Raw genomic sequence first — 113,621 nt, forward strand, 5'->3', positions numbered from 1 at the left:
CTGTTCCTCTCCCTGGCCTAGCCCCGTCTATCCAGCGGCCACTCTCCGTGGGTAGTATCCCGCGGGAATCTGGCCGCCCTGTATCACTCATGCACGAACGGAACAGTGTGGCGGTTTCGTAACCACCAAGGAATCACTATCTGCCGCCAAGCGGGCCCTAGCGATCAGAACCGCTCTCCATCTCCCAGCTACCGTGCACTGAGTGCAAGCATTCCCTGAGATTGCTTTATCAATTGACCCATAAACCGCCAAGCTGAGGATATCGACACGGTGGATCGGAGCAGGAATCGTCCCGAGGCTGTACTCCGACAAATCTTGCTGCCAACCGGCGGCCCGCTAGATTGGCAGCAGGCGGTTTCAGTCTCGATCATTGCAGGAACCGGACCGTGAAGTTCCTCAGCCTGCGTCTGATTTCTTCAGTCCGGCGGAGCGGACCAAACCCAGCCGCGAATCCTGGGCGTGTCCTCCAAATGTCAGCGATGGGAGTACCGTCCATGACTAACATGGCTCGGTAGTGCTCCGCCAATTCGACGGAACCCTGCCCCCTCGTCGGCGAGATTTCCGAATGCGATATGCGTTCGGGGGTTTGATCCGTTGCCCGGTGCGTTTTTCTGTTCGTCGCTTCAACTGACGATGGCCTATCTCATCTTGGTTGAAGTCACCAAGGGTTGGTTCTTGTCCAGATCGGAGCGCAGGGCACCAGCAAGCTGCAAACACGGACACCCCACCGTTTGGATCGGCTGCTATCTCGGTTCGGCGTTGCAGGTTCCCCGGGCCGGGGAAGGGGGGACCTTGGGCAGCCTAGGCAATCGGCAATAGCGCGGCGGTGGCAGCAACAATGACACGTGCTTCATCGGTGGGAATGACGAGAACAGGAATCGATGAACCTGCAGAACTAATCAACCGGGGCCCCGTTGCGCCGCTCTGGTTGGCGGAATCGTCCAGTTTGATTCCCAGCGGGGCCAGCTTGCCGAGAACCAACGAACGGAAGGAACTGGAGTTTTCACCGATGCCGCCGGTAAAGACCAGCACGTCGGCGCCGCCGACGGCCACATGGTACCCGCCGATGTACTTCGCAAGCCGGTAGGCGGCGATCTCCAGGGCCAGGAGAGCCTTGGCTTGGCCCGCTTTGGCCGCCTTTTCGACCGAACGCATGTCGCTGGTACCGCACAAGGCCTGCAGCCCGGACTTCTGGTTGAGAAGTTTCTCGATCGCATCGGCATTGAGCCCCCGACGCTGGAGGAACAAGATCACGGAGGAATCGAGGTCCCCGCACCGGGTTCCCATGACCAGGCCGTCCACGGGAGTGAATCCCATGGAGGTATCGATGCTCCGGCCTCCGCGAACTGCGGTTATCGACGCGCCATTGCCCAGATGGGCGACGATGCCGTCGAGTTCTTCGGAAGGGATCCCGAGAAAGTTGGAGGCTTGGGCTGTTACAAATTCCAGGGATATTCCGTGAAACCCATAGCGTCGGATTCCGTGGTCCAGGTAAAGGTCGTCCGGTATGGCGAAGCGCCAGGCAGACTCAGGCAAGGTCCGGTGAAATGCAGTATCGAAGACGCCAACCTGAGGGATGCCTGGCCACATGGCGGCCGCCGCCCGGACGCCGGCGACGTCTTGGGGAGTGTGCAACGGCGCCAGATGTGCCAGCTTTCCCAGTTCCGTGATGACTTCTTCGGTAAGCACGGTGGGTTCCGTGAAGAGTCCTCCTCCATGGACTACGCGATGCCCGATGGCATCGATTGTCTGGCCAGCCAAGGCCGGAATTATCCGCTGGTTTACTTGGCGGAGTGTCCGGCTATGCACGCTTGGGTCTTCGAAACCGGCGAGATTTTCGAACTGTCCGGCAACCAGAACGGTGGACTGGTTCGCGGGGCTCCGTTCTTGCAGCCGATGCAGCTGGAACTTGATCGACGACGAGCCTGTATTCAAAACCAATATGAGCAAGTGTCTGTCCTCCGATGACGACGACTCGCGAGCCATGGTGGTGATCGCTGGAGTGGCCCGATCGCCACATTCAGATTTTCGTCGATACACAGATCATGGCACTGAACGGATTCGGCCGCCAGAAGCGCTCCGGATGCCGATCGAATTCGTTGTGTTCCGGTGCGAAGGTATTGCGGTGCATCATGTGACCTTTCGTTGAGGCCGGTTTTCTCCTGCACCGAGGCCAAAGCCGCTGGATGCGCGGCGTGCCCCCATGGCTTGCGGGTTCTGCCTCATTCGACCCGCCGGAATCACAAGCATGCGCCCCTCCGATCGTCCACACCGGCCGACGCGGGGAAATACCTCCTAGACCTCGAGCCTGCGCCGGATGAACGAGGAGAGCTGGTCGACAAGGATGATCAGCACCAGGACCACCACGATCTGGGTGGCCATCGCGTCGAAGCGGAACGACTTGATGGACTGGTTGATCAGCAAACCGATGCCGCCGGCGCCGACCAGGCCCAGGACCAGCGAGGAGCGCACGTTCACGTCGAAGCGGTAGAGCAGCAGGCCCACGAACTGGCCCAGGGCCATGGGCAGTGCTGCATGGGTGACCTGCTGGAGGCGCGAGGCCCCCGCGGTGGCCAACGCCTGCTGGGGGCCGGCATCGGTTTCCTCCATCGACTCCGCCCACAACTTTCCCATGACCCCGGTGTTGTGGCAGATCAACGCGAGCACTCCGGCAAAGGGGCCAAGCCCCACGGCGGTGACGAAGATCAGTGCGAAGACGATGTCGGGCACCGCCCTGAAGAAGGAAAGGATGGCGCGGGAGAGCTGGTACACGACCCGGTGCGGGGTGGTGGTTCGCGAGGCAAACACCGCCAGCAACAATGCGGTCGGGATGGACAGGGTGGTGCCCAGCAGCCCGATCCACAGCGTCACGGTGGTCGCCTTCAGCGCCGGGGCCAGGACCGATTCCCAGTCAAGGTCCGGCGGGAACGCGTCGGCCAGGAAGGAGGCCATGCCCTCGGCGCCGGTGACAAGTGCCGACACCTCGAAGTCGGTGCCGCGCAGCGCGAAGACGTGCAGCACGATGAAGACAGCGATGGCCGCGAGGATCGAGGCGATCCGCCACCCGGCGCGGGGAACCGGGGGAACCGAGAGGGTGGGGACGGGCGTGCTCATGCGGCTGCTCGATTCGGGGTGTAGAGGCGGGCCTGCATGGAGGCATCGAGCCCGGAGATGTCCCCGGAGTATTCGATGCGGCCATCCACCAGCCCGATGACGGTGTCCGCGTGGCGCAGCGCCAGGTCCGGCTGGTGCAGGACGGCGGCCACCGCCAGGTTTTCCGCGTGGGCGAGTTCGGCCAGCAGGGCCATGACTTCCTCGGCCGCGCGCGGGTCGAGCGCGGAGACCGGCTCGTCGGCCAGCAGCACGCTGGCGCGCTGGCACAGGGCGCGGGCAACCGCCACGCGTTGTGCCTGTCCTCCGGAAAGCCTGCCTGCCTTTTCGTGGGCGCGGTCGGCCATGCCGACGCGGGCCAAGGCCGCCATTGCTTCCTCCTTCAGCTCGCGGGAGAAGAACATCGGGCTCACGGAGGCCGGGCCGCGCAGCCGGCCCAGGGCGCCGGCGCACACGTTTTCCAGTGCCGTGCGCCGCGGGACCAGATGGATCTTCTGGAACACCATGGCCACGCCGGAGCGAGCCCTGACCAGTTCCGTGCCGCGCAGCGTGGAGAGATCGGTGCCCTCCAGCGTGATGGATCCGGACTCGGGGGTCTCCAGGCCCATGACGCACTTGAGCGTGGTGGACTTGCCCGAACCATTGGCGCCCAGGAACGCCACCACGGAGCCGCGGGAGAGGGTAAAGTCGACCCCGTCCAGGACGGTGCGCCCGCCAAATGACTTGGTCAGGTTCCGCACCTGCATGATTTCCCCGCCGGCCGGCGGGGCCGGATGCGGTGCACGATCCGGCAGCCGTAGCGTCGTCATCAGATGTCCTTTTCGGTCAGGCCCATGGTGTCGGCGAGGTCGAAGAGCGGGTTGTAGGTTTCCTTGGTGACGGGGATCAGGGGACCGGCGGGGGTGACGTCGAGGAACTTGCCCACGGCCTCGATATCCGCCGGGGCGAGGTTCAGCAGCGCGTCCTTCACCGCGGTCTTGAAGGCCGGGTCGGCGTCGGCGGAGACCGTGATGGGGTCGTTCGGAATGGCCTCGCTCTTCCAGACCTGGCGGAATCCGGCCGGATCGAAGTTGCCCGAATCGATGGCGCTGGCCAGGGTCTGCGAGTTGATCTGGGCCGCATCGACGGTGCCCTTGGTCAGGGCCAGCAAGGCCTCGGGGTGGCCGCCGGCATAGTTCATGTTCAGCTCGTCCTCGGCGATGCCGGCCTTTTTCAGGCCCAAGCGGGGCAGCACGTCCCCGCTGGTGGAGCCGACCGAGCCCAGGGCGAGGTCCTTGCCGCGCAGGTCGGCCAGGTCCTTGATCGCCGAGTCCTTCGGAACCCAGATGCCGGCGGTGTAGGTGGAGAGCTTCCCGTCGGCGGTGCCGAAGGAGACCAGCGGCTCGGCGTTGGCCTTGGTGGAGGCGAAGACGTAGCCCATGGGGCCGAACTGGCCAATGTCGAGCTTGCCGTTGCGCATCGAAAGCACCTCGGCGGCGTAGTCCTCGACCACCTGGACCTCGACCTTGCAGTCGAGCTTTTGGCCCAGCGAGGCCGCGAGCACCTGGTAGGCGGGTTCGAGCTTGGAGGGGTCCTCGAAGGGCTCGATGCCGAACTTCAGTTCCCCGTCGGGGCAGAAACCGTTGGTCTCGGCGTTGGCCGGGGCCTGCGCGGTGGAACATCCGGCGAGGGTGAAAGCGGCAACGGCCGCCAGGGACAGGGCGAGGGTGCGCGGGATTTTCATGGGTGGAGGTTCCTTAGCGGGTGGTGGTGGCGGTGGTCAGGGGCCGTGCGGCGAGGTTGGCCTCGGCCAGGCCGAAGGAGAGGGTCATGCCGATGCCGCTGGTCACGGACACCAGCGTGATGGCCTCGGCGATGTCGCGGACCAGCACGGGGGCGACGTCCGAGGAGGCATAGATGCCCTGCCAGCGTTCGGCCACGGCAAGGGAATCGACATCCAGCACCCGCGCCGCGGCCCGCAGCAGCCGGTCGGTGGTGTTCTCGGCGAGGAAGGGCGGCTGGGCCAGGTCGTAGGAATGCGAGTCCCCGAGGAGCAGGGTGCCGTCGGGCCGCTGGGTGAACATCACGTTGGCGCCGATTTCCAGCAGCTCGGGGCTTGCGGCTTCGACCTCGGCGCGCAGCGCCGGTGCCGAGGGCATGCGGGTGAAGGCGTCGTAGCGCAGCATCGAGGTAGCGGTGAGCACCGCGGGAACGATGGTGGTGCTTTCCGGGGCGGGGGCCGAGGCCATCTGCAGGGCACAACGGGTGATCCGGTGTTCGGCGGCAAGGGCCGGGAACAGGTGGTCCACGTCGTGGCCGACGCAGATGAAGACCTGGTCCGCCTCGTAGGCGCCGCGGCTTGTTTCCACCCGTGCCTTGCGACCGGTGCCGGCCCCGAAACCCAGTGCCGTGGTGTTGAAGTGGACCGCCGCATCGTCCTGGCCGTTGAGCCAGGTTGCCAGGCTGCCCACGGTGGTGCGGGGGTCCACGCGCAGGTCGTCGGCGAGAAAGGCGCCGCCGCGGATGCCATCGGTGTTCTCGCGCCCCAGCCGCGCCCGGACTTCCTCGGCGCCGAGCACGCCAACCTGCCCCTCGGGACGGGATGCGGAGAATTCGCGCAGCACCTGGAGCTCGGTCTCGGTGGAGGCAACCACCAGGGCCCCTGACTCGATGGCCCAGAACCCCGCCTTGGCGGCGAAATCCAGCCAGTGCCTGCGGCCGGCCTGCGCCATGTCGTAGATCTCGCCATGCTGGGCGGTGATGCAGGCGTGGCCGAAGTTCCGGATCGAGGCGCCCACCGCACGGTGGTCGCGTTCGATGACGGTGACGCTCAAGCCCGCTTGTTGGGCGAGCGCGGCATGGGCCAGGCCGATGATGCCTGCGCCGACGACCAGGAGATCGGTGGTTGCCACCGGTTCTGCGGTGGCCTCGGAATTCGTTTCGAAGTTGTTCACGGCATTGATGTTTGCCGCTCACCGGTCGCGTTTTCAAGCTGGAACGGCACTTGTCCAGACAAGTTCACCCATGGTTCATTTGGCGATGGTTCCCGTCATGACCTGTTCATTTGTGGTTCACCCAAATTCCCGAAATGCCGCAGGATCCACTTATATGCTCAAGTACGTGCCCCCAACATTCGATGAACCCATCCACCAGCGTCTCAGCGACTTGTTCCGCGAACGGATTTCCTCCGGCGAGTGGAACGAAGGCAGCCCGCTGCCCAGCGAGGCGGAGCTTTGCTCGCAGCACGGTGTTTCCCGTGGAACCGTCCGCCAGGCCCTGGCGAGCCTGCGCGGCGAGGGCCTGATCTCCGGCGGCCGCGGAAAACCCCCGGTGGTCGCCCGCCCCGTCCCTTCCCAGTCGTTTGGCACGTTCATGTCCTTTACCGAATGGGCCCATTCCCTGGGCATGGAACCCGGGCAGCGGACGCTGGAGGTCGCGCGGCGCCCGGCGGGCGAGGAGCTGGCGGGAAAAATGTCCCTTCAGCCGGGCGAACCGGTCATCCAGGTCCTGCGACTGCGCCTGTTGGACGGGGCCCCGACCATGGTGGAACGCAGCAACTTCACCGCGGAGGTGGGCAAGGCGCTGTTCGACTTTGACACGGACAGCGGGTCGATCTTCGGTTACCTGACTTCCCTGGGTGTGGACCTCAGCCGGGGCCGGCATGTCATCGATGCCGTCGCTGCCGACGAGACGGATGCGTCCCTGCTGGAAGTTGCCGCGGGCTCGCCGCTGCTGCGCGAGCGCCGGCTGACCTACGGCCGAGACGGACGGATTCTTGAGTGTTCGGATGACCGCTACCTGCCGCATCTGGCGAACTTCGTCATTGAGAACACCCGGCAGTCCAAGGCGGCCATGGCACGCATCCCGCAGGTCGCGTGAGAATCGAACAAACAACCAAAGGAGCAAAAATGATTGATCTTGTCGTGTTGGACATGGCGGGAACCACCGTCGATGAGCACGGAATCGTCTACCGTGCCCTCGAGGATTCGGTCACGGACACCGGAGCCAGCGTGGATGCCGCCGACCTGCAAACCTGGATGGGGGCGGACAAGACCGAGGCCATTGCCGCCTTGATGGAACTCGGCGGAATCACGGCGGACCCGGAACTGGTGGCCCGGCAGTTCGACCGCTTCCGCGCCCTTTTGGCGGAGCGCTACGAGGCCAACCCGCCGGTCGCCCTTCCGGGCGTGGAGGATGCCTTGCGCCAGCTCAAGGCCAGCGGCATCAAGGTCGGCCTGACTACGGGTTTTTCTCGCGATGTTGCGGCACCGATTCTTGAAACCCTGGGCTGGGGGATTGGCGAGGGCCAGTTGCTCGATGCCGTGGTCACCAGCGACGAGGTCGCCGCGGGCCGGCCCGCACCGTACATGATCCACAGGGTCATGGAAGCCACCGGCGTGCGCGATGTGCGCGGCGTCGTGGCCGGCGGCGACACGGTGGTCGACCTTCTGGCGGCACACAACGCAGGCGTGAATGGGCTGGGGGTCCTCACCGGGGCGCTGCGCCGCGAGGACCTTGAACAACACCCGCACAGCTGGGTGTTGGACGGCGTCAGGGATCTTCCCCGTGTTCTCGAATCCGCACTAGTCAGCCACCAATAATATCGTTTTGGTAACAGCGCCCTGGCGGCCATCGCGGCCTTCGGGGCGCTTTTTGCCGCGTGATTAACTTTTTTATGTGCTCTGACTAGTGCATATGTGTTCCGGTTGGGTCCCCGGCTTGACGTGGCCCCGGGGTGGTGCCGTACGGTCTTTGAGTAACGTTTTTATAACAGCGTGTTGTGAAGGCGTCACCCCTACCGCCGAGTATCCCTCGTTGTCCATTGCGGCGGTAGCCACTCGAACGTCGATTGCGACGCCGGACAACGCCGCCAAGATGGTCCTGGACGACCTATGCGGAGGATGGCACTGGAGAAACATGATCCAGCAAAATACCAAGAGCAAGAACGTTCGTCGCGGCGCAGCAACCGTTGCCGCACTGGCCCTGGCCGGGGGCACCATGGCAATGTCGGTGGCACCTGCATCCGCAGCCAGCACCAGCACCTGGGACGCACTGGCACAGTGCGAGTCCGGCGGAAACTGGTCGATCAACACCGGCAACGGCTACAAGGGCGGCCTGCAGTTCTCTGGCTCGACCTGGAGCGCCTTCGGCGGCAGCGGAAGCGCCGACAACGCATCGAAGTCCGAGCAGATCCGCGTTGCAGAGCGCGTGAAGGCCGCCCAGGGCTGGGGCGCATGGCCCGCCTGCTCGGCCAAGCTGGGACTTTCCGGCGGCAAGGGCTCCGTAGCCAAGACCTACGAGTCCGCCCCGAAGAAGGAAACCGTGCAGAAGTCGAACGAGTCGAGCTACAAGTCGTCTTCCACCAAGACCTATAAGACCAAGTCGGTCCCCGCCAAGAGCTATGCCTCCAGCGGCAAGCGCGCGGCTGCCCCGGAGGCCAAGGCACCGGCCATCAGCGTCAACGTCAAGGACTCGGGCAAGGACTACACGGTGAAGGCCGGGGACACCCTGTTCAAGATCGCCCAGGCCCAGGGCCTGAACAGCTGGCAGGACCTGTACTCCCTGAACCAGGACGTCGTGCCCAGCGCAGACCTCATTTTTGTCGGACAGTCGCTGGACTTGCCGACCAAGTAGACCGGTCCCTCGCAAGAGCGGACGAACGGCCAGGAGGGCTGTTCCGCAACCAACCCCCAAGTGGCTGCGGAGCAGTCCTTTCGCGTGTCCGCCGGACCTTGTCCGATCCAGAGACCCCGCCGGACTAGGCGAATGCAAACACCGGCGGGAAAACCAGCACCACGACGGCTGCCCACGCGCCGTAGACCGGCAGGTAACGCGTCTGCCAGCGCTCGAGCGCCGAGAACTCGCGCCTGCCGCGCAGGAAACCCGCGGATAGCCAGGCGGCCCGCGCCAGGTGCACCAGCAACAGCAGGTTCAGTCCGAGCGCCGCGACCTTGTTCGCGCTGAACCCGAACTCCGCGATCCTGGCCAGCATTGCCGCCAGCATCACCGCATCCACGGCCAATGCCGCGCCAACGAGGACCAGCTGCAGGGCATCGAAGAATCCCGGCGGCGAGAGCGGATCGCGGGCGGACAGCGAGTAGAGCAAGAGGCACAGCACCAGCACGAGGATCGCGTCCATGAGGATGAGCAGGTCGCGGTCGACGTCGACCAGCCCTCCGGCGGTGGTGAGCACGACCAGCATGGCCAGCAACATGGCAATGGTCAGGGGCGTGAAGACACGCGTCAGCACCGGCGCGATGTTCTCGATGACGTCCTGTTTGGCCTCGACCAGCCACGCGGCAACCACGAGTGCCCCCGGGACGGCGAAGGGCAGGATCCAATCCTCCAGCACCGGTTCCAGGTCGAGGCCGACCAGCTGGAGCACGGCGAAGGTGAGCCCGATGAGCACGGCGCCGCCGAGCCCCAGCAGCGTGAAGTAGATGGCGAATTCTCCGGTGAACCTCACGAAGTCCATGCGCCTGCCATCTGAGCGCCATCGCCCGCCGACGTAGGCCACCCCCGCCAGCAGCCACAGGATCACCGGGGCGTGCAGCGCTGCGAGGATCAAGGTGGAGCCGCCGGGCGCAAAGGGGTAGACGTTGATCACCAGGGCCAGCAAGGCGAAGGGAGCGAGCAAGGCAATCACCGTACGCGCGGTGATCCGCCGCTTCCAGGCGAAATACGCGCCCACGAACGGGAGGACCAGCAGGCCGAGGTTGCGCACCAAAACGTCGTCCTCGCCCAGCCAGGTGAATCCCGCCTTGAGCGCCAGCCCTGCGCAGACGGCCAGGGACAGGACCACGGCAAGCTCCCGCCAGGGAGTGGAGCCGGTGTCCGGAGCACTGTCCGGCAGCAGGACGAGCTGCTTCCACAGCCGCTCGGAATGCTCCCGCGCGAATTCGCGTGAGACCGCATCAAGGTTGCCCATGCGCTTGATCGCCACCAGGAAGGCCTCCTCGTCGTCGAGCCCGCCGGCCCGCCGATCGGCGATCTGCTCGCGCAGGTGGTCCTCGAGCTCATCGAGATCCGCGGGGGAGATGGCCCGGCGCCGGGCAACGTACCCGCGCCATTGGCCGATCTGGGCCTCGAGCCCTGAATGCGCCTCCACTACGCCCACCCTGCTTCCGCTGCGGGTGGGCGCTGCGCGGTGTGCCACACCTGCCGCAGCGCCTCGGCGACGACGGTCCACTGCCCGTGCCGCTCGGCCAGGGCTTCGCGGCCGGCCTCGGTGATGGAGTACTGCTTGCGTCGCCGGCCTGCCTCGGAGATGCCCCAGTCCGATCGCAGGTAGCCTACCCGCTCCAGCCGATGCAGCAGCGGGTAGAGCATTCCGTCGGTCCACTGCATGTCCCCGCCGGAGAGCTCGCTCACCCGCTTGATGATGGCGTAACCGTGCAGTTCGCCTGATTCCAGGATCCCCAGCACCAGCGGGGTCGCCGATGCGGCGACAAGGTCCTTGTCGATGCGCACGATGCCTCCTATACATAGATGTACAAGGTATTGAACGCCGGGTGGCCCGTGAATGCAAGTGGAACGGTTCAAACCGGCGCCGGTCCTCCGGTATCCCCGCTTCTAGCCCCCTTAACGGCGCAGGTCCCGCTCGCCCATCCTCGAGATGGGCGAACGGGACCTGCGCTTTGGAGCGGGCGAGCCGGACAGGCCGCCTATGGCCGGTCCGTGAGGACTTCCATGGCCTGGATTGTTGCGATGGCATCGGTGTTCATGTCCTGGGACGGGCCGTTGAGGTAGCGCTCGAGCGAATCGTCCATGGCGTTGATCCAGCGGGTGTGGTGGACCTCGGCCATGGTTCCGGTGATCGCCGAGCGGTGGGCCTTGTCGCGGTAGCCCAGGATATCCTCCGACTTGTGGCGCATCCAGTCCTTGAAGAGGGTGCTTACAGCGTCGAGGTCGAATTCCGGGTAATCGGTTGCCTTGATCAGCTCCCGGACGTACTCGGTCTGGAAGTCGGCTTCGGCATCATGGTTTGTCAGGGCGGCCTGCGCGTCAAGCCAGGACTGGATGTCGGCGGCCCGGTCCGTGGCGGAAGGCAGCTGGACTTTGCCGGTCATGACGTCGCGGGCAAACCAGGCCTGTGCATCGAACATGTTGAAGGTGTAGTACTGGTCCTGCGCGCCCAGGTAGAACAGGTTGGTGTTCTGCTGCCATACGACGCCCTTGTAGAGGTTGCCCGGGTACAGGACGTTCGGGGAGTTCACCGCGAGGTCCGAAGGCAGGAACGGGTACTTGTGCAGGTATCCGGTGCACATGACGACCGCGTCGAACTCGCCGGTCGTTCCGTCGGCGAAGTGCGCGGTGGAATCCTCGAAGCGGGTGACCAGCGGGCGCTCGACGGTGGTCGAGGGCCAATCGAAGCCCATGGGGCCGCTGCGGTAGCTCAAGGTGACGGATGCGGCGCCCATCTTGTGCGCCTGCATGCCGATGTCCTCTGCGGAGTAGGAGGAGCCGATCATCAGCAGGCGCTTGCCGCCAAAGCGCTCGGCGCCGCGGAAATCGTGGGCGTGCAGGACCTCGCCGGGGAACGAATTTATTCCCTCGAAGTCCGGGACGTTCGGCGTTGAGAAGTGGCCGGTGGAGACGACCAGCTTGTCGAAAACGTAGGTCTTGGATTCCCCGGTCTTCACGTCCTGGCTGAAGAGCGTGAACTCCTCGGTTGCCTCGTCGTAGTTGACCCAGCGGACCGCGGTGTTGAAACGGATGTACTTGCGGACGTCGGATTTCTCGACGCGGCCCGAAATGTAGTCGAAAAGGACCTCGCGCGGCGGGAACGACGAGATCGGCCGGCCGAAGTGCTCGTCGAAGGTGTAGTCGGAGAACTCCAGGCATTCCTTGGGCCCATTGGACCAAAGATGGCGGTACATGGAGGAGTGGGCAGTTTCGCCGGATCCGTCCATCCCCGTGTGCCAGCTGTAGTTCCATTGGCCGCCCCAGTCGGACTGCTTCTCAAAGCAAACAATTTCGGGCATGTCCGCGCCCTTGGTGCGGGCTGCCTCGAACGCCCGCAGCTGCGCCATTCCGCTGGGTCCTGCTCCAATGATTCCGACTCGCAAACTCATGCTTTTCTCCTCATTCCGGGGCCGAATAAACTACCAGTGGCTAACGGCAATTCGGGACCGCTCCAACTAGGGGCAGCAACGGGATATGCAACCAGCAGACGAGGCGAAACCCTCTTCCGATTACGAGGTTCGGCGCTTCAAGCGCCGCCATGTCACTTGCTCCCGGGCCTCGATCCCCGCCAAGGGAGAGGCGCCGCAATAATGGAAGAAGACCTGCAGATAGCGGTCATTGCGGTTCCGAATGAACCAGCGTTCGGCCCCATGTGGGTGGGCTGGTTCTCTCTCCATGACAACAGAGGTCGAGAAAATAGTCAAATCGAGCGACATGATATTGAGTACATAAGCACTTTTATTGTTCTGCATTAATGGCTAAATAATTGAATATCTATTCCCTAAATATTCCATTAAATTTCCGGCAGCCATCCGTTCACGGAGACTCCGATTCGGACGTCGTTCCAGTGGTCCCGTGGTGTCTTCGGGTCAGGACCCTCCAATGAATGGCCCGCAGGCAGCGAGGCGGTGCCGTTCGGGATCCGGTCGGAAGGTCCCAAGCCCCGTTGCCGCGAAATTACCGCGCCGCCAGCAGCGTGTCCAGCCGCTCGTAGCCCTGGGTGATGCCGTCTTCCATGCCCGAGGCGGCCATGCCGTCCCGGGCTTCGATGGTCGGGTAGACCGAGTGGCCCACCAATCGGCAACGGTCGCCCTCCAGCGCCTCGAAACGCATGTAGTCCATGGCGACAACGTCGGGCTGGCCGTCGTATTCAAACGTCTGGATGGCGATCTCGTTTTCGCGGATGGTGTGGAAGACGCCGGTGAACCCGTAGGTGCCGGACTCGTTGGAATGGGTGTACTTGTAGGATCCTCCGCTGCTGAAATCGTAGGTGTCGATATCCATTTCCATGCCGTACGGCCCAAGCCATTGGGCCAGCAGGGCAGGGTCGCGGTGCGCCTCGAACATGGCGGAGACGGGGAAATCGAATTCCCGGGTGAAATCAATGAACGGGGTTCCTTCGGGAATGCTGAGGTTCAGGGGGTTGCTCATGATGGGACTTTCGTGGAGTCATCCGCTGTGCGCGGACCGGTCTTTGAGCACGGCATCCAAGCGGTTGTATTTCTGCTCGGCCAACAGCCGATATTTGTCGATCCAACCGGTCAGCTCCGTGAGAAGTGCAGGATTCAGGTGGACCGGCCGGCGCTGCGCCTCGCGTGTGCGAGTCACCAAATGCGCCTGCTCGAGTACCTGAATGTGCTTCGAGATGCCCTGGATGGACATCTTGAACGGTTCGGCGAGTTCGTTGACGGTTGCAGGCCCGGTGGACAGCCGGGCGATGATCTGCCGGCGCGTCGGGTCCGCGAGGGCCAAGAAGGCCCTGTTGAGGTCTTGCTCGCCAAAGGACATGTATTCAACTCAATTCTTGATCAACCTTTCGGTTGATTACTACGATGCTCCGGTAACCGCCGGGAGTCAAGGGGTGAAGCGGCACGATCTGGGGGATTTTTCCCGGTCCACCGTAGGCTGCCCGGCGGACCTACTCGACGCCGGTCAGCGAGGCCACATAATCTCGTGCCGCGCCTGCATGGCTTGCCTGGATGCGCAGGAACAATTCGGCGCTGTGGTGGCCGGGCCAGTTCGCGGGCAGGCAGTTTTCCGGCAGCCCGGGGTCAAGGTAGGGGATGGTCCGCCAGGAATCGATGGCCCGCACATAGGTGGCGAAGCTTTCGGCGCGGCCGGCGCTTCCGGCTCCGGCCACGGCCTTGTTCTGTTCGAGGAATGTGTGGTGCAGCGCGGCCAGGGAGTCCAGGTCCCACCACGCGGCGGCCGAGGCCCGCGGTGTTCCGGTGGACTCCAGGAGATTGGAGACAAAGATCGTCGCGTGGTCCTCCAGGCCCAGCACGCGCAGGATCTCCCAGACCTCCGCCCGCAGGTAGTCGGGGAAAATCCAGAGGCCTGGTGCCACCAGGCCGCCGCCGATGCCCTGCAGGTACTTGCGCAGCTGGTGCCGGCGCTCGCGTTCGGCCTCCGGGATGGAGTAGGAGAGCAGGCACCATGCATCCTGGGTTCCCATGGCCCGCGGTTCGAAGATGCGTCGGTCTCCCCGTGCCAGGATGCGTTCGCCGGTGGCCGAGAGGCCGAGTCCCGAAACGTCCTCCCGCGCCCGCTGCTCGAGGATCCCCTTTTTCTTCAGTCGGGAAATTGCCGTCCGGGTCACCTGCGGGGAAGTGCCCAGCGCGTCCATCAGTGCAAGCAGGTGCGCCGAGGAGATCCAGCCGCCCAGCTCGCGCAGGTACAGGCCCACGATGGTGCGGACCAGGGAGGTGGTGCTGCCGGGGCGGGCGTCGAGGTCGTCTAGTTCCGAAAGCATGCGCGGGTGCTACTTGCCGATCTCGGTGCGCACGGCGAACAACTCCGGGAAGAACGTAAGATCCAGGGCGCGCTTGAGGAAGTCCACGCCGGACGAACCGCCGGTGCCCTTCTTGAAGCCGATGGTGCGCTGCACCACGCGCATGTGGCGGAACCGCCACGCCTGGAAGTTGTCCTCAAGATCCACAAGATCCTCGCATGCCTGGTAGAGGCTCCAGGTGGTGTCGTCGGATTCGTAGATGTCCTTGTAGATGGGGACCAGCGCGGCCTGGAAGACCCAGGGTTGGGTGACGTCGCGATCCAGGATTTCCTGGGGGACGGCATAGCCCGAACGGGCCAGGGCGCGAAGGAATGCATCGTAAACGGTCGGCTCGTGCAGGAGCTTGGTGAGAAGTTCGTGGGCCCCCGGATCGGATTCGAAGACCTCGAGCATGCCCTGGTGCTTGTTGCCCAGGATGAATTCGACGGCGCGGTACTGGTACGACTGGAACCCGGAGGAGGAGCCAAGGGACCCGCGGAATTGGGCATACTCGCGCGGGGTCAGTGTTGCCAGGACCGACCACTGCTCGGTGAGGGTCTTTTGGATGTGCTTGACGCGGGCCAGGCACTTCAGTGACTTCCCGATTTCGTCGTTGTCCATCAGTCGACGCGATTCGACCAGTTCGTGCAGCATCAGCTTCAGCCAGAGTTCGCTGGTCTGGTGCTGGATGATGAACAGCATTTCATCGTGGTGTTCCGGAACGCTGACCGGGTGCTGCGCGGACAGCAGGCGCTCGAGGTCCAGGTAGCTGCCGTAGGACATCGCGTTGCTGAAGTCGGTGCGGACGGTGTCTTCGATTTCGCGTGCACCCTCGGGTGTCTGTGCGTGTGGGCAGGCCATGGAAAAAGCGTATCATTTTCTCGACGAGCGTCAAGGTAGTGAAATCATGCTGCGTCTGAACTGCGGTGGCCCCTTGCCCCCAACCGGGCGACATGAAGGACCGCCAAGAGGACCCTCACGCCCTGCATGGTGAATTGCCGAGGCCGTACGGAGCGAAACGGGCCGGAATCTCCATGGCTACGTTTTAGGGCGAACGGGTCAAGGACGTCGCCTTGAGCGGCCACGGTCACTGGATGCAGAACTCGTTGCCTTCCGGGTCGGCCATCACGATGTGCCAGTCGTTGTTTCCTTCGAACACGCCGGTGACCGTTGCGCCGGCTTTGACGCAGCGGTCAACGTGGGCTTGGGCTTCCGCGCGCCCTTCCTCCATCGTCGCGGCCCCCTCGCTGACATTGATGTCCAAGTGCACCCGGTTCTTTGCCGTCTTTCCTTCGGGCACCGGCTGGAAGTACAACCGGGGCCCCTTGCCTTCGGGGTCGGTGACCGCGCCGCGCCATTGGGATTCCGGGATTCCTTGGTCCACGGCGAAATCCGCCCAGCTTGAGAATCCTTCGGGAGGCTCCTGCAGGCTGTAGTTGAGGGCCGTCGCCCAAAAATGCGTCATTGTTTCGATGTCACGGCAATCAAAAGTTACTTGGAATTGATACGGCACGGGGCTGCCTTCCGGTTCGGCTGCGACCCACTATGCCACGCCATGATTGGTCCGTCTGCGGCCTTGTTCCCTGACTCTGGTCGAACCGCTGCCGGGAACGCCTTCCCGGGTCCAATCCCGCAAAGATGAAACGACCTGCCCGTGTCCATCGTTGTGAACGAGTGCGAGCGAGACGTCGGCTGCGTCCGGGTCTCTGTGCTCGGCTCGCCAGTTGGTGGCCAACCGCGTGAGATTCCGCGTTTTGTGTCCTGATCTGTGGTTTGATGGGAAGTTGGACATGAATGACGTGGATGGCCAGGGGTGCCATTCGGACAATGGGGGACACATGAAGGCATTTACTCGTACACTCACCGCCTTGGCTGCGGCTGCTTCGATCGCGTTTTCCGGGGCTGCCGTGGCAGCAGCCGCGCCTGTGGCACCGGCCCAGGCGATCGCTGTCGTTGCCGCCAAGAAGGCGCCGGCAATCACGATCAACAAGATCGCCAACAAGACGGTCAAAGGGTCGAACAAGGCCACCATCAAGCCGTCGGTCAAGGCGGCCAGGGGGGTCAAGGTCACCTCAAAGGTATTGACCGTTAAGCAGGGGAAGAAGACCGTTGCCAAGAACAAAGCGTCGGTCGCGCTGAAGGCCGGGACCTACAAGGTGACGACCCAGGTGAACTACAAGGTCGGCAAAAAGAAGCTCTCGACGTCCAAGACACAAACCCTGGTCATCAAGAAGGCATGGTCGACGGCCGCGCCCAAAAAGGTCTCACCAGGTGCCTTCTGCGCCAAGGCGGACAAGGGCAAGAAGGGCATCGGCAAGAAGAACGGCAAGATCTACACTTGCAAGACCGGTTCCGACCCCCGCCTGCGCTGGCGCTAGACAGGTACGCAACATCCTGAGCGCCCGTCGCGATTCAGGCCCGAAATGGCTCAGGGTCGTGGATGTGACGTGTGTGGCGCGCAGGCAAACTGTGGGCCACTCGTGTTTCTATGTGACTTCGGCGTTTTGCCTTGTCGATTCATCCTGAAAGAGCGTTTTGAAGCATCTGATTTCCCTTGTTGTCTCGGTCCTGATCGTGACCGGGGCGTTGGTGGCGGATCCCGGCACGCAGGCCGGCATAGCACCGTCCACCGGCGACAGCCCCCTGTGGTCGAGCGACGCCTCGGCGTCCGTTGGCAGCGCGAAGGTCGCGCCCGGTGCCAAACTCAATGGACCCGGAGCGGTGTCGGTCCTGAACTCCCTGCCTGTCAAGGGCAAGGCGCCGGCCACCGGCTACGACCGGAACAAAAAGTTCGGGAATGGCTGGAAGGACTTCAACGGAAACAAGTGCGACGAGCGCCAGGACACGCTCAAACGCGACTTGTCGGCCGTGAAGTACAAGGACGCGAAGAAATGCCAACTTGCCTCCGGCGTCTTGGCCGACGCGTACACCGGGACCCGAATCAAGTGGAAGGTGAACAGCGGATCCGTTGACATTGACCATGTGGTGGCGCTGAAGAATGCCTGGGTTTCCGGCGGCCAGCAGCTGTCCCAGAAACAGCGCCAGGGCCTGGCCAACGACCCGTTGAACCTCATGGCCTCACAGGCTTCGGCCAACCGTTCCAAGGGTGATTCCAACGCCGCCGAATGGCTGCCGACCAACAAGGCGTTTCGCTGCCAGTACGTGGCCACGCAGATCAGCGTCAAGAAAAAGTACGCACTGTCGGTGACGGCGGCCGAAAAGAACGCGATGAAGCGCGTGCTCACGACGTGCCCGAAGCAAAAGGCCGCCGCAGTGGCTCCCGTCAAGTCTCTGGCCAAGACTCCCGCCGCGCAAACCAAGAAGCCGACGTCCTCCGCGCCCAGACCCAAACAGGTATCGCCCGGTTCATACTGCGCGAAGGCCGACAAGGGAGCGACAGGCATTGGCAGAACGAACGGCAAGAGCTACACCTGCAAGACCAGCAACTCGGACACGCGCCTCCGTTGGCGCTAGCCCGGCCCGCAGCACCCGGACAACTGCAGGTCATGGAACTAGGCTGAATCGGCTGTCTGGCTCCATCGGGCCATGCTATTGGGCTTGAAAGAACCGCCCGGTGCGCAAGGGCAGCACCTTGCCCAGATCGACGCCCTCGTCGGCGATCTGCAGCAGCAGGCGCTGCCGTTCGCCCGAGGAAATGTTCGCGGCCGAGCATCGCCTGGCCACCAATGCCAACCTGTCGGCCAGCTCATTCATGGGATCACCCGAATGCGCCTTGACCCAGTCATAGCGCACCGTGGAGCGGGAGAGCAGCTCATGGATCTTGTGCACTATCGACCTGGCCTCGGTGGACCTGGTCCGTGCATGGCTCATGGGATTGTTGAGCAGGTCAATGGCCATGAGCGAGTCCGAGCGAATGCGGAACCTGACCTTCCCGGCGAACAGCTCCTCGCGGTACCTGCTGGCATCCAGCAGCGCGTAGTAAATGGAGTTGAGTTCGCCCTGCAGGATTTCCTTGCCGGTGGCAGCGAAGGCGTTGATTGTGGGCGGCGTACCCCGCCCGTAATCCAGGACCCAGCCATGGCCCATCAGCGGGCTGTGCCAACTTCGCGAGGCATCGGTGGTGATCGTCAGCTCGGAGTAGAAATCCTCGATGCGATCCTGGAGCAGGGCCATGGCGGCCCGCGCCCCGGCAAGGGGCCGGAACTGTTCCGAGACCTCGAACCCCAGCTGCCCCAGCGCCTCGGGCAAACGGATATGTCCCTCGAGCAACACGTTGTCGCAGTACACGGATTCCGACGCGTTGCAGCGCACCGCGCGAATGGCCTTGTCGAGGTGGGACAGCAGGACACCGAGCCGGTGCCCGGATTCGTGAACGGGCAGGACGCCGCATCGTTGCCCGACGACCTGGAACGAGACGGTGCGAACCACTGCCCAGAACAGGATCTGGTTGTGGTGCCGCACCTCCACGGTGACCCCGGAGCGTTCGGTGACGGTCTGGACCGCAGGAATGAACCGCGCGGAGGGAGGCGTCGGGCGTGGTGCCTGCATGGTCTCCTCCTCGATTCGGGGATCGGCCGGTCCTGCTTGCGGAACATCCGATGTCCCAAAGCTACCTAAAATACCGTCCCGTGGGGATAGCCAACTGGCATCCATTCGTGAAGCCGCCGGCCTGGACGCGGAAATTGCGCTCCTCGCCTCCTGCGGGCCGGCGACCCGCCCGGCGTCGTCCAGCTGTCACCTGGCCAGGTGGCGCACCCAGGTGAGCCTAGGATGGATGTGTCAACGAGGAACTCTAGATGAAGCGGGTCCGCACAGGCATGGAAACACGGCCGTCCAAGCTGCAGCACCAGCAGCTGATCGTCACCCTCTTCGGGCTCTATGGCCGCGCGGCGGACGGTACCTTCCCGGTGGCCGTGCTGGTTGACATGCTCGGCGCCTTGGGGATCGAGCCGCCGGCAGTGCGCTCGACGGTGTCCCGGCTCAAGCGCAACGGGGTGCTGGTCAGCCGCCCTGACACCCGCGCCGCCAGCTACAGCCTTTCGGCGGGAGTGCTCGATGCCTTTGAAGAGGGCGACCAGCGCATCTATGCCCCGGAACGGTCGCACCCCAACGATCCCTGGTCGTTGGTCATATTTTCCGTGCCCGAAGCCCAGCGCAACCGCCGGTACGAGTTGCGGACGGAACTGAACAGCCTGGGCTTCGGCGCGGTGGGCGCCGGCGTCGCCATCGCCCCGAGCAATGTCCTCCCGCAGGCCATGGCGCGGCTCAAGGACCGGGGGCTTGACCGCTACGTCGAGTACTTCAGCGCCGACTACCTGAGCCAGGAAGACATCAGGGCCAAGATCCCGCTGTGGTGGGACCTGCAGGAGCTCGACGAGCAGTACCGCGACTTCCTTGCCCTCTATGGAACCGCCGAGGCCCAATGGTCAGCACGGCTTTCAGCGGCCGGCGGGGCCATGGAGCCCGCCGGCGAGCTTGCCGGGGAGGCCTTCGCCTTCTACGTCCCCATGCTCACGCTCTGGCGCCGTTTCCCCTATCGGGACCCGAACCTGCCGTTGGAATTCCTTCCGGACGGCTGGAAGGCGCCTGCGGCCAAGCATGCGTTCTGGGCCCTTGACGCGCTGCTTGCCCCCGTGGCCAGGACCTATGCGCTTTCGCTCCTGGGTGCGCGGGGTTCGGGCCCGAATGCGTTGGCCATCCAGGACAGCGCCCCGGCCCAGTGAACGGCTGAGGGGTCGATGGCCTCGAGGTGGCCCAGCGCGGCGAATTCGCGCAGCCGGACCGGTGAGCCCTGCGACTGCGCGGTGGCCATGAAGGATCGTGAATGCCCGATCGGCACGCGGTTGTCATTGACCCCGTGCAGGATCAACGTCGGCGTGGCGCCCAGCGGTTGCCGGACGGGGGATGCAGCCTCGTAGGTCTCCGGTGCCTGGGCGGGGGACGTGCCGAAATATTCGGCCGCCGCCCCGTCTCCCAGGTCCTCCAGGTAGGTTCGTTTCACGTCGGTGACCGGGGCCAGTGCCACGACGCCGTTGGCCAGCCGGGCGGTGAGCAACGCCAGCTGCCCGCCCACCGAATGGCCCACCGAGACCAGTGGCCCCGGGATGCTTTCCCTTCGCATCATGGCATTGAGGCTGCCCAGCGCCGCCGCGGTGTCCCGGAGCGGGTCGGGCCACGGGCCGCCGGCCCCGCGCCGGTATTCGATGTTGGCGGTGATCCACCCCTCGGCGCGCAGCGATGCGGCGAGCGGTTCCATCAGCGAAGCGGTGAGGTGCGAGCGCCAATAGCCCCCGTGGACCAGCGCGGCGATGCCGCGCGGTTCCGTGCCGGGCGCGGGGCGGGAAAGCACGAGGTGCTGGGCCTCGTCGGGGCCGTAGGACAGGATCCCGGACAACGGGGCGGTGCTGGTCATGGCGTTGGCTCCTTGGCGGGAACGATGGATGGGCAGTGCGAGCCGCCGAAGCGGCCAACACTGCCCTCGACTTTAGCGGTGGCTAGGCCCCGGGGACGGCTCCCGGCGGCAGGAAGTTGACGTCGCGCAGGGCCGAAAGCCGGACGACTTCCTCCGGATCGGAGACGTTGTGCAGCTCGTCGAAGAGCGTGGAGAGCTGTCCCGACGGGCTGACCCAGAAGAGGGACTTTCCGGGTGTCTCGTGCTTGTTGTAGTAGGCGTGGGGCAGGCCCATGGGCATGCGCACGGTGTCACCCGGTCCGGCGGTGGTCCACTCGCCGTCGAGGTAGAGGGTGTAGACGCCCTCCATGATGAAGATGTGCTCGTCCTGGGTCGGGTGCACATGCGGGGGCACCCCGGTGCCGGCCGGATCCAGGGAGAGCCAGGCGAACGAGGAAGAGCTTTCGACCTTGGACAGATAGGTGTGGCCCAGCACGTTCCAGGTCTTGTTTCCCATGGCCTCGCTGGCCAGGGTGATGCCCTTGGGCAGATCGCCGAGAATGATTTCCTGGCCCTGTTGGATTTCCATTGCAGCTCCTTGTCGTGTGCTTCCTTGGTGGACCCAGCATGGCAGAGAAACCCCTTGGTATGCAATAGGTATTGCGATCGCAAGTTCTGGTGCATATGATGTGGATCACGCTTGGGGGCGTGCGCTGCTGCGAGGCCAACATGCGGCGTGCTTGAACCAATCACCAAACCGGGCAAGAACCGACAGCCCTTCACAATGAAGCGAGGCGCCAGCGTGAGTACCAAGAAATTTAGCGGCATGAGTGTGCATACCCTGGGAACGGGAGGTGGGCCGATCGTCTCAAGTTCGAGAGCCGGCACCAGCACCGCGGTCCGGGTCGACGATGCCACCTACGTCTTCGATGCCGGGATGGGCAGCATCCGCAATTACCGGTCGCACTGCGAGTGGGGACAGCTGCGCGGCATCTTCCTCACCCACCACCACTCCGACCACATCTACGACCTGGGTTCCTTCCTGGTCACCGGCTGGCAGGTGCCCGGCGAGTCCTTCGCCGCGCCGATCGAGGTCTTCGGCCCCGGCAAGCCCGCCCGCATCCCGGCACTCGATGCGGACCACGCCCGCGACATCGACGCCCGCGTGGGCAAACGCGAAATGACCTCGACCACCGAGATCGTCGACGCCCTGCTCGATACGGTCTTCGCCTCCGACATCGCCATCCGCATGGCCGACGAGGGGCGCGGGGAGCCGCATGAATGGGTGCGCGGGCACGACATCGAGATCCCCGCGGCCGCGGGTGCCGACCCGGTGGCCAACAGGCACCCGGTGATGGAGCCGTTCGAGATCTACCGCGACGAGCTCGTGGTCGTTTCGGCCATCCTGGTCGACCACCGGCTGTGCTTCCCGGCCTTCGGGTTCCGCATCGACTCGCGCCACGGCTCGGTCGTGATCTCGGGGGACACCGCATACTCGGAAAACTGCATCCGGCTCGCCCGGGGCGCCGACCTGCTGCTGCACGAGGTCATCGACCTGCCCTCCATCCTGGCGACCTTCCCCGATGGTCCCACCCGCGAGGGGATCGAGGTCCACCTGCGCGAATCGCACACGCCCTTTGCCGACGTGGGCAAGGTCGCCGCCGCGGCCGGGGTCAAGGCGCTGGTGCTCCACCACATCGTTCCCAACACCCCGGGCACCGCCGACCTGGCGGCAATGGACGAGGCGGTCCGCCGGGACTTCGCCGGCACCGTGCACATTGCCGAGGACAACGACGTCTTCTTCCCCCGGGATCCCGGAACCAATAGTGTTGAAACCGCAGGACTTGAAAGCATCGGAGCAGGCGCATGAGCACCTCGGAGCACGTCCAGCCGCACACCCTTCGTGCGGCCGTCAAATACGGGAAAATGAATCGCCGGGCATGGATTGTCACGTCCCTGCTGGTCGTCTTCCAGATCATCAACTTCGCTGACAAGGCGGTGCTGGGCCTCGTTGCCGACTCGGCCATCAAGGAACTCGGCCTCACCGCGGGCCAGTTCGGACTCATCGGCAGCGCATTCTTCTTCCTCTTTGCCATCGCCGCGGTGGCCGTGGGCTTCCTTGCCGGCAAGGTCTCCACCCGCTGGATCCTGCTGACCATGGGCATCAGCTGGGCCGTGCTGCAGTTCCCGATGCTGTTCGGGGGCGGCGCCGCGGTCCTCCTGGTCACCCGCATCCTGCTCGGCGGGGCCGAGGGCCCGGCAACCCCCATTTCCCTGCAGCACGTCCACGGCTGGTTTCCGGCCAAGGAGCGCGGCTTCCCCTCCAGCATCATTGCCATTGGCTCCACGCTCGGACCCATCATCGCTGCCCCCATCCTGGCCGGCATCATCGCCCACCCGGCACTCGGCTGGCGTTGGGCCTTCGGGTTCCTCGGCATCGTGGGCCTGCTCTGGAGCGTTGTCTGGTTCCTCGTCGGGCGCGACGGACCCTACAGCCACACCACCGGGAAAAGGGCCGCCGCGGAGGCGGAGCCGGTGGAGGCAGCGGCGCCCCGGGAGCAGCCGGCCGCCGGAAAGCCAAGCGCAAGCATCACCGAACGTGCCGACCTCCTCAAGCTCGTCCCCATCCGCCGGGTGCTGGGCTCGAGGATGTTCCTGGCCGCGGTCCTGGCCGGCGCCGGCTGCTTCTGGGCCCAGGGCTTCCTGACCACCTGGTCGCCGAAGTACCTCGGCTCGGTGGTTGCCCTCTCGCCCGAGATGATCGGGCTGGTCTCGACCTTCCCGTGGGTCATCGGGGCGCTGGCGCTGCTGGTGCTGGGATACACCTCGCGGTACCTGATGCGCCGCGGCGTCACGGTGCGCTGGGCCATGGGCGCCCTGTTCGGCGCGTCCCTGCTGGCCTCGGGCATCTGCTTCACCGTGCTGCCGCACCTGCACGGCTATGCCGCGGTGACGGCGCTGACCCTCGGTGCCGGATTGGCGATGATCTACCCACTGGCCCCCACCGCCATCGCGTTCTGCGTCGCCTCCAAGCAGCGCGCGGCCATCATGGCCACGCTGACCGGGCTGGCCTCGGTCGGCGGCGTCATCGCCCCGGCCATGGTCGGATCGCTCATGGACCGCGCCGGGTACGTGCCCGGGCCCAAGGGCGTGCGCGACAGCGTCGAAATGGCCTCGTTGCTGGCCCAGGGCATGAACTCCTCGTTCTCCATGATCGGGATCTACCTCATCGTCGTGGGCGTCATCTGCGTCCTGTTGCTGAACCCCGACCGCACCGCCGAGCGGCTGCAGACCCGGTTCGCCTTCAACGGATAGCCCGGGCCAGACGCGGGAACCCCGCGCGGGGCGCGGGGAAGGAATCTTCCTTCCCCGCGCCCCGCGCGTTTTTCATCCGGGGCCTTCCCCGGCCGGCCACCCTCCGCTTCCCGGGCCGGTCATGGTGAACGTGGCCGCGACGGCGGCGGAGAACCTGTCGGAGGCAAAGAGCGCATGCGCCAGCGCATCCCGGGCGGCCGCCGCCGGTCCACCCAGGGGGCGGCCCAGCGCCATGTTCACCCGGGCCTGCCGGGCGGCGCGCCGGGCAGCGGCCAGCCGCCGGCGGGAGACGCCGGCGAGCTGCTCCTCGATCCGCTCCCGGGGCAGCCTCCCGCCCAGCGCCGCATCCAGGACCGGGGCCAGCTCGGCGGCGTCGAGCAGGCCCAGCGTCATGCCCTGGCCCCCGATGGGGCTGACCTCGTGGGCGGCATCGCCGATCAGGAGAAGGTTCGGGTGGTTCATGGATCCCACGGCAAAATTCGCCGTCCCGAATTCGCTGAGCATGGTGTTTTCGCCTCCCTCCACCCGGTGGCCGGTCCGCTGCGCGATGAGCTCGGGCAGGGACGCGGTCCCCGAGTCCCGGAGCCGGGCGACCCAGCGCCGCCGGTTCCCCGGCAGCGGAAACGACTCGGTGATCCCGTGCCCGTGCAGGAACAACACCGCGACCGGCCCGAGGCCGGTGCGATCCGGGTAGTCGCCCATGAGGTAGCGATCGGGCAGGTCCCGGCCGCGGAACGGGAGCCGGGCGGCCCGCCGCACCGCCGAGCGGGTGCCGTCCGCCCCGACGACGAAGCGGCACCGAAGCCGCGTTCTCCCGCCGCCGGCTTCGTCGGCCTCGACGTCGTGGAACCCCGGGTGCGCGGCGAACGCGGTGAATTCGTGGCCGACCAGCAGCGCCGAGGGATCCAGGGCTTCCAGCCGTTCGCGCAGCAGGGCGACGGTCTGGTTTTGCGGCAGCGACAGGACGAAGCGGTGCCCGGCGGGGATGGAACCGAACCCCAGTTCCGCCACCACCCGCCCCCGGGAAATGCCCACCCCGCGGGTGATCGGCACCCCGGCTTCGAGCGCCGCGGCGCCGACGCCGAGGCGGTCCAGGACCGCAAGTCCCGGAGGATGGATCCCGATGGCCCGCGAATGCTCCCCGATGGCGGTGCGGGACTCGAGCACGCGCACGCTGCGGCCGGCCTCCAGCAGCAGGATCGCCAGTGCCATCCCGCTGGGTCCGGCCCCGACCACGACGACGTCGATCATCTGTCCGCCGAATGTTCCCCGTGCCAGATGGCCAGGTTGCGGTACAGCCCCGCGGCGTGCGCATGCCAGCCGGGCGGCAGCACCCGGGCGAGTTCGTCGCGGGTGAAACTGCGCCTGATGGAGGTGAGCCCGTCGCGCCTGATGAACGAGCTGCCGGCCAAGGGCAGGGTGGCCAGCCCGAAGAACAGCAACGCGCTGCTGCGGCGCCGGATGTCGCTGTGGATTGCCAGCGAGCGGGCCAGCCGCCGGCTGTCGGCGAAAATGCCTGCAAGCGCGGGCGGGTCCAGGTGGTGCAGGACGTGGTTGGAGATGACCACGTCGAACACCTCGCCCCCGGCCACCAGGTCGGCACTTGCGGCCCGCCGGAATTCCAGCTCGCCGGGGCCGAACCCGGCTGCCGCGCCGGCCCGGGAGGCGAAGTCGTGGGCACGCGGGTCCGGGTCGATGCCCGTCACCTTGACCTTGTAGCCGTCGGCCCGCGCCCAGCGCAGCAGCGCCAGGGCGATGTCCCCGCCGCCGCAGCCGATGTCCAGGATCGTGGCGGTCCGCCCGCGGGGCAGCGCGGGGCGCACCAGGTGCAGGTACACGTCCCGCCAGCCGGACACGCAGCGGTTCACCAGCGGGAACTGCGCGTACGTCCGCTCCAGCAGCACGGGGTCGGCATCGGGCCTGTCCATCTGCTCGACTGCCGCGATGTCCCGTTGCATGGCCGCCGCGCTCAGCCCCGCCGGCCGGAAACCAGGGTCATCAGGGAAGTCTCGACGGTCAGGCCGGGGCCGAAGGCCATGGAACACACGCGCTCGCCGGTGGCTGATGCGCGTCCGAGGTGCTCGTCCATGATGTCCTTGAGCACGAACATCACCGTGGCGCTGGACATGTTCCCGTAGTCGTTGAGGATCCGGCGCGCGGGCATCAATTGGCCGTCCCCCAGCCCGAGGCGTTTTTGCACGCGGTCAAGGATGGCCCTGCCCCCGGGGTGGATGCCCCAGTGCGGGATCTGCGCATAGTCCGCGCCCAGGGTGTCGTCGCGGGCCAGCAACGGTTCCAGGGCGCCGACGATATGTTCGTCGATGATGTGGGGGACATAGGTCCCCAGAACCATTTCAAACCCCTCGTCGCCGATGTTCCAGGCCATGGCCTCCTCGCCCACCGGGGTCAGCACCGTCTCGAAGTGGTCAAGCCGCAGGCCGGGCCCGGGGTGGGGGCGGGCCGTGACAATGGCGGCGGCGGCCCCGTCGGCAAAGAGCGCCGATCCCATGATGGTGTCGGGGTCGTTGGAGCTGCGTACGTGGATGGAACACAATTCGGCGCAAACGACCAGCACCACGGCCTCCGGATCGGCCTCGCAAAAGCTCTTGGCGGCCCGCAGGGCCGGGAATGCGGCGTAGCATCCCATGAACCCCAGGTGGTAGCGCTGGGTTGCCGGACTCAACCCCAGCGCCCTGACCAGCTGGTAGTCGGGCCCGGGGTTGTAGAAGCCGGTGCAGGACACCGTGATCACGTGGGTGATGTCGCCCGGTCCAAGATCGGCGCAGGCATCCAGGGCCTTTTGCGCCGAATCAATATAGAGCCCGGGGGCGGTGGCCGCAAAGACTTCGTTGCGTTCCCTGGTGCTGGGCCGCAGCAAAAGCCCGGAGTCGGCGTCGAAGAAGAGCGGGTTCTCGGCCACCGTTTCGGTGGTGAACTCGGTGACCGCGGTGTGCCGGGTCGATATTTGGGCCGAATCAAACGACGTGTTGATCAGGCGCTGGCCCAGCCGGGTCAGGCCGGGTTGGGCGCCAAAGACGTCACGGGCCTTGTCCTGGTACAGGATGGTGGGCGGGACTGCTGTTTGGATGGTTCTCATCATCACCGGCATAGTGCCGAGCCTATGGCCCGATGCCCCCGCGGTAAAGGGTGTTGCGCATCGCCCCGGGCCGGCCAAGCCCGGCGGCGCCCCCGGCGGAAAGGGTCGAAAAAATTGCTGGCATCCTCTCGACCGCAGGAGTATCGTCTTTATGTGGGGAGACCAACCGCGGTCGTAAGTGATCCCCGACCCCAGGGTGAGAGGTAATTGATGCCAGACAAATCACCACATAGACACGAACACAAGAAGCCTGCAGGCAAGTCGATCAAGGCGCGACGCGCGGAGAAGCGCTCGAAGAACGCACCTGAGACAGAGACCGAGCAGGTAACCCACATCAAGAAACACTGAGCAACTTGATGATTGGAGATGGTTTCGCGGAAGCGGGGAAGAACAGACATCTTCCCCGCTTCTTCCATGTCCGGCGCAGGACCCGATCGCGGCCGGTTTCCGGCCCAAAAAGTTTCTTGGCATGTTTCCAATCCGTTTGCGGACCGGCACCGAATGCTCCATGACAGCCCGAACCAACAGTGGTCGGGACGGCGCGGAGGCCAAGGGGCCGACGCCAAGCAAGGAGCATGACATGAAGCGCATGAACAGCAAGTTTGCCGCAGCACTCGGACTGATTGCAGTTGCCACCGTGGGCCTGACCGCTTGCTCGGCGGGCACCGGTGCCAGCGAATCGATGGCACCGTCCTCCTCGGCCGCCTCCTCCAGCAGCGCGGCGGCCCCGAGCAGCTCGGCCGCGGCCATGGACCCGGCAGCCAACCTCGTGGGCTCCGGTTGCGCCGCCTACGCCGAGGCCGTCCCGAGCGGCGAGGGTTCGGTTGCCGGAATGGCGAAGGATCCGGTGGCGGTTGCGGCCTCGAACAACCCGCTGCTCAAGACCCTCACCGCGGCGGTGTCCGGCAAGCTCAACCCGAAGGTCGACCTGGTTGACACGCTCAACGGCGGCGAGTTCACCGTGTTCGCGCCTGTTGACGAGGCCTTCGCCGCCATCCCGGAAAAGGATCTCAACGCGGTGGTCGCCGACGCCGATACGTTGAGCACCATCCTGACGTACCACGTGATTCCGGGCCAGATCGCCCCGAGCGACATCGCCGGCAGCCACACCACCGTCGAAGGACAGGACGTGAAGGTCACCGGCAGCGGCGACAAGCTCATGGTCAACGGCGCATCGGTGATCTGCGGAGGCGTCCAGACCGCCAATGCAACCGTCTACCTGGTGGACACCGTGCTGATGCCCCCGGCCAAGAAGTAACAGCAGCGCCTCGCACTGCGGCAGGTCAACCCACCAGGGGGTTGGCAACCGGTGGAACGTTCCATCGGTTGCCGGCCCCCTGCGGTTTACTTGCCCCGGTCGGAAGCTTCGGCGGGCAGGGAACCTGGATTCCTGCCCGCCGCACCAGAAAGGATGAAGGACGGGGCCTGGAATGCATGAGACGCTTTATCGCATGAGCTCACACCTACCCGGTGGCACGGACCAAACTTCCGCCCCCACCACCGAAGAACTGATGCTCGGGATCGCCACAGGTGACGAGAACGCCTTTGAGGAACTCTACGACCGTCTCTCGCCCCAGGTCTTCGGCCTGATCCGGCGCATCCTGAAGGACCAGGCACAAAGCGAGGAAGTCACCCAGGAGGTGTTCGTCGAAGCCTGGCAGCAGGCGGCGCGCTATGACGCAGCCCGCGGCAAGGCGATCACCTGGCTGCTGACCTTGGCGCACCGCCGGGCGGTTGACAGGGTCCGCGCCAGCCAGGCCAGCAAGGACCGCGACCTGCGCGAAGGCATCAAGGACTTCCAGGCGAGCTACGATGACGTTGAGGAAACGGCCATCGCCCACGATGAGGGACAGCGCGTCACCCGGGCGCTGGAAAAGCTCAGCGCAAACCAACGCGATGCGATCCAACTGGCTTATTTTGGCGGCTATACACACCTTGAAGTCGCCGAGTTGCTCAAGATCCCGGTGGGAACGGCAAAGACACGAATACGCGACGGAATGAACAAACTTCGAGACCTGATGGGAGTGGCGTGATGGACAAGGACAAGAACGAGCTGACCGGCAGCTTCGCCCTGAACGCACTGGGCGACGCGGAACGCGAGGAACTCCTCCGCCATGCCGAAACCTCCGAAGAGGTCCGCAGGGAAGTGGATGCACTGCAGGAAACGGCTGCGCTTCTGGGCCTCTCCGCCGCCCCCGCGGCCCCGCCGGCCAGGGTCAAGGCCAGCATCATGGCCTCCATCCGCAACACCCCGCAGCTGCCGCCGGCCGTCTCAGCGCAGGACGTTCCGTCCGAGGCAACGCCTGGGTCCACCGCAGCGCAGGAGCCCTCGGTGTCCGTTGCTTCCGGGCACGGAAGCGAGGACGCCGCGGAACCCCCGGCCACAGCCGACCCGGTTCCCGGGAGGGCCGCGTCGCCGGCCCTCCCGGCGAAGTCAAGCCAACGGATGTTTGCCCTGGCGGCCAGCGTGCTGTTGGTGGCCGCCGGCGTGCTGAGCGGCGTGGTGGTCAACCAGAACGCACAGCAGCAAAAACTCGAGGAACAGTTGGCCGCGCTGACCACCCAGCAGTCCGAGTTGACCCGCATCCTGACAGCTTCTGACGCCCAGTCCAAGAGCCAGAAACTGGACGACGGGGCAACCGTCACCCTTGCCTATTCAGCATCGGAGGGCAAGATGGCGGTGACCACCGCCGGCCTGCCTGCCCTGCCCAGCGACAAGGGCTACGAACTCTGGTTGATCTCCGGCACCGGGGCAGTACCCGCAGGAATGGTCGACGGGTCACAGGCAGATGGCATGGTCATGGTTACCGGGGCGATGGAGGGCGTGACGCACTTCGGCATCACGGTGGAACCGGCCTCCGGTTCCCCGGCACCCACCACCGAGCCGATCCTCGTCCAGGAGCTTTAGGCTCCCGGGTGAAAAGCCGGTCTCCATCCAATCCGCTGGTGGTAGCGTTCCGAATACGTAGTGGTTAGTCGTTCCCCGCAGTCGCGGGGAGGAGGAATCACAACGTACGGGTGGGTGAAATCATGAACAAGTTAACAGCGAAAAGGCTGCGGGACCTGGGCGCCTTCGGGCTCGCGGGATTCGCGTCGGCTGCCGTGCTCTTTTCCGTGGCTCAATTTGTGTCGGCCTTTTTCGCCACATCTTCGGCACCCTTGGTGGCCATGGGTTCGGTGTTCATCGACCTGACGCCGCCATGGCTCAAGGACTTCGCCATTGCCGCCTTCGGCACCAATGACAAACTGGCACTCTTCATTTCCATCGGCGCGATAGCAGCCATCGCCGCGGTGCTGCTGGGGATCCTGGCCAGGCGCAGCTTTGCCTCGGCGGCCACCTGCATCGTCATCCTCGCCGTGGCAATCGGAGCGGCCGTGCTTTCCCGGCCGGCCACCGGACCGGTGGACGTGACCCCCATCATCTTGGGGGCGGTCGCAGGCCTGGCCGCGCTGCGGTGGCTCACGACCCTTGCCGGAAAGGCGCGGCCGACCGCGCCGGAAGCGGTTCCGTCCTCCGGCGCCTCGCGCCGGAACTTCCTCCTGGCCACGGCCGTGACGCTGGTGGGCGCCGCCGTGGCCACCGGTGTCGGCAAGTCCTTGGCAACGGCACGAAACCTCGCGGATGCGGCACGTTCGTCGCTGGGACTTCCAGCGGCCAAGGTGACGGCGAAGGCACCCCCGGCGGAGGCACAGGTCGATCTGGCGGGCATGCCCCGGTTCATAACGCCAAACAAGGATTTCTACCGGATCGACACGGCACTTTCGGTGCCGCGCATCAATCCGTCCGAGTGGTCATTGCGGGTCCACGGCATGGTGGAGAAGGAATTCACCATGGGCTTCGAGGAGCTGCTGGCCGAAGACCTGGTGGAAAGCTACCTGACCCTGACCTGTGTTTCGAACCCCGTCGGCGGCCAGCTGGTGGGCAACGCAAAGTGGCTGGGCTACCCGCTGCGCCTCCTCTTGGAGCGGGCGGTGCCCCAGGACGGCGCGGACATGGTGCTGTCGACCTCGATTGACGGCTTCAGCGCCTCCACTCCGCTGGAGGTCCTCACCGACGACCGCATGGCGCTGCTGGCGGTCGGCATGAACGGGGAACCCCTGCCGCTCGAGCACGGATTCCCGGTCCGCATGGTGGTTCCCGGTCTCTATGGATATGTCTCGGCCACCAAGTGGGTCGTGGACCTGGAGGTCACCCGTTTCGCGGACAAGGTCGCCTACTGGACCACGCGTGGATGGTCGGATCGCGGGCCCATCAAGCTCTCCTCGCGGGTGGACGTGCCGCGGTCCTTCGCCAGTGTTCCGTCCGGAAAAGTTGTCATGGGCGGAACCGCCTGGGCGCAGACCCGAGGCATCTCCAAGGTCCAGGTGCAAATCGACGACGGTGAGTGGATGGACGCGGAACTGGGTGCCGAGGCCTCCGTGGACACCTGGCGCCAGTGGCGCTACGAATGGGACGGCGGATCCACCGGAAACCACGTGGTCAGCGTCCGTGCCTTTGACGGGCAAGGGGAAATGCAAACCAGCGAGAAGGCCGACCCCGTTCCCGACGGGGCCAGCGGCTGGCAGCGCGTCCAGTTCTCCGTTGAATAGGCCGCCGCTCGCCTGACTAGGTGTACATGAGCGAGCCCGGGGTGGTCAGTCGCTCGCCGGTCTCCAGCCAGGTCTTCATGCCGGAGAGGATCATGGGCCAGCCGCCGTATAGCTGCTGGTTTGCGTCGTCCCGGAGCCGGTCATGGGTGACCGTCAGCAGGCATGAATCCTCGATCTGGCTGATTTCGTAGGTTATCCGGGACTCGCCTTCGGCCTTCACCTCGTCGTCCCACAGCGCGGTCATGCTCATCACGAGCCTGCGGGGAGCGTCGACCTCCAAGACGGTTCCCTCGCCCAGCGGTCCCTGGGCATTGGGGTTTTGGGTGGCGTAAACGGACCCGGGTGTCCAGTCGGTGACGAAGGTGTTCCCAAAGTAGTAGACGGCCGTTTGCTCAGCGTCTGTCAGCGCCGCCCAGATCCTTTCCGGCGTGGACTTGATGTAGAACTCATAGATCTTTTCCATGTGCACAGGGTAGTCCCGATCCGCGGGGGCGTCCGGGTGCCGCAGTTACTTTCCTGAACACGGTCCGGCAGGAGAGCCAAGCCCCGGCCGTCCCGTTTCCCCGTTTCAGGTGCAGCTGGACGGTCGGCGTCTTGGCCGTGGCCGTGGGTTGGTCGCACGAAGCCATTTCTTGTCGTGAGAAGATCTTGAAGGCAGGTCGGGTGATGCCCACCCCCCCCGCTTTTGAAAGGATGGTGAGCATGCCTCGCGATTCTTCACCGTATCAACGCCAGCTCACCTCCGTGTTCGCATCCCTTGGTGAGCAAGGACGAGCCAAGCGCGTTGAAGACCGCATTGTCTCGGGCATTGCCGCAGGGATCCTGCTCGATGGTGACAGGCTTCCCAGCGAGGCCGAACTGGCGTCCTCCCTCGGAGTTGCCACCATGACCGCGCGCGAAGCCCTAGTTTCCCTGCGGTCCATGGGGTTGGTGAAGACCACCCGTGGCCGTGAAGGCGGAACGTTCATCACGCTGTCCGATGGCGATCGATGCGGCCTCCTGCAAGACCGACTGGGGTCCATGAGTCGGGTGGAACTACGCGACCTGGCAATCCACTACGCAGCCATCGCCTCCACCGCGGCAGAGCTTGCGGCAGGTGCCGCCGACGAGCGAGATGTCGGCAGCCTGCGCCGGCTTCTGGAAAGCCGGAGCGCGGGCAGCGGCACGGGCGGGTCCGTGGTCGGTGAGTTCCTGCTCGAGCTCGCCGCACTAAGCCAGTCGGCGAGGCTCACCCGTGAGCACGTCAGGCTGCACACGGATTTCGGTTCGCTGCTGGCCTTGGCCCACGCGGATCCCGCGTTCGATGCCCGGATGATCGGCCTGTGCGGTGACATCCTTGAAGCGATCCGGCACGGATCCGGCCCTGGCGCGAAAGCTGGTCAACGACTATGTCAGGGACGGCGTCATCTGGCTCATCGCTGACCAGGCCCGGGTCCGGATGCGGATCGAGAAGCAAGAGAGAACAAGGCCCGAAAGCCCCGTGCGGAGGATCTCATGACCGAAAACAATGCCACCGGCAACGGCGCCGACGTGTCCTATTTCTTCGAGTCCCTGCTGCTTGACCTGAATGCATGGGCGGAGCAGATAGGCAGGATTTTTGAATCCCGGGATGAAGCCCCCGGGCCACGGGAACTCGATGCGGCTTTCCATCCGCTGGTCGACCAGTTCCTGGACCGGGAGACCCATCCATTGGTCGGCGCGGGATTCGTCGCCGCCCGCGATGCACTTGCCGGGGCCCCCTGGCATATGGCCTGGTGGCAGGGCGAAGCCAAGGAACGACTGCTCAGGCTGACCATGGAATCGGCGGGCGAGACCTATTCGCGACGGGAGTGGTTTACCGTACCCATGGATACCGGTGAGGGACATATCGCCGGACCGTACGTCGATTTCCTCTGCACCGATGAATACACGTTGACGTTCACCGTCCCGGTGACGGCGAAAGGGAACATCGTCGGTGTTGCCGGTGCCGACGTCTTGGTCGAGACCATCGAGCTGCTGCTCGTTGACCGACTCCGCGACATTGACCGGCGCGCCGCGCTGGTCAATGTCAATGGCCGCGTCGTCGTTTCGGCCGATCCGCAGCTGGCCGCCGGGAAGCTGCTGGTTCGTGGCTGGCAGGATTCACGGGATTCCACCCTGCCTGTTGCCGGTGGCGACCTTGGCTTTGACAAGGTTCTGCTCAGTCGCTGCGGAACGTTGCCGCTAGCCATCGCGGTGCCTGCCTGAACCCGGGTCCGTGGCATTTGAAACCGCTAGAAACAGCGGCGAATTCGGCGTAGTCTCAGGAGTAGGCGGAAGAACCGTAGATCGGAAGGCCGCCCAAGGGAATGCGGAGACTGCACATGGATAATGCACACAGCACGGTGCCGACGGCTGGCTTGCTCTAGGCAGGCAATGTGCGTCTCCTGCACGGGCATTCCAAGCGCGCAGTGACCTTGTAAAACCATTCTCCTTCGCGCGGCCCCCCTCATTGGCGGCAAGCCCTCAGTGGACGGGAACATCGGCAACCCCTGGCACCCGGAACCACGACCCTAAAATCATTGCCATTGCTTCGGCGACTAAGGAGCGCGTGATGAGCAAAGACACCAACGTCCAGCCAGACCTCGATGTCGAGGCCGACGACACCGTGGAGACAAGACCACGGAAACCATCCCCGGACGAGCTGCCCGATGGTTCAGGCAACGACGCGCACAGGCATCTCGATTCGGATGCAGAAGGCCGCTTCGACGCCGGGTAGGATCGGCAATTCGCCGGGCACCGACTCCGAACCATGGAGTGCCGGAGCCAAGCACGATCGAGGTGGCCGCGGGCCGGGTTGAGGGCCCGGGAGCCACCGGGTGGCGTGTGGGCACGCAGCCCCGCTAGAAACTTCAGGTCAAACACATTCGAAGGATGTGAATAGTCATGACACAGGATGCACATATTCCAGCACCGCGCGAGGAACCCAAGGCAAAGCTGAGGGTGTCGAGGATTCACCACGCCAACGGGTTGTTGATCGGTGGCGGATTGACCGCACTGCTCTTCTTGCTGTTTATCATCACCGGCGGCGTCACGCTGGGAACAGTGATCAGCCCGCTGTGGATTGGGTTCATCATCGGTGTCCTGGTCGCGCTTCTTGGGGCCTTCCGCATGGTTCGCGGCCCCGAAGCATTCGGCCTGGGCGACACGGAACACAAACACCCGGCCGCGTAAAACAACACGGGTGAAATCACGGAGGCCATCGTCTTGCCGCCCCCAGGGCAGACGGTGGCCTCCGTGTGCGCAGCGGACAGAAAAACATTCGTCGTATCGCCAAGGTGTCTTGGCCGTGGTGTAGGCACGCAGCCGATTAGGCTGAGGACCAGTACCAAGAAAGGGACCTGCACCTGATATGAGACGTGTCTTGGCCTACTTGCTGCGCATTGGCGGTTGCATTGCCATCGTTGCGGCCGTGGTCGCCCAATTGCAACAAAGCATCAAAAACGAAGGTTCGGGCCAGGGCGAAGTGGATTTTGTCATCCAGAATTTCTTCTCGTTCTTCACCATTGAATCCAATGTCTTGGCCGCGATTGTCTTGTTTGTGGGCATCTTTACGCTGTCTTCGAGGAGCGAGCCCCGCGGGTGGAGCATGATCCGGGCCTCGGTCGCCACCTATATGGCCACCACCGGCGTGGTCTACAACCTGTTGCTGCGGGGCATTGAACTGCCGCAAGGCACCACCGTTCCCTGGTCCAACGAGATTCTTCATGTCATTGCGCCCGCGATCATGGCGCTGGATTGGCTCATCGCGCCGGGACGCCGACCGCTGCACGCCAAGGTGCTGTGGGGGATTGTGGCCTTTCCCATTCTCTGGGCCGGCTATACCCTGGCCCGCGGTGTCATGGTGCTTGACCCGCGTACCGACCTGCCCTGGTATCCCTATCCCTTTCTGGACCCAAACACGAGTGCAAACGGATATTTCTCTGTCGGCTTCTACGTGGCACTCATCGCCATGGTCATCGGCGTCGTCGGCGCCGGGATCTTGTGGCTTAGCCGCGTGCGACGCCGCACCCCGTAATACCGGCATACCGGCCTGCGATAGCCTGGGGGCTTGGAAACCCCGGGAGTCCGGCGGTAGCCGCAAAGGCTGGTTGGACGGAGTGGAATGCGCGATCGCGTGATCTGGGTGGTTGTAGCAATGGTGCTTGCCGCCATGGGGATTTCGCTTTGGTCCGATGCCCCTGTCGCCGCGGTGGGCGCCTGTGCGGCCGCGGCGTACTCCTTAGTTTCGGCCATCCGGGGCCATTGCCTTGGGGGCACCTGCATACCGCCTGCTGCGGGCGAGGGAGACACGCAAAAAAATCAAGAGGCCGACCGGGAATGAATTGGCGACCCTTGGGGTTTTACATGCAAAGACATGTATTTCACTAGAGGGAGCAACACACCATGAGCCAAAACATCGTAGTCATCTCCGGCGGACTGGGCACGCCATCGACCTCCGGCCTGCTGGGTCGCCAACTCGGCGAATCCGCCGTCAGGGAACTTGCCGCCATGGGCATCCAGGCCGACCTTACGGTGTTGGAGCTGCGCGACTATGCCGCCGACATCACCAACAACCTGCTCACCGGCTACGCGCCGCCGCGCCTGGCCGAGGCCATCGAATCGGTTCGCAACGCCGGCGGACTGATCGCCGTCTCCCCGGTCTTCACCGCATCGGTCTCCGGGCTCTTCAAGTCCTTCATCGATGTCCTTGACCCCACCTCGCTCGATGACAAGCCGATGATCCTGGCGGCCACGGGCGGAAGCGCACGGCACAACCTGGTCGTTGACTACGCGATGCGTCCGATATTCGCCTACCTGCGCGCCCGGATCATGCCCACTTCGATCTTTGCCTCACCCGAGGACTGGGGAGCCGACCAGGGTCACGGTGCCCTGGCCGAACGCGAGCGCCGGGCCGGAATCGAACTGGCCCAGGCCATCGCCGGACCCAACGGGGCCGCTGCGCAGACCCAGGACCTCGGCGATACGCGCTCCATTGCCCCGCGCGTGAGCGAAACCGCGAACCCGCGGGACAACATGACCTCCCTGCCCTTCGAGCAGCTGCTGGCCAACATCCAGCAGGGCTAGGCGCGCGCCGGTGGCTATTGGGCAAACTCCGGATCGGTGACGTCCTTGTTGTCGCAGCCGTCGACAGCCGCCCCCATGCGGTGGATCATCCCGCCCAGGACCGGCTGCGGGGTGGCGAAGTTCAGCCGCACGAAGCCCTTCCCGCCGCTTCCGCAGGCGGTCCCGTTGATCAGTGCGACCTGGGCCTCCTTGAGGAAAAACTGGGCGGGTCCCGGGTCCAGGGCCAGGCGGGAGACATCCAGCCAGGCGAGGTACGTGCCCTGTGGGGGACGGTAGCGCACCTGTGGCAGGTGTTCCTTGATGATGTCGGAGAGCAGCATCCGGGAGTCGTCGAGGTAGCCGATGACCCCGTCGAGCCAGCCGGTGCCCGTGCGGTACGCGGCGGTGGTCGCCGCCAGCCCCACGTTGGCCGCGCCATGTTCGGGGACCCCGCCCACCCGCTCCCACACGGTCCGGTCCGCGTCGTTGGTCAGGATGAGCTGGGCGCACTTGAGCCCGGGCAGGTTGAAGGCCTTCGTGGCGGCAACGGCCGTCACGGAGTGGGCCGCGGCCGCGGGCGAAACCGTGGCGTAGGGAAGGTGCGAGGCGCCGTCGAACACCAGGGGCGAATGGACCTCGTCGGCGAAGACCCTCGAGCCGGTGGCCTCGACCAGTTCGGAAATCGCCAGTAGTTCCCCGCGTGAATAGACCTTGCCGATGGGGTTGTGCGGATTCACCAGGACCAGCAGCGCGCCGCCGGCCAACGCCTGCCCCAGGGCGCTCCAGTCGATCTCCCATCCGGTGTCGGATTCAACCATGGCCACCTGGATGGAGTCGCGCCCAAAGCGCTCCGCCGTGGCGATGAAGGGCATGTAAGCGGGGGTGAGCAGCACCAGCGGAGCGTCGCGGCGGTGCCCTGGGGAGAAATGCATGATGGCCGCATCCAGGGCCGCCGCCACCGACCCCGTGGGCCGCACCCGGTCGGGGTCGACCTTCCACTCAAACCTGTTGTCCAGCCAAGCCGCGGTCGCCTGCTGCATGTCGTTGACCAATGGCGTCGGCGCGTAGCCGATCAGGCCGTTGGCCAGGGTTTCCTGCGCCGCCGCAATGACGCCCGGGGCGGTCCCGAAATCCATTTCCGCCACCCATGCACCCAGCGATCCGCGGTATTCGGACCACTTCAGGGAGCCTGTCCGGCGCAATTGATCGACGGTCAGCAGGTCGAAGGGGTGGGCACTCATCTAGCCAGCTTAGACTCGTTCGGCAACGAAAGCCCCTGCGGTTTTTCATTTCTTCTGCCCAAGGCGCAGGTTCTTCGGTAGGTTGGCTGGTGAAGCAGCATGCGTGAAGGTTCCCACCCGATGTGCCGGGATTCAACCCGGGCATCGGTCAAGGGATGGATGCCGAACGGGGGAGCCATGGACGGGCGCAATGAAACGGTCGAGCAGCGACTGGACCGGAACTGGAACGAACTCATGCAGGAGCTGCGGGTCATGCAGACAGGCGCGCAGATCCTCGCCGCTTTCCTGGTGGTCCTGCCCTTCCAGGCCGGATTCACGGCGCTGGGCCAGGCGGAACGGACGTTCTACCTGATCCTGCTGGTGTTCTCCGCGATGCTGATCATTCTGCTGGTCACGCCCGTTGCCGTGCACCGGCACCTCTTTGGCCAACGCGTCAAGATCACCACCGTGCACATGGGCCACGTCATTTCCAAGGTGGTCATCATCGGCGTGGGGGTGCTGGTGGCCGGGTGCGTGTGGTTCGTGGTCCAGGTCCTCTACGGCTGGGCGTTGGGCGCGCTCATCGGCGGGCTGGTGATGCTGGCTGCGGTTTTCCTGCTGGTGGTCCTGCCGCGGATCATCAAACCGAAGTCCTCGATCCCGGCCGCGGCAATACACGGGGCGGAGTAGCGTAGTGACGCACACGCCCTGGAATGACAACCCGGGTCGGTCCTCCACCCCGGAACCATGACAAGTCCGACCTTTCGTGACAGTGCCCGGCCGTTTGGCCGAAAAGACCGACAAGAGAATCGAGCTGCCTCGTCCATGAGCACCGAACGGCGTCCCCAAGACACGTCTCCCCGAATCGCCGGAACCCCTGCTGGCCCGGCCCGGGCAACACGGAACCCCACGGCCACGCTGGAAATCGCCGTGCAGGACGCGGCCGGGGCGAGGGTTGCCCTGGAAAACGGCGCCGACCGCATCGAGCTGTGCAGCGCACTGGGCCTGGGCGGGCTGACCCCCAGCCTGGCCACCACCGAGCAGGCGGTGGGCGTGGGCATCGGCGTGCATGTGCTGATCCGCCCGCGCGGCGGCGGATACGTCTACACCGCAGAAGAGGTCGACCTGATGGCCGCGGACATCGCCCATGCGGCCCACGCCGGGGTTGCCGGGATCGTTACCGGTGCGCTGACCGAGGACGACGGCGGCCTGGACATCCCGGTGATCTCGGAACTGGTGGCAGCTGCGCACGCGATCAACCCGGCCCTCGAGGTGACCGTGCACCGCTGCGTGGACGTGTTGCTGGAAAAGGGCATGTCCCTCACGAAACTCATCGCCCAGCTGCGCGTCCTGGGGGGTGCATCGCATCCTGACCTCGGGAGGTGCCCCGGCCTCGGGGGACGGCGCGGAGGTACTGCACCGGCTGCGTGCCGAGGCGCAGGGCAATCCGCAGGTGCAGGCCGGCGGCGGCGTGAAGCTCGAGGACATCCCCGCCCTGGCCGGGCTGGACGGCATCCACCTCTCCGCGCGCAGCCAAGCCACGAGGGGCGCCTCGGGTCCCGGCGGCGGGGACTCGGCGTTCGACGTGACCAGCGCGGAGCTGGTTGCCGCGGCCGCCGCGGCCCTGGCCGCATGCCGGTAGCACCCCGGACGCCTGGGGCGGTGCCGCGCGGCGCAGACACAAAGCCGGCGCGAATGTGACCCCGGTGACGTATTGGCTAACATGTTCAGGGTGCGACCCCGTGCCGGAAGGCCTTGGCCGGGGGAGCCACGTGACGTGCATCCAGAACTTCAGAAGGGGCCCAGGCCAGCATGCTCAACGATGAGACCATCACCCGGATAGCCGATGAACTCGTGCAGGCGGGCCACGACCGCGTGCCGGTCAAGCGCCTGACCGCCCGCTTCCCCGAAATGACGGTGGAGGACTCCTACCGGGTCCAGAACCTCTGGCGCCAGCGCTCGGAGGCCAACGGCCGCGTCCTGGCCGGACGCAAGATCGGGCTGACCTCCCGCGCCATGCAAATGGCCACCGGCATCACCGAACCGGACTACGGCATCATCTTCGATGACATGGTGCTCGACTCGGGCTGCACCATCGAGTGGGACAAGTACACCCACCCGCGCGTGGAGATGGAACTCGCGTTCAAGCTCAACAAGGACGTCGAGGGGCCCAACGCCAACATCTTCGACGTCCTCAACGCCACCGAGTACGTCATCCCCGCCCTGGAGATCCTGGACTCGCGCATCGAGATGGAGGGCCGCACCATCGTGGACACCATTTCCGACAACGCGGCCATGGGCGCCATGGTCATCGGCGGCAACCCGATGAAGCCGCAGGACATCGACCTGCGCTGGGTCTCTGGCATCCTGTTCAAGAACCAGGTCGTCGAGGAGACCGGCGTCGCCGCCGGCGTGCTGAACCACCCGGCCGCCGGCGTCTACTGGCTGGCCAACAAGATCGCCGCCCACGGCGACAAGCTCAACGCCGGGGAAATCATCCTGGCCGGGTCCTTCACCCGCCCGATGTGGGTGGACAAGGGCGACACCGTCTTTGCCGACTACGGACGAATGGGGACCGTGACATGCCATTTCTCATAGAACCGGACCCGTCCTTCAAGGACGCGCTCAACCACGCCGACCACGCGCTATCGGGGATCTGGGTGTGCTCCGGCTCCCCGCTGGTCGCCGAGATCTGCGCCGGCGCCGGATTCGACTGGATCTTCATTGACGCCGAGCATTCGCCCAACGGGCTTGAGTCGATTTTGGGCCAGCTGCAGTCGGTGCGCGGCTACCCGGTCATCCCGGTGGTCCGTCCGCCGGTCAACGACACCGTGGTCATCAAGCAGTACCTGGACCTGGGCGTGCAGTCGCTGATCATTCCCATGGTCAACAACGCCGAGCAGGCCCGCGCCGCGGTGGCAGCCTGCCACTACCCGCCGACGGGCGTGCGCGGCGTCGGGTCGGCGCTGGCCCGGTCGGCACGCTGGAACCGGATCCCGGACTACCTGGAACGCGCCGGGCAGACCCTGACGCTGATGGTGCAGATCGAATCGGCAGAGGCGGTGGCCAACGTCAAGGAAATCGTGGAAACCGAGGGCGTGGACGGCATCTTCATCGGCCCCTCCGACCTGGCCGCCTCGATGGGCGTGATCGGGCAGCAGGACCACCCCGACGTGGTCGCCGCGGTGGAGACAGCCATCGCCGCGGGCAAGGCGGCGGGCAAGTACGTCGGCGTCAACGCCTTCGCCGAAGCGCCCGCCAAGCGCTACATCGAGCTCGGCGCCCACTACGTGGGCGTCGGCGCCGACGTGGCCCTGCTGGCCCGCGGCACCGAGGCGCTGGCCGCAAGGTTCCGGCCCGGCGCCTCGGGCCCGGCGGGGACCCCCGCCAGCTACTGAGAACCGGGCCGCCGCCCGGGGCCCATGGCAAGCGGTCCTGTTCGGGGAGCAGTTCATTCACTCCTCGTGCGGGGCCGCTTGCCATTTGTCCCCGCAAGGCCGCCCGGAAGGTTTCCGGCCGCCGGCCGGCCGTCACGAGCGCGTGGCCAAAACCGATAGGCTCGCTTGAATGGACCTTTCCCTTATTTTGCTGGTGCTCGGCCTGGTCGTGGTCGGGGCAATCGCGCAGCGCGTGGCGGGGCTCGGGTTCGCGATGCTTGTCTCCCCGTTCCTGGTCATCGCCCTGGGCGCACACGAGGGCGTGTTCCTGGTGAACATCTGCGGCGTGCTTTCCTCGGCGATCATCATGCCGCGGGTGTGGAGGGACATCGACTGGTCGATGTTCCGCTGGCTGTGCTCCTTCAGCGTCTTCGGCTCGGTGGCCGGGGCGCTCATGGCCGGGGGACTGCCCTCGGCCCCGCTGTCGATCATCGTCGGCGCCACGGTGCTCGCCGCCCTGCTGCTGTCGCTGATCCTGGTGCGCGCCAACGTCACCGTCTCCGGACAGGTCCCCAAGGCCAGCGCCGGGTTCCTCTCCGGTCTCACCAACTCGCTGGCGGGCGTGGGCGGACCGGCGGTGAGCGCCTATGCGGTGCTGGCCCGCTGGCCGCAGCGCCCCTTCGCCGCGACGCTGCAGCCCTTCTTCGTGGTGACCGGGATGGTCACCATCGCCATGAAGTTCGTCACCACCCCCGATGCCCTGCCGCCGCTTCCGGTGTGGGCCTGGATCGGGGTCGCCGTGTTCATCTGGGCGGGCGTGCTCATCGGCGAACAGGTGCAGCGCGTGGTCTCCGACCGGCACGCACGCTTCTTTGTGCTTTGCTGCGCCTTCTTCGGCGCCATCACCGCCCTGGTCAGCGGGCTGCGCGCGCTCTAGGAACGCGGTGCCCGCCGCGTCAATCAGTGGTGCGCGGGCACATCGGTGGGACGATGGAAAACAATGAGTGAGAAGAAAAAGCAGCCGCCCGCCGCGGCGGCACTGAACGCGGCGCGCCAGCGGTTGAGCACCGGCTGGCCCATGCCGCTATTCCTGCAGGGAGCCTTCGAGTTCATGCAGGCCGCCCTGTTCTCGGCCTTCCTGGTGGTCATCCCGTGGTTCGCCGTGTGGTTCAGCGGGGGCTTCGCCAACCGCAGCATCGAATCGGTGCTGCAGATGGGCGGTCAGATCTGGCTCCTGATCCACGCGGTCCCGCTGCACCTGTTGCAGGTGGGCACCGGGACCGACCCCTCGCAGGGCTCGGCCGTGCTGGACTTCATCCCGCTGGGGCTGACCCTCATCCCGTTCTTCCTGTGCTGGCGGGCCGGGCGGCGCATTGCGCGGGCCTCCTACACCGACTCGTTGTGGCAGGGCATCCTTGGTGCCCTGGGCATCTACCTGCTCTGCGGGCTGTTCACCGGCTTCCTGGTGAACAACGAGGAGGCCAGCGTTTCGCTGCTGGCCGCCACCCTCATCCCGCTGATCCCCGCCGGGGCGGGCGTGATCACCGGCGCCCGCCGCGAGTCCGGCTCCTGGGGCCGGCTGATCGGCTTCGACGCCGCTGCCTGGATCTCCAAGACCTCCCAGCACTCGCGGTGGGCCGGGTCCTACGTCTGGGCGGTGCTCTGCGGCGGCACCCTGGCCTACCTGCTCACCTTCGCGCTGGCATCCCTGCTGCTGGCGATCAACCTCGCGGTGCACTGGGTCGATGTCTCCAACGTCTACCAGCAGCTGCGCCCCGGACCCATCGGATCGGCCGTGCTGACCCTGGGCCAGCTGGGCGTCATGCCGAACCTGGCCCTCTGGACCCTGGCGTGGATCACCGGCGGCGGCATCACCCTGGGGGTGGGCAGCACGCTGTCCACGCTGGAAACCACCGTGGGCCCGCTGCCGGCGGTGCCGGTGCTCGCGGCGCTGCCTTCCGGGGACCTTGACTACGCCTGGGCGTTCATGTTGTTGCCGGTGTTCGCCGGGTTCATGGCCGGCTGGTATTTCCTGCGGGTGGGGGAGAACCACCTGGACGACTGGGTGTCGCTGCGCATCCGCACCCGATGGCTGTCGCTCGGGCTGTCCACGGTCGCCCTGGGCGTGTTCGTCGGCACCTTTGCCGGCGCCCTGTCCCTGGTCGGTTCCTGGCTGGCCGGCGGGTCGCTGGGCATTGGGCGGTTCACCGAGGTGGGGCCCGACATCCTGTTGACGGCCGTGCTGCTTGCGGCGCAGGTGGCACTGGGCACCGCGATCGGGTACCTGGTCTCCCCGCTGCTCGAGCACGACCCGGTGCTCGACCGCTAGCGCGGCCTGCCGACGCCCAAATCGTGATGCAGGTGGTGCGCCGCATCGTGCCACGCGTATTGGGCCAACGTGGCGGTGGTGAACACCGCGCCATTGGACCTCGTCCCCATCCGCGGCAGTTGCGCGTCGGTCAGCGCCTCCAGCGCGTCGGCAAAGGACGCCGCGGATTCCTCCAGCCGCCGGGCCACCTCGGCGGCGGGGATCGCCGCGTAGTCCGCGCGCACCGCCGCCTCGTTCTGGTCCCAGCTGGCGAACGTCGGGGCGTCCGACTCCAGCATCAGGGCCAGCCGCGCGTTCATCACCTGGAGCATTTCCGCCACGTGCGCGCAATACTCGTGCGTGCTCCACACCCCGGGGTCATTGCGAACCCCTGCATCCGGCGCCGCCAGCGCGCGGGTGTAGTGCGGGACGGATTCGCGCAGCAGCGCGGCGACCTGCGCGGGGTTCAGCGCCCGCACATCGATCCCGCATTCGCCGCAGGGCTCAGAGAGCACCACGGTCCAGTCCTTGGTGTCGGGGGTTGGCTGGTCATTCATGGGACGATCCTCGATTCATTGGGGGGCCAAGTGGTCCCGGAAATCCTGGGTGCAGGCGGTCTCGGAGCGCAGGGTCAGCGCATCGGCGCGGCACTGCTGGTACTGCAGCGACGGCCCGAGGAACACCAGCTGCCCTGCCAGCAGCACTGCAACGAGCCCGCAGGCCACCGTCGCCACGGGCGCCGCCAGCTTCAGCATGCCGGCTGCGGGATTGCCGAACGCCTTCAGGGAAGTCAGCACGCCCAGGACGAATCCGGCCACGGCGAAGGGCAGCCCGGCGAGCCGAAACGGCAACGGCAGGTACCAGCCCGCCAGCGTGCAGGCCATGGCGACGACGGTGGCACCTACCCAGCGCAGCAGCGGGCGGGCTGCATCCGGTGCGTCCCGGCGGGTGTTGCTGGCCATGACACCCACACTAGCCCCCCGCTCCCGTTCGTTACATGGATTAGGTCGCCGCCGGGTGCACTTGCGTACGATAATGGTTTGTCACGGGTGCTTTTGCGCCCGCCGCGGCGCCGACGCCCAAGTACCGAAGGACTGATGGAACGATGCAGGCAACGCCAACGAGCCGACGCAGGAAAACCGGCGCATTGCTCGCCGCCGTGCTCGGCGCCACCCTGCTGCTTTCCGCCTGCAACGCCGGCGCCGGAACCGGTGCCCGGGACCCGCAGCAGCTGGTCGTCGCCTTGACGGGCGAACCGGTGAACCTCGACTTCACCACCACGGCCGGTGCGGCGATCCCGCAGGCCATGATGGCCAACGTGTACGAGGGGCTGGTGACGGTGGACCAGACCGGCGCGATCCAGCCGCTGCTCGCCACCGGCTGGGAAACCAGCGCCGACAACAAGTCCTACACCTTCACCCTGGTTCAGGGCGCCACCTTCTCCAACGGGGCGGCCTTCGACGCCTCCGACGTGAAGTTCTCCATCGAGCGGGTCAAGTCCGACGCCTGGCTCAACGGGCTGAAGTCGAAGATGGACGTGGTCGACGACGTGGTGGTCAATTCCCCGACCTCGGTCACGGTGAACCTTTCCCGGCCCTCGCAGGCGTGGCTGTACTCGATGACCACGCTGGTCGGGGCGATGTTCGACCCCTCCGGCGTGGACGACCTGGCCAACAAGCCGGTGGGCACCGGCCCCTACGCGCTCGAGTCCTGGGCCCGCGGGGAGTCGATCAGCCTGGTCGCCCGTCCCGACTACCGGGGCGCCGCCCCGGGCATTGCCCGCGTGACCCTGCGCTACTTCGCCGACGCAATCGCCACCACCAACGCCCTGTCCTCCGGCGACGTGGATGTCATCTACAACATGCAGGCACCCGAGCTGCTTTCCTCCTTCGAGTCCAATCCCGGCTACCAGGTCATCGAGGGCACCTCCAACGGCGAGATCATCCTGTCGATGAACAACAAGGCCAAGCCCTTCAACGACAAGCGGGTCCGCCAGGCCGTGCTGTACGCCATCGACCGCAAGTCGGTGCGCGACACCGCCTGGAACGGGCTGGGCGCCCTGGTCGGCGGGCCGGTGCCGCCCACCGACCCCTACTACGAGGACCTCAACGAGCTCTACCCCTTCGACCCGGCCAAGGCTCGCGCCCTGCTGAAGGAGGCCGGCGCCGAGAACCTGAAAATCACCTTCACGGTGCCCACCCGCCCCTACGCCACCGCCGTCTCAGAGATTGTCCAGTCCCAGCTGCGCGACGTGGGGATCGATGCGAGGATCGCCTCCGCCGAGTTCCCCGCCGTCTGGCTGGATACGGTGTTCAACCGCCACGACTACCAGATGTCGGTGGTCCTGGCCGTGGAGGCCCGCGACGTGCTGACCATGTTCAACAACCCCGACTACTACATCGGCTACGACAACTCCAAGATCAAGGCCGAGGCGGCGGCCGCGGACGCCGCGGACACGGCGAATTACGTGGCGGGCATGAAGAACGTGGTGCGCACCATCGTGGACGACGCGCCGGTGGACACGCTGTTCATCTTCCCGAACATCTCGGTGGCCAAGGCGGGGATCACCGGCCTGAGCGCCAACTCCGTCTCCGAGGCGCTGAACCTCGCCACCATCGCCTGGTCCTAGGGACAGGCGGTACGGATGCTGGTGCGCATTGCGGGGAACCTGGCCCGCTTCCTGCTGTCCCTGCTTGCAGCCACGGTTCTGGTCTTCGCCCTGATGCGCGTGCTGCCCGGGGACCCGGCAGTGATTGCCGCCGGGCAGAACGCCTCGCCGGAGATCGTCGCCTCCCTGGCCCGCCAGTTCGGGACCGACAGGCCGCTTCCCGTGCAGTACTGGGACTGGTTCTCCGGGCTCTGGCGCGGGGACTTCGGAGTTTCCTACGTGACGCGTGCGGACATCTCCCCGCTGGTGGCGGACAAGGTGCAGGTCTCCCTGATCCTGGTCTCAGCGGCCATGGTGCTCGCGCTGGCGATCGCGATCCCCGCCGGGACCCTCGCCGCGGTGCGGCACAACAAGCCCTCCGGCGCGCTGGTCTCCGCGGCCAGCCAGCTGGGCATCGCGATCCCCGGCTTCCTGCTGGGCATCGTGCTGGTCTCCTTCTTCGCCCTGCGCCTGGGCTGGCTGCCGGCCAACGGCTGGGTGGCCCCGGGCGTCGACTTCGCCGGGTTCCTCTCCCGCCTGGTGCTGCCGGTCATGGCGCTGGCCGGGGTGCAGTCGGCAATCCTGGTGCGCTACATCCGCTCCGCGGTGCTCGAGGTGATGCACGAGGACTACCTGCGCACCGCGCGGGCCAAGGGTCTGTCCCGGATGCGCGCGCTGGGGCGGCACGGGCTGCGCAATGCGGCGATCCCGGTGCTGACGGTCACCGGGGTGCAGTTCTCCGCGCTGATCATCGGCGCGGTCGTCATCGAGCGGGTCTTCGTGATCCCGGGCCTGGGCTCGATGCTGCTGGCCGCGGTGGGCAACCGCGACCTGCTCACCGTCCAGTCGGTGGTGATGGTGCTGGTGGCCATCACGCTGATCGTGAACCTGCTGGTGGACGTGCTCTACACCGTCCTTGACCCGCGCATCCGCGCCGCGGTCCGATGAGAACCCCGGAGCCGGAACCCATGACCCCAGGAGCCATGACCCCAGGACCCGTGTCGCCCGAGACGCTGAAGCCGGGACCCGTGCGGCCCAGGCCCGTCCCCGCGCTGCTGATCGGCGGGGCGATCGTGGCCCTGATTGCCCTCACCGCGCTGCTCTCGCTCGTCTTCACCCCCTTCGACCCGCTGCAGGCCAACCCGCCGGTGCGGCTGCAGGGCCCCGGCCCCCAGCATTGGCTGGGCACCGACAACCTGGGCCGCGACCTGCTCTCGCGGATCCTGGTGGGAGCGCGCATCACGCTGCTGGTCGGCGTGGTCTCGGTGGGCATCGCGGTGCTCATCGGCACCCCGCTGGGCATCTGGGCGGGCATGCGGCGCGGGGCCGTGGAGGAAATCACCATGCGCGCCTCCGACATCCTGCTGGCCTTCCCCGCGCTGCTGCTGGCCATCATGTTCGCCGCGATCTACGGGGCCTCCACCGTCTCGGCGATGGCCGCCATCGGCCTGGCCTCGGTGCCCGGATTCGCCCGGGTGGCCCGCGCCGGGACGCTGCAGGTGATGAACGCCGAATACGTGCTCGCCGCCCGCGCCGCCGCCCAGCGCCCGTTGCGCATCGCCGTCCGCCACGTGCTGCCCAACATCACCGGGATGCTGCTGATCCAGTGCTCGGTGACCTTTGCGCTGGCGGTGCTGGCCGAGGCGGCGCTGTCCTTCCTGGGCCTGGGCACGCCCCCGCCGGTGCCCTCCTGGGGGCGGATGCTGCAGGAATCCCAGCAATACTGGGGCACCTTCCCGCTCATGGCGCTGTGGCCGGGGCTCGCGATCGCGCTGGCGGTCATGGGCTTCAACCTGCTCGGGGACGGGTTGCGCGACGCATTGGATCCCAAGCTGGGGAGGGGCAAGGCATGAGGAACCGGGACACCGCGAGCGCCGGGGCGGGCACCGGGAACCTGCTGGAGGTGTCGGACCTGTCCGTTTCCGCCGGGAGCAAGGCCTTGGTGTCCTCGCTGTCCTTCTCCATGGCCGCCGGGGAGCGGATCGGGCTGATTGGGGAATCGGGCTCCGGCAAATCGCTGACTGCCACCGCGCTGCTGGGCCTGCTGCCCGACGAGCTCACCGTCTCCGGCACCGCGCACCTGCGCGGCTTCGGGCCCGACCTGCTCACCGCCAGCGACAAGGCGATGCAGGATTTGCGCGGGGACGAGATCTCGATGGTCTTCCAGGAGCCGCTTTCGGCCCTGAACCCGCTGATGAAGGTCGGCGCGCAGGTCGCCGAGGTCATGCTCCAGCACCGAACCGTGCCGAACCGCGCCGCCGCGCGCCGGCGTGCCGTCGAGCTGCTGGCCTCGGTGAGGATCCCCGATCCGGCGCAGGCCGCCGGCGCCTACCCGCACCAGCTCTCCGGCGGGCAGCGCCAACGCGTCATGGTCGCCATGGCACTGGCGAACGACCCGCAGCTGCTGCTGGCCGACGAGCCGACCACGGCGCTGGATGTCACGGTGCAGTCCCAGGTCCTCGAGCTGATCTCCGCCCAGGTTTCCGAGCGCGGCACCGGGCTGCTGTTCATCACCCACGACCTCGCCGTGGTGGCGAACATGTGCACCCGCGTGCTGGTGCTCAACAAGGGCCGCTTGGTGGAATCCGGGGACCTCGACAAGATCTTCTCCGCCCCCGAGCACCCCTACACCCGTGCGCTGCTGGCCGCCAGCGACCTGTCGGCCACCGACGGGCGCGGACGCCTGTTCACCGTGGAGACGGCCGCGGCCTACGTGCCCCCGGCACTGCGCGGGGGGACGCCGCCGGCCGCGCCGACCCCGCAGGCACCGCGGAGCGAGGCGGCCGCCGGACCGGCGCTGATCAGCGCAACGGGGCTGGGCCGAACCTACCACCGCGCCCGCACCACCCCCTTCGGCCCGCGCCCCGTGGTCAACGCCCTGGCCGATGTCAGCTTCACCGTGGCGCCCGGGGAACGGGTGGGCATCGTGGGGGAGTCGGGATCGGGCAAGTCGACTCTGCTGCGCATCCTGGCCGGGCTCGATACGCCCACCAGCGGCCAGGCCACCGTCGCCGGAACCTCGATCGCCGGGGCCCGCGAATCCGACCTGGTCCCGCTGCGCAACGCCCTGCAGATCGTCTTCCAGGACCCGCTGGGCTCACTGGACCCGCGGATGAAGGTCGCGGACATCATCGCCGAACCCCTGCTGGTGCCGGGGCGGAAGCTTGACGCGGCCGGGCGCCTGGCCGAGGTCCACCGGATGCTCGGGCTGGTGGGCCTGGACGCGGAATCGGCGCATCGCTACCCGCACCAGTTCTCCGGCGGGCAGCGCCAGCGCATCTCCATCGCCCGCGCCCTGGTGAACCGCCCGCGCATCCTGGTGGCCGACGAGCCGGTCTCAGCGCTGGATGTCTCGGTGCGCGCGCAGGTGCTGAACCTGATCGCCGACCTGGTCGACGAGTACGCGCTGACGCTGCTGCTGGTCTCCCACGACCTTTCGGTGGTGCGCCACCTCTGCGGGCGGGTGATCGTGATGAAGGACGGGCGCATCGTCGAATCCGGGGACACCGAGCAGATCTACAACCACCCCGCGCACCCCTACACGGCCCAGCTCATCTCCAGCTCCCTTGACCTGTCCGAGGAACTGGCGATGCCCAACTAAACTTGTATCCATGCGCATCGTAGTTCTTGTCTCCGGCACCGGGTCCAACCTCCAGTCAGTCATCGACGCCGTCGCCGACGGGTCGCTGAAAAACGTGGAAATCGCCGCCGTGGGCGCCGACAAGCACGGCACCTACGGGGTGGAACGTTCCGCGGCCGCCGGCATCGAGACCTTCGTGGTGAACTTCAGGGACTACGGACAGCGCGCGGACTGGAACCACGCGCTGACCGAGAAGTGCCTGTCCTACGAGCCCGACTACGTGGTCTCCTCGGGCTTCATGCGCATCGTCGGGGAGGAATTCATCAACGCCTTCGACGGCACCTACATCAACACGCACCCGGCCCTGCTGCCCTCCTTCCCGGGCGCCCACGGCGTGCGCGACGCGCTGGCCTACGGCGTCAAGGTCACCGGATGCACCGTCCACATCGCCGACGCCGGCGTGGACACCGGCCCCATCCTGCGCCAGGAAGCCGTGGCCATCGAGGACAACGACACCGAGGACACCCTGCACGAGCGCATCAAGGTGGTCGAGCGCCGCCTGCTCATCGCCACGCTGGCAGACCTGGCCGCGAAGTAGCGGGCGGGCCGCCGCGGCCCGACCGGCGGGCCGGGGATCAGTCGCCGAAGACGTTCCAGCAAATGGCGTTGCGGAGCTTCTGGTCCTCGAGCACCAGCGCGCGGACCGCTTCGGGCAGCCGTTCCCGCTGCCACTGCCGTTCGGCCGCTCGGGCCGGGGCGGCGTCCCGGTGATCGACGGCCGCCCCGGCCGCCCTGATAGCGTGCCGCGGCCGGCCGTCGCCCGGCTGCCGCTCCTCGAAGAGCGGCAGCACGTGTGCGACGCAGTCCAGTGCCCAGCTGGCAAGCTGCCGGTGGTGTTCATCGCCCAGGGTGCCCCCGCGGCGGATGGTGACCAGGCGGGGGTCGCGTTCCCGGGGAAGGAACGGCATGCTGCCAAGATACCTTTCGAGCGGTAACGGACCTGATCCGGGGCATTGGCGGCGTGATCCCCGGATCGCTGCCCGATGGCGGAAGCCCACGCCACCTCCAGCACCGCGGCAATGAGCGCAGGAACGGGCCGACCGACGCGATCACGCGCTGGTTCAGGCCGGGAGCACCAGCATGATGGTTTTTGATGCTCCTATGCTTGTGAACCGCTCTCTGAGGCCTGTTCTTGAAGCCACTTGCTGTACTTGGCAATGCCTTAGCGGAACCGGGACTTTTCGATTTCGATTCATCACATGGTGCCATGCCCGGAATACGAATTGAACTCTTGCCGGGTTAGCAATAGAACTAGTCGAAGAGAGTCAGCGTTTATTACCGCTGATATTGATTGATTCCGGTCGGTTTAGGGCTGGTCTTGACAGTCGAGTCTAGACTGCAGCTATACACCTAGATGTGTGTTCTTGTGATCTCAAACAAGGGGGAAAAATGGAGAAGCGGGACAATTGGGGTAACCCGGGAATGTTGTTGACTTGGAACCCTAAGTACTGGAGCAAGGAACAGTGGGTCCCGCACTACGACAAAGCAGTTGACCGTACGTTGAGGGACGAACCTGTCACCACGACTTGGAGCGTGGGGCAGAAGACTGAAATTAAACGTTACACGGAAGTATGGCTCCATTTGCAGGGCAGCGGAGATCGTGGCCTAATCGGGCATGGTCTGGTCCATAGCGAACCGTTCGTCGAGGAACACTTTTTCTTTGAAAGCCAGCTCAGCCATCACTACGCCGAGATTATATTTGTTGATCTCTGGCCATGGGAGGATCGAATCGACATCGAGGAGTTGAAGGTTGAATGCCCTTCGATCCCATGGAACTCGATACGCCAGTCCGGATTCTCATTGGCTCCCGAACAAGCTGACGAACTTCGTAAAGCTTGGCACAGCACCCCTCGACCGGGCCCATCGAAATAAGCACAGTGGAACTACGTTCTCTTCGCCAGCAGGGGGCTGCCGTTCACCTTGGAGCATGACCTTCCGCTTTGGCTTTGCAAGGCACGTGAAATCTTACGCCGCCCTTTAATTGTGTGACACGCAGCCGGCGAGTCGGATCGATGGTCGGGCGCATCGCAGGCTCCGTCAGGCTTGAACGCCGGGCCGGCATGCGGCGTGGAGCACACTTTCGCCAAGACTGGCGAAACAAAAATGAATGGAGCGACAGAGTAGTCGTTGGGATATGCGCGGGCGACTGCGCCTAATTTCACCGGCAACGATCGATTTCGGTAGAGACTGCGGCATGTTTCGTCGACGAGCACGTGCCTATTGGCCCGGGCAAGCGTCCGCTTTAGCGACTGCGACGCACATGTTGTCTTAGCGGCACCCGAAATCGCAAACCTCAGGCACTGGCGGAGGAGATATGGGCGTCAACGAGGAAAGTCGATTTCACCCTAATCAATTTCTGACCTACTGCGGGCGATCATTGAATGATGATCGATTGAAAGCGAGGCACATTCTCCAGTCAACCTGTAAATCGACAACACGACGCGCCCATCGCCGCCCGTGGCGATTAACCATTGAACCTGAAGCGCAGGGTGCGCACCTCGAAGGCCGTCAACGCAAGCTTCACCGATCCCTCCGAATGCTCGACGATCCCTTCCGGACCCTCGATGGCATCCTCCAGCAAACTGATCACCGAAACCCCTGTCACCGGATGGTGTACGTTCACGGAGCCCGCGGACCGGCGGCCCAGGGACTCGTAGATGCGCACGACCAGGTCGCCGGACTGGTCCCCGGCGAGCTTCACGCTCGAGAGCACGATGCCCTTGCCCTCGAGCGTGACCAGCGGGTCGAACCCGCGGCTGCCGGGGATGGTGCAGGCGTTGCTGTTCAGCAGCGCCCCGGCCTCGGTTGCCGCGGCGATGTCGGCGCCGATGACCAGGCCATAGCGATGTGTCTGGAGGCCTTGGTCGGTTTCCGGATCGGGGAAGCGCGGGGCACGCAGCAGCGACAAGCGCACGTTGGTCACCACGCCGGCCGCGGTCGAATCGCGGGTGACGTCAAAGCCGTAGATCGAATCGTTGACCAGCGCTGCGCCGAAGCCCGGTTCCTCGGCCAGCACGAAGCGGTGCATCGAAGTCTCGAACTTCGCGGCCTCCCAACTGGTGTTCACGTGGGTGGCGCGCTTGTGGTAGCCGAACTGGGTCTCTGCGATCGTCTGCTCGGCGCGGATATCGAACGGGAAAGCGACCTTCAGGAACTTCTCGGTCTCGTGCCAGTCGGTGGCCTGCTCGATGTGCAGCACCTTCGAGCCCGGGGACAGGGTCAGGTCCTGGCGCACCGTCGAGGCGGAGAAGCTGCGCTCGACCCTCACGCGGGCGGTGCCGTCGGCATCGGTGGACAGCGTGAGCGAGTCCAGGTCGCGCAGGTCGGTGACCTGGTTGCGGTAGTACCTGTCCACGTCCCAGGCGTCCCACTTGTTCGGGAAGTCCTGGTGCAGTTGCAGGAGATTGGCCTCGCTGCCGACAGCAATGGTCTCGCGTCCGGTGGCGTGGTCAACGGCGGAGGTGATCAGGCCCTGGCGGGAAATGGCCACGGTGACCAGCGCGTTGGACAGCACGAAGCCCTCCGCCGTTTCGCTTGCGGCCACGGCGTCGGCCACGGCGGCCAGCTCGGCCGCCGGAACGCCGGCACCGGTGCGGATGCCCGAACGGGTGAAGGGCGCCGCATTCAGCGTGATCGGGGTGTCCCCGGTTCCGACCAGCGCGGCCTGCGCGGAGGCGATGAGCGCCTCGGCGGCTTCGGTGACGCGGGCGTATCCGGCCACGACCTCGCGGTGGACCCAGGCGATCGAGGTTCCCGGCAGGATGTCGTGGAACTGGTGCAACAGCACCTGCTTCCACAAGGCGTCGATTGCGGCGTAGGGGTACTCGAAGCCTGCATGCACGGCGGCGGTGGCGGCCCAAAGCTCCGCCTCCACCAGTAGCTGCTCGGTGCGGCGGTTGCCCTCCTTGGTCCGGTGCTGGCTGGTCAAGGTGGCCCGGTGCAGCTCCAGGTAGAGCTCGCCGACCCACACCGGAGGGTTCTCCAGCTCGGTCTTGGCGCGCCTGAAAAACTCATCGGGGTGTTCCCACTTCACCTTGGCACTGCCCTCGAGGTCGGCCAGGCGGCGCGCCTTGCCGGTCATCTCGCGGGTGGTGCCGCCGCCACCGTCGCCCCAGCCCACCGGGGCGATGGAGCCGGTGGCGTGGCGGGACTCGCGGAACTGGCGCGAGGCGCGGGCGACTTCTTCGCCGGAGAGCTGCGAGTTGTAGGTGTCCATCGACGGGAAGTGGCTGAACACGCGCGAGCCGTCGATCCCCTCCCAGTTGAAGGTGTGGTGCGGGAACACGTTCTGCTGGTTCCAGGAGATCTTCTGGGTGAAGAACCATTCGAAGCCGGCGCGGCGCATCAATTGCGGCAGTGCGGGGGAGTACCCGAAGGAATCCGGCAGCCACACCCCGGCGCAGGTCACACCGAATTCCTCACGGAAGAACCGCTGGCCGTAGTGGAACTGGCGGACCATGGACTCGCCCGAGGGCATGACGGTGTCGGATTCGACCCACATGCCGCCCAAGGGCAGGAAGCGGCCGGCGGCCACTGCCTCCTTGACGCGGCCATAGACCTCGGGGCGGTGTTCCTTGAGCCAGGCATATTGCTGGGCGCTTGACATGCCGAAGACGAAATCCTCGTCAACGCCGAGCATCTCCAGCATGGAGGAGGAAGTGCGGGCGACCTTGCGGATGGTCTCGCGTACCGGCCACAGCCAGGCCGAGTCGATGTGGGAGTGGCCCACGGCGGAAATGCGGTGTGCGGATTCGTCGGCCCGCGTGGCCAGCACTTCGGTCAGTTCGGCCCGGGCCGCGGGCGCGGTTTCGCTGATCCGCTGCAGGTCCAGCACGTCCAGCGCATTGTCCATGGCCTGCAGGATGCGCATCCTCCGCGGGCCCGCGGGCAGCTCGGCCTGGAGCTCGAGGAGGACCTCAAGGTCCAGGGAGAGCTCGTGGACCTCGGGATCGAAGATGGCCAGGTCCATGCGGCGGGTGGTGTAGAGATGGCGCGCGGACGAGGTCTGGATGTCGCCTTCCTGCGTGGGAAGGAACGGGTGGTGGCCGAGGAGTATGGGGTTGGCCGCGGCCTCGACGAAATACTCCACCTCTTCGCCTCCCGCTGCGGGATCCGCAATCGGGATCCACTGGTTGCGGGGATTGATCGCCTTCACGGCGGTGCCGTCGCCACGGTGGACCAGCCCCTCGCACTGGAAGCCCGTCATGGTCGTGTCGAATCCCAGGTCGACCAGGGCCTCGACGCGCTTGCCGGCCCATCCGGAGGGAACGGTGCCCCGCAGGCGGAACCATGCGGTTCCCCAGGCCGCGCCCCAGGCGGAGCCGACCCGGTGCTCGGTGTAGTCCAATCCCAGTGCCGCTGCCGGGATGATCGGCTCGCCCGGAAGCTCATGCCAGTCCACGGTGAGCGGAACGGAGACCGGATGGACGGCCGGGTGAATGCGTTCATCGAGAACCCGCGTGACGCGACCGAGGGTCAGGGGAATGTCATCGTGCATGGATGCCTTTCGCCGGACCTCGGCCCGGTGGATGGGGTCTCTGCTCTGGAAAGGTTCTGGACTTCAAGGAATTCTCGTTGGTGACCTGTGTTGACAGCGTATCTGACGCGCCTGCCCCCGCCGCGGCGGGGCCCACGCGAGTCTGGAAGAAAGACCGTCGAGTCGGCTTCCTCCAACCAACCCATGCCGTTTCCACCGTGGCAGGGGATCCATGGACAGCACCGGCGGATACCATGCCATCATGAAGTATGGCATCCACCGGGCCGAGTCCTCCCCGGACGACGGCAGGGTCATCAGCGTGGGCCAAGACAACATCGGCGATGCGTTGGCATCACGCAGGACAGGAACCTTCATGAGCAAACCCCGGCAGACCCCGCTGTCGCTGGTTGGCCTGGACATCGGCGGCACCAAAACCCACGGCCTGCGCTGGAACGGAAGCGAGGTGTGTGCCGAGGCCAGGAGCGGCAGCGCCAACGTGCAGAACGTCAGTGTCGAAACCGCCGGGCGAAACATCGCCGAGGTGTTTGCCGCACTGGGTTCCGGGCCCATCGACCGTGTGGTTGCAGGATCCGGGGGCATCGACACCGAGACGGACGCCGAGTCCCTGCGCGCCCTCATCGCCGTCCATGCCCCGGGCGCCGAGATCCTGGTGGTCCACGACACCCGGCTGATCCTGGCCGCGGGCCGGGCCGCCACCGGCATGGCGGTCATCCTGGGTACCGGTTCGGCGGCCTGGGGCATCAATGGCTCGGGCCGTGAGGGCAGGGCCGGGGGGTGGGGCTACCTGTTGGGGGATGAGGCCAGCGGTTACTGGCTGGGGCGCGAGGCGGTGCGTGCCACGCTGCGCGAGTTCAACCGGGGACAGGCACCCGGCGAGCTGGGCCGCCGCGTGCTTGCTGCCAACAAGGTGGAGTCCCCGGATGAGCTGATTGCGCTGTTCCACGGCGACACGGATCGCCGCTATTGGGCGCAGCAGTCCCCGCTGGTCTTCGAGGCGCTGGCGGCGGGGGACCCCGGGAGCGCGTTGATCGTTGCCGAGGCGGTGGAGCATGTGTGCGGGATGCTCGGGGACCTTGCCGCCCTGCTGGGCCTCGACGGACCTGTCATCATCGGCGGAGGCGTGGGCACGCACCAACCTGTCTTCCAGGACGGGCTGCGCGCAGCCCTGGACGCCATGGGCCTGGGGGACATCCGCTTCCTGGAGGTCGACCCGGTGCACGGCGCACGATTCATCTCCGACCACACCGCCTTGCCCGCAACTGCCCCGTAGGCCGTCGGCGGTCGCGGCCACTGCTGGCTGCCGACTCCGGCCGCCCCAAAAATCGGTGGCGACCTATTGCAGCTGGCGTCCCTTGGTCTCGGGGGCGAGGAATGCCATCAATATGACCGCAGCCAGCACCAGCACCCCGGCGGACAGGAACAGGTTGCCGAGCCCCACCACCGGCCACAGCGCGGCGAAGGCCAGCGGACCGAAGCCGGCACCCAGGCGGCTGAACGAGGAGGCCCAGCCGAAGCCGGATCCGCGCAGCTCGGTTGGATACAGCTCGGAAACGTAGGCGTACAGCACCGGGATGGCGATCTGCACGACGACACCGAAGACCAGCAACCAGAAGAGCGACAGCGCGGGCGCGTTGATGGTCACCGCGACCATGACCAGGACGACGGCCGACAGGGGGCCGGTGATGCCCAGGAGCCATTTGCGGCCCACCCTTTCGACCAGCAGTGCTGCAATGACCACGCCGATCAGGCCCATCAGCGCCATCACCGAGGTCATGAAGAATGCCGTGGACTGCACCATGCCGGTGTCCGCCAGAATGGAGGGCATCCAGGTCAGGGCCAGGTAGTAGACCAACAGGATGGTCAGGAACAGCGACCACGACACCAGGGTGATCCGGGGACTGAAGCGCCAGATCTTCACCAGCTGCTCGAGCCAGGAACCCGCGGACAGCCGCGGCGCGGCCTCCGGTTCCGGGAGCGTGTAGGCCTGGGCCGGGGTTCCGGTCCGTGCCACCAAATCGTCAATGACCTTTGCCGCTGCCTCGCGCTGGCCCTTGCGGACCAGGTAGAGCGGGGACTCCGGAACGCTGCGCCGCACCCAGAACACCAGCAGCGCGGGGAGCACCATGACGGCAAGGATGAGCCGCCAGTTTCCGGTGGTTGCCTGCACCCAGCCGGAAATGAAGAAGGACAGTGCGGCGCCGACGGGCCACCATCCGTCCATGGCCGTGAGCACTCGGCCGCGCTGCTTGGACGGGGTGAACTCGCCGACCAGGGCGTAGTCCACCGGGATGCACCCGCCCAGGCCCACACCGGCAATGAAGCGGAAGGCAACGAACCACGCGAAGCTGGGGGCCAGTGCACCCGCGACGGTGAAGATCGAGAAGATCAGCAGCGTCCAGGTGAAGGCCTTCTTGCGCCCGATCTTGTCGGCGATGGTTCCCCACAGGAACGCACCCAGCGCCATGCCCACCAGGTTTCCGGTGCCCAGCAGTGCGGCCGTGGTCCGGTCAAGCCCCCACTCCGCGGCGACCAGCGGGATCAGTGCCCCGTTGAGCGTGACATCCCAGGCATCGAACATGAACCCGAGCCCGCCGATGATGAAGATCTTGCCCTGCACGCCCCACTTCCACGGCAGGTTTTGGACGACCGACTCGCCGGTGGGTAGTTTCAGGAATTTGTTCATCAGGGATTGGCCTTTGGACAGGTGCGGGCTGACGCAGGACGGGAACGGTCGGGGCAAGAGTGGTGGAGCGGTGGCGCCGGAAGAAAACATGTTTCCGATCCATCGACAACGCTACGCGCTGGAACGGCAATCCACAGAATAACCCTTGACTTTTTGTGGCTTTGCGTTTCACCGATCGGCAGCCCCCGGGGCATCCGACATCGGGCGAAGCCCCTTGTGCCGGGGCTGTTCCGGTGCGGGGCAACCCGGGGTAGGCTCTGGATATGGGAGTAGATTGGACCGCTCTCGAAGAGGCGATACGGGTGTCGGCTCTTCGCCAGGCGGAAGAAATAATTCACCGTCACCCGGACGAAGTTTTCTATGCGATTGCCCTGGACGGGGTGAGCGCCGACGAGACCGACCATATCGATTTGCCCGTGCTTGCCCTGAACTCCGAGGAAGCCCTGACCCGTGCGTTCGCCGGCGGCGACGACGAAGGCGTTGACGAGGACTTCGACGACGAGGACGAAGAGGAATACTTCGAGGAACGTGCCGACGCCGACGACGACGGGTCCGACAGGGACGTGCATCTCCACGACGGCGAGGCCACGGACTCGGACGATGACGACGAGGATGACGACGTTGCCACGGACGAGGATGAGGACGACGAAGACATCGACGCGGTGCTCAAGGAATTCGACGCGCTGACCTCGGATGCCGAACAGGGCTACTACTCGTCGAAATGGAATCCGGCGGACTGGCAGTGGAGTCCGATTGAGCTCTTTGACGAATCGGCGTCGGTCCTGTGGAGCCAGGCGCTGACCAGTGTTGCCAAGGACCACGGGTGGGAAAAGACGAACCGCCTGTACTACGAGATGCTCATCCGCGTCACCGAGTCATTGCGCAACGCCTTGGCCACGGGACGAAACGCGGACGTGGTGGTCTACCTCTCCGACGAGGAGCACGGCGATGCATTGCTGCGCAGGTGCCTCACCGAATCCCAGCTGGCCAAGCACTTCCCGGAACTCGCACATTAGGCATTAGCCGGGCAGGTCCGAAGAGCCTTCCGGGAGGCTGAGTTCGGCGAGGATCCTGGAATCCAGGTCGCGCAACTGGATCGCCGAGATGCGTCCCAGCTCCGTGGGCACGGCCCCGCTCAGGCGGGCCGTGCCCGTCTTCGTGGCGCTCCAGGAGCCGGCCCTGTCGACCTGGCCGGAGCGGTCGACCACCCACAGCGACAGCGTCCCGCTGGTGGGCAAGTCGGTTCCGCTGAATTGCAGCTCGGTGCCCCAGGCCTTGGCGTTCAGACCCAGGTCCACGCGCGGCCCGGCGGCCGAGACCACCTCGTAGCTGGCATCGGGTGCCGGGGCGGGACGCAGCACGGGTGCCAGGAACACGCCCCCGGCCACGGATGCGGCGACCGCCGCCACCGCCGCTGTCCCCAGCAGGGTGCGCCGGGTCCGGCGCCTGGCCCGCAGCCGGTCCAGGAGTTCGACCCCGGGGTCCGAGGCAGGCACATCGGGTTCGGCCGACAACATCGCCCGGGCCGCCTGCACGTCCAACGCGCCAAGCCGCGTCGTCACCGGCGCGAAGGAGGCCAGCTCCTCGCGGCATTGCGCGCATCCGGCCAGATGCTCCTCGAAGGCGCTTGCCTCCTCGGGTTCCAGCCCGCCCAGCAGATAGGCCCCCAGGTCCAAGTGCTCGTTCACTGCTCCACCCCCATTTCCGCCAGGATCCCGCGCAGGGCCCGCAGCGCATAGTACGCACGTGATTTCACCGTGCCCTGGGGTATCCCCAGGCTCGTTGCCGTCTGTGCCACCGTGGAACCGAGATAGTGCAGGTGGACCACGACCTGCCGATGTTCAAGCGTCAAGCGCATCAGCGCCTCTTCCATAAGTATCCTGTCCAGCACCACTTCCATGCCCGTGGTGCCGCCCGCGGCCTCGGGATCCTGGTCGCCCAACGCCGAGGCGGAAATCCGTGCGGCGGACCGGCGATGCCGGTCGATGATCACGTTGCGGGCGGTGGCAAACAGGTAGCTGCGCAGCGATCCGGTCAACTCCGGGGCCGCCTTCCACACCTTGAGCACGGTCTCCTGCACCACGTCGTCTGCCTCGTCTCGGTCGGTGGCCACACGCAGCACAAAACGCCTCAGGGCATCTCCGTGGTCGCGGTAGATGTCCGACACCACTTGCGCATCTAGCGGCACATGGGCTCCATTGGATCGCTTCGGGAACATGGGTTCACCCCACTAAGACGCATCGGTACTTCAAACGGTTCAAACACGTTCCAAGTATGCGCAGAAAAGTCGGCCACGGCGTGAACCCCGACACACCTTGCTGCGTCTTACCCGGTGAGAGATGCCTCGGGAGCACCGGAACAACCAGCCCCCGGGGAGTCCCTGGCCCCCCAGGCAACGGGGGCCCAAGTCCCGCCCCCAAGTGTTAGGAATTGCATCATGTACCCGAAGAACCACACGAAGACCGCCGCCGCGGCACTGTTCCTCGGCGCAGCGCTGCTGCTGTCGGGTTGCGCAGACACCACCCCGCCGGGGCAAAGCCCCGCCGCCACGTCGCCCGGGACCGGTGGTGCATACGAGGCACCGGCACCCAGCGCCTCCGACACGGCCATGGCCGCCGCGGACCTGAAGACCGCGGAAACCAGCCTGGGCACCGTGGTGGTGGACGGCAAGGGCATGACCCTGTACTACTTCACCAAGGACACCAAGGGCACCACCACCAGTGCGTGCACCGGCGAGTGCCTGGATGCCTGGCCGATCGCCGTGGCCACGGGCGACACCCCCGTGGTCGAGGGCGTCACCGGGGAGGTCGGAACCATCGACAGTCCCGACGGATCCAAACAGCTGACGCTCAACGGCATGCCGCTGTACTACTTCGCCAAGGACACCAAGCCCGGCGACGTGCTGGGCCAGGGCGTCAACGATGTCTGGTACGTGGCCTCGCCCGCGGGGGAGATGATCAAGTAACACCGGAGCCATCCAGGAAGTCCGCCGCCAGGGTGCGGGATAAGATGGGCATTGCACCCCCTCAATTTCCGCACCCTGGGAGACTTTTGTGAGCCAGATTGTCCTTGATCGCGTCCCGCTTCGCCGGGCCCTGATTTCCGTCTACGACAAGAGTGGTCTGGAGGAGCTGGCAGCGGGCCTGCACGCGGCCGGCGTCGCACTGGTCTCCACCGGTTCCACCGCCAAGCGCATTGCCGCTGCCGGGATCCCGGTCACCGAGGTCGAGGAAGTCACCGGTTCCCCGGAGATGCTTGACGGCCGCGTCAAGACCCTGCACCCGCGCGTGCACGGCGGCATCCTGGCCGACCGCCGCGTCCCGGAGCACATGAAGACCCTTGAGGACATGCAGATCGAGGCCTTCGACCTGGTCGTGGTGAACCTCTACCCGTTCGTCGACACCGTGCGCTCCGGCGCCGCGATGGACGACGTCGTGGAGCAGATCGACATCGGCGGACCGGCCATGGTGCGTTCGGCGGCCAAGAACCACGCCGCCGTGTCCATCGTCGTGGACCCTGCCTACTACTCCGAGGTCATCGCGGCGGCCTCGGCCGGCGGCTTCGACCTCAAGTCCCGCCAGCGCCTGGCCGCCAAGGCCTTCGCGCACACCGCGGCCTACGACACCGCGGTCGCCTCCTGGACCGCCGCCCAGTTCCTCGACGAGGACGGCGACGGCGTCATCGACTGGCCCGCATACTCGGGCCTGGCCCTTGAACGCTCCGAGGTCCTGCGCTACGGCGAAAACCCGCACCAGCAGGCGGCGCTCTACGTCGACAAGGCGGCCCCGTCGGGCATCGCCCAGGCCGACCAGCTGCACGGCAAGGCCATGAGCTACAACAACTACGTCGACGCCGACGCCGCGCTGCGCGCCGCCTTCGACTTCGACGCCCCGGCCGTTGCCGTCATCAAGCACGCCAACCCGTGCGGCGTCGCCGTGGCTTCGGCAGATGCGGCCGACCCGATCGCCGACGCGCACGCCAAGGCCCACGCCACCGACCCGCTCTCGGCCTTCGGCGGCGTCATCGCCGCCAACCGCACCGTGACCGCCGGGATGGCCAACACCGTCAAGGACATCTTCACCGAGGTCGTCATCGCCCCGGCCTTCGAACCCGAAGCAGTGGAGATCCTCTCCAAGAAGAAGAACATCCGCCTGCTGGCACTGCCCGAGGGCTACGGCCGCTACCCGGCAGAAATCCGGCAGGTTTCCGGCGGCGTGCTGGTCCAGGTCTCCGACAAGGTCGACGCCGACGGCGACAACCCGGCGAACTGGACCCTTGCCGCCGGCGAGGCAGCCGACGAGGCAACGCTCGCCGACCTGGCCTTCGCCTGGACCGCAGTGCGTGCCGCGAAGTCCAACGCCATCCTGCTGGCCAACAACGGCGCCGCAGTGGGCATCGGCATGGGCCAGGTCAACCGCGTGGATTCCTGCAAGCTTGCGGTCGAGCGCGCCAACACCCTGGGCGTCACCGTCGAGTCCACCGTGGATGCAGCCGGCGGAGCCGCGGGTGCCGAGGGCACCTCGGCGGAACGCGCCCGCGGCGCGGTTGCTGCCTCGGATGCGTTCTTCCCGTTTGCGGACGGACTGCAGATCCTGCTGGATGCCGGCGTGCGCGCCGTGGTGCAGCCCGGCGGTTCGGTTCGCGACGAGGAAGTCATCGCCGCTGCCAACGCCGCGGGCATCACCATGTACTTCACCGGTGCACGCCACTTCTTCCACTAGGAACTGGTGATCCGGCTGCCGTCGGCGTTCCCCCCACCGGGAGCGCCGACGGCAGCTTTCTGTTTTAATCGCTGCCGGGCCATTTTGCGGGCGGGGCCCCAAGGGACGTCCACCGGCGAAACTTCAACGACGCCGTCATTTGCCCCTGAGACGACTGCACTTTTCATCCATGGTCCCCTGCACTGCAATTGCCCGTGCGCAAATGGAATGCGATCCGGCCAGTCGTTGGCCCAGGGGTACGTGGGCCGGGGCTCAGTACAGGAAAATCGGCAGCCAGTCGCGGTTGTGCGCGTGCACCAGCACGAGGAACAAGACGAAGTCGAAGATCAAGTGCACCGAGACGACATAGGTCAACGACTTGGTCAGCTTGAAGGTGTAGCCCTGCAACAGGGCGAAGGGAAACGTCAAGAGCGGACCCCAGGCCTGGTAGCCGATCTCCCACAGAAACGATGAGAAGACCACCGCCTGCAGGATGTTGGCGAGCCAGTCCGGAAAGTGCTGCCGCAGCAGCGTGAAGGTGGTGCAGATGAAGAACAGCTCATCCCAGATGCCAACGGCATTCACTCCCAGAAAGAGCCGCCAGAAGATGGTGGGATCCGATGCGTCAGGCCAGTTGTGGAAGACCCCCGTGCCGATCAGGTACATCGGCAAAATCAGGTACCCAAGGGCGACAACACCGAGCAGGTACAGCTTGGCAGCCAACGGCCATTTGCGTCCGGTGTTCACCGGAAACTTGATGATCTCTTCGCGGTAAATAAACCGCGAGGCCAGCCACGGCAGCAGCACCGCCAACGCGAGCGCACCACCCATCAGGATCATGTGCTGGATGCTCAAATCGGCATTTAGCGGAACAAGGCTGATGATCGCCAGTCCCGCCGCGATGAGGGCAAGGTGGCGTGCGAGCCTGCGGTCGATAACTGCCGCCGTGAGCAGGCTCAAGGCGAGCAGGCCGTAACCCGCCGGGTCGTTGCCAACGCCAAAAAGCAGCACTCCGGAGGTCGAGAGCAGCGCTGCCGGCAGCACTTTCCAACTGAGGGCGGTACGGGGCGGATCAGCCAGGATCGGTCTCACACCACCAGCATGCCAGCACCGCCCGCCGCACAAAAGCATTGACGCCGCACTTGGCCGAGCCCGACCAAAACGTGTCGTCATCGAGGGACATGCCCATCTGCAGGGTCCTGCCACCTGATCGCCGCACGGGACAGAAGCCGTGCCCGGCATCGCGGACACGTTGCCGCCGGCCATGGAACCACCGGGAGCCACACGGCAGACCACGCAGAACCCGGTCAGGCCATCGCCCCCTGCGCCGGCTTCGAGCCACATTGCATCCGTCAAAGGACCCTCGCGGCCGCCCCCTTAGGAAAAGGGAGCAGATCCCGCGCTAGGCAGAGATGGTCGAGTCCGCCACAGGCTGGCGTGACTCTGTCGTTATAGCCAGCCCTCCGGGTTGACCCACTTGCCGTTGACGATGACCTCGAGGTGCAAATGCGGCCCGGTGGAATTGCCCGTGCTGCCCGCAAGGGAGACGGTTTCGCCCGTCTGGACCTTCTGGCCCACGGACACCTTGAGAGCCGAGTTGTGGTTGTAGCTGGTGTGCAGCCCGTTGCCGTGGTCGATCTCCACTCGGAAGCCGGAGTGTCCGGCCCATTCGGCCTGCACCACGGTGCCGGCGGCGGTGGCCTTGATGGGCGTTCCCATGGGAACGGCGTAGTCCAGGCCGTTGTGGTTCATGTAGCCGGGGCCCGTCGGGTTCTTGCGGAAACCGAAGCGCGACGTCAACCGGATGCTGTCCACCGGCTGGGCGAGCCGGGTGACTTTTCCGGCGGAAGCGGCGGCGGCGGGTGCCGGCTTCTCTTCCGTGGTGACTTTCCCGGCGGCAGCTGTGGTGACGGGTGCAGGCTTTTCCTTCTTGACGTACTTGCTGGTCACCGAGGCGCGCTTGACCGTGAGCTTGTCGTTGGCCGGGGCCCTGACATCTGCGACAGCGGTCTGCGCGACGCGCTGGGGCTCCGGGACAACTTCCGCATCTTCCTGTGCGGGGGCGGCGGCGAATGCCAGGCCGGACACGGCGGCGACCGCGGCGAGCTTGTGCACTAGCCCGAGGCGGGGGCGCTTGGTGCGCGCCGCGAACTTCAGGTCGTTGTGCAGCTCGTCGGCTTCGGCAGGCATCGCCTGCGGTACCGACTGTGCGACAGATGCGGAAGGGATGACGGGGGCAGCGCTGGATGCCGCGTCCGGGGAGGCTCCATAGCGCAGGCCGGCGACAAAACGGCGGCCGGTGTACTGCGTTGCATCCTGGGCCTCGACGGCATCCGGGACCGCGCCTAGTGCGCGTCGGCCGGGACGTCGGGAAGTGATTTCGCCGTTCAATGCGGTGTCCACCGTCTGCTCTGGTGAACCGTTGGCAGGCGAAGCGTCAACTGGGCTGGGCGCGCGGCGGCGCCCGGAATTAAAGTGCTGGGTCAAATGATTACCTCTCATGTATCGCCTGCGAAGTTAGCTGTCGGATTCGAGTCATGAGATCAACTCGGCCGAGCCCGCCTGGACGGACTCCGCTTCACCCCAAGATCCGTGGTCCAAGACCAGGATCGGTTGAATGGGTCCTCCGCCCCTACCGGGAATTCTTGCTCCGCGATCCGCCGGTAGGGTTCTGCGAACCGGATCGGGACTGGGTTGCGTAAGTGCAACCTGACCTAAAACCCTACGGGGGCATATGCAAAAGTTACAATTTCGTTATCAATCCATGCGGCGGACAAACACGCGGGCCCAGACGTCGGTCGGGAGCTCCAGCGCGCCCTCGATCCCTGCGCCCGGATAATGTTGTAGGATCAACCTTTTTCGTGGTGACTAGGCCCCCGGGCGAAATGCCGCACTCGTTGGGCTGCGCCAGCGACGCGGGTTCCACCCGGTTGATTTTGGCCGCATGGGCGCGCGGGACTGCATCGTAGAAGTGATCAAGAATACGGTGGTTCCGGGTCTGCAGCGGTGCTGATGCCCCCCATTCACGTTGGTCGACGGGCCGAACGGCCCACAAATTGAGCAGAGTCATGGCACTGCGTGGAAGAGATGGCCCGCAGTCAGGGGCTGAGGCCAGGATCCCAGGGATGTGAGCAATGGACAGCGGCGACTTGGACGGAGGCAAGGGCTCGGAACATGGGTTCCAGAGGGCCCGACGCCAGAGCCGACCTTCCCATGCTTGGGACCGATGGTTCCCGGAGCCGAGCCACTAGTCGTGGGTGCATGGTCGCCTCGGGGATATGCTGACTCATGATTGGCACGTGCCCTACCGCAAGCAGGCGGCACTCCTCTCATCACCAGGAGCAGACAATGCCGAATTCCCCCTTCGCGTACTTGCAGAGGGTTCATGCAGAGCGACTTGCAAAGGCTGCCCGCCGCCTCGGCCGGCTTGAACCACCTTCCGATGGGTTGGGCGTTCACCGACCCCTCGCCCGAGTGCGCCGCACGCCGTTGGCAGGTGCCAGTGCCGTGCTGACAGCGGTAATGGGCGCGGTACTGGTCGTGTCAGGGCAGCCGGATTATGTTGACCGGTTCGCCCCGGTCTGGGCCCCGCTGGTGGGTGGCGTCCTGGTCCTCCTTGCATCCGCATCGGTCCGGTATTGCAAGCCACTGTGTGTTTTGGCAACGGTGTTCCTGGGGCCGCCCGCTGTCGCTCTCGTGTTCCACCTGCTGCGCGCGGTGGGGGCAATCCCCTTACCGATGGACCTGTTTTCGATGCTGATGTCCCTCGCGGCCACCGCCACGATCATTGCCGCATGGGTCCAGTGGCGCCCGCTGCGCACGGTCGCCGGCTTTCCCTTGGAGACTCCCAAGTGGGTTGCCCTGCTCGGCATTGGCGTTGCCCTGGTTTATCCCGGCCTCAAGACCCTGTGGGTTGCAGGCGGAAAGTGGCTGGCGCCCGAGGGCTCCCACGCAGTGGATGGGGCCTATCTTGCGCCGGTGGGACTTGCCGTGATCGGGACTGCGGCGACGGTGGTGGCCTTGCGGTGGTGGCGGCGCGATGCCCCGCGGTGGGCACACCCCACTGCGGCTGCCGGTGGCCTGACGCTGATTGGGCTCGGCACGGCTGGTCTCCACTCATCGCTTGCCCACGAGTTGGCCGAAGGTCCCTTGCTCGGTGTGCTGGTCTACGGAGGGTGGCTGATCTGGGGACTGGCGACACTTGGAGTCGCAGCACGTTTGTCGCACCGCCGCACGGACCCAAGCCCGACATCTACGACTGCGGGATGACTGCCGAACGATGCAGTTCGCGGGCTGCGCACGGCCGTCCCTTCGGGATTCCAGGTCGGCGGCCGGCGTCGGGATGGGATAAAGGCCTGGCGGTCCGGGTGCAGCAAGGCCCCCGGGCGATCAATTCGCCTGGGGGGCCAGTGCCTGGTGCTTGCCGGGGGAACCCCTAGCGCCGCTTGTCCACCTTGACGAAGAACGAGATTCCCAGGCCGATGGTGGCCAGAATGGCGCCGATGATGAAGGCCACGTGCGCGCCGGAGAACAGGGCGTGGGCCAGATCGGAACCCTTCTCAAGCTTTGCCGCCGAGAGCAGGGACATGACGGTCACGAAGATCGTGGTGCCGATGGCGCCGCCGAGCTGCTGGCCGGTGTTGAAGATGGCCGAGCCATGGCCGTAGAGGCGGGGCTCGACGGTCGCCAGGGCCGATGACATCAGGCCGGTCATCAGCAGCGCCAGGCCGATGGAGAAGACGATGTGGTTGATCATGAACATCCACAGCGCGGTGTCCGAATCCACCGTGACATACAGCCACTGGCCCAGGGCAAGCATGGCCGCACCCGGAATGAGGACCGGGCGGGGGCCGAAGCGGTCGTAGATGCGGCCGAAGATCGGAGCGACCACTGCCTGGGCAAGCCCGCCGGGCAACAGCATCATGCCGATGGACAGCGTGCTGATGCCGGCACCGGACTCGAGGATGATCGGGAGCATGACGATGGTGCCCAGCAAGGTGCCCATGGCGATCATGATCATCACCACGGAGAAGGTGAAGGTGCGTGCCTTGAACGGGGTGAGGTTCAGCAGTTCCCTGCCATCGCGGGTCAGGCGCACCTGGCGCTTGATGAACAGGGCGAGGGAGACCAGGCCGACGGCGAAGGAAGCGACGGTCACGGGCAGGTTCTCGCCGGCATGCTCAAGGCTGGAGATGCCGTAGACCAGGAACCCGAAGGCCAGCGCGGAGAGCACGACCGAGGGGACATCGAGCGGAACCCTGCGTGCCTGCGTGGGTAGCTTGATGAAGACGATGCCAAGGACCAGGATGGCCACCGACAGTGGCGCCATGAGGATGAAGATGTAGTGCCAGGTGAAGGCGTTGACGATCGCGCCGGACACCGTGGGGCCGATGGCCGGGCCGACGGAGATGACGATCGAGTTCAAGCCCATGATGGCTCCGCGTTTGTGCACGGGAACCAGCTGAAGGGTCGTGGTCATCAGCAGCGGCAGCACGATTGCGGTGCCGATGGCCTGGATGATGCGGGCCACCAGCAGGACGGCGAAGCTCGGCGCGAAGACCGCGAGCAGCGTGCCGACCAGGAAGCTGGAGAGCGCGAAGATGAACAGGCTTCGGGAGCTGAAGCGCTGCAGCAGGTAGCCGGTGGTCGGGATGACAACGGACATGGTCAGCAGGAAGCCGGTGGTCAGCCACTGTCCGGCGGCGGCGGAGACCGAAAGGTCCGCCATGATCGCCGGGAGGGCCACGCTGAGCACGGTTTCGTTCAGGATCATCAGGAAGGCGGCAAGTGCCAGGGAGCCGATGATGCCGACGAGTTGCCTGGTGGGCAGTGTTGGCGGGGTCTGGCGGGCAGGGGCCGCCGGCGGGGAAATCGTGTCTTCTGTGGACATGGCCATCGGAAGCTACCTCTTCTGTAAGATTCGAACGACTAAAATCATGTCACGGTCTGACACCTTTGGTAAGTTAAAGCTGTCAGAGTGTGACATGAAATATACTTTGATGAGCCCCGCCCCCTGCCGGGGCGGACCTTCTTGCGAGAAAAGAGCCGAACCTTGGGTATCCGTGAAGAGCACCGCGCCCAGATGCTGCGCGAGATCCAGGGTGCCACGCTGGACCTCGTGGAGGAACAGGGCCTGGATGCCACGACGATCGGCGACATCGCCGCGCGCGTGGGCATTTCCGAGCGCACGGTCTTTCGCTACTACGGTTCAAAGGAACATGCGCTCATGCCCGGCCAGCAGAGCCTGATCGACACGCTGGTGTGCAGCGAAAGTGCCCACGCCGAGGCCTCCGGAATCCTGGGGGACCTTCTGGCGGTGTGCCGTGAGCTCTTTGCGCTGGAGGTCGCACAGAGCGATTTCCGCAGGATTTCCCGCCTGATGGTCCGGGAACCGGAGATGCTGCGGATTGTCGCGCGGCAGGAGCGGAACCTGGTGGAGGCCCTCAGTTCGGCGTTGGTCCAGCGGGGGCCGCTGAGCCCGATCCAGGCGCTCCTGGTTGCCGAAGTGGTCACCGCCGCCTGGCGTGTCGCCTGGCAGACTTTCGCCCGGCAGGAATTCGACGGCGTGGAGTCCGATCCGGTGGAACTCTTCGACGAAACCGTACGTGAGTTGGGGAGCCTGTTTCCTCGCGCGTGAGGCCCGGACCCCCGGAGTTCAGTTACGACGGGTTAACTTAATGCGGATCGGCGGCCAGGGTGCCGGTTTCCCCGGCTTTTCGGGGCGAAACGGGGCCGGGGGAGAACGGGAGCCTCGCCACAAAAAGTGTCTGGACGCAGCAAATCGGGTAAGTTAGGGCTGTTGAGATCAATTCGGACTACACATATCCGATAAGACCGTTCAGGGAGACGCCACACCTATGGCCAAGATTATTTACACCCACACCGACGAAGCTCCGATGCTGGCAACCCACTCGTTCCTGCCGATTGTCGAAGCGTACGCCTCGACCGCGGGTGTAGAGATCGAGACGCGAGACATCTCGCTGGCCGGCCGCATCATTTCCGTCTTTGGTGATTACGTCACCGCCGAACAGCAGGTTCCCGACGCCCTCGCCGAGCTTGGCGCACTGGCCAAGAGCCCGGATGCCAACATCATCAAGCTGCCGAACATCTCGGCTTCCATTCCGCAGCTCAAGGCAGCCATTGCCGAACTGCAGGCCGCCGGCTACGCACTTCCGGACTACCCGGACAACCCCTCTTCCGACGAGGAAACCGACGTCCGCGCCCGCTACGACAAGATCAAGGGTTCCGCCGTGAACCCGGTGTTGCGCGAAGGCAACTCGGACCGGCGCGCCCCGTTGAGCGTGAAGAACTACGCCCGCAAGAACCCGCACACCATGGGTGCCTGGACCGCTGACTCCAAGACCAATGTCGCAACCATGGCCGAGGACGACTTCCGTGCAAACGAGAAGTCCGTGGTCATCGACGCGGACCAGAACCTCTCGATCCGCTTCGTTGGCGAAGATGGCGAAGTCAAGGTCCTGAAGAAGTCCCTGCCGGTGATCAAGGACGAGATCATCGACGGCACCGTGATGCACGCCGCCTCGCTGAGCGCCTTCCTGAAGGACGCGATCGCCCGCGCCAAGGCCGAAGACGTGCTCTTCTCGGCACACCTGAAGGCCACCATGATGAAGGTCTCCGACCCGATCATCTTCGGCCACGTCGTCAAGGCCTACTTCTCCGAACTCTTTGAGACCTACGGCGAGCAGCTCGAGGCAGCCGGCCTGAACCCGAACAACGGCCTTGCGGCCATCCTCGGCGGGCTCGATGACCTCTCCGACGACGTGCGCGCCGGCGTCGAGGCACTGATCGCCAAGGGCTTCGAGGAAGGCCCGGCCATCGCCATGGTCGACTCCGACAAGGGCATCACCAACCTGCACGTCCCCTCCGACGTCATCGTCGACGCCTCCATGCCCGCCATGATCCGCACCTCGGGCCACATGTGGGACGCCGAGGGCAAGGAACGCGACACCCTGGCAGTGCTGCCGGACTCCTCCTACTCGGGCATCTACCAGGTCGTCATCGACGACTGCCGCGCCAACGGCGCCTACGACCCGACCACCATGGGCACCGTCCCGAACGTCGGCCTGATGGCCCAAGCGGCCGAGGAGTACGGCTCCCACGACAAGACCTTCGAGATCAAGTCCGCCGGACACGTCCAGATCCTGGATGCCACCGGCGGCGTGCTCATCGAACACCAGGTCTTCCCGGGTGACATCTGGCGCGCCTGCCAGACCAAGGACGTGCCGGTGCGCGACTGGGTCAAGCTGGCAGTCAACCGCGCCCGCGCCTCGGCCACCCCCGCGGTGTTCTGGCTGGACGAGACCCGCGCGCACGACGCCGTGCTGATCTCCAAGGTCAACGAGTACCTCAAGGACCACGACACCGAGGGCCTGGTCATCGAGATCCTCTCGCCGGTCGATGCCACCAAGTACACCATCGAGCGCATCCGCCGCGGCGAGGACACCATCTCGGTCTCCGGCAACGTGCTGCGCGACTACCTCACCGACCTGTTCCCGATCCTCGAATTGGGCACCAGCGCCAAGATGCTTTCCATCGTGCCGCTGATCGCCGGCGGCGGCCTGTTCGAGACCGGTGCCGGTGGCTCGGCCCCGAAGCACGTGGCCCAGCTGGTGAGCGAAAACCACCTGCGCTGGGATTCCCTGGGCGAGTTCCTGGCCCTGGCCGTCTCCTTCGAGCACCTGGCCAACACCTCGGACAACGCGCGCGCGCAGATCCTCGCCGACACGCTGGATGCGGCAACCGGCACCTTCCTGCTGGAAAACAAGTCGCCCAAGCGCAAGGCCGGCGAGCTGGACAACCGCGGCAGCCACTTCTACCTGGCCAAGTACTGGGCCGAGGAACTGGCGGCACAGACCAAGGACGCCGAGCTGGCAGCGGCATTCAAGGCCGTCTCCGAGGCACTGGGCGGCAACGAGGAGGCCATCGTGGCCGAGCTCGCCGCCGTGCAGGGCGCCCCGGTCGACCTGGGCGGCTACTACCGCCCGGTCGAGGAAAAGGTCGCAGCCATCATGCGCCCGAGCTCCACGCTGAACGCGGCGCTGGAACTGCTCACCAAGTAGTCCCTCCCCTTCCGCAAGGAAGCACGGCAGAGGCCGCCACGATCCTTCGATCGTGGCGGCCTTCGTCGGTTAACCGTGCCCTACAGCCCGCGGCCGACCTCCCAGATGCTCTCGGAGGTTCCGGTGAGCAGGGCGTTGACGGAGGCGGCCTGCGCGTCAGTGAACGAGGCGATGTAGTCCACGATGGCCCGCGCCCTGCCGAGGCGCTCGATCTCGCCGGCCGGGACGTTGCCGGCGGGTCCGGGGGTCTGAGCGTAGAGCTGGCGGTATTCGCCGGTCGCCGCCTCGACCGAGTCAAGCAGCCGGCGCGGTGCGCGGGCCGCATCCTGCGGGTCATCGAGCCAGGCGGCCAGCCCCTCGGCCAACGACCTGATGATGCGGGTCTGCCCGCGCTGGTAGAGGGCCAGGTCGGAGCGTTCAAGGACGAAGCGTTCGTGCACGAACTTGAGCACCACCACGTCGTGCCAGGCCTCGTCGGCCAGGCGCACGTGGCCGCTGCGCACCCCGGGGTCCCTTTCCACCGCGATGGAGGCCTGCAACCTGTCGATCCAGCGGCGGGTGAAGCCAGTGACGGCGCGGTCCGCATCCAACCCGCCGTCGTAGGGCAGGGAGAGCAGCCCCTCGACCAGGTCGTGGCCCACGCGCAACACCGAGGCCCGGAAGGCGTCGGCGTTCGCGATCCACGGGTCCTTGGCTGCCACCCGGCGCCAGGTGCGCTCCAGCCCGTGGCCGGGCAGGCGCGGGTCCAGCTCGCGCATATCCAGGCGGGCCAGCTCCGACCCCGATTCGAGCCAGTGCCGCAGCTCGGTGGACACCAGCGAATACTGCAGCACCCCGGCGCGGTAGAAGTCGTCCAGGTCGTGGACCGCGTAGGCGATGTCGTCGGCGATGTCCATGACCGAGCATTCCAGGGTCTGCTGGTGTTCGGCGATCTGCGGGAACACCGAGAGCACGTCGCGCATTTCGGCCTCCTCGATGTCGTAGGCCGAGTACTTCAGGGCGGGGCTGCCGCCGCCCGTGCCCACGCCGCGCGGCAGGAGTGCCGGGGACCGGGCCGGCAGGGAACGCCATTCGTTGCGGGTCCAGGGGTACTTGAGCACCGCCGCCCGCACCGCCCGGGTCAGGTTCATCCCGCGCGGGCTCGCGTCGCAGCTGTCCAGCGCGGTGAGGATGCGGAAGGACTGGGCGTTGCCCTCGAACCCGTCGGGCAGGCGCAGGATCTGCCGGGCGGCCCGGTCCAGTTCCTGTTCGCCCAGGTGCCCGAAGGGCGGGTGGCCCAGGTCGTGTGCGGCCGCGGCGGCCTGCACCACCACGGGATCGCAGCCGCCAAGCTCGGCCACGAGTGAGCGCGTCGGCTCGTCGGCGTTGCGCAACCCGATGGCAATCGAGCGGGCCACGGCCGAGACCTTGAGCGAGTGGGTGAGCCGGTTGTGCACCACGGTGCCCGCGCCGGCCTGCGGAATCACCTGGGTGACCGCCGAGAGCCGGGAGAAATAGGGGGAGAAGCGGATGCGTTCGATGTCGACGCGGAATTCGTCTTCGCCGGGCCGCGAGTCCTCGCGGATCGGCCGCTCGCGGCCGCCGGTCTGGTGGGTGGTGTTCCTGTAGTCCATGGTGCGCACCAGCTTAGTGCGCACCCGGTGCGGGCGCCCCGCGACCCACGGCATCTTCGGAGGATGGCGCGGATCATCTGGATCGGCGCCGAACCCCCGGAGCCGGTATCCGTCGACACAAAGGCGTCACAGAAACCGGGACGAGTCACACGCTGGAACCACATCCCCGTGAATACGGGTGTTCCGCGGGTTCCGGGTCCGTAACAATGTGACCGTCGCTCCGCCCGGAAATGACGCCGCATGGACACATGAAGTGTTTTTGCCCTTCGTGACGGCTGCATCGGCGAGCGCCTTGCGCACCTTGTCGACGCTGTTCCAAGATGAATGCATCAACCATCAAGAGCGGCTGAGAGATCTGGCTCGTTGACGCCGCAGCAACCATCGTCCGATGGATTCCCCTCGCGGGGACTCCGCTCGGCGAGGGTGCTAAGGCCAGAAGCGATGGAGCCGCTTCAGCGTTCACTCATCATCGCCGCAGGAAATCCGTGACGGATCCCTGGGGCTTTGGTGGCGATCCCTGATGCCTCCCTCGAATCGACGAGGAGACACGCATGAGCATTGAAACGACAGCCGCACCGCCGTCCCTGTCCTACGAGCTGTACCCGCCGGTGAACCGCGACGCCACCGAGGGGATCTTCAACAGCATTGCGGCCCTGGAGGCGACGGATCCCGACTACGTGTCGGTGACCTACTCGGGGTCCCCGACAAGGAGGAACGCGTCGCTGGAACTGATCGAGCACCTCATCCAAAACACCCGGCTGCGCCCGCTGGCGCACCTGACCTGTGTGGGGGAGAGCCGCGAATCCCTGCAGAACCTGATCCGGCACTTCATCTCCCTCGGGGTCCGCGGGGTGCTGGCCCTCCGCGGGGACCTGCCGACGGACCCGGATGAGTGGCGCGGGGAGTTCCCCTTCGCCCGCTACCTGATCGAGTTGATCCGCGAGGTCGAGGCCGACCACTCGGCCGCCCTGGCCGGCGGGCGGCTGGGGGTGGGCGTTGCCGCCTACCCGATCCGGCACCCGGAGTCCCCGTCCTTCGAGCACGACGTCGAGGTGCTGCTGGCCAAGGAGCGCTCCGGAGCGAACTACGCGATCACGCAGGTCTACTTCCGGGCCGGCGAATACACCAACCTCGTGGAATCGGCCCGCCGCGCCGGGGTCACCATTCCGATCATCCCCGGGGTCATCCCGCTGAACTCGCTGCGGCGCCTGAACCGGCTGGCATCGATGACGGGCATTGCCCCGGACCCGTTCCTGGCCCACGCCCTGGAGACGGCGGACTCGGATGCCGAGCGCCACCGCATCGGCGTGGACGCCGCCGTCACCCTGGCCAAGCGCGCCTTCGACGACGGGGCGCCGGGCGTGCACCTCTACACCTTCAACGACCACCGCGGCTCCCTCGATGTCATCGAGCGGCTCGAATTGCCGCGGACCCGTGCCAGGGCGTCCAACGCCTGGGCAACCCGCGCCGCCGTCTAGACCCACACACCTTCCCATTACTTTCCACCACGCCAGAACAACAGGAGAATCACCATGACCAAGGCAACCTTCCCGGCAGCATCCATCCTCGGCTACCCGCGCATCGGGCCCAACCGCGAGCTCAAGAAGGCCCTCGAGGCGCACTGGGCAGCACGCACCGACGAGGCCACGCTGCACGCCGCCGCCCGTGAACTGCAGAACGCCAACCTGGCAAGGCTCACCGGGCTGGGCCTGGCGGCCGACGACGCCTCGCTTCCCGGCGACTTCGCCTACTACGACCAGGTGCTCGACGCGACCGTCGCCCTCTCGGCGCTGCCCGCCCGCTTCGCCGACCTGGCCGACGCCAACGGCGCCATCGACACCGCCGCCTCCTTCGTGCTGGCCCGAGGCGACGAATCCCGCGCCCCGCTGGAAATGACCAAGTGGTTCGACACCAACTACCACTACCTGGTCCCGGAAATCGGCGAAGCCACCCCGGTCAAGGCCAACGCCGCCGCCCTGGTCGAGTCCTTCGCGGCACACGCCGCCCAGGGCAACACCATCCGCCCCACCCTCGTGGGCCCGATCAGCTACTTGCTGCTGGCCAAGCCCGAGGACGGCGCACCTGCCGGTTCCGACCCGCTCTCGCGCATCGACGAGGTCGTTGCCGCCTACGGCGAGATCCTTGCTGCACTTGCCGCCGCCGGCGCGCCCTGGGTGCAGCTCGACGAGCCGGCACTTGTCACCGACCGCGGCGCCGCCCTGGCCGTCCCCGGTGCGCTCGCCGAAACCGTCTACACGCAGCTGGCCGCCGCCACGGCGCGCCCGGCCCTGCTGGTGGGCCTGGGCTACGGCACCGCCGGGGATCCCGCCCGCCCGGGCGCCACCCAGGGCCTGCTGGCCCGCACCGGTGTCGAGGCGGTGCACGCCGACCTGGTCCGCGGCGCCGTGCCCACCGCCGAATTCCTCGGCGACCTTGCCGGTTCCACCCTGGTTGCGGGCATCGTTGACTCGCGCAACATCTGGCGCAACGACCTGGCCGCCTCGCTGGGCACGCTCGCCTCCCTGCGCACCGAGGTCGAAAAGGCCGGCGGCACCCTGGCCGTGGGAACCGCCACCTCGCTGCAGCACGTCCCGCACGACGTCGCCCAGGAGGCGAACCTGCCGGCCCACCTGCCCGAATGGCTGGCCTTCGCCAACCAGAAGGTCGCCGAGGTGCTGACCCTGGCCAAGGGCCTGGCCGAGGGCGAATCCGCCATCGCCGCCGAGCTCTCAGCCGCCGAATCGGCACGTGCCCACCGCGCCGGATTCGCCGGGACCACCGTTGCAGCGGTGCGCGAGCGCCTGGCCAACCTGACCACCGCCGACTTCTCCCGCTCGGATGCCGCGACCCGCAAGGCAGCCCAGGAGACCGCCCTGGCGCTGCCGCCGCTGCCGACCACCACCATCGGTTCCTTCCCGCAGACCACCCAGGTCCGCACCGCCCGCGCCGCGCACAAGGCCGGCACCCTGGACGACGCCGCATACGAGGGCTTCCTCAAGGAGGAAATCCAGCGGGTGGTGGAACTGCAGGAACGCCTGGGACTCGACGTGCTGGTGCACGGCGAGGCCGAGCGCAACGACATGGTCCAGTACTTTGCCGAGAACTTCGACGGCTTCTCCGAAACGGAGAACGGCTGGGTGCAGTCCTACGGATCGCGCGCCACCCGCCCCTCGATCCTTTGGGGCGACGTCTCCCGCCCGGCGGCCTTCACCGTCCCGTGGATTTCCCACGCCGCCTCGCTGACCAACAAGCCGCTCAAGGGCATGCTCACCGGCCCTGTCACCATCCTGGCCTGGAGCTTCATCCGCGACGACCAGCCCCTGGCCACCTCCGCCAACCAGGTGGCCCTGGCGCTTAGGGACGAGATCGCGGACCTGCAGGCCTCGGGCATCGGCATCATCCAGGTCGACGAGCCGGCACTGCGCGAGCTGCTGCCGCTGCGCGCCACCGACCAGGCCAAGTACCTAGGCTGGAGCGTTGACTCCTTCCGCCTGGCCACCTCGGGGGCCGCGGACGCCACGCAGATCCACACCCACCTGTGCTACTCGGAGTTCGGCGAGATCATCGAGGCCATCGACGCCCTGGACGCGGACGTGACCTCGATCGAGGCTGCCCGCTCCCGCATGGAGGTCACCGCGGACCTGACGGAATTCGGCTACTCCCGCGGCATCGGCCCGGGCGTGTACGACATCCACTCCCCGCGCGTGCCCTCCACCGCCGAGGTCGCCGAGCTCATCGACATCGCCCTGGCGTCCCTGGACCCGAAGTCGCTGTGGATCAACCCTGACTGCGGGCTGAAGACCCGCGGCTACGCGGAGACCGAGGCCTCGCTGGCCAACCTGGTGGAAGCGGCCGTCGCGGCCCGCGCCACCCTGGGCGCCTCCGTCTAGTCCCGCCGTGCGGGTGCGGCATCCACCTTGGGGGTGCCGCATCCGCATCCCATCCCGACCACGCTTAGCCTCCCCTCCGGCCCGAAAGGCACGATCATGGCCCCCAGCACCTGGCGCAACGCCACCACCGAAATCCATTCCGGGTACGCCCCGGCGGCACCGCACCGCCCCATGACCGTGCCGATCTACAACTCGGCCGCCTACCAGTTCCCCGACTACGCCACCGCCGCGAAGCTCTTCGCGCTCAAGGCGCCGGGCTTCACCTATTCGCGCACCGGGAACCCGACCGTCGCGGTGCTGGAGGAACGCGCCGCGGCCCTCGAGGGCGGGATCGGCGCCATCGCCACCGCCACCGGGCAGGCGGCTGTCGCGATCTCGCTGCTCGCGCTGCTGCAGGGCCAGGGCCACCTGGTGGCCTCCAACAAGCTCTACGGCGGCACCGTGGACCTGCTCACCGACACCTTCGCCGACTTCGGCGTGAGCGTCACGTTCGTCGACCCCCAGGACCCGGCCAACTGGGCAGCGGCCATCACGGAGAAGACCCGCGGCTTCCTGCTCGAGTCGGTTTCCAACCCGCTGATCACCCTGGTGGACTTGCGCGCCATCGCCGAGGTGGCCCACGCCGCGGGCGTGCCGGTGGTCGTTGACAACACCCTGGCCACCCCGGCCGCCTACCGGCCCATCGACTTCGGCGCGGACATCGTGGTGCACTCGGCCACCAAGGCGCTGGCGGGACACGGATCGGTTCTTGGGGGACTGGTCATCGACGCCGGCACCTTCGATTTCTCCGACGCCGCCCGCTGGCCGCAGATCGCCGCGCCCAAGGCGCGGTACTACGGGGATTCGCTGCTGGAACGCTACGGGAACAAGGCCTACCTGATGCTGGTGCGCTCCAAGTTCCTGCACGACCTGGGCCCCAGCCTCGCCCCGGCATCGGCGGCGGCGATCCTCACCGGCATCGAGACGCTCTCGCTGCGCGTAGCCAGGGCCCAGGACAATGTGTTGGCACTTGTCCGCGCGCTGGCGGCGCACCCCGCGGTGGCCCGGGTCCACCACCCTTCCGTGGCCACGCACCCGGATCATGCGCTGGCGGCACGGGACTACCCGCGGGGCACCGGCTGCGTGTTCTCCTTCGACCTCAAGGACCCGGACGCCGTGCCGGGGCTTGTCGACTCGCTGCGGCTCTTCGCCCTGGCCGCGAACATCGGGGACACCCGCTCCCTGGTGGTCCACCCCGCGGCGATGACCCATTGCCGGTTCAACGCGGAGAAGCTTGCCGCAGCGGGTATCGGCGCCGGCACGCTGCGCATCTCCGCCGGCCTCGAGGACGCCGCCGACCTGGTGGCAGACCTGCTCGCCGCGCTCGATGCGCCCGAAAGCCGCAAAAGCGCACCCCCGGCCGCGCACCGCGAAACCATCAACGCCTAGAGAAGGGACGAACCACCATGGGCACCACCACCAGCCACGGCTTTAACACCCAGGCCATCCACGCGGGCCAGGCTCCCGACCCGCTCACCGGCGCGGTCATCCCGCCGATCTACCAGACCAGCACGTTTGTCCAGGACGGGATCAACGTACTGCGTGCCGGGCACGAATACTCGCGCGGCTCCAACCCGACGCGCAACGGCTTCGAAACCCAGCTCACCGCCCTGGAGGCGGGACATGCGGGCTTCGCGTTCGCCTCCGGGATCGCCGCGGAAGACGCGCTGCTGCGCGCGGTGCTGGAACCCGGGGACCACATCGTGCTCGGGGCCGACGGCTACGGCGGCACCAACCGCCTGGTCAACCGCCTGCACGGCAAGTGGGGGATCACCAACACCCCGGTCGAGATCACCGACCTGGCGGCCGTCGCCGCGGCCGTGCAACCCGGGAAGACCGCGCTGCTCTGGGTGGAGACGCCGTCCAATCCGCTGCTGGGCATCGCGGACGTCGCGGGCTGGGCCGCGATCGCCCGCGCCGCCGGTGCACTGCTGGTCGTGGACAACACCTTCGCCACCCCGTTCCTGCAGCGCCCGCTCACCCTGGGCGCGGACGTGGTGGTGCACTCGACCACCAAGTACATCGGCGGTCACTCGGATGTGCTCGGTGGAGCGGTGATCGTCGCCGACCGCGTGTTCCGCGGCGAGGAGCTCGCCGCGGCAGTCGGCTTCCAGCAATTCGCCGGGGGCGCGGTGGCCGGTCCGCAGGACTGCTTCCTGGCCGCCCGCGGGCTGAAAACCCTGGGGTTGCGCATGGAGCGCCACTGTTCAAACGCCGCCGTCATTGCCGCATGGCTGCAGGGGCGCGGGGAAGTCGACACCGTGCTCTACCCGGGCCTTGACACACATCCCGGCCATGAACTGGCCAAGAGCCAGTCCAGCGGCTTTGGCGGGATCGTCTCGCTGCAATTTGCCGGCGGCGAGGCCGCCGCACGGGCCTTTGCCGAGTCGACCAAGCTTTTCGCGCTCTCGGTGTCCCTGGGCGGGGTCGAGTCGCTGGTTTGCTACTCCGCGGAAATGACCCACGCCTCGGTGATCGGTACCCCGTTGGCGGTGCCGCGGAACCTGGTGCGCCTTTCGGTGGGCATCGAGCAGGTCGAGGACCTCGTCGCGGACCTAGAGCTCGGGCTCGCCGCAGCCCGCAGCGCCTCGCTCCAGGGTGCCGCGGCCTGAGGCACATGACTTGCGGTGGTCCTGCAAATGGTCTGAGGGGGCCGGGGAGGACCGCCGCATTGCCCCGGCACGGTGTTTTTACATCGACGCCGGGGCCGGAGACACGGCGGGTAATGGAGTCATCCATGCCGTGTTGGACGGGTGGGAGCGGACCGGCAGCTGGCGGCCGGCCCGCTCCCGCACCGCGGGTATTCGCTCCACTGCGTTACCGACCCCGGTCACATGACGCCGGGATGTTGCGATGAGCGGTACATTTTCCGCGACCAGCGGTCAGGCTTGGGCGAACTGGCAAATTGATTGGACATGCCTTGATCAATTTGTCACCATTTTTTCATGTCAACCGATCGAAACGTACAACCCAAGCCCGGACTGGATGCCGAGGAGCGCAGCGCGAAGGTCGCCGTGACGCTCTTCCCGCTGCTGGTCCTGGCCGGCGGGGCCATTGCCCTGCTGACCCCTGAAACCTTCAGCGGATTCTCCAAGGCCATCAATCCCTTGCTCATGATCATCATGTTTGGCATGGGCCTGACGCTCACGCTGCCGGACTTTGCGCTCGTCGTGCGCAAGCCGCTGCCGGTGCTCCTGGGCGTCGTGGCGCAGTACGTGATCATGCCGCTGCTGGGCCTGGGCATTTCGATGCTGCTGCAGCTGCCTCCGGCGCTGGCCGCCGGCGTCATCCTGGTGGGCTGTGCGCCGGGCGGAACCGCCTCGAACGTGGTGACCTACCTGGCCAAGGGGGACGTCGCCCTCTCGGTGACGATGACCTCGATCTCCACCCTGCTGGCACCCATCTTCACCCCGCTGCTGACCCTGTGGCTGGCTGGCCAGTACCTGCCGGTGGATGCCGGGTCGATGGCCAAGTCGATCGTGCAGATCGTGCTCATCCCCGTCGTGCTCGGCCTGGTGCTGCGCGTGCTCCTGCCGCGCGTGGTCGCCAAGGTCCTGCCCGCCCTTCCCTGGGTCTCGGTCATCGCCATCACCGGGGTGGTGCTCATCGTGGTGGCGGGCAGCGCCGCCGCCATCTTCAGCGCCGGTCTCTTGATCCTCCTTGCGGTCATCCTGCACAATGCCGGAGGCATTGCGCTGGGCTACGGAACCGCCAAGCTCTTCAAGCAGCCCATCGCCACCCGCCGCACCATGGCCATTGAGGTCGGCATGCAGAACTCCGGCCTGGCCTCGGGCTTGGCCAAGACCTACTTCACGCCCGAGGCGGCGCTGCCCGGCGCCGTGTTCTCGGTCTGGCACAATCTCTCCGGGGCGGTCATCGCAGCCATCTGGCGCCGCAGCAGCGCGAAGAACGCCGAGCGCGAAGCCGCCGAAGCGGAGCTTGCTGCCAAGTAGGTGGCGGGTGATTCAAATTTCCGAAGATTCCATGGCCGCGCCGCGAGGCAGACGACCAGGGAACCTTCGGCAGTTTGATGGCCCTATTCGATCCTTGGCCTAGCCTGGCCTCGAAGGATTTGGCCTAGTCGATGCCCGTGTCCAGAACCGTGGGCTTCACCGGATTGCCTTTGTCGTGGCGTGAGCGGGCGCGCCCATAGGAGCTGCGTGAATTCTGTTTCCACCACCACCAGTCGGCGTTTGCGGCGATCCTGCGCAGGCGGCGTTCACTGAGCGGAGTAAACCCCCTGACGACCAGCTCTCGGTGGATCTCCTCTGCGGCGCCATAGGCCATGTTTTTCCACTGTTTGCGGATACGCACACTGTGGCGGTGCTCTTTGCACCACTCGCTAAGCCGGCTAAATAGCTCTGTTCCCGTATCCATTTCCGCTTCGCCTTGCAGCACTATGGAGTCCAGCCGCGGCCGGATTCATGCCGTTCCCCTTGCACTCTCTCCGAACGGCGTGGATGACAACATTCGACATTGCCCAAGGGCGCCACTTCATGGATTAAATCTAGTTCGGAAGGTCTCCAGCGTAAACATAGTGGCAGGTCTATCCCTCAAAGGGAGCCGGCAGGATATCTCGGTGCGACATGATGGACACGGCTTCCAGCCGCGGGTCTTGGTGCAACGCCCGGAACAGCATCGGTTCGGCGGCAATGATCAGCGAATCCGGGTATAGGCACGTGCCCCAGGCGAAGGTCTTGAAGGGGTCCTCCACGAACTCGGGAACCTGGTCCCGCATGGCGGAGGCAATGACCTCCTCGATGCCCAGGATTTCGTGGACGAACTCATGGCCATCAAAGCTGCTGCTTGTTGCATCCGGCGGGAAAGCCCGGGCACGGCCGACCCAGCTGCGCGTGTGCAGCGGATACCGCGGACCGAAGTGCGCGATCAGGATCTCGCCGAGGGCCTGGGCCGTGGAAAGATCCAACGTGCCCAGGGGAGCGCGGGGAAGCTCCGCGTCGGCGTGCTCCAGCGAGTGCGCGGACCAGAGTTCGTTCCAGTCGGTGGAACCCGCCAGTTCGACGCCGGCCGGCAATATCTCGGACCAGCGCTGCGGTTCATCGAGCCGGTCGTGCGTGGGGAGGAACAATCGCAAGAGTCGGAGTGAATGAAAATCTTCGGTGATGTAGTCCCTGGCCAGCAAGGAATCCTCCATTGCTCGATGGCTGTCGGGTATGAAAAAGTTTGGCGGTGCCGCGGGATTCCCCGGCACCGCCAAACCTTGTTTTCATTGCCCCGAGAGCGGGCCTACCGCGAGACGAGGTCGTTCGGGTAGCGGATCCCCAGCTGGTGGCGGATCCCGTCGAAGATCGCCATGGTGTTCACCGAGTGCTCCCACGGCATGGTGGGGGACTCGTTGAGGCCCTGCTGGATGCATCGGGTCGCCTCGCGGAATTCGAAGGTGTAGTTCGCGCCCACCGGTTCAAAGACCTCGGTCCGTGCCGGGCCGTCGGCCGGGTGGATGAACAGCTTCGTGGGGTTGTGCAGCGGCGCGTTAGTGCCCAGCCAGCCATTGGTGCAGGCGACGCGGGCTTCCTTGGTCGGGGAGCTGGTCAGCGACACCATCAGCTGGGCGTGGCGCACGCCCGGGTAGCCCAGGGTGATAGCGGTCTGGATGTCCACGCCGTCGTCGTTGAGGTCGCTGCTGGCCTGCACCGAGGTGGGGAAGCCAAAGGCGCCGATGGCCCAGGTGAGCGGATAGACCGCCAGATCCAGCAGGGCCCCGCCGCCAGCGGCCGGGTCGAAGAGCCGCCACGTCGGGTCGTAGGGGGCAACGAATCCCAGGTCCGCCTGGACCCAGGAAGGCTCGCCGAGCTCGCCGGATTCCAGGATGTCCAGGGCCCGGCCGAACGCCGGGGTGAAACGGGACCAGACCGCCTCCATGAGGAAGAGGTCGCGGGCCTCGGCCTCGGCCACCAGGGCACGGGCCTCGGAGGCGTTGATGGTCAGCGACTTCTCGCAGACCACGTGCTTGCCTGACTTCAGCGCGGCCATGGCGATCTCGAAGTGCTGCCCGTGCGGGGTGCCGATGTAGACGGCGTCGATTTCCGGCTCGGCGAACATCACCTCGTGGGACCCGTAGGCCCATTCGATGTCGTGTTCGTCGGCGAAGGCGCGGGCGCGCTTCTCGCTGCGCGAGGACACCGCCATCACGTTGGCGTCCTCCAGCGACTTGAGATCGGCGATGACGTTTCCGACGATGCGCCCGGTGGAGACGACGCCCCAGTTCAGGGTGCGGCCCGTGGCCTTGATAGGCGAGGGGGCTCCCGGATGTGCGGTGGGTGGTGCCTGGATGTAACTTGCCATCGCGTATGTGCTCCCTATTCTGTGGGCGGGTGTTTACCTAGCGTGCGGCGTTTGCCTCACGGTGCTTCGCCGCCAGCACCAGGTAGTGGGCGGCGTTTTCCTTCAGGTTCTCCACCTCCTCGTCGCTCAGTTCGCGCCTGACCTTGGCCGGAACCCCGGCAACCAGCGAGCGCGGGGGCACCTGCGTGCCCTCGAGCACCAGCGCGCCGGCGGCCACCAGGGAGTTCTCCCCGATGACGGCACCGTTCATGATGGTGGCGCTCATGCCGATGAGGCAGTCGTTGCCCACGGTGGCCCCGTGGACCACCGCCGAGTGGCCCACCGAGACGCGCTCGCCGATGGTGCAGGGATAGCCGGTGTCCGCGTGCAGCACCACGTTGTCCTGGAGGTTCGTGCCCTCCTTGACGGTGATGGTGTCCGAGTCCCCGCGGGCCGAAACGCCGTAGAAGGCGCTGGCATTGGCACCCAGGGAAACGTCCCCGGAAAGCGTTGCTGTCGGTGCCACGAATGCGGTGGGGTCGACGGACGGGGTGATCGAGTCAATGGTGATGATGTGGGCCATGACACCCACTGTAGCCGTTGGCCGGCGGCGCCATTGGTTGGTGACACGACGCGGCCGCATGCGTGTTCCGTGCCATGGTGAGGACCCCGCTGCCGGCCCGGTGTCGCGTTCGGGGGAGGGGCGGTGGCCAGCGTGCCGGGCAACCCGATAGTGTTGTTCTTCGGCTCCGCGCCCTGGGGCGGCGGAACCGTAGGACGGTGTTCGGATGCAAAGGGTGAGGGAGCAGCTGGGACGATGTGGCCGCAGCACAAGGTCGAGGTTTACGAGCAAATGGTCGCAGCACTCCGTGGCACGCTCGATGAACAGGCGGGGAGCATCCCTCCCCGGGTCCTGGAGCGGTTGAGGGCGATCATCGAGGGCGCCGTCCACACCATCGAGAACAGCCCCGAAATCGTGGCCATGGGGCTGCCCGACCTTGAACCCGGGGAAGCCGAAGCCGGGTCGAACGTGGCTGCCGTGGTTGAACCGGCTGCAGTCGAACCCGCGCCGGCCGAACCGAAGACCCCGGTCGACCATTTCAGCCACGGCGCGCACGCCGAGGCCAACAGGCTGTTGAAGGCCAGGGCGCTGGCCAGGTGGCTTTGGGACCGCAACATCAGCGGCGACCAGGTCCTGGGGTTCACCAACAAGTGGCGCAACAAGATTGCCCGCGCGGCAGGCGTCAACCCGCCCTCCACCCTGGAAACCTGGACCCTCGCGGCTGAACTGATGGGGCGCATGGAGCAACTTACCGGTTCCGAGGCCAGCGCGCGCCACCATCTGGACGAACATGAGCAGTGGGCCAACGAACCCTAGAGGGAATTTCGGGTGTGGTTCCCCGTGCCGCGGGCGGGTTTTACCGTTCCTTCGCGGACCGTGGGGCCCTCCGCCACGGCAACGTCCCCTCCGGTGGTGGCATGATGAACGCATGAGCGAAAACGAAGACCCCACGCTGCGTTCCGTCGAGCTGACCCGCACCGCGACAGGCCGTTACACGGTGCGCAATGACGCGGGCGCTGAAATTGAATTTGGCCAGGGCGAAGGATTGCTGAGCCCGGTGGAATTGCTGCTGGCGGCGATTGCCGGATGTTCGTCGATCGACGTCGACACGGTGACGGCCCGCAGCGCCGAGCCCACGACCTTTCGGGTGGCTGCATCCGGCCACAAGCTGGTTGAGGACGGTGCCAACCGCATGGACGGCCTGCACCTGTCCTTCGACGTGGCCTTTCCGGACACCGCCGGCGGGCGCAAGGCCGCAGGCCTCGTGGAACGCCTGGTGGAGCTCTCGCACGACAAGTACTGCACGGTCTCACGCACCGTGGAGCGCGGCACCGCCGTCACCTCGGAAGTCCACGTCGCGCTCGGTGAAGCCGAGGGCTGAGGGCTCGCCGGACGAAGTCCCGGCCGGCGCCGTGCAAACGGCGCCGCGCTGTCAGGAGAAAACGACGGTGCGGTAGCCGTCGAGCATGACTCGGCGCTCGGCATGCCAGGCCACGGCGCGGGTCAGCGTGCGGCCCTCCACGTCCCGGCCCATGGCCACGAACTGTTCGGCGGTGCGTGCATGGTCCACGCGGATGACTTCTTGCTCGATGATCGGTCCCTCGTCCAGGTCCGCCGTCACGTAGTGGGCGGTGGCGCCAATGAGCTTGACGCCGCGGGCGTGCGCCTGGTGGTAGGGCCTGGCCCCCTTGAACGACGGCAGGAACGAATGGTGGATGTTGATGGCCCGCCCGTTGAGCGCGCGGCACAGGTCATCGGAGAGGATCTGCATGTAGCGGGCCAGGACCACCAGTTCGATGTCGTGCTCGTCCACCAGGGCCAGCAGCCGGGCCTCGGCCTCGGCCTTCGTGGCGGCGGTGACCGGGATGTGGATGAATTCAATGCCGTGGAAGTCGGCCATGGGCTTCAGGTCAAGGTGGTTGGAGACAATGACCGGGATATCCACCGGCAGGGTCCCCGCGCGCTGCGAGTAGAGCAGGTCGTTGAGCGCGTGGCCTTCCTTGGACACCATGATCAGCGTCCGCACGCGCGAACCGGCGGCGGTGACCTTCAGTTCCATGCCGAACTGCTCGGAGACCGGGCCCAGTGCCGCGCGCACCGCCTCGAGGTCCTGCTCCGTGGCCACGGCGATGCGCATGAAGAAGTTGTGCGTCTCCGGGCTTTCGAACTGCTGCGACTCGGTGATGTTGCAACCGGCGCTGAGCAAGGCTCCCGAGACGGCGTGGACGATGCCCGGACGGTCGGGGCAAGACAGGGACACAATGAATTCGTTGGTGCTCACGGGATTACGCTACATGCAGCGTTCGCCGTGGCTGAATCCGGCGGAAAAATGAAGCGTTCCTAGCCCGCCGCCACGGCCGCCTCGCGCGGATCCGGCACCCGCACGGCGGCAACCGCCGCGGCCCGGCCGGCGCGCGTTGCCCCGATGGTGGAGGCGGAGGCGCCGTAGCCGACCAGGAACAGCCCGGGGACCTTGGTGACGGTGACCGAATCCTCGCCCATGACGATGCCGCCGCCGGGCTCGCGCAGGCCCAGGGGAGCCAGGTGGTCAAGGGAGGCGCGGAAACCGGTGGCCCACAGGATCACGTCGATGTCCTCGGTGCTGCCGTCGGTGAAGGTGACGGCCGCCGACGAGACCGAGTCGATCCCGCCGCGGGAAACCAGGACCCCGGAGTCGATTCCCTCCTGGTAGAAGTCGGTCAGCGGCAGGCCAGTCACCGAGACCACGGAACGTGGAACCAGTCCGGCATGGGTGCGGTCGTTCACGTTCGCCTCCACCTCGATGCCCCAGGCCTTGTTCTGCGGGGCTTCCCTCCACTGCGGAGCACGCCGGGTGGACCACAGGGTGTCGATGCCCAGGGAGGCGAGCTGCAGCAGGAATTGCGCGGCGCTGGTGCCGCCGCCGACCACCAGCACCCGCTTGCCCAGGAACTGCTCGGGCGCGACGAAGTCCCGGGTGTGCAGCTGGCGGCCGGTGAATTCGCGGGCGCCGGGGTAGTACGGCCAGTAGGGCTTGTCCCAGGTTCCGGTGGCGTTGATGACGGTGGCCGCCTGGATCCGGCGGCCGTCGGTTGACGTGATGGTGAAGCCCTCGCCGAGCGAGCCGGTGACGGTCCTGGCCTTGAAGGGGCGGACCACCGGCAGGGCAAACGCAGATTCATAGTCGCCGTAATAGCGGGTGACCACCGCGGAGGCCGGTTCGGCGCGGTTCGGTGTGTCCAATTCCATACCGGGAAGCGAATGCAGTCCGTGGGCGCGGTCGAAGGTCAGGGAGTCCCAGCGGTGGCGCCACGCGCCACCGGGTCCCTCGTTGGCATCCAGCACGACGAAGTCCGCGAAGGGGACCAAGCCCTTGCGTCGCAGGTGGTGGGCGGCCGAAAGTCCTGCCTGGCCGGCACCGATCACGACCGTACGAAGCTGTTCACCGATCGATTGCATTCCGGCTGGCCCTCCTGTGGGACGTGGTTATTGAAGATACAACTGTCACTCGGTGTAACAGTCTGGCCCACGGGCCTATTCCGACTAATATCGAAGGGTGTCGCAACTGGCGTTGGGTGGGATGAACCACCGGGGAACGGCACACGAGCTAACCACGGACCGCGCGCCTGGGTCCGGGGGTTGAATGATTCGCAATGTGACCCTGCCCGAAGACCAACCCTCACCCACCGGAGTTCAACACCATGAGCAAGAATCCCGTGACCAACCAATCCCTCGCCGAGCTCGACCCGGAAATCGCCGAGGTCCTGTCACTTGAGCTGGGCCGCCAGCGCGACACCCTGGAAATGATCGCCTCCGAGAACTTTGCGCCCCGCGCGGTGCTCGAGGCCCAGGGCTCGGTGCTGACCAACAAGTACGCCGAGGGTTACCCGGGCCGCCGCTACTACGGCGGCTGCGAGCACGTTGACGTGGCCGAGAACCTGGCCATCGAGCGCGTGAAGTCCCTCTTTGGCGCCAAGTTCGCCAATGTCCAGCCGCACTCCGGCGCCTCCGCCAACGCCGCTGCCCTCTCGGCCATGATCGAACCGGGCGACAAGATCCTGGGCCTGTCCCTGGCCCACGGCGGACACCTGACCCACGGCATGAAGCTGAACTTCTCCGGCAAGCTCTACAAGGTTGCCGCCTACGAGGTCGACCCGGAAACCTTCCGCGTGGACATGGACAAGCTCCGTGCCCAGGCCATCGCCGAGAAGCCGCAGGTCATCATCGCCGGCTGGTCCGCCTACCCGCGCCAGCTCGACTTCGCCGCGTTCCGCGCCATCGCCGACGAGGTCGGCGCAAGGCTCTGGGTGGACATGGCCCACTTCGCCGGGCTCGTGGCCGCGGGCCTGCACCCGAACCCGGTGCCGTTTGCCGACGTGGTCACCTCCACGGTGCACAAGACCCTGGCAGGTCCCCGCTCGGGACTGATCCTCACCAACGACGAGGCGCTGGCCAAGAAGATCAACTCCAACGTCTTCCCGGGCCACCAGGGCGGGCCGCTGATGCACGCGATTGCCGGCAAGGCGGTTGCGTTCAAGATCGCCGCGGGCGAGGAATTCAAGCAGCGCCAGGTCCTCACCCTCGAGGGCGCCAGGCTCCTGGCCGAACGCCTGACCGCCGAGGATGTCACTAAGGCAGGCGTCTCGGTGCTCACCGGCGGCACCGACGTGCACCTGGTCCTGGTCGACCTGCGCAATTCGGAGCTGGACGGCAAGCAGGCCGAGGACCTTTTGCACGAAATCGGCATCACCGTGAACCGCAACTCGGTGCCCTTCGACCCGCGCCCGCCGATGACCACCTCGGGCCTGCGCATCGGCACCCCGGCGCTGGCCACCCGCGGCTTCGACGCGGCCGCCTTCACCGAGGTCGCCGACATCATCGGCATCGCACTGCGTGACGGACAGCAGGCGGACAAGGCGGCCCTGGCCGAACGCGTGAACACCCTGGCCAAGGCCTTCCCGCTCTATGAGGGCCTCGAAGACTGGTAAACGGCCACCGGCCACCCAAGCACCACCCCGCACCATGCGCGCACGGGAACTATTTCTTGAAACGGAGCACCACACATATGACTGCACAGATTCTTGACGGCAAGGCAACGGCAAAGGCCCTCAAGGCCGAACTGACCGAACGCGTGGCCAAACTCGCCGAACGCGGCGTCACCCCCGGCCTGGGCACCATCCTGGTCGGGTCGGACCCGGGCTCCACCTGGTACGTCGGCGGCAAGCACAAGGACTGCGCCGAGGTCGGCATCAAGTCGATCCGCGTGGACCTGCCCGAGGAGACCACCCAGGACGAGCTGCTGGTTAAGGTCCGCGAGCTGAACGAGAACCCGGAATGCACCGGCTACATCGTGCAGCTGCCGCTGCCCAAGCACATCGACCAGGACACCATCCTCGAGGCCATGGACCCGGCCAAGGACGCCGACGGCCTGCACCCGATGAACCTGGGCCGTCTGGTCGCCAACGTCAACCGCCCGATGTCCTCCCCGCTGCCGTGTACCCCCAAGGGCTGCGTGGAGCTGCTGGAGCGCCACGGCATCGAGCTGAACGGCAAGAACGTGCTGGTCGTCGGCCGCGGCGTGACCATCGGGCGCCCGATCGGGCTGCTGCTGACCCGCCGCGACGTCAACGCGACGGTCACCCTGGCCCACACCGGGACCCGCGACCTGGCCGCGCACCTCGCCGAGGCCGACGTGGTCATCGCCGCCGCCGGCCAGCCGCACATGATCAAGGCCAAGGACCTGAAGCCCGGCGCGATCGTGCTGGACGTGGGCGTCTCGCGCGTCAACGACGAGAACGGCAAGGCCGTTGTCACCGGCGACGTGGAGCCGGCGGCCTACGAGGTTGCCTCCTGGATCTCCCCGAACCCGGGCGGCGTGGGTCCGATGACCCGTGCCATGCTTTTGGCCAACGTGGTCGAGTCCGCGGAGCGCGCGGCAGGAATCTAGGCTCCACCCCGTGAGCCGGCCCCGTGCCCGTCCTTGAAGTTCTCAAGGGCGGGCACGGGGCCGGCGTTGTTTTTGGGTTTGCCGGCCGACTGCAAGCCACGAATCTGCCGCCCCGTGGTCGCTGCGTGGTTTTGGGGTGGTCCCGGCCCCACCAGGCGGGGTGGCAGGGTGCGCAGTGGAGTTCGATTTGGGTGCGGCATCCAAGCCCGGGGGTCTCGGTGGAATCGTTCGCGGTGGGCCGCGGCGTGTTTTCACCATCAGCCCAGTGGAACCCCCGGTATCCGCCGGCCTCGGAGACCTTGACGGTGGTGATGGCCCAAGGGTACCGGCGTTGGGGCGCAAGTCAGCCTGCGATGGCCCACGGAAATACCGAGGACGAAGATCGAGTTCCAGCGATCGTTAGAACAGCAAACCGCTACCGTTGGTGCCGGCCGGTTCCCCGACTGACAGCCGCGAGCCTGCTATTCGCCGTGGTGGATCAGCACCGGGCACGAGGCGTGGGCGGCCAGCGAGCTGGAGACCGATCCCATGACCAGGCCCTTGAAGCCGCCGCGGCCGCGAGTGCCCAGCACGACCATTGCGGCATCCTCGGAGGCCTTGAGCAGGTTGGGGGCTGCCGGTCCCACAATGACTTCGCGCTTCAGGTTTTCCGGGATGTCAACGCCGAAGGCCTGCTCGATTGCCTTGTCCAAGTTCTCGTGGGCGTCCTGCTCTGGATCCCACTCGGGGGTGTAGTCCTCCAGGACAAGGCGCGGGAGCCAGGAAGCGAAGGCCACCAGATCATGGCCCATTGCCGAGGCAAGGACCGATGCGTAGCGTAGTGCGTTGACAGACTCAGATGACCCGTCGACGCCGACAACGATCTTGCTGCGCGGAGATTCTTCCATGGTGGTTGACTCATTTCCTCAATAAGGGCGGAGTGCTCGACGAAACCACTCAACGGTACCGCCAGACCTCACTCTACCTCCGCGGATCCTGGCATTCGTGACGTGGCCGTCCTAGCAGTTCTGCGGTTCCAACGGCAACTGCATCGCCCCGTTCGAGCGCAGGGCGAACGGGGCGATCGGAGGCCTTCCGCGGCGTTCCGCAGGCGGCCCGCCGCGCAGTGCCCACGAGGTAGTTGGAACTCCACGTTGACTGACCTGAGGCGGGGACAACGGCCAATAGCCATGGTGAATCAGCACCGGGTACTTGGCATGGGTGACTACCGAGCTGGCTGTCGAGCCACGGTCTCTGCCATCGAATCCGCGCCAGCAAGTCAAAAACTGGTGTGGTGAATGGGCGACTGGCTTGCGGGAATTGGGACGACAGCCATCAATGGTTCCCAACCCTGCGGACACGCATTGTGGAGGACTCTCAGCGGACGTGCAGCGCACCAGGCCTGTATACGGACTGTGGCAGGGTGAAGCGGATGGAGGTCCCTGCTCTCGGCGCGCTATGCAAATCAATAGTCCCGCCGTGCATTTCCACGATGGATTTGGTGATGAGTAGGCCTAGGCCGAGCCCGGGAATGGCGCGTTTTAGGGCTTGGTCGGCACGGAAGAACTTGGTAAATGCTTCGGCCTGCTCGGTGTTGTTCATTCCCATTCCCGTGTCTTGGATCGTACACAGGAGGTCCTCACCCTCGACCCATGCCCGGACGGTGACGGTGCCGCCGTCGGGCGAGTACTTGATGGCGTTGGAGATGAGGTTATCCAGCACCTGTCCGATTCTCCCGGCGTCAACGACGACAGGCATTGGATCCTCGACCGAATTGTGCAAGGTCACCGCATTTGCGGTTGCCGAGGGGGCTGCTGCTGCCAAGCTGTGCGCTACCAGTTGGGCAAAATCGGTGGGAGCGGGGTGAAACATCATTGATTTTGTGGCCAGCAGGTCATTGACAAGATCCAGCAGGCGTTCGGCGTTACGTTCGATGACGGCTAGGGCGTTGGTTACCTCGGTGGGGAGGTCCTGGCCGTCGTCCATGATCAGGCTTGCATAGCCCAGGATGGAGGACAGCGGTGTTCGAAATTCATGGGAGACCCTGGCAACGAAATCATCCTTGGCGGCCAGTGCGGCAAGCATGTCCGTAATATCGTGAAAGGAAATGACAGCGCCGTCGTAGTTGCCATCAGCATCCTTCATGGTACGTGCAGTGGTGGAGAAGGCGCGCGCTCCGTCGCCCGCTCCGACCCAGAGGTCGAAATTGGTGAAGGACTCGCCCGAAACGGCGCGGCGCACGGGGCGTTCCGCGGCCTCCAACGGGGTCACCCTGTCCGAGCCGAAGAGCAAAAGGTCCTTCTCGGCAGGATCCTCCATGTCATCGGGAACGGCAAAGGCGTGGAAGGCCTGTTGGGTGGTGTTCATCAACTGGTCACGGCCCTGGGCATCCACCACCACCACGCCCACAGGGATCGCGTCCAGGACGGCGGAGAGAAGCTGTTCGCGCCGTCGGCTGGCATCCAGCGTGGCGCGCAGCTGGACATCCTTGGCGAGAACGGCCAGTCGCTGGCGGTCCAGGTGCGCTGTCATGCTCACGACGGCGAAGGAAAAGCCGGCCATCATGAAGGGGAAGAGCAGGGGCTTGCTCAGTTGCCCCGCCGTGACCGGCGTGCCGTCAAGGAGCAGCGGGGTCCAGATGATCAACAAGGTTCCCAGCAGGCTGCTGAAAACTGCCGTTTTGCGGGCCAGACCCGAGGCAGAGATCCAAAAGACAGGAAACAACATCAGCAATCCGGCCGAGGTTGCGTATGGCAGGCTGCCCTCGCGGGTAAATCCCACAGCCACAAAATCCAGGTACGGAATGACCAGGAAAGTTGGGTATGGGAGCCTGTCCCAGGGCATCGCGAAGCAGAGGAGAAGGATGACGGCGTGCATCCACAGTCCAGCGGCAAAGATGGGATTGGCGAAAATCTCGGGGAAGACGGCGCCTGCATGGGCCACCATCAAGATCACAGTCAGGCTGAGTGGTGCTTGGGAAAGGACGACCCTAACGCGCAGGGAACGGGCGTGGAAGTTTCGCTGAACTAAATCGGCGGTTCTGGACTGAGTCATGGGACTTCCATCTGTGGCATGCGTCGTGCTCAGAGATCCATGGATCGATCGTGCCGCAACGCGCAAGGGGACACTGCTTGGTGCACCGGACAAATTTCGGGGCAACAGGTAGTAATAATGTCATACCGTTCAAATGAGGGCGGATTTCTGGTGCTCAAAAAACTCATTGTGAACGACGGGTCGCACTCAAATGATCAAGGATCGCTTCGGACGATTCTTGAGTTGCGGTTTTTATCGCGGGTGGCCCAGAGGTTGGTGAATTGATTAAGTCGAGTCCCGGCCAGACGGATTCTGATGTCCGCATCATGGGCACTGGGTCGCGAAACCGCGGGGCGGGCCTCGACATATGCCGCAGGCGTCGGAGCGCATGTCCACAGCATTCCGGGCTTTTCATACCTTTGATTTTCACGAGGTCAGAGTTGGACGTCAATGGCAATAACAGCCCTTGTGGGGGAGATAATAAGAATAGGTGCAACTGGGCACGCCTCGGCGCGCGGCTGTGCGAACATGGGTGGTTTGGGTATTGCCAACCTTGTAAGCGTGCTCGAATCCCTACAGTCTGTCGGGCAGTCGCGGGGGCGACCTACTCCCGCCGGCGTAGCTGTCCCTACGGCCGAGGCCGGATGAGGACGCCGGGCGGCAACGAGTAGTCTCGTCTCATGTTCAACCGACGCCGTCCTCCGCTGGGCATCCTGCCCATGGTCATGGCGGTCGTTCAATTGGTTGGCACCCACATCGCCGCGTGGCGCCAGGGCGCGCCTTTGACGTGGGGCGCGGTGCTCCTGCTGCTGGCCGGCCCCGCCCTGTTGCTCTTGCGCCGCCGCAGGCCCGGACCCATGGCTGCAGGCATTGGGCTGGTGACGGTCGGCTACGTTGCGGCGGGCTTCCCGTGGGGACCTTTCCCCTTATCCTTTGCCGTGGGCCTGGTTCTGGCCGTTCTGGCCGGGGCACGCTGGTGGGCCTGGGGCAGTGCCGCGGCGGCCGGGATCGCGTTCCTGCTGCTGGCCCTGCAACCCGGGGAAAGCACGCGGGTCTTCTTCGTGCTCGTGTGGTTGGTTGTCGTCCTGCTGGCCGGGGAGCTGGGACGCAGCGCCAAGACCCGGCGGGACGAATTCCGCCGCGCCGCCAGTGAGCGGGCCAAGCACCAGCGGGATGAGGAACGCCTCGTGCTGGCCAGGGACATCCACGACGTCGTGGCCCACTCGCTGTCCATGATCAACGTGCAGGCCTCCGTGGCGCTGCACCTGGCCAAGAAGGACGGCGACACCTCCGGAATGCTTGAGGCCCTGGAAAACATCAAGTCAGGATCCAAGGAGGCACTCTCCGAGGTCCGCGGGGTGCTTGCGGTCCTGCGGCAGGACGCGCCGCGGGTTCCCAGCCAGCGGCTCGAGCAACTGGACGAACTCGTCGAGCGGGTCCGCGGCGCCAACCTGTCCATCTCCTTCACCCCGCCGGTGCTGCCGCCCCCGGAGTGGGTCGACGAACGGGTGGAGAACATCCTCTACCGGGTGGTGCAGGAATCGCTGACCAATGTTGTCAGGCACGCGATGGCCAGCCACGTTGCCGTGGCAGTCGAACTCGATGACGGGCACGCTGCGGTCACGGTGACCGACGACGGGATCGGCATGGGCGCCGGGGACGAGGGAAACGGCATCGGCGGTATGCGTGAGCGCCTGGGCTCCCACGGCGGAACGCTCACGATCACCACGGGCATGCCCGGGGGAGCGGGAAGACCCGGAACCCGGATCGAGGCATGGATCCCGGCACCGAAGGGGCAGCATGCCTGAGACGCGGACACCCCACGACACTGAACTAGGGAGCCCCATGATCGGCGTTCTCATTGTGGACGACCAGTCACTGATCAGGGCTGGATTCTCCGCGCTCCTGAGTGCCGAGGACGACATGCGCGTGCTCGGCCAGGCCTCCAACGGCGTGCAGGCGCTTGCCCAGGCCCGCGCGCTGAACCCAGACATCGTGCTGATGGACATCCGCATGCCCCAGGGTGACGGCATCACAGCCGCGGCAGCCATCGCCGCGGACCCGTCACTGGCCCACACTCGGATCATCATGCTCACCACATTCGAACTCGACGACTACATCCTCGATTCCATCCGGGCCGGCGCCTCCGGATTCCTGGTCAAGGACACCGAGCCCGAGGAACTCATTGCGGCGGTGCGCATCGTCGCCGCCGGGGACTCGCTGCTCTCGCCCTCGGTGACCCGCAAGCTGCTGGCGCAGGTTGCAGCCACCAAGCCGGTTCAGGCACCGAGGCGGCCTGCGGCCCTCGAGGCCCTGACGGAACGCGAGCGCGAGGTCCTGTTGCTCATTGGCACGGGCCAGAGCAATGCCGAAGTTGCGGAGCAGCTTTTCATCACCCCGCTCACGGCCAAGACGCACGTCTCGCGCATCATTGGAAAAATGGGTGTGCGAGACAGGACCGGGCTGGTGGTCATCGCCTACGAAAGCGGTCTGATCACGCCCGGAGCGCAGCCCGCCCCGCAGACACCGCGGAAGAGCCGCGACTAATCCAGGCAGCATCCTCGGCTGCACCAATCGGGGTACTGCAGGGGCCCAAGGTGTCTCCACCTGGCCGATGCGGAGAAGGAACGCCAGGGAAGAAAGTGGGTACAAGAGGCGAAGAGCCTCGGAACCCGCAATTCACGCTTTGAGGAGCAACCCATCATGACAACCGCGATTCTTCCCGCTCTGGCATCCGTTCAGGCCCACGCCTGGGGTCCGGGGTATGGCCCCGGCTGGTTTTTCCTGATCCCGATCTTCTGGATTCTGCTGATTGGATTCTTCATCTTCTTTAGCCGCCGCATGTACTGGCGCCATCGCGTCCAGGGCGATCCCATGAGTGCCGAGGGCGTGCTGCGCGAGCGCTATGCACGCGGTGAAATAGATGAGACGGAGTATCGGCAACGCCTCGAGGTACTGCGGGCCAACCGCAAATAGGGTTGGCCCGCAACGGCAACCGGGCCGCACCGGGGGTTCACCTCGGGCCCGCAGTGCGGCTCAGCCCGACCCGGTCAACCGTCATGTGACGTGGGAGACAAATGCACCAAGGGGTATGTATTCAGAATTAGCTGATGACGTCAAGAAGACGCGTAATCACGGGGAGAAAGGGCGATAGTCGCCTTGAAGAGCTGGCTTCATGCCGAGAATTGAATTCAGCAAATTAGTGTCTATGCGCAACGATCAGGTATTTCACATGCATAGCACGTAAGCTCATAAACATAGGAACCGAGATTTTCAGTTCTTACGACTGAAATCGTCGCCCTACTAGCTTATTGGGAGTGACCCTTGAGTAGTATGAGTTCCACTTTGTCCCCCTCGGCCCCGGAGCAACGTGTATCGCGTGGTTCGGCTGGAGCCAACAACTACCGCCACCTGAAGATTCGCGTCCGCGACGCCGGCCTGCTGGGCCGCCGCAAGGGCCACTACCTCGGGCTGGTCAGCGTTCTGGTGCTGCTGCTTGGTGGCGCCGTAACCGGCTTCGTGCTGTTGGGGCACAGTTGGTTCCAGCTGATTGTCGCCGCTGTCATCGGTATCATCCTGACCCAGTTCGCGTTCCTTGCGCACGAGGCCTCGCACCGCCAGATCCTGACATCGGGTCCGGCCAACGACAGGATCGGTCGCTTTCTGGCCAACTTCGTGGTCGGCATCAGCTACCAGTGGTGGATGAACAAGCACAACAAGCACCACGCCATGCCCAACACGGTGGGCAAGGATCCGGATATCGAGTGGGACACCATTTCGTTCCAGACCGAAGACGCCCAGAAGCAGAAGGGGTTCCTGAAATGGATCACCGAGCGCCAGGGCTACTTGTTCTTCCCGTTGCTGACCCTTGAGGGCTTCAACCTGCACATGCGTTCCATGATCTACTTGTTCACCGGCGACCGGGTCAAGGACCGCCGACGCGAGATCATCTCCATCATCGTGCGGCTGACCTTGTACGTGGCGGCCATTTACATCTTCCTGCCGGTTGGCATCGGCTCGGCGTTCCTGGGCGTGCAGCTCGCGGTCTTCGGTGTGTACATGGGTGCATCGTTTGCCCCCAACCACAAGGGCATGCCGCTGATCCCCAAGGAATCGCGCATTGACTTCTTCTCCCGCCAGGTGCTGACCAGCCGCAACGTCATGGCCCGCACGGCATTCGGCAACCGCGTCCTTTCACACGTCTTCGGCGGCTTGAACTACCAGGTCGAGCACCACCTGTTCCCGTCGATGCCCCGCGCCAACCTAGCGGGCGTGGCCGCGATCGTGCGCGAATACTGCCACGAGCTCAAGGTCCCCTACACGGTCACCTCGGTCTCCCAGTCCTATGCCCAGGTCATCACGTACCTGAACAAGGTCGGACTCTCGGCGCGCGACCCGTTTGACTGCCCGATGGTCGGCGAGTTCCGCCCCTACAAGTAGGCAGATCCTTACATCGTCGACCAATCACTCGGCTTGGCGGCTCTAACTAAATAATTCGCATTGCCCCTAGACCCGATGGATCGGCTCCGGGGGCAATGTTTTTTCGTGCGCAAACCCAAGGGGGGAAGGGTTTGTTGCAAATATGACGCGATGAAAATTTTAGGTGAGACACTTCACATGGACGGAGTTGGGAATGGCCGGTCGGCACCCCGCAACCTTCGTTTGCTGCAAAAAATGGTCTGTGATTAGGGTGAATTCGAGTCCGGAAATTCTGAGCGAATTCCGCGCACTGAAAGGCATTTTTGGGCATTCGTGCGTGACGCATGGCGGCCATGGCACGGCTAACGTATTTGCCACCCATTTTGTTTGGTGAATTAGGTAAGTCATACCTAAGATATGTGAGCGGTCCCACTCAAAACCCCCCCGGGACCTCGGAAACTTCACTCCCACTAGAAAGCGCCGACTCATGACGATTCGAAAAAGCGTGATGACTGGCCTCGCCGTCATTGCCACCGCGGCCCTCGGCCTGACCGCATGCTCCGCCAATGCTCCGGCCCCCGGAACCGCGGACTCGGGAGAAATCACGGTCTACAACGCACAGCACGAAAGCCTCGCCCAGGAATGGGTTGACGCCTTCACCGCCGAGACCGGCATCAAGGTCACCATTCGCAACGGCTCTGACACCGAAATGTCCAACCAGATCATCCAGGAAGGCGAAGCCTCCCCCGCGGATGTCTTCCTAACCGAGAACTCTCCTGCAATGGCGCAGGTTGAGAACGCCGGTCTCTTCGCCGACATCGACAAGGGGACCCTTGACCAGGTGCCGGTCGAATTCCGTCCTTCCACCAACAAGTGGACCGGCATTGCTGCACGCTCGACAGTGTTCGTCTACGACCCGAAGAAGATCAGCGCAGACAAGCTGCCCAAGTCCATGCTGGATCTGGCCAAGCCGGAGTGGAAGGGCAACTGGGCAGCTTCGCCGACCGGAGCCGATTTCCAGGCAATCGTTGCCGCACTGCTGGAACTCGAAGGTGAGGTAGCCACGGCCGAGTGGCTCGCAGGCATGAAGGAAAACTTCACCGCCTACAAGGGCAACTCCACGGCCATGAAGGCAGTGAACGCCGGAGAAATCGACGGCGCGCTGATCTACCACTACTACTACTATGGCGACCAGGCGAAGACCGGCGAGAACTCGAAGAATGTCACCTCGCACTATTTCAAGAACCAGGACCCGGGAGCATTCGTCTCGGTCTCCGGTGGTGGTGTCCTCGCATCGTCCAAGCACGCGGCCCAGGCACAGGAATTCCTGAAGTTCGTTACCGGCAAGGCCGGCCAGGAAATCCTGAAGACCGGAACGTCGTTTGAATATGCAGTCGGTTCCGAGGTGGCCTCGAATGAGAAGCTGGTACCCCTGAAGGAGCTGCAGGCTCCGACGGTTGACCCGGCCAAGCTCAACTCGGCCAAGGTCACCGAACTGATGAACAAGGCAGGACTGCTGTAGCCACATGAGCAAGACCCAGTTGGTTCCGGACACCAAGCGGGATCCGAGAATGACGGGCGGGGGCAAAGCGCCCCGCCCGCCATTGGGCGTTTCGGCGCTCGCGCTTTTGGCAACCCTCATCGCCCTGTTCTCCCTGGTCCCGCTGGGCTACGTCATTTACATGACGATTGCCACCGGCTGGGACACCGTCCTGGAACTGGTCATCCGCCCGAGGGTGGGCGAACTGCTGCTCAACACCATTTTGCTGGTCCTTGTCACGGTGCCGCTGTGCCTGGTGCTGGGAGTGGGCGGCGCCTGGTTGGTCGAACGCACGAACCTGCGCGGGCACCGCTGGTGGGCGCTGGCCCTTGCCGCGCCGCTGGCGATCCCGGCGTTCGTCAACAGCTATGCGTGGGCCTCGACGGTTCCCTCACTCGCCGGCCTAGGGGCCGGAACCCTGATTGCCACGCTGTCCTACTTTCCGCTGGTGTACATCCCCGTTGCGGCGACCATGGGGCGGCTGGACCCGGCCATTGAGCAGTCCGCTGCCTCCTTGGGCCTGGGGCCCTGGGCCGTGTTCTTTCGCGTGGTGCTGCCGCAGCTGCGCATTGCCATGGCCGGCGGCGCCCTGCTGGTGGCCCTGCATCTGCTTTCCGAATACGGCGCCTTCGCGATGATCCGTTTCGACACCTTCACCACGGCCATCATGGTCCAGTTCCAGTCGGCTTTCAGCGGCGCCGCGGGAAACATGCTTGCCAGCGTGCTGGTCCTGCTGTGCATGCTGCTCCTGCTGGGCGAGGCCAAGGTGCGCGGAAACGCGCGGTACTCCCGCGTCGGGTTTGGCGCCCAGGGGCTCGCGTTCCGCCTGCGCCTGGGACGTTATGAAATCGCCTCCCAGCTGGCCCTGTTGTCTCTCTTCGTCCTGTCAGTTGGCGTGCCCCTGTACTCCGTGGTTCGCTGGCTCATTGCAGGGGGAGCGGAGATCTGGGATCCGACCGAATTCTTCCCTGCCCTCTTCCAGACCATGGGCTACGGCCTTGGCGGGGCAGTGGCGACCGTCGTGGTCGCCTTCCCCCTGGCCTTCCTGGCGGTGCGCCACGCCAACTGGTTCAGCAAGCTGTTGGAACTGTCCAACTACATCACCAGCTCCATGCCCGGGATCGTGGTTGGCCTGGCGTTTGTCACCGTGGCCATTCGTGTGGTCCCCGGAATCTACCAAAGCGCGTATGTGCTGCTCGCCGCCTATGTGCTCCTGTTCATTCCGCGCGCACTGGTGAACCTGCGGGCCGGGCTCGCCCAGTCGCCGCGGGAACTCGAGGAGGCGGCCCGATCGCTGGGACGTTCCCCCGCCATGGCCTTCTGCCGTGTCACCCTGAGGCTAACCGCACCGGCGGCGGCAGGCGGGGCGGCGCTGGTCTTCCTGGCAATCGTCAACGAATTGACCGCCACCCTGCTGTTGGCACCCAATGGCACCCGCACGCTCGCCACGGCATTTTGGGCCAAGAGCAGCGAAATCGACTACGCGGGTGCAGCACCCTATGCCTTGCTGATGATCCTCATTTCCGTACCCATGACCTACCTGCTGTTCCAACAGTCAAAGAAAGCGGCCGGACAGTGACCACCTCTGCACCCCCGACACTCGCGTCCCACGGACTCGTGCCTGCCGTCAAGTTCCTGCGCACCATCGACCTGGTCAAGAGCTTCGGTTCCAAGGAAGTCCTCAAGGGAGTCGACCTCTCCGTCGTTGAAGGCGGGACCACGGCCATTGTCGGCCCCTCGGGATCGGGCAAGACCACCCTGCTGCGCTTGATCGCGGGCTTCGAGAACCCCGACAGCGGGACGATCGAGTTGAACAGCCGCATGGTTGCCGGGGACGCCTGGATCCCGGCGCACAAGCGGGAAATCGGATACGTGGCCCAGGACGGGGCACTCTTCCCGCATCTGAGCGTTGCCCAGAATATTGCATTCGGGCTGGACCGTGCCTGGAATCCGGCCGGACGCCGGGCCAACGCCCGGCGCGTGGCCGAATTGCTGGACATGGTTTCGCTGGAGGCCTCCATGGGGGATCGCCGACCGCACGAGATCTCCGGCGGCCAGCAGCAGCGCGTGGCCCTTGCCCGCGCCCTGGCCCGCAAGCCGAAACTGATGTTGCTGGACGAGCCGTTCTCGGCCCTGGACGCGGGGCTGCGCGTTGCCACGCGCAAGGCCGTGGCAGACGTGCTGCATGCCGCGGAAATCACCACGATCCTGGTGACCCACGACCAGAGCGAGGCGCTGTCCTTTGCCGACCAGGTCGCGGTCATGCGCGGCGGGACGCTGGCCCAGACCGGAACGCCGTTCTCCGTCTACACCCGCCCTGTGGACCCGGACACCGCGGAGTTCCTGGGCGACGCAGTCATGCTTGAAGCCCAGCTCCAGGGTTCCCTGGCGATGTGTTCCCTCGGTGGCATCCCGGTGCGCCATGCAACCCTCCAGGGCCGGGTGCGCCTGATGCTGCGCCCCGAGCAAATCCGCATCACGTCCGACGGACCCATCAGGGGAGTCGTCGTCGACACCGTGTTCTTCGGTTCGGAGACCACGGTGCGGATCAGGCTCTCGCCGGTGCCCGGGCTGGCCGGCGGCGGAGAGATCATCACCATCCGCCACTGGAACGCCTCGATGGCACGCCCCGGCATGGAACTGAACCTGCGCGTCATTGGCGAGGGAGTCGCGTTCCCGGTCTAAGCGCATGCGACTCAACGACTAAATGGCCGGTGTCCGCCTCCCCTGAGAGGGGACGGACACCGGCCATTCGTGTTTTGCGGCGGAACCCGCAGTGAAGCTGGATCCCTGCCTTGGGTCCGCTACTTGACGGGCACGGCCGGGGACTCGAGCGCCGGACGGCGCTTGTCGAAGATCGTGGCCCCGATTTCCTGCTCGGCCTGGTTGTTGATCGAAAGGTCGATGCCCTTGCGGTCGCGCAACATGGACACGGCGGTGAGCGACACCAGGGTCATGACCAGTAGGTAGGCCGAGACCGCGGTGGTGGTACCGGTGGCCTGGACCAGCCAGGTGGCGATCATCGGTGCGAACGCGCCGCCGATGATGGCGCCCAGGGCGTAGGAAATGGACACGCCGGAGAAGCGGACGGAGGCCGGGAACAGCTCCGAGTACAGGGCGGCCTGCGGGCCGTAGGCCAATCCCAGGCCGATCGCGAACAGTGCGAACGCCAGGTACAGCATGGGCAGCGAGGCGGTGTTGATGAGCCAGAACAGCGGGAACACGCAGAGGGCCTGGGACGTGAAGCCGATCTGGTAGGTGCGCTTGCGGCCGATCGTGTCCGCCAGGTAGCCCGAGAGCAGCGTGAAGATGAACCACATTGCCGCGGCAAAGGAGACGGCAACCAGCACGTCGGTCCGCTCGAAGCCGATCGGCCCCTCGGGGTTGGTGGTGTAGGCCTGCAGGAAGCCACCGGTGGTCATGTAGCCGGCGGCGTTGTTGCCCGCGAACACCAGAGCGGCCAGGATGACCAGCAGCCAGTGCTTGCGGAACAGCTCGATGACCGGGACCTTGGTCTGCTGCTTCTTGGCGGCGATCTCCTCGAAGATCGGGGATTCGTCCACAGCGCGGCGCACCACGTAGCCGACGACGATCAGCACGATGCTCAGCAGGAACGGCACGCGCCAGCCCCAGGCCAGGAACTGCTCGCCGGGGGAAATGACGCCCGTCATCAGCGCCATGACGCCCGAGGCCAGAAGCATGCCCAGGGGAACACCGAGCTGCGGGAAGGCACCGGCGCGGCCGCGGCGGTCCTTGGGTGCGTGCTCGACGGCCATGAGCACCGCGCCGCCCCATTCGCCGCCGGCGGAGATGCCCTGCAGGATGCGCAGCAGCAAGAGCATGATCGGGGCCATGACCCCGGCCGTGGCGTAGGTCGGCAGCACACCGATGAGGGTCGTTGCGGCGCCCATGAGGATCAGGGTGATCACCAGCATGGCGCGGCGGCCGATCTTGTCCCCGTAGTGGCCGGCCAGGAAGGCGCCCAGCGGACGGAAGAGGAAGGAGATGCCCACCGAGGCGAAGGAAAGCAGCAGGCCGATCTGCGCGCCTGCCGGCTTGAAGAACAACTCTGCGAAGATCAGGCCTGCGGCGGTGGCATAGACGAAGAAGTCATACCACTCGATGGTGGTTCCGATGATCGTGGCAAACGCGACCCGGCGCTGGTTGGCGCGCTGGGCCGGTGTCTGGTTCTGGGCAATGCTCATGGTGCTCCTCTTTGAGCGGGCTGCTCGTAATGGATCGACGTGGTCGGCTGTGCGCCGGTGTTGCCCGTGGCAAAACCGTTCAGGTAACCCAGGTCACCATCAAGTGTTACAGCACACAATGATTGAGTAAACTTCAAATAGTTGTACAACATTATTGATTGGACTGAAGAATGGCCCGCTTCTCCCTGCGCCAGCTTGAAATGCTGGCCGAACTCCCACGTCATTCGACCCTGGGATCGGCGGCGGCCGAACTCAGCATCTCCGAGTCGGCGCTTTCCCAGGCGATCACCGCGGTCGAAAGGATCGCCGGGGAACAACTCTGCGTGCGGCGCAAGTCCCACGGGGTGCGCATGACCCCGGCCGGCAAGTACTTCGCGGCCAAGGCCGCGCGCATCGTGGCCGACAGCGAGGAATTGGCCGATTCCTTTCCGTGCTCCGACGGCTCATTGCGCGGTCCGGTTTCCATCGGGTGTTTTGCCTCCATTGCCAGCTACGTGGTTCCCTCGACGCTCGAGGGCTTTCGTTCCCTGCATCCGGGCATCGACGTGACGGTGCGGGTCGGCACCCACGATGACCTGCTCCCGGCGCTGGAGAATGGCGAACTGGATCTGGCCCTGGTCTACGACCTGCTGCTGCCGACCGAATTCGCCAAGCGGGTCATCTATGAAACGCGGCTCGAGGTGGTGTTGCACCCGGAGCACCGGCTGGCCGCCCAGGAATCGATCACGCTGGAAGAGTTGGAGGACGAGCCGCTGATCAACTACGAGGCCAGCCCGAGCACGGAAAACACGCGCAGGCTCTTCTCCGAGGCAGGGCTCCATCCCAACGTCGCCTATTCGCTGCCCCAGGTGGTGCTGGTCAATGCCATGGTGGGCCGCGGCCTGGGTTACGCATTGCTCTATGCCCGGCCCAACAATCCGCCGCACACGCTGGACGGATTGCCGGTGGCGATCCGGCAGCTGGAGCCGCCCAACAGCCCCAGCGCGGTGGTGGCGATCTGGCCGCGCACCTCCACGCCCGGGCCCCGCGCCGAGGCACTGCTGGAACACTGCATCGCCGCGATGGACGGAGCGTGGGGCCGGAACTGAGAGGCGGCGGTTCATGCCGGTATCGGGACGCCGGCCTTGGCCAGGGCCTTGAGGCTGAACGCCGGATCGGCGAGTGTCGAGGGATCCACGGCGATTCCGCGTCCCACGAGCTTGCGCGCGGCGATGTGGTCGGCCGGGGAGTTCACCGACTCGACCGCCGCCAGCACTCCGTTGCGCAGCAGCGCGATGGAGAACTTGCCGCCGGCAGGATCCCCGAGCACGACTGCCTGGTCCGTGGGTTCATAGATCCCGGCGATCTGCAGCCTGAGGGATCCCTGGGTGCTCCAAAACCATGGAGTTTCCGCGTAGTCGGTAGCGTGCCCCATGATGCTCCGGGCAGCATGTCGTCCGTGGTCGGTGGCGTTCTGCACCGATTCGAGCCGGGTGCGCGATCCGGTGTGCGCGTTCGGGAAGGATGCGCAGTCGCCGACGGCCAGCACGCCGTCCACTCCGGTGCGCAGCGCCGAGTCCACCAGGATCCCGTTGTCGGTGGCCAGTCCCGCTGCCTCGGCCAGTTCCGTGCGCGGGAGAACGCCCACCCCGTAAAGGACAAGGTCCGCCGGATACCGATCACCGGTGGTGGATTCGACCTGCAAGCCGGCCCCGTCCGGGTGGATGGCGGCCACGCCCTCGTGCAGGCGCAGGTCGATGCCGTCGGCTCGGTGCCGGGCGGCGAACCAGTCGGATGCGGTCGCCGAGAGCGCGCGACCCATGGGGCGCGCGGCGAATTCCAACACGGTGACCTCCAGCCCGCGTGCCCTGGCTGCAGCGGCGAATTCCAGGCCGATGAACCCCGCGCCGATCACCACAATCCGCCGGGCGGCGGACAGCGCCCGCTGCAGGTTCTCCGCATCCTCGAGCGTGCGCAGGGCGTGGACGCCGGGGAGCGTGGCGCCCGGGCAGGGCAGCGGCCGGTTGGCGGCGCCGGTGGCAAAGACCAGATGAGTGTAGGCCAGGGTGGTTCCGTCTGCCAGCGTGACGCTTCGTGCAGCGGTGTTCACCGCGACGGCCGCAGCCTCCAACAGGGTGATCTCCTTGGCGGCGAAGAAGTCCGGGCCGCGCAGGGGCAGGACGGTGCCCGGTGAATCGGCGGCCAGATAGTCCTTGGACAGCGGCGGGCGCTGGTAGGGGAACGGTGCCTCGTCATTGAGGATGGTGACGGCGCCGGTGTAGCCCCCGGCGCGCAGGGAGTCGGCGACCTGGATCCCGGCCTGCCCGGCCCCGATGATGACGGTGTGTTCAGTCTCCTTCGTTGCCATGGCAGCTACACCTGGTCCGAGGGGACGTCGACCACGATGTTTGCCAGGGAACCGGACATCGTGATCTGGCAGCCCAGGCGCGAGGCCTCGGTGCGCTCGGCGGTGGTGCAGTCCAGCATCTCGTCCTCGTCGTCGCTGATCTCGGGCAGCTGGTCGGCGAATTCGGGACGGACGTAGACGTGGCAGGTGGCGCACATGGCTTGTCCGCCGCATTCACCGACGATTCCCTCGACACCGTTGGTGACGGCGGCTCGCATCAGCGAAGTCCCCTCGTCGACGGTGATCTCAGCGGCCGCGCCGGTGGACTGGGCAAAGGTAATGGTGGGCATGGAAGACCTGCTCCTGAAAGTAAGAGTTGGAGTTTGCTGTCGAGAAAAAGAGTGGGGGTGACTTAGCCCCAGGTGACGGGCATCTTGGTCAGGCCGCGGAAGACCCAGCCGGCATCGATGCTCGGACTGGAGGGGTCCAGGCGCAGGTCAGGAATCCGGTCGAAGAGTGCGGGCATCGCGATCTGGGCGACTTGGGCGCGGGCGATCCAGGTGCCGGCGCAGAAGTGGACGCCGCCGCCGAATCCCAGGTGCGGTTTCTTGGGGCGGAAGATGTTGAAGGTCTCCGGGTCCTCGAAAACCTTTGGGTCGCGGTTGGCGGCACCGAGCACCACGCCGAGACGAGAGCCCTTGGGCAGGTGCACGCCTTCGAGCACCACGTCCTGGGTGGTCTCGCGCGGGTACATCCCGATGGGCGCCACCCAGCGGACGGATTCCTCGAAGGCAACCGCGTGTAGCTTGGGGTCGTTCTTCACGGCCTCCAGCTGTTCGGGGTTGTTCAGCAAGGCCCAGACGGTGGTGGCCAAGACGTCGCGCGGTTCGTTCAGTCCGCCGCCGATGGTCATTTTCAGGTTGGCGCGAATGGCCTCGAGCGGGATGGGCATGGATGCGAGTCCGGAGAGCAGGGAGTGGTCCGGGTTCTCGGCCAGATAGGGGAGCATCTCGTCGATTGCGGCGTCGACCTCGGCCGAGGACGTGGCACTCTTGACCCACACCTCCGGGTCGTCGGCATAGTTTCCGGTCCCGTCGATCATGTTTTGGCTCCAGCGCTGCAGGTCTTCCTGCGATGCGTTGTGGAAGCCGCAAATCAGTCGCAGGTTTTCGGCCGCGTAGGGGGCCGCGTAGTCCCACACGAAGTCGGCACCCGCTCCCTTGTCGACCAGCTCGCCAAGGTACTTATCGTGGTTGGCGGTGAAGATTTCGTTCCAGTGCTTCTTGATGGTGCCCGGGCGTAGCGTGGCTCCGTAGGAGTCGCGATCGACTTGGTGTTCCGGGTTGTCCTTGCGCAGCATCGAGTGTCCCATGGCGCGCTTCATCAGCGAGTTGTTCTCGTCTGCGGAGAAGCGGGCCTCGTCCTGTTCGATTTCGTGGCAGGCGGCGTAGGAAGTCACCATGTAGCGGTTGACTGCCGGGACCCAGTGCACCGGGGACTCGGAGCGCATGCGCTGGTAGATCGGGAAGGGGTCTGCGTAGAGATCAGGGATGGTCACCCACTCGGCCACGGGTGCGGAAACGCCGACCTCGACCACGATTGGTGCAGCCGGAGCTGACCCCTCTTCTGTGATCGAAGCGGATTCAGCGGTGCCGGCGGCGCCGGAGAAGGGGCAGACGGCGGTCGGGACATTCGATGTGCTCATGGCGGTGGAACTCCTGCGAGAAGGTCTGGCTAATTGCTCTCCAGTGTGACCTGCCGCATAACCTCGGGTAAAGTACGAGTTCTAGTGTAATAACCACGGTTTTAGCGAGGTTTTGTGGCGCGATATACGTTGAGGCAATTGGAGTGCTTCGTTGCGGTGGGGGAGCACGGATCGATTGCCGGCGCTGCCGCAGCCTTGATGCTCTCTCCCTCGGCCATCACCGGGGCGCTGAATGAACTGGAACGCGCCTTCAATTCGCAGTTGACGATTCGGCGCAAGGCCCACGGGGTCAGCCTGACCCCGTCGGGGCAATACGTATTGTCACAAGCACGCGGGTTGCTGCACGCAGCTACGGACCTGGAAGTAATGGCCGCCGATGCGGGGAATGCCCTGCGGGGACGGGTCGTCATCGGATGCTACTCGTCGCTTGCACCCACGCTGCTGACTGAGCTCATGGCCGAGTACGGAAGCCGCCACCCGAATGTTGAGCTGGACTTCTTTGCGGGAACCCAACAGGAAATCCACGAGAAGCTGCTTTCGGGAGAACTTGACCTTGCCATTGCCTACGAGCTCACAGTTCCGCCGGGTCTGGCTCGCAAACGGCTGCGCGATGCGGTGCCCGCCGTCGTGCTGCCGGCCGACCATCGGCTGGCGACGCAGGAAAAGGTCGCGCTCGCCGAGCTAGTCGATGAACCGATGATCCTGCTGGACGTAAACCCGAGTCGGGAAAACACTGAAATGATGTTCTCTTCCGAGGGGTTGGTCCCGTGGATCCGCTTCCGCACCACAGACTTCGAGGTGACCCGGTCGATGGTCGCCCGCGGGATGGGCTACGCCATCTTGGTCCAGCGGCCGGTTGCCGACGTGTCATATGAGGGACGCCCGGTGGCCGTGCGGCCGATCCACCCTGCCATGCGCCATGTTCCGATCTCCATGGTGTGGAGCAAGGGGGTCCGGCTTTCCAGGAGCGCCAAGGCCATGCTGGAACTTGCTGTTGAATTGCACCGTAGATAGCTGAGAGCGGAGCGCAGGGCCAGCGTAGCCCTCAGCTTCCGCATCGGAACCCTGCCGGGCGCAGGGTCAATGCCTGGCGCTCGGGGCCGAACTGCTTGAGATGGTCTCCCTGGACGCGTCCGTGGGGGAGCGCCGCCCGCACGAGATTTCCAGCGGGCAGCAGCGCGTAGCCCTTGCCCGTCCCCTAGCCCGCAATCCCAAGCTGATGCGCCTGGACAAGCCGTTTTCAGCCTTGGAAACTGGGTTGCGGGTGGCCACGCGCAGCCCCTTGGTCGTTCTCCTGCATGCGGCGGAGATCACCATGATCCTTGGTCACCCACGACCGGGCAGGGAATTGTCCGTCGCAGTCCAGATGGCTGCAATTCGGGATGGCCGGGGTCAGCCGAAGATTCCGCTCTTCATGATGTTGATGGCCGCGGGCCCCAGGATCACGATGAATATCGTCGGGAAAATGAACAGCAAAAGCGGAAACAGGATCTTGACCGGCAACTTCATCGCCGTTTCCTCGGCCCGCTGCCGGCGCTTGATGCGCATTTGGCCCGCCTGCGTCCGCAACACCCTTGCGATGCCGATCCCATACTTGTCTGCCTGGACTACGGCTCGTACGAACGACTTGAGGTCCGCAACGGAGGAGCGGTCGGCCATCGCGGCGTAGGCTTCCCTGCGTGAACGTCCCACCTGCATCTCCTGGAGTGTGCGTCCCATTTCCTCCGCCAGGGGACCCTGTCCTCCCGCGGCCACGCGTGCCATGGCGGATTCCAGACCCAGCCCCGCCTCAACAGAGATCAGCAGTTGATCCAGTGTGTTGGGCAGCTCCAACTGGATCGCCTGCTGGCGCTTGATGCCGTTGTTGTAGACCAGAAGGTCCGGCAGGAAATAGCCGAATGCCGTCAGGGCCACGCCGAAAACGAATACGCCCGTTCCCGAGTTGGATGAAAACAAGAAGAAACCTAACAGGGCGCCGCTCAGCGCCAACAACGGCTTCATCATCAACACGCGGTCCAGCGGCCACGATGCGGTCCGGCCGCTCATGGCCAGCATGCGATCCAGTTTCGCCGCGTAGCTGCCGGGTGTCAGACGCCGGGCCAGTGCCGCGAATTCGTTGTCGCCGCTGCTTTTCATCTCTCCGCCGGGTGCCACTGCGGACCTCGAAAGGTTTTGCCGCACCAGTACCAGTTGATTGCGGTCCACTGAGACCAGTCCCCACACGATGAACGCGAGCGGCAGCACCACCAGCGCTATGGATATCCATCCGATGGCTGTAATTCCCATGGTCTTCCCCCTAGAACTTGATCTTGACCATGCGGCTCATCCAGAAGGAGCCGATCGCCATCATGATGCCACCCACCACGAGCAAGCCGATGCCCAGTGGATTGCTGAAAAGTGTCCCGATGTAGACCGGGTTCATAACGAATAGCAGGCCGCTGATCCCGAACGGCAGCCCCACCAGGATGTACGCCGAGATCTTGCCCTCAGCGGACAGTGCCCGGACCTGCCCCTTGATCTGAGAACGCTCACGGATCGTCTCGCCGACCTGATCCAACACCACAGCCAGGTCCCCGCCGACCTCACGGTTGATCTGGATCGCCTCGGCCACCCAGAAGAAGTCCTCAGACTTCATGCGTGCCGCCGTCTCCAACATCGTCTGTTCGGCGTCGCGCCCCATTCGGGACTCATTGGAGATTCGGCCCAATTCCTCTGCCATCGGTGAGTCGAACTCCTGTGCTGCGCCGTCGAGCGCGCGCATCACCGAGTGGCCAGCGCGCAGGCTGCCGGCGATGGTCATGATCATGTCCGGCAGTTGGTCTTCGAACTTGGCACGACGTCGGTCTGCTCGTACTTGCAGGAACGCCCATGCACCAGCCGGTGTGAATACCACGATGAGCACGGCAAGACCGGCTCCGCCGAGGAATAGGCCAAACACGCCGGCGGCCAGCGCCGCGGACCCTACAAGGACCATGAACTCCGCCGGATCCTGTTTGACGCCTGCGGCCTGCAGCGCGTCTCGGCCAAAGGGGCCGCCCGCGCTTGTAGTCGCGTTACGCCCCACAGCCCTGACCGTTGCACCGCTGAAGCGGCTGAGTAGGGACGGCGACCGAGGTGTCGCCTTGCCCATCCGGCGTCGTTCGATGGGCACTTCGGCGCTGGCGGGCCGCAGCACCACCAGCACCAGCAACAACATGGCGGCGAGCCCAGTGAGCAAGCCTGCTGCGAGCAGTATCCCCTCCATGGTTACCACCGGCCCTTGCCGGTGCCTGTTTGCGCGACGGCTCCCGCTCCGGCGCCGCCCGGCGTGCCAAAGATTCCAGGCGGAAGCTTGACCCCGACCTCGTGGAAGTGGTCCAGGAAGCGGGGCCGAACGCCGGTTGGCACGGGTTTGCCGAGGAAGCGTCCTTGGGAGTCCATGCCGGCCGAGTAGTCGAAGACGAACGCGTCCTGGAGCGTGACCATGTCGCCCTCCATGCCCTGTACCTCGGTCAGGTGCGTCACGCGGCGAGTGCCGTCTCGGAGCCTGGTGAGGTGCACGATCAGGTTCACTGCAGAGGCCACCTGCTCGCGGATGGCGCGTAGAGGCAGATCCATGCCGGCCATCAGGACCAGCGTCTCGAGGCGGGCGATGGCGTCACGCGGGGTGTTGGCGTGGACCGTGGAGATAGAGCCGTCGTGGCCGGTGTTCATGGCCTGCAACATGTCCAGCGATTCGCCGCCGCGGACCTCGCCCACCACGATGCGGTCCGGGCGCATACGGAGGGAGTTCTTGACCAGATCGCGGATGGTGACGGCGCCCTTGCCCTCGATGTTCGCCGGACGGCTCTCCAGCCGGACGACGTGCTCCTGCTGGAGTTGCAATTCCACGGCATCCTCGATGGTGACGATACGCTCGTCCATCGGAATGAAACCAGACAGCACGTTGAGCAGCGTGGTCTTGCCGGTACCAGTGCCGCCGGAGACGATGATGTTCAGCCGCGCCTTGACGCAGGCCTCCAGCAGGTGGGCCATATCCGGAGTCAAGGTACCGAACTCGATCAAGTTCCGTACCGTCAGCGGATCCCTGGAGAACTTGCGGATCGTGATCGACGGTCCATTGACCGCCAGGGGCGGGATGATCGCGTTGACTCGGCTTCCGTCCTCGAGCCGGGCGTCCACCAGCGGCGAGGACTCGTCGATGCGCCGTCCAACCTTGGACACAATGCGCTCGATGATGCGGCGCAATTGCTCCTCGGAACTGAAAGTGGCGTCGGTCGCCTCGAGCTTGCCGTTGCGTTCCACGTAGATTTGATCGCGGCGGTTCACCATGATTTCGCTGATCTCGGGGTCGTCCAGCATGCGCTGCAGCGGTCCTAAACCGAGGACCTCGTCGCCGATATCACGGATCAACCGCCGTCGTTCTTCGGGGGAGAGAGGCACCTGCTCGGCGTCGATCACCTGGCTGAGCTCGTCGCGGGCCAGCTTGCGCAGTTGCTCTTCGGTGAGCGACGGATCGGTGATGCGCGAGCCGAGGCGCTCGAACAGTGCCTCGGCGGCGCGCGCCTTGAGACCGGCCAAGGCGTCCACGGTCCCGCGGCGCGCGGACGACGGCGGAGCCGCCGGCGCGTCGAGAAATGCAGCGAGGCCGGAATCGGGCGACGGCACGACGCCGGGGTCCTCGCCGACGATCGGCGAGGCATCCGGGCGGGCGTCGGCTGGGCCCGGCTCCGCGGGGACGGAACCCGAGGTCGGCGGCAGTGCCACGGCGTCGTCAGGGATTCCCGCGGCAGGTTTCGTGGCGAGCTCCGGCTCGCCACGGCGGGCTACTGTGAGGCGGCTGGCGAGGTTCATCGGACTACTTCCCTGCGGTGGATCTTGCGGTTGTTGGCTGATTGGTCGGCGTCGAAGCGGCGCGTAAGCTTCGTGAGGCCGCGTGCCGCGGCATCGTGCGAGCGGTCGGTCAGCAACGGCGTCCCCTTATTGGTGCTGAGCGGGACGGCGCGGGACCGGGGGACCACGGCGTCGACCGGGACCCCGATGGAGGCCTCGACGTCCTGGACCGTGAGGCCGCTGCGACGGTCCGCGAAGTTCAGCACCACGTGGCGCCCCTGTGGGATGAGCTGGAGCTCGCGCAGGACGCCGAACCCCGTGTTCAGCCCGCGGATGCTGGGCACGTCCATGCCGCACACCCACACGGCGTCGGTGGCCTGTTCGAGCGCCGCGAGCAGGTGCTCGCCGAGGCCGGGGGCCGTGTCGAGGACGACGTACTGGAACTCGGCAGCGAGCTGGTTGATCAACACGGCGACTTGTTCCGGGGTAATGAGGTCCGCGTCGGCCGGGCTCTTGGGCCCACAGAGCGCGTAGACGCCCGTGTCATCGACCGTCAGGAACGCCTTGAGGACCATCGAGTCCTGGGCCGCCGCGCCGAAGACGGCGTCGGTGATGGTGTGCTCAGGATCCAGGTTCAGGGCGCCGGCGACGTCGCCGAATTGCAGGTCCAGGTCCACGATCACCACCCCCATCGGGGCGGTCTTCGCCAGCCCAACGGCAAGGTTGGTCGCCACCGTGGTCTTGCCCACGCCGCCCTTCGGCGACATAACCGCGACGACGCGACCTCGGCTTCGTTCAGTGGAACCGCCGTCGCCGGCCAGGCGCCGCCGACCGTCCGTGGAGAGGCAGGCGCGCTCCAGGAGCACGCGCAGGGTGGCGGGGTCGGCATCGGGTTCCGTGATGTCCCGCACGCCGGCGCGCATGGCAAGCACGACCAGCTGCGGATCCGCGCCGGCGGTGAGCACCACGGAGATGTCGGGGTTCAACAGGTCCAGAGCGGTGGCCAGTCGGAGGGCGGCCTCACGGTCCGTGTCCGGTCCCAGGATGACGACGTCGGTCGTCTCGCCGATGCTTCGGGCGAGCAGATCGTACGGGGAGAGGCTCGCCGCCGCGGCAGCGACGCGCTGGACAGCACCCGGTATGGCATCCTTGACGGCTGCCAGAATGCGGCG

104 protein-coding genes, 1 pseudogene and 3 riboswitches (2 of these 108 running past the window's edge) are annotated in these 113,621 nt (G+C 65.9%); of the genes and pseudogenes, 56 read left to right on the forward strand and 49 right to left on the reverse strand.

All coding sequences use genetic code 11. The features are described 5' to 3' along the window. Positions 1–21, forward strand: partial view of a metal-sensitive transcriptional regulator gene (locus tag KRR55_RS07715; RefSeq protein WP_217388722.1) — the end only. The gene continues 237 nt to the left of window position 1, outside the view; only the last 21 of its 258 coding nucleotides appear in the window; its start codon lies beyond the left edge, outside the window; it ends in the stop codon at positions 19–21. 780 nt (positions 22–801) lie between these two features. Here KRR55_RS07715 and KRR55_RS07720 read toward each other — a convergent pair. The 5 genes from KRR55_RS07720 to KRR55_RS07740 all read right to left on the reverse strand — a co-directional run bounded on the left by KRR55_RS07720 (position 802) and on the right by KRR55_RS07740 (position 6,044). Continuing rightward, positions 802–1,950, reverse strand: coding sequence for an acetate/propionate family kinase (locus tag KRR55_RS07720; protein ID WP_217388498.1), 1,149 nt, complete (start codon positions 1,948–1,950; stop codon positions 802–804). A 345-nt stretch (positions 1,951–2,295) separates the two neighbouring features. Then, positions 2,296–3,114, reverse strand: a complete 819-nt coding sequence (phnE, locus tag KRR55_RS07725; RefSeq protein WP_217388499.1) for a phosphonate ABC transporter, permease protein PhnE — start codon at positions 3,112–3,114, stop codon at positions 2,296–2,298. Further along, positions 3,111–3,920 carry a phosphonate ABC transporter ATP-binding protein gene (locus KRR55_RS07730; protein WP_217388500.1) on the reverse strand — a complete coding sequence of 270 codons (810 nt, stop codon included), beginning with the start codon at positions 3,918–3,920 and terminating at the stop codon, positions 3,111–3,113. Before KRR55_RS07730 ends, phnE begins: the two co-directional genes overlap by 4 nt. Further along, positions 3,920–4,834, reverse strand: a complete 915-nt coding sequence (locus KRR55_RS07735) for a phosphate/phosphite/phosphonate ABC transporter substrate-binding protein (protein WP_217388501.1) — start codon at positions 4,832–4,834, stop codon at positions 3,920–3,922. Before KRR55_RS07735 ends, KRR55_RS07730 begins: the two co-directional genes overlap by 1 nt. Positions 4,835–4,847: 13 nt before the next feature. After that, positions 4,848–6,044 carry a TIGR03364 family FAD-dependent oxidoreductase gene (locus tag KRR55_RS07740; protein WP_217388502.1) on the reverse strand — a complete coding sequence of 399 codons (1,197 nt, stop codon included), beginning with the start codon at positions 6,042–6,044 and terminating at the stop codon, positions 4,848–4,850. 166 nt (positions 6,045–6,210) lie between these two features. Here KRR55_RS07740 and KRR55_RS07745 point away from each other — a divergent pair, with 166 nt between their 5' ends. The 3 genes from KRR55_RS07745 (at position 6,211) to KRR55_RS07755 (ending at position 8,724) form a co-directional block, all read left to right on the forward strand. Next, complete coding sequence (locus KRR55_RS07745; RefSeq protein ID WP_336245062.1) at positions 6,211–6,969, forward strand: GntR family transcriptional regulator; 759 nt, start codon at positions 6,211–6,213, stop codon at positions 6,967–6,969. 29 nt (positions 6,970–6,998) lie between these two features. Then, positions 6,999–7,691 carry a phosphonatase-like hydrolase gene (locus tag KRR55_RS07750; protein ID WP_217388504.1) on the forward strand — a complete coding sequence of 231 codons (693 nt, stop codon included), beginning with the start codon at positions 6,999–7,001 and terminating at the stop codon, positions 7,689–7,691. Between the two features lie 316 nt (positions 7,692–8,007). Beyond that, a complete protein-coding gene (locus KRR55_RS07755) occupies positions 8,008–8,724 on the forward strand; it encodes a LysM peptidoglycan-binding domain-containing protein (RefSeq protein WP_217388505.1) in 717 nt (238 codons plus the stop codon). A 124-nt stretch (positions 8,725–8,848) separates the two neighbouring features. Here the strand turns inward: KRR55_RS07755 and KRR55_RS07760 are convergent, their stop codons facing one another. From KRR55_RS07760 to KRR55_RS07800, 9 genes are all read right to left on the reverse strand, one after another. After that, a complete protein-coding gene (locus KRR55_RS07760; RefSeq protein ID WP_336245063.1) occupies positions 8,849–10,198 on the reverse strand; it encodes a permease prefix domain 1-containing protein in 1,350 nt (449 codons plus the stop codon). Then, positions 10,198–10,560: a PadR family transcriptional regulator gene (locus tag KRR55_RS07765; RefSeq protein WP_217388507.1), complete on the reverse strand. Its 363-nt coding sequence runs from the start codon at positions 10,558–10,560 to the stop codon at positions 10,198–10,200. Before KRR55_RS07765 ends, KRR55_RS07760 begins: the two co-directional genes overlap by 1 nt. 194 nt (positions 10,561–10,754) lie before the next feature. Further along, a complete protein-coding gene (locus KRR55_RS07770; protein WP_217388508.1) occupies positions 10,755–12,164 on the reverse strand; it encodes an NAD(P)-binding domain-containing protein in 1,410 nt (469 codons plus the stop codon). Positions 12,165–12,284: 120 nt separating this feature from the next. Beyond that, positions 12,285–12,527: a hypothetical protein gene (locus KRR55_RS07775; protein WP_217388509.1), complete on the reverse strand. Its 243-nt coding sequence runs from the start codon at positions 12,525–12,527 to the stop codon at positions 12,285–12,287. A gap of 205 nt (positions 12,528–12,732) precedes the next feature. After that, positions 12,733–13,206, reverse strand: a complete 474-nt coding sequence (locus tag KRR55_RS07780) for an SRPBCC family protein (protein WP_217388510.1) — start codon at positions 13,204–13,206, stop codon at positions 12,733–12,735. Between the two features lie 18 nt (positions 13,207–13,224). Then, positions 13,225–13,563 carry an ArsR/SmtB family transcription factor gene (locus tag KRR55_RS07785; protein ID WP_217388511.1) on the reverse strand — a complete coding sequence of 113 codons (339 nt, stop codon included), beginning with the start codon at positions 13,561–13,563 and terminating at the stop codon, positions 13,225–13,227. A gap of 130 nt (positions 13,564–13,693) precedes the next feature. Continuing rightward, on the reverse strand, positions 13,694–14,527 hold the full coding sequence (locus tag KRR55_RS07790) for a PaaX family transcriptional regulator (protein ID WP_217388512.1): 834 nt from the start codon (positions 14,525–14,527) through the stop codon (positions 13,694–13,696). A gap of 9 nt (positions 14,528–14,536) precedes the next feature. Beyond that, complete coding sequence (gene kynA / locus KRR55_RS07795; protein ID WP_217388513.1) at positions 14,537–15,406, reverse strand: tryptophan 2,3-dioxygenase; 870 nt, start codon at positions 15,404–15,406, stop codon at positions 14,537–14,539. A 226-nt stretch (positions 15,407–15,632) separates the two neighbouring features. Next, positions 15,633–16,058: a VOC family protein gene (locus KRR55_RS07800; RefSeq protein ID WP_217388514.1), complete on the reverse strand. Its 426-nt coding sequence runs from the start codon at positions 16,056–16,058 to the stop codon at positions 15,633–15,635. Between the two features lie 277 nt (positions 16,059–16,335). Between KRR55_RS07800 and KRR55_RS07805 the strand changes: the two genes are divergently transcribed. Together KRR55_RS07805 and KRR55_RS07810 are read left to right on the forward strand one after the other, a co-directional pair. Then, positions 16,336–16,923, forward strand: coding sequence for a hypothetical protein (locus KRR55_RS07805; protein WP_217388515.1), 588 nt, complete (start codon positions 16,336–16,338; stop codon positions 16,921–16,923). Between the two features lie 157 nt (positions 16,924–17,080). Beyond that, the gene (locus tag KRR55_RS07810) at positions 17,081–18,019 is read left to right on the forward strand and encodes an HNH endonuclease family protein (protein WP_217388516.1); all 939 of its coding nucleotides are present in this window, start codon (positions 17,081–17,083) and stop codon (positions 18,017–18,019) included. Between the two features lie 75 nt (positions 18,020–18,094). On the opposite strand, the gene KRR55_RS07815 is transcribed toward KRR55_RS07810, so the two are convergent. Then, positions 18,095–19,054 (reverse strand): ribonuclease HI, encoded by a 960-nt coding sequence (locus tag KRR55_RS07815; RefSeq protein WP_217388517.1) that lies wholly within the window; start codon positions 19,052–19,054, stop codon positions 18,095–18,097. A gap of 248 nt (positions 19,055–19,302) precedes the next feature. Between KRR55_RS07815 and KRR55_RS07820 the strand changes: the two genes are divergently transcribed. Next, positions 19,303–20,229 (forward strand): PaaX family transcriptional regulator, encoded by a 927-nt coding sequence (locus tag KRR55_RS07820; RefSeq protein ID WP_254455960.1) that lies wholly within the window; start codon positions 19,303–19,305, stop codon positions 20,227–20,229. On the opposite strand, the gene KRR55_RS07825 is transcribed toward KRR55_RS07820, so the two are convergent. Both KRR55_RS07825 and KRR55_RS07830 read right to left on the reverse strand, forming a co-directional pair. Next, entirely contained in the window at positions 20,151–20,918 is a 768-nt protein-coding gene (locus KRR55_RS07825) for an alpha/beta hydrolase family protein (protein WP_217388518.1), read from the reverse strand. The genes KRR55_RS07820 and KRR55_RS07825 overlap by 79 nt on opposite strands. An 82-nt stretch (positions 20,919–21,000) precedes the next feature. Then, positions 21,001–21,486, reverse strand: coding sequence for a cupin domain-containing protein (locus KRR55_RS07830; protein ID WP_217388519.1), 486 nt, complete (start codon positions 21,484–21,486; stop codon positions 21,001–21,003). Between the two features lie 237 nt (positions 21,487–21,723). Here KRR55_RS07830 and KRR55_RS07835 point away from each other — a divergent pair, with 237 nt between their 5' ends. Together KRR55_RS07835 and KRR55_RS07840 are read left to right on the forward strand one after the other, a co-directional pair. After that, the gene (locus KRR55_RS07835) at positions 21,724–22,767 is read left to right on the forward strand and encodes an MBL fold metallo-hydrolase (RefSeq protein ID WP_217388520.1); all 1,044 of its coding nucleotides are present in this window, start codon (positions 21,724–21,726) and stop codon (positions 22,765–22,767) included. Then, positions 22,764–24,212: an MFS transporter gene (locus KRR55_RS07840; protein WP_217388521.1), complete on the forward strand. Its 1,449-nt coding sequence runs from the start codon at positions 22,764–22,766 to the stop codon at positions 24,210–24,212. The genes KRR55_RS07835 and KRR55_RS07840 overlap by 4 nt, the downstream gene beginning before the upstream one ends. 72 nt (positions 24,213–24,284) lie before the next feature. Here KRR55_RS07840 and KRR55_RS07845 read toward each other — a convergent pair whose 3' ends face one another. Genes KRR55_RS07845 through KRR55_RS07855 form a run of 3 tightly spaced genes read right to left on the reverse strand, consistent with a single transcriptional unit; the run spans position 24,285 to position 27,321 of the window. After that, entirely contained in the window at positions 24,285–25,463 is a 1,179-nt protein-coding gene (locus KRR55_RS07845) for an FAD-dependent oxidoreductase (RefSeq protein WP_217388522.1), read from the reverse strand. Next, complete coding sequence (locus KRR55_RS07850) at positions 25,460–26,170, reverse strand: methyltransferase domain-containing protein (protein WP_217388523.1); 711 nt, start codon at positions 26,168–26,170, stop codon at positions 25,460–25,462. Before KRR55_RS07850 ends, KRR55_RS07845 begins: the two co-directional genes overlap by 4 nt. Before the next feature lie 11 nt (positions 26,171–26,181). Continuing rightward, on the reverse strand, positions 26,182–27,321 hold the full coding sequence (locus tag KRR55_RS07855; protein WP_217388524.1) for a type III polyketide synthase: 1,140 nt from the start codon (positions 27,319–27,321) through the stop codon (positions 26,182–26,184). Positions 27,322–27,889: 568 nt separating this feature from the next. Here KRR55_RS07855 and KRR55_RS07860 point away from each other — a divergent pair. The 4 genes from KRR55_RS07860 (at position 27,890) to KRR55_RS07875 (ending at position 31,899) form a co-directional block, all read left to right on the forward strand. Next, positions 27,890–28,567: a fasciclin domain-containing protein gene (locus tag KRR55_RS07860; protein WP_217388525.1), complete on the forward strand. Its 678-nt coding sequence runs from the start codon at positions 27,890–27,892 to the stop codon at positions 28,565–28,567. A 193-nt stretch (positions 28,568–28,760) separates the two neighbouring features. Beyond that, complete coding sequence (sigK, locus tag KRR55_RS07865; RefSeq protein ID WP_217388526.1) at positions 28,761–29,342, forward strand: ECF RNA polymerase sigma factor SigK; 582 nt, start codon at positions 28,761–28,763, stop codon at positions 29,340–29,342. Next, positions 29,342–30,217, forward strand: coding sequence for an anti-sigma factor (locus KRR55_RS07870; protein WP_217388527.1), 876 nt, complete (start codon positions 29,342–29,344; stop codon positions 30,215–30,217). The genes sigK and KRR55_RS07870 overlap by 1 nt, the downstream gene beginning before the upstream one ends. A 122-nt stretch (positions 30,218–30,339) precedes the next feature. Further along, on the forward strand, positions 30,340–31,899 hold the full coding sequence (locus KRR55_RS07875; protein ID WP_217388528.1) for a molybdopterin-dependent oxidoreductase: 1,560 nt from the start codon (positions 30,340–30,342) through the stop codon (positions 31,897–31,899). 16 nt (positions 31,900–31,915) lie between these two features. On the opposite strand, the pseudogene KRR55_RS07880 reads toward KRR55_RS07875, so the two are convergent. Next, positions 31,916–32,362, reverse strand: a pseudogene (locus KRR55_RS07880) (SRPBCC family protein); the annotation flags it as partial. Positions 32,363–32,601: 239 nt separating this feature from the next. Between KRR55_RS07880 and KRR55_RS07885 the strand changes: the two are divergent. The 6 genes from KRR55_RS07885 to KRR55_RS07910 all read left to right on the forward strand — a co-directional run bounded on the left by KRR55_RS07885 (position 32,602) and on the right by KRR55_RS07910 (position 36,984). Next, complete coding sequence (locus tag KRR55_RS07885) at positions 32,602–33,321, forward strand: FadR/GntR family transcriptional regulator (RefSeq protein WP_217388530.1); 720 nt, start codon at positions 32,602–32,604, stop codon at positions 33,319–33,321. Positions 33,322–33,393: 72 nt separating this feature from the next. Then, positions 33,394–34,125, forward strand: a complete 732-nt coding sequence (locus tag KRR55_RS07890) for a cache domain-containing protein (protein WP_217388531.1) — start codon at positions 33,394–33,396, stop codon at positions 34,123–34,125. 346 nt (positions 34,126–34,471) lie between these two features. Continuing rightward, positions 34,472–34,636, forward strand: a complete 165-nt coding sequence (locus tag KRR55_RS07895) for a hypothetical protein (RefSeq protein WP_217388532.1) — start codon at positions 34,472–34,474, stop codon at positions 34,634–34,636. A 167-nt stretch (positions 34,637–34,803) separates the two neighbouring features. Then, complete coding sequence (locus tag KRR55_RS07900; protein WP_217388533.1) at positions 34,804–35,091, forward strand: hypothetical protein; 288 nt, start codon at positions 34,804–34,806, stop codon at positions 35,089–35,091. A 190-nt stretch (positions 35,092–35,281) separates the two neighbouring features. Continuing rightward, positions 35,282–35,935 (forward strand): Pr6Pr family membrane protein, encoded by a 654-nt coding sequence (locus KRR55_RS07905; RefSeq protein WP_254455961.1) that lies wholly within the window; start codon positions 35,282–35,284, stop codon positions 35,933–35,935. A 368-nt stretch (positions 35,936–36,303) separates the two neighbouring features. Further along, on the forward strand, positions 36,304–36,984 hold the full coding sequence (locus tag KRR55_RS07910) for a CE1759 family FMN reductase (RefSeq protein WP_217388535.1): 681 nt from the start codon (positions 36,304–36,306) through the stop codon (positions 36,982–36,984). 14 nt (positions 36,985–36,998) lie between these two features. On the opposite strand, the gene KRR55_RS07915 is transcribed toward KRR55_RS07910, so the two are convergent. Next, the gene (locus KRR55_RS07915; protein ID WP_217388536.1) at positions 36,999–38,204 is read right to left on the reverse strand and encodes a MalY/PatB family protein; all 1,206 of its coding nucleotides are present in this window, start codon (positions 38,202–38,204) and stop codon (positions 36,999–37,001) included. A 120-nt stretch (positions 38,205–38,324) separates the two neighbouring features. On the opposite strand from KRR55_RS07915, the gene KRR55_RS07920 reads away from it, so the two are divergent. From KRR55_RS07920 to KRR55_RS07945, 6 genes are all read left to right on the forward strand, one after another. Then, positions 38,325–38,873 carry a DUF6328 family protein gene (locus tag KRR55_RS07920; protein ID WP_254455962.1) on the forward strand — a complete coding sequence of 183 codons (549 nt, stop codon included), beginning with the start codon at positions 38,325–38,327 and terminating at the stop codon, positions 38,871–38,873. A gap of 135 nt (positions 38,874–39,008) precedes the next feature. Further along, positions 39,009–39,884: a copper homeostasis protein CutC gene (locus KRR55_RS20775; RefSeq protein WP_472857762.1), complete on the forward strand. Its 876-nt coding sequence runs from the start codon at positions 39,009–39,011 to the stop codon at positions 39,882–39,884. Between the two features lie 111 nt (positions 39,885–39,995). Beyond that, positions 39,996–40,781, forward strand: a complete 786-nt coding sequence (gene hpaH / locus KRR55_RS07930) for a 2-oxo-hept-4-ene-1,7-dioate hydratase (RefSeq protein ID WP_217388537.1) — start codon at positions 39,996–39,998, stop codon at positions 40,779–40,781. Then, complete coding sequence (locus tag KRR55_RS07935) at positions 40,766–41,581, forward strand: aldolase/citrate lyase family protein (RefSeq protein WP_217388538.1); 816 nt, start codon at positions 40,766–40,768, stop codon at positions 41,579–41,581. The genes hpaH and KRR55_RS07935 overlap by 16 nt, the downstream gene beginning before the upstream one ends. A 169-nt stretch (positions 41,582–41,750) precedes the next feature. Then, positions 41,751–42,497, forward strand: coding sequence for a sulfite exporter TauE/SafE family protein (locus KRR55_RS07940; RefSeq protein ID WP_217388539.1), 747 nt, complete (start codon positions 41,751–41,753; stop codon positions 42,495–42,497). Positions 42,498–42,560: 63 nt separating this feature from the next. Then, positions 42,561–43,889: a cell division protein PerM gene (locus KRR55_RS07945; RefSeq protein ID WP_217388540.1), complete on the forward strand. Its 1,329-nt coding sequence runs from the start codon at positions 42,561–42,563 to the stop codon at positions 43,887–43,889. Here the strand turns inward: KRR55_RS07945 and KRR55_RS07950 are convergent. Together KRR55_RS07950 and KRR55_RS07955 are read right to left on the reverse strand one after the other, a co-directional pair. Then, on the reverse strand, positions 43,886–44,425 hold the full coding sequence (locus tag KRR55_RS07950; RefSeq protein ID WP_217388541.1) for a DinB family protein: 540 nt from the start codon (positions 44,423–44,425) through the stop codon (positions 43,886–43,888). The two genes, KRR55_RS07945 and KRR55_RS07950, sit on opposite strands and share 4 nt — an antisense overlap. A 15-nt stretch (positions 44,426–44,440) precedes the next feature. After that, a complete protein-coding gene (locus tag KRR55_RS07955) occupies positions 44,441–44,830 on the reverse strand; it encodes a hypothetical protein (RefSeq protein WP_217388542.1) in 390 nt (129 codons plus the stop codon). 143 nt (positions 44,831–44,973) lie between these two features. Between KRR55_RS07955 and KRR55_RS07960 the strand changes: the two genes are divergently transcribed. From KRR55_RS07960 to purN, 5 genes are read left to right on the forward strand one after another with little or no spacing between them, the layout of a single operon-like run. Then, entirely contained in the window at positions 44,974–46,497 is a 1,524-nt protein-coding gene (locus KRR55_RS07960; protein WP_217388543.1) for an ABC transporter substrate-binding protein, read from the forward strand. Positions 46,498–46,512: 15 nt separating this feature from the next. Beyond that, on the forward strand, positions 46,513–47,463 hold the full coding sequence (locus KRR55_RS07965; RefSeq protein WP_217388544.1) for an ABC transporter permease: 951 nt from the start codon (positions 46,513–46,515) through the stop codon (positions 47,461–47,463). Between the two features lie 35 nt (positions 47,464–47,498). Further along, a complete protein-coding gene (locus tag KRR55_RS07970; protein WP_217388545.1) occupies positions 47,499–48,368 on the forward strand; it encodes an ABC transporter permease in 870 nt (289 codons plus the stop codon). Continuing rightward, positions 48,365–50,116, forward strand: coding sequence for a dipeptide ABC transporter ATP-binding protein (locus KRR55_RS07975; RefSeq protein ID WP_217388546.1), 1,752 nt, complete (start codon positions 48,365–48,367; stop codon positions 50,114–50,116). The genes KRR55_RS07970 and KRR55_RS07975 overlap by 4 nt, the downstream gene beginning before the upstream one ends. Before the next feature lie 10 nt (positions 50,117–50,126). Beyond that, positions 50,127–50,693: a phosphoribosylglycinamide formyltransferase gene (gene purN / locus KRR55_RS07980; protein ID WP_217388547.1), complete on the forward strand. Its 567-nt coding sequence runs from the start codon at positions 50,127–50,129 to the stop codon at positions 50,691–50,693. Between the two features lie 37 nt (positions 50,694–50,730). On the opposite strand, the gene KRR55_RS07985 is transcribed toward purN, so the two are convergent. Beyond that, positions 50,731–51,063, reverse strand: coding sequence for a putative immunity protein (locus tag KRR55_RS07985; protein WP_217388548.1), 333 nt, complete (start codon positions 51,061–51,063; stop codon positions 50,731–50,733). Between the two features lie 481 nt (positions 51,064–51,544). On the opposite strand from KRR55_RS07985, the gene KRR55_RS07990 reads away from it, so the two are divergent. Next, positions 51,545–52,027 carry a hypothetical protein gene (locus KRR55_RS07990; protein ID WP_217388549.1) on the forward strand — a complete coding sequence of 161 codons (483 nt, stop codon included), beginning with the start codon at positions 51,545–51,547 and terminating at the stop codon, positions 52,025–52,027. Between the two features lie 592 nt (positions 52,028–52,619). On the opposite strand, the gene KRR55_RS07995 is transcribed toward KRR55_RS07990, so the two are convergent. Then, positions 52,620–55,652, reverse strand: a complete 3,033-nt coding sequence (locus KRR55_RS07995; RefSeq protein WP_217388550.1) for an alpha-mannosidase — start codon at positions 55,650–55,652, stop codon at positions 52,620–52,622. A 241-nt stretch (positions 55,653–55,893) separates the two neighbouring features. Here KRR55_RS07995 and KRR55_RS08000 point away from each other — a divergent pair, with 241 nt between their 5' ends. Next, positions 55,894–56,922, forward strand: coding sequence for an N-acetylglucosamine kinase (locus tag KRR55_RS08000; protein ID WP_254455963.1), 1,029 nt, complete (start codon positions 55,894–55,896; stop codon positions 56,920–56,922). Between the two features lie 63 nt (positions 56,923–56,985). Here the strand turns inward: KRR55_RS08000 and KRR55_RS08005 are convergent, their stop codons facing one another. Further along, complete coding sequence (locus KRR55_RS08005; protein WP_217388551.1) at positions 56,986–58,335, reverse strand: MFS transporter; 1,350 nt, start codon at positions 58,333–58,335, stop codon at positions 56,986–56,988. A gap of 263 nt (positions 58,336–58,598) precedes the next feature. Here KRR55_RS08005 and KRR55_RS20580 point away from each other — a divergent pair, with 263 nt between their 5' ends. Then, positions 58,599–59,351 carry a DUF4303 domain-containing protein gene (locus tag KRR55_RS20580; RefSeq protein ID WP_217388552.1) on the forward strand — a complete coding sequence of 251 codons (753 nt, stop codon included), beginning with the start codon at positions 58,599–58,601 and terminating at the stop codon, positions 59,349–59,351. 3 nt (positions 59,352–59,354) lie between these two features. Here KRR55_RS20580 and KRR55_RS08015 read toward each other — a convergent pair whose 3' ends face one another. Both KRR55_RS08015 and KRR55_RS08020 read right to left on the reverse strand, forming a co-directional pair. Next, on the reverse strand, positions 59,355–60,023 hold the full coding sequence (locus KRR55_RS08015) for a zf-HC2 domain-containing protein (protein WP_217388553.1): 669 nt from the start codon (positions 60,021–60,023) through the stop codon (positions 59,355–59,357). Then, positions 60,020–60,523, reverse strand: coding sequence for a sigma-70 family RNA polymerase sigma factor (locus tag KRR55_RS08020; RefSeq protein ID WP_217388554.1), 504 nt, complete (start codon positions 60,521–60,523; stop codon positions 60,020–60,022). Before KRR55_RS08020 ends, KRR55_RS08015 begins: the two co-directional genes overlap by 4 nt. 249 nt (positions 60,524–60,772) lie before the next feature. Here KRR55_RS08020 and KRR55_RS08025 point away from each other — a divergent pair, with 249 nt between their 5' ends. Then, positions 60,773–61,300: a COG4315 family predicted lipoprotein gene (locus tag KRR55_RS08025; RefSeq protein ID WP_217388555.1), complete on the forward strand. Its 528-nt coding sequence runs from the start codon at positions 60,773–60,775 to the stop codon at positions 61,298–61,300. Between the two features lie 88 nt (positions 61,301–61,388). Next, positions 61,389–63,056, forward strand: coding sequence for a bifunctional phosphoribosylaminoimidazolecarboxamide formyltransferase/IMP cyclohydrolase (gene purH / locus KRR55_RS08030; protein WP_217388556.1), 1,668 nt, complete (start codon positions 61,389–61,391; stop codon positions 63,054–63,056). 252 nt (positions 63,057–63,308) lie between these two features. On the opposite strand, the gene KRR55_RS08035 is transcribed toward purH, so the two are convergent. Together KRR55_RS08035 and KRR55_RS08040 are read right to left on the reverse strand one after the other, a co-directional pair. Then, the gene (locus KRR55_RS08035) at positions 63,309–64,127 is read right to left on the reverse strand and encodes a CPBP family intramembrane glutamic endopeptidase (RefSeq protein ID WP_336245064.1); all 819 of its coding nucleotides are present in this window, start codon (positions 64,125–64,127) and stop codon (positions 63,309–63,311) included. A gap of 357 nt (positions 64,128–64,484) precedes the next feature. Then, positions 64,485–65,438, reverse strand: a complete 954-nt coding sequence (locus KRR55_RS08040; protein ID WP_336245065.1) for a M23 family metallopeptidase — start codon at positions 65,436–65,438, stop codon at positions 64,485–64,487. An 87-nt stretch (positions 65,439–65,525) separates the two neighbouring features. Then, positions 65,526–65,700: riboswitch (cyclic di-AMP (ydaO/yuaA leader) on the reverse strand. Positions 65,701–66,773: 1,073 nt separating this feature from the next. Between KRR55_RS08040 and KRR55_RS08045 the strand changes: the two genes are divergently transcribed. Continuing rightward, on the forward strand, positions 66,774–67,304 hold the full coding sequence (locus tag KRR55_RS08045; protein ID WP_217388558.1) for a hypothetical protein: 531 nt from the start codon (positions 66,774–66,776) through the stop codon (positions 67,302–67,304). A gap of 166 nt (positions 67,305–67,470) precedes the next feature. Here KRR55_RS08045 and KRR55_RS08050 read toward each other — a convergent pair whose 3' ends face one another. Continuing rightward, complete coding sequence (locus KRR55_RS08050; RefSeq protein ID WP_217388559.1) at positions 67,471–68,925, reverse strand: MDR family MFS transporter; 1,455 nt, start codon at positions 68,923–68,925, stop codon at positions 67,471–67,473. Positions 68,926–69,087: 162 nt separating this feature from the next. Between KRR55_RS08050 and KRR55_RS08055 the strand changes: the two genes are divergently transcribed. Continuing rightward, the gene (locus tag KRR55_RS08055; RefSeq protein ID WP_217388560.1) at positions 69,088–69,672 is read left to right on the forward strand and encodes a TetR/AcrR family transcriptional regulator; all 585 of its coding nucleotides are present in this window, start codon (positions 69,088–69,090) and stop codon (positions 69,670–69,672) included. A 220-nt stretch (positions 69,673–69,892) separates the two neighbouring features. Then, complete coding sequence (locus tag KRR55_RS08060) at positions 69,893–72,115, forward strand: NADP-dependent isocitrate dehydrogenase (RefSeq protein WP_217388561.1); 2,223 nt, start codon at positions 69,893–69,895, stop codon at positions 72,113–72,115. An 80-nt stretch (positions 72,116–72,195) separates the two neighbouring features. Here KRR55_RS08060 and KRR55_RS08065 read toward each other — a convergent pair whose 3' ends face one another. After that, positions 72,196–73,782, reverse strand: coding sequence for a deoxyguanosinetriphosphate triphosphohydrolase family protein (locus tag KRR55_RS08065; protein ID WP_254455964.1), 1,587 nt, complete (start codon positions 73,780–73,782; stop codon positions 72,196–72,198). A gap of 276 nt (positions 73,783–74,058) precedes the next feature. Continuing rightward, a riboswitch (SAM riboswitch) is annotated at positions 74,059–74,176 on the forward strand. A 103-nt stretch (positions 74,177–74,279) separates the two neighbouring features. Here KRR55_RS08065 and KRR55_RS08070 point away from each other — a divergent pair. From KRR55_RS08070 to KRR55_RS08090, 5 genes are all read left to right on the forward strand, one after another. Beyond that, positions 74,280–75,206 (forward strand): methylenetetrahydrofolate reductase, encoded by a 927-nt coding sequence (locus tag KRR55_RS08070; protein WP_217388562.1) that lies wholly within the window; start codon positions 74,280–74,282, stop codon positions 75,204–75,206. Between the two features lie 54 nt (positions 75,207–75,260). Continuing rightward, positions 75,261–77,618, forward strand: coding sequence for a 5-methyltetrahydropteroyltriglutamate--homocysteine S-methyltransferase (gene metE / locus KRR55_RS08075; protein ID WP_217388563.1), 2,358 nt, complete (start codon positions 75,261–75,263; stop codon positions 77,616–77,618). A 96-nt stretch (positions 77,619–77,714) separates the two neighbouring features. After that, entirely contained in the window at positions 77,715–79,046 is a 1,332-nt protein-coding gene (locus tag KRR55_RS08080; protein ID WP_217388564.1) for an O-acetylhomoserine aminocarboxypropyltransferase/cysteine synthase family protein, read from the forward strand. A gap of 17 nt (positions 79,047–79,063) precedes the next feature. Next, positions 79,064–80,269, forward strand: a complete 1,206-nt coding sequence (locus tag KRR55_RS08085) for a cystathionine gamma-synthase (protein ID WP_217388565.1) — start codon at positions 79,064–79,066, stop codon at positions 80,267–80,269. A gap of 333 nt (positions 80,270–80,602) precedes the next feature. Beyond that, positions 80,603–81,610: a bile acid:sodium symporter family protein gene (locus KRR55_RS08090; RefSeq protein ID WP_217388566.1), complete on the forward strand. Its 1,008-nt coding sequence runs from the start codon at positions 80,603–80,605 to the stop codon at positions 81,608–81,610. 124 nt (positions 81,611–81,734) lie between these two features. Here the strand turns inward: KRR55_RS08090 and KRR55_RS08095 are convergent, their stop codons facing one another. The 4 genes from KRR55_RS08095 to KRR55_RS08110 all read right to left on the reverse strand — a co-directional run bounded on the left by KRR55_RS08095 (position 81,735) and on the right by KRR55_RS08110 (position 84,525). Next, complete coding sequence (locus KRR55_RS08095) at positions 81,735–82,055, reverse strand: hypothetical protein (RefSeq protein ID WP_217388567.1); 321 nt, start codon at positions 82,053–82,055, stop codon at positions 81,735–81,737. A gap of 148 nt (positions 82,056–82,203) precedes the next feature. Further along, on the reverse strand, positions 82,204–82,812 hold the full coding sequence (locus KRR55_RS08100; RefSeq protein WP_217388568.1) for a hypothetical protein: 609 nt from the start codon (positions 82,810–82,812) through the stop codon (positions 82,204–82,206). Between the two features lie 92 nt (positions 82,813–82,904). Then, on the reverse strand, positions 82,905–83,963 hold the full coding sequence (locus KRR55_RS08105; protein WP_217388569.1) for a Gfo/Idh/MocA family protein: 1,059 nt from the start codon (positions 83,961–83,963) through the stop codon (positions 82,905–82,907). Positions 83,964–84,000: 37 nt separating this feature from the next. After that, positions 84,001–84,525, reverse strand: coding sequence for a gamma carbonic anhydrase family protein (locus tag KRR55_RS08110; RefSeq protein ID WP_217388570.1), 525 nt, complete (start codon positions 84,523–84,525; stop codon positions 84,001–84,003). Between the two features lie 234 nt (positions 84,526–84,759). Here KRR55_RS08110 and KRR55_RS08115 point away from each other — a divergent pair, with 234 nt between their 5' ends. Together KRR55_RS08115 and KRR55_RS08120 are read left to right on the forward strand one after the other, a co-directional pair. Then, positions 84,760–85,320, forward strand: coding sequence for a hypothetical protein (locus KRR55_RS08115; RefSeq protein ID WP_217388571.1), 561 nt, complete (start codon positions 84,760–84,762; stop codon positions 85,318–85,320). Positions 85,321–85,432: 112 nt separating this feature from the next. Beyond that, a complete protein-coding gene (locus tag KRR55_RS08120) occupies positions 85,433–85,885 on the forward strand; it encodes an OsmC family protein (RefSeq protein ID WP_217388572.1) in 453 nt (150 codons plus the stop codon). A 51-nt stretch (positions 85,886–85,936) separates the two neighbouring features. Here KRR55_RS08120 and purU read toward each other — a convergent pair whose 3' ends face one another. Together purU and KRR55_RS08130 are read right to left on the reverse strand one after the other, a co-directional pair. Next, a complete protein-coding gene (gene purU, locus KRR55_RS08125; protein ID WP_217388573.1) occupies positions 85,937–86,785 on the reverse strand; it encodes a formyltetrahydrofolate deformylase in 849 nt (282 codons plus the stop codon). Positions 86,786–86,844: 59 nt separating this feature from the next. Next, entirely contained in the window at positions 86,845–87,942 is a 1,098-nt protein-coding gene (locus KRR55_RS08130; RefSeq protein WP_217388574.1) for an NAD(P)-binding domain-containing protein, read from the reverse strand. A 92-nt stretch (positions 87,943–88,034) separates the two neighbouring features. Then, positions 88,035–88,122: riboswitch (ZMP/ZTP riboswitch) on the forward strand. Between the two features lie 62 nt (positions 88,123–88,184). Between KRR55_RS08130 and glyA the strand changes: the two genes are divergently transcribed. Further along, complete coding sequence (gene glyA, locus KRR55_RS08135) at positions 88,185–89,471, forward strand: serine hydroxymethyltransferase (RefSeq protein WP_217388575.1); 1,287 nt, start codon at positions 88,185–88,187, stop codon at positions 89,469–89,471. Between the two features lie 77 nt (positions 89,472–89,548). Next, the gene (locus tag KRR55_RS08140; protein WP_217388576.1) at positions 89,549–90,430 is read left to right on the forward strand and encodes a bifunctional methylenetetrahydrofolate dehydrogenase/methenyltetrahydrofolate cyclohydrolase; all 882 of its coding nucleotides are present in this window, start codon (positions 89,549–89,551) and stop codon (positions 90,428–90,430) included. 461 nt (positions 90,431–90,891) lie between these two features. Here KRR55_RS08140 and KRR55_RS08145 read toward each other — a convergent pair whose 3' ends face one another. Together KRR55_RS08145 and KRR55_RS08150 are read right to left on the reverse strand one after the other, a co-directional pair. Beyond that, a complete protein-coding gene (locus tag KRR55_RS08145) occupies positions 90,892–91,317 on the reverse strand; it encodes a universal stress protein (protein ID WP_217388577.1) in 426 nt (141 codons plus the stop codon). 469 nt (positions 91,318–91,786) lie between these two features. Continuing rightward, positions 91,787–93,463 (reverse strand): sensor histidine kinase, encoded by a 1,677-nt coding sequence (locus KRR55_RS08150; protein WP_217388578.1) that lies wholly within the window; start codon positions 93,461–93,463, stop codon positions 91,787–91,789. A 659-nt stretch (positions 93,464–94,122) separates the two neighbouring features. Between KRR55_RS08150 and KRR55_RS08155 the strand changes: the two genes are divergently transcribed. The 7 genes from KRR55_RS08155 (at position 94,123) to KRR55_RS08185 (ending at position 102,086) form a co-directional block, all read left to right on the forward strand. Beyond that, positions 94,123–95,250: a sensor histidine kinase gene (locus KRR55_RS08155; protein ID WP_217388579.1), complete on the forward strand. Its 1,128-nt coding sequence runs from the start codon at positions 94,123–94,125 to the stop codon at positions 95,248–95,250. A gap of 37 nt (positions 95,251–95,287) precedes the next feature. Further along, positions 95,288–95,989, forward strand: coding sequence for a response regulator (locus KRR55_RS08160; RefSeq protein ID WP_217388580.1), 702 nt, complete (start codon positions 95,288–95,290; stop codon positions 95,987–95,989). A gap of 156 nt (positions 95,990–96,145) precedes the next feature. Beyond that, positions 96,146–96,418 (forward strand): SHOCT domain-containing protein, encoded by a 273-nt coding sequence (locus tag KRR55_RS08165; RefSeq protein ID WP_217388581.1) that lies wholly within the window; start codon positions 96,146–96,148, stop codon positions 96,416–96,418. Positions 96,419–96,775: 357 nt separating this feature from the next. Then, the gene (locus KRR55_RS08170) at positions 96,776–97,882 is read left to right on the forward strand and encodes a fatty acid desaturase family protein (protein WP_254455965.1); all 1,107 of its coding nucleotides are present in this window, start codon (positions 96,776–96,778) and stop codon (positions 97,880–97,882) included. 466 nt (positions 97,883–98,348) lie between these two features. After that, positions 98,349–99,383 (forward strand): iron ABC transporter substrate-binding protein, encoded by a 1,035-nt coding sequence (locus KRR55_RS08175; protein WP_217388583.1) that lies wholly within the window; start codon positions 98,349–98,351, stop codon positions 99,381–99,383. 49 nt (positions 99,384–99,432) lie between these two features. Beyond that, on the forward strand, positions 99,433–100,980 hold the full coding sequence (locus tag KRR55_RS08180) for an ABC transporter permease (protein WP_254456014.1): 1,548 nt from the start codon (positions 99,433–99,435) through the stop codon (positions 100,978–100,980). Positions 100,981–101,018: 38 nt separating this feature from the next. Further along, complete coding sequence (locus KRR55_RS08185; protein ID WP_336245072.1) at positions 101,019–102,086, forward strand: ABC transporter ATP-binding protein; 1,068 nt, start codon at positions 101,019–101,021, stop codon at positions 102,084–102,086. A gap of 119 nt (positions 102,087–102,205) precedes the next feature. Here the strand turns inward: KRR55_RS08185 and KRR55_RS08190 are convergent, their stop codons facing one another. Then, positions 102,206–103,606, reverse strand: a complete 1,401-nt coding sequence (locus KRR55_RS08190; RefSeq protein WP_217388586.1) for an MFS transporter — start codon at positions 103,604–103,606, stop codon at positions 102,206–102,208. 170 nt (positions 103,607–103,776) lie between these two features. Here KRR55_RS08190 and KRR55_RS08195 point away from each other — a divergent pair, with 170 nt between their 5' ends. Then, the gene (locus tag KRR55_RS08195) at positions 103,777–104,694 is read left to right on the forward strand and encodes a LysR family transcriptional regulator (RefSeq protein ID WP_217388587.1); all 918 of its coding nucleotides are present in this window, start codon (positions 103,777–103,779) and stop codon (positions 104,692–104,694) included. Positions 104,695–104,705: 11 nt separating this feature from the next. Here the strand turns inward: KRR55_RS08195 and KRR55_RS08200 are convergent, their stop codons facing one another. The 3 genes from KRR55_RS08200 to KRR55_RS08210 form a co-directional block, all read right to left on the reverse strand. Continuing rightward, positions 104,706–105,953: an NAD(P)/FAD-dependent oxidoreductase gene (locus tag KRR55_RS08200; protein ID WP_217388588.1), complete on the reverse strand. Its 1,248-nt coding sequence runs from the start codon at positions 105,951–105,953 to the stop codon at positions 104,706–104,708. Between the two features lie 5 nt (positions 105,954–105,958). Beyond that, on the reverse strand, positions 105,959–106,282 hold the full coding sequence (locus KRR55_RS08205) for a 2Fe-2S iron-sulfur cluster-binding protein (protein ID WP_217388589.1): 324 nt from the start codon (positions 106,280–106,282) through the stop codon (positions 105,959–105,961). Positions 106,283–106,344: 62 nt separating this feature from the next. Further along, positions 106,345–107,637 (reverse strand): cytochrome P450, encoded by a 1,293-nt coding sequence (locus KRR55_RS08210; RefSeq protein WP_217388590.1) that lies wholly within the window; start codon positions 107,635–107,637, stop codon positions 106,345–106,347. A 138-nt stretch (positions 107,638–107,775) separates the two neighbouring features. On the opposite strand from KRR55_RS08210, the gene KRR55_RS08215 reads away from it, so the two are divergent. Continuing rightward, positions 107,776–108,651, forward strand: a complete 876-nt coding sequence (locus KRR55_RS08215) for a LysR family transcriptional regulator (protein ID WP_254455966.1) — start codon at positions 107,776–107,778, stop codon at positions 108,649–108,651. A 378-nt stretch (positions 108,652–109,029) separates the two neighbouring features. On the opposite strand, the gene KRR55_RS08220 is transcribed toward KRR55_RS08215, so the two are convergent. The 4 genes in view from KRR55_RS08220 to KRR55_RS08235 are tightly spaced (at most 16 nt apart) and all read right to left on the reverse strand, a layout consistent with a single transcriptional unit that may run on beyond the window. Then, positions 109,030–109,917, reverse strand: coding sequence for a type II secretion system F family protein (locus KRR55_RS08220; RefSeq protein ID WP_217388728.1), 888 nt, complete (start codon positions 109,915–109,917; stop codon positions 109,030–109,032). Positions 109,918–109,933: 16 nt separating this feature from the next. After that, positions 109,934–110,881, reverse strand: coding sequence for a type II secretion system F family protein (locus KRR55_RS08225; protein WP_217388592.1), 948 nt, complete (start codon positions 110,879–110,881; stop codon positions 109,934–109,936). A gap of 2 nt (positions 110,882–110,883) precedes the next feature. Beyond that, entirely contained in the window at positions 110,884–112,470 is a 1,587-nt protein-coding gene (locus tag KRR55_RS08230; protein WP_254455968.1) for an ATPase, T2SS/T4P/T4SS family, read from the reverse strand. Then, positions 112,467–113,621 carry the 3' portion of a CpaE/TadZ family protein gene (locus tag KRR55_RS08235; RefSeq protein WP_217388593.1) on the reverse strand. Its footprint extends 42 nt past the window's final position, so only the last 1,155 of its 1,197 coding nucleotides appear in the window; its start codon lies off the right edge, out of view — the gene reads right to left on this strand; it ends in the stop codon at positions 112,467–112,469. The genes KRR55_RS08230 and KRR55_RS08235 overlap by 4 nt, the downstream gene beginning before the upstream one ends.

Source organism: Paeniglutamicibacter quisquiliarum (assembly GCF_019084045.1).
Taxonomy (GTDB): Bacteria; Actinomycetota; Actinomycetes; order Actinomycetales; family Micrococcaceae; genus Paeniglutamicibacter; species Paeniglutamicibacter quisquiliarum.

Excerpts from the sequence above, each read along its gene's own strand:
- KRR55_RS08180 (WP_254456014.1), top strand. The coding sequence starts at position 99,433 with ATGACGGGCGGGGGCAAAGCGCCCCGCCCGCCATTGGGCGTTTCGGCG.
- KRR55_RS08145 (WP_217388577.1), bottom strand. The coding sequence starts at position 91,317 with ATGGAAGAATCTCCGCGCAGCAAGATCGTTGTCGGCGTCGACGGGTCA.
- KRR55_RS07940 (WP_217388539.1), top strand. The coding sequence starts at position 41,751 with ATGGACCTTTCCCTTATTTTGCTGGTGCTCGGCCTGGTCGTGGTCGGG.
- sigK (WP_217388526.1), top strand. The coding sequence starts at position 28,761 with ATGAGCTCACACCTACCCGGTGGCACGGACCAAACTTCCGCCCCCACC.
- KRR55_RS08205 (WP_217388589.1), bottom strand. The coding sequence starts at position 106,282 with ATGCCCACCATTACCTTTGCCCAGTCCACCGGCGCGGCCGCTGAGATC.
- KRR55_RS07755 (WP_217388505.1), top strand. The coding sequence starts at position 8,008 with ATGATCCAGCAAAATACCAAGAGCAAGAACGTTCGTCGCGGCGCAGCA.
- KRR55_RS07835 (WP_217388520.1), top strand. The coding sequence starts at position 21,724 with ATGAGTGTGCATACCCTGGGAACGGGAGGTGGGCCGATCGTCTCAAGT.
- KRR55_RS08025 (WP_217388555.1), top strand. The coding sequence starts at position 60,773 with ATGTACCCGAAGAACCACACGAAGACCGCCGCCGCGGCACTGTTCCTC.
- KRR55_RS08175 (WP_217388583.1), top strand. The coding sequence starts at position 98,349 with ATGACGATTCGAAAAAGCGTGATGACTGGCCTCGCCGTCATTGCCACC.
- KRR55_RS07995 (WP_217388550.1), bottom strand. The coding sequence starts at position 55,652 with ATGCACGATGACATTCCCCTGACCCTCGGTCGCGTCACGCGGGTTCTC.
- KRR55_RS08155 (WP_217388579.1), top strand. The coding sequence starts at position 94,123 with ATGTTCAACCGACGCCGTCCTCCGCTGGGCATCCTGCCCATGGTCATG.
- KRR55_RS08065 (WP_254455964.1), bottom strand. The coding sequence starts at position 73,782 with ATGCCGTGGGTCGCGGGGCGCCCGCACCGGGTGCGCACTAAGCTGGTG.
- KRR55_RS07775 (WP_217388509.1), bottom strand. The coding sequence starts at position 12,527 with ATGCAGAACAATAAAAGTGCTTATGTACTCAATATCATGTCGCTCGAT.
- KRR55_RS07965 (WP_217388544.1), top strand. The coding sequence starts at position 46,513 with ATGCTGGTGCGCATTGCGGGGAACCTGGCCCGCTTCCTGCTGTCCCTG.
- KRR55_RS08165 (WP_217388581.1), top strand. The coding sequence starts at position 96,146 with ATGACAACCGCGATTCTTCCCGCTCTGGCATCCGTTCAGGCCCACGCC.
- KRR55_RS07825 (WP_217388518.1), bottom strand. The coding sequence starts at position 20,918 with ATGACCAGCACCGCCCCGTTGTCCGGGATCCTGTCCTACGGCCCCGAC.
- hpaH (WP_217388537.1), top strand. The coding sequence starts at position 39,996 with ATGCTCAACGATGAGACCATCACCCGGATAGCCGATGAACTCGTGCAG.
- KRR55_RS08120 (WP_217388572.1), top strand. The coding sequence starts at position 85,433 with ATGAGCGAAAACGAAGACCCCACGCTGCGTTCCGTCGAGCTGACCCGC.
- KRR55_RS08080 (WP_217388564.1), top strand. The coding sequence starts at position 77,715 with ATGGCCCCCAGCACCTGGCGCAACGCCACCACCGAAATCCATTCCGGG.
- KRR55_RS07730 (WP_217388500.1), bottom strand. The coding sequence starts at position 3,920 with ATGACGACGCTACGGCTGCCGGATCGTGCACCGCATCCGGCCCCGCCG.
- KRR55_RS08005 (WP_217388551.1), bottom strand. The coding sequence starts at position 58,335 with ATGAACAAATTCCTGAAACTACCCACCGGCGAGTCGGTCGTCCAAAAC.
- KRR55_RS07750 (WP_217388504.1), top strand. The coding sequence starts at position 6,999 with ATGATTGATCTTGTCGTGTTGGACATGGCGGGAACCACCGTCGATGAG.
- KRR55_RS08160 (WP_217388580.1), top strand. The coding sequence starts at position 95,288 with ATGATCGGCGTTCTCATTGTGGACGACCAGTCACTGATCAGGGCTGGA.
- KRR55_RS07990 (WP_217388549.1), top strand. The coding sequence starts at position 51,545 with ATGGAGAAGCGGGACAATTGGGGTAACCCGGGAATGTTGTTGACTTGG.
- KRR55_RS20580 (WP_217388552.1), top strand. The coding sequence starts at position 58,599 with ATGGGAGTAGATTGGACCGCTCTCGAAGAGGCGATACGGGTGTCGGCT.
- KRR55_RS07790 (WP_217388512.1), bottom strand. The coding sequence starts at position 14,527 with ATGCTTTCGGAACTAGACGACCTCGACGCCCGCCCCGGCAGCACCACC.
- KRR55_RS08100 (WP_217388568.1), bottom strand. The coding sequence starts at position 82,812 with ATGGAGGATTCCTTGCTGGCCAGGGACTACATCACCGAAGATTTTCAT.
- KRR55_RS08210 (WP_217388590.1), bottom strand. The coding sequence starts at position 107,637 with ATGAGCACATCGAATGTCCCGACCGCCGTCTGCCCCTTCTCCGGCGCC.
- purN (WP_217388547.1), top strand. The coding sequence starts at position 50,127 with ATGCGCATCGTAGTTCTTGTCTCCGGCACCGGGTCCAACCTCCAGTCA.
- KRR55_RS07850 (WP_217388523.1), bottom strand. The coding sequence starts at position 26,170 with ATGCAACGGGACATCGCGGCAGTCGAGCAGATGGACAGGCCCGATGCC.
- KRR55_RS07985 (WP_217388548.1), bottom strand. The coding sequence starts at position 51,063 with ATGCCGTTCCTTCCCCGGGAACGCGACCCCCGCCTGGTCACCATCCGC.
- KRR55_RS07875 (WP_217388528.1), top strand. The coding sequence starts at position 30,340 with ATGAACAAGTTAACAGCGAAAAGGCTGCGGGACCTGGGCGCCTTCGGG.
- KRR55_RS07805 (WP_217388515.1), top strand. The coding sequence starts at position 16,336 with ATGAATGACGTGGATGGCCAGGGGTGCCATTCGGACAATGGGGGACAC.
- KRR55_RS07860 (WP_217388525.1), top strand. The coding sequence starts at position 27,890 with ATGAAGCGCATGAACAGCAAGTTTGCCGCAGCACTCGGACTGATTGCA.
- KRR55_RS07845 (WP_217388522.1), bottom strand. The coding sequence starts at position 25,463 with ATGATCGACGTCGTCGTGGTCGGGGCCGGACCCAGCGGGATGGCACTG.
- KRR55_RS07830 (WP_217388519.1), bottom strand. The coding sequence starts at position 21,486 with ATGGAAATCCAACAGGGCCAGGAAATCATTCTCGGCGATCTGCCCAAG.
- KRR55_RS08170 (WP_254455965.1), top strand. The coding sequence starts at position 96,776 with ATGAGTTCCACTTTGTCCCCCTCGGCCCCGGAGCAACGTGTATCGCGT.
- KRR55_RS07945 (WP_217388540.1), top strand. The coding sequence starts at position 42,561 with ATGAGTGAGAAGAAAAAGCAGCCGCCCGCCGCGGCGGCACTGAACGCG.
- KRR55_RS08000 (WP_254455963.1), top strand. The coding sequence starts at position 55,894 with ATGAAGTATGGCATCCACCGGGCCGAGTCCTCCCCGGACGACGGCAGG.
- KRR55_RS07785 (WP_217388511.1), bottom strand. The coding sequence starts at position 13,563 with ATGTCCTTTGGCGAGCAAGACCTCAACAGGGCCTTCTTGGCCCTCGCG.
- KRR55_RS07920 (WP_254455962.1), top strand. The coding sequence starts at position 38,325 with ATGTGCCGGGATTCAACCCGGGCATCGGTCAAGGGATGGATGCCGAAC.
- KRR55_RS07840 (WP_217388521.1), top strand. The coding sequence starts at position 22,764 with ATGAGCACCTCGGAGCACGTCCAGCCGCACACCCTTCGTGCGGCCGTC.
- KRR55_RS07885 (WP_217388530.1), top strand. The coding sequence starts at position 32,602 with ATGCCTCGCGATTCTTCACCGTATCAACGCCAGCTCACCTCCGTGTTC.
- metE (WP_217388563.1), top strand. The coding sequence starts at position 75,261 with ATGACCAAGGCAACCTTCCCGGCAGCATCCATCCTCGGCTACCCGCGC.
- KRR55_RS07955 (WP_217388542.1), bottom strand. The coding sequence starts at position 44,830 with ATGGCCAGCAACACCCGCCGGGACGCACCGGATGCAGCCCGCCCGCTG.
- KRR55_RS07970 (WP_217388545.1), top strand. The coding sequence starts at position 47,499 with ATGACCCCAGGACCCGTGTCGCCCGAGACGCTGAAGCCGGGACCCGTG.
- KRR55_RS08140 (WP_217388576.1), top strand. The coding sequence starts at position 89,549 with ATGACTGCACAGATTCTTGACGGCAAGGCAACGGCAAAGGCCCTCAAG.
- kynA (WP_217388513.1), bottom strand. The coding sequence starts at position 15,406 with ATGGCCTGCCCACACGCACAGACACCCGAGGGTGCACGCGAAATCGAA.
- KRR55_RS07915 (WP_217388536.1), bottom strand. The coding sequence starts at position 38,204 with ATGAGTGCCCACCCCTTCGACCTGCTGACCGTCGATCAATTGCGCCGG.
- KRR55_RS07975 (WP_217388546.1), top strand. The coding sequence starts at position 48,365 with ATGAGGAACCGGGACACCGCGAGCGCCGGGGCGGGCACCGGGAACCTG.
- KRR55_RS07890 (WP_217388531.1), top strand. The coding sequence starts at position 33,394 with ATGACCGAAAACAATGCCACCGGCAACGGCGCCGACGTGTCCTATTTC.
- KRR55_RS08200 (WP_217388588.1), bottom strand. The coding sequence starts at position 105,953 with ATGGCAACGAAGGAGACTGAACACACCGTCATCATCGGGGCCGGGCAG.
- KRR55_RS07770 (WP_217388508.1), bottom strand. The coding sequence starts at position 12,164 with ATGAGTTTGCGAGTCGGAATCATTGGAGCAGGACCCAGCGGAATGGCG.
- KRR55_RS08150 (WP_217388578.1), bottom strand. The coding sequence starts at position 93,463 with ATGACTCAGTCCAGAACCGCCGATTTAGTTCAGCGAAACTTCCACGCC.
- KRR55_RS08070 (WP_217388562.1), top strand. The coding sequence starts at position 74,280 with ATGAGCATTGAAACGACAGCCGCACCGCCGTCCCTGTCCTACGAGCTG.
- KRR55_RS07935 (WP_217388538.1), top strand. The coding sequence starts at position 40,766 with ATGCCATTTCTCATAGAACCGGACCCGTCCTTCAAGGACGCGCTCAAC.
- KRR55_RS08050 (WP_217388559.1), bottom strand. The coding sequence starts at position 68,925 with ATGTCCACAGAAGACACGATTTCCCCGCCGGCGGCCCCTGCCCGCCAG.
- KRR55_RS07900 (WP_217388533.1), top strand. The coding sequence starts at position 34,804 with ATGACACAGGATGCACATATTCCAGCACCGCGCGAGGAACCCAAGGCA.
- KRR55_RS07960 (WP_217388543.1), top strand. The coding sequence starts at position 44,974 with ATGCAGGCAACGCCAACGAGCCGACGCAGGAAAACCGGCGCATTGCTC.
- KRR55_RS07950 (WP_217388541.1), bottom strand. The coding sequence starts at position 44,425 with ATGAATGACCAGCCAACCCCCGACACCAAGGACTGGACCGTGGTGCTC.
- KRR55_RS08130 (WP_217388574.1), bottom strand. The coding sequence starts at position 87,942 with ATGCAATCGATCGGTGAACAGCTTCGTACGGTCGTGATCGGTGCCGGC.
- KRR55_RS08105 (WP_217388569.1), bottom strand. The coding sequence starts at position 83,963 with ATGGCAAGTTACATCCAGGCACCACCCACCGCACATCCGGGAGCCCCC.
- KRR55_RS08115 (WP_217388571.1), top strand. The coding sequence starts at position 84,760 with ATGTGGCCGCAGCACAAGGTCGAGGTTTACGAGCAAATGGTCGCAGCA.
- KRR55_RS08110 (WP_217388570.1), bottom strand. The coding sequence starts at position 84,525 with ATGGCCCACATCATCACCATTGACTCGATCACCCCGTCCGTCGACCCC.
- KRR55_RS07735 (WP_217388501.1), bottom strand. The coding sequence starts at position 4,834 with ATGAAAATCCCGCGCACCCTCGCCCTGTCCCTGGCGGCCGTTGCCGCT.
- KRR55_RS08085 (WP_217388565.1), top strand. The coding sequence starts at position 79,064 with ATGGGCACCACCACCAGCCACGGCTTTAACACCCAGGCCATCCACGCG.
- KRR55_RS08195 (WP_217388587.1), top strand. The coding sequence starts at position 103,777 with ATGGCCCGCTTCTCCCTGCGCCAGCTTGAAATGCTGGCCGAACTCCCA.
- KRR55_RS07820 (WP_254455960.1), top strand. The coding sequence starts at position 19,303 with ATGAAGCGGGTCCGCACAGGCATGGAAACACGGCCGTCCAAGCTGCAG.
- KRR55_RS07780 (WP_217388510.1), bottom strand. The coding sequence starts at position 13,206 with ATGAGCAACCCCCTGAACCTCAGCATTCCCGAAGGAACCCCGTTCATT.
- phnE (WP_217388499.1), bottom strand. The coding sequence starts at position 3,114 with ATGAGCACGCCCGTCCCCACCCTCTCGGTTCCCCCGGTTCCCCGCGCC.
- glyA (WP_217388575.1), top strand. The coding sequence starts at position 88,185 with ATGAGCAAGAATCCCGTGACCAACCAATCCCTCGCCGAGCTCGACCCG.
- KRR55_RS08230 (WP_254455968.1), bottom strand. The coding sequence starts at position 112,470 with ATGAACCTCGCCAGCCGCCTCACAGTAGCCCGCCGTGGCGAGCCGGAG.
- KRR55_RS07855 (WP_217388524.1), bottom strand. The coding sequence starts at position 27,321 with ATGCCGGTGATGATGAGAACCATCCAAACAGCAGTCCCGCCCACCATC.
- KRR55_RS08225 (WP_217388592.1), bottom strand. The coding sequence starts at position 110,881 with ATGGAGGGGATACTGCTCGCAGCAGGCTTGCTCACTGGGCTCGCCGCC.
- KRR55_RS08060 (WP_217388561.1), top strand. The coding sequence starts at position 69,893 with ATGGCCAAGATTATTTACACCCACACCGACGAAGCTCCGATGCTGGCA.
- KRR55_RS07895 (WP_217388532.1), top strand. The coding sequence starts at position 34,472 with ATGAGCAAAGACACCAACGTCCAGCCAGACCTCGATGTCGAGGCCGAC.
- KRR55_RS20775 (WP_472857762.1), top strand. The coding sequence starts at position 39,009 with ATGAGCACCGAACGGCGTCCCCAAGACACGTCTCCCCGAATCGCCGGA.
- KRR55_RS08190 (WP_217388586.1), bottom strand. The coding sequence starts at position 103,606 with ATGAGCATTGCCCAGAACCAGACACCGGCCCAGCGCGCCAACCAGCGC.
- KRR55_RS07910 (WP_217388535.1), top strand. The coding sequence starts at position 36,304 with ATGAGCCAAAACATCGTAGTCATCTCCGGCGGACTGGGCACGCCATCG.
- KRR55_RS07870 (WP_217388527.1), top strand. The coding sequence starts at position 29,342 with ATGGACAAGGACAAGAACGAGCTGACCGGCAGCTTCGCCCTGAACGCA.
- KRR55_RS08045 (WP_217388558.1), top strand. The coding sequence starts at position 66,774 with ATGGACCTGTTTTCGATGCTGATGTCCCTCGCGGCCACCGCCACGATC.
- KRR55_RS07815 (WP_217388517.1), bottom strand. The coding sequence starts at position 19,054 with ATGCAGGCACCACGCCCGACGCCTCCCTCCGCGCGGTTCATTCCTGCG.
- KRR55_RS08090 (WP_217388566.1), top strand. The coding sequence starts at position 80,603 with ATGTCAACCGATCGAAACGTACAACCCAAGCCCGGACTGGATGCCGAG.